Annotated in this window: 89 protein-coding genes and 1 tRNA gene (2 of these 90 cut by a window edge); 45 read left to right on the top strand and 45 right to left on the bottom strand. The window is 46.7% G+C overall.

The features are described 5' to 3' along the window. A protein-coding gene (gene hypF / locus ACZ5V1_RS15925; protein ID WP_464389682.1) for a carbamoyltransferase HypF crosses the window boundary here: on the bottom strand, positions 1-1270 show its 5' portion. Its footprint begins 1067 nt before the window's first position; the window shows 1270 of its 2337 coding nt (coding positions 1-1270); it begins with the start codon at positions 1268-1270; the stop codon falls past the left edge of the window. 238 nt (positions 1271-1508) lie between these two features. Between hypF and ACZ5V1_RS15920 the strand changes: the two genes are divergently transcribed. Both ACZ5V1_RS15920 and ACZ5V1_RS15915 read left to right on the top strand, forming a co-directional pair. After that, entirely contained in the window at positions 1509-2078 is a 570-nt protein-coding gene (locus ACZ5V1_RS15920; RefSeq protein ID WP_464389681.1) for a cupin domain-containing protein, read from the top strand. Positions 2079-2086: 8 nt separating this feature from the next. Beyond that, positions 2087-3736 carry an AMP-binding protein gene (locus ACZ5V1_RS15915; RefSeq protein WP_464389680.1) on the top strand — a complete coding sequence of 550 codons (1650 nt, stop codon included), beginning with the start codon at positions 2087-2089 and terminating at the stop codon, positions 3734-3736. Positions 3737-4336: 600 nt separating this feature from the next. Here the strand turns inward: ACZ5V1_RS15915 and ACZ5V1_RS15910 are convergent. Next, a complete protein-coding gene (locus ACZ5V1_RS15910) occupies positions 4337-6043 on the bottom strand; it encodes a Na+/H+ antiporter NhaC family protein (RefSeq protein WP_464389679.1) in 1707 nt (568 codons plus the stop codon). A gap of 230 nt (positions 6044-6273) precedes the next feature. Here ACZ5V1_RS15910 and ACZ5V1_RS15905 point away from each other — a divergent pair, with 230 nt between their 5' ends. After that, positions 6274-9237 carry a DEAD/DEAH box helicase gene (locus ACZ5V1_RS15905; RefSeq protein ID WP_464389678.1) on the top strand — a complete coding sequence of 988 codons (2964 nt, stop codon included), beginning with the start codon at positions 6274-6276 and terminating at the stop codon, positions 9235-9237. A gap of 428 nt (positions 9238-9665) precedes the next feature. Here the strand turns inward: ACZ5V1_RS15905 and ACZ5V1_RS15900 are convergent, their stop codons facing one another. Together ACZ5V1_RS15900 and ACZ5V1_RS15895 are read right to left on the bottom strand one after the other, a co-directional pair. Continuing rightward, entirely contained in the window at positions 9666-12299 is a 2634-nt protein-coding gene (locus ACZ5V1_RS15900) for a cytochrome ubiquinol oxidase subunit I (RefSeq protein WP_464389677.1), read from the bottom strand. A 1-nt stretch (position 12300) separates the two neighbouring features. Beyond that, entirely contained in the window at positions 12301-13362 is a 1062-nt protein-coding gene (locus ACZ5V1_RS15895) for a hypothetical protein (RefSeq protein ID WP_464389676.1), read from the bottom strand. Between the two features lie 438 nt (positions 13363-13800). Here ACZ5V1_RS15895 and ACZ5V1_RS15890 point away from each other — a divergent pair, with 438 nt between their 5' ends. The 4 genes from ACZ5V1_RS15890 (at position 13801) to ACZ5V1_RS15875 (ending at position 18360) form a co-directional block, all read left to right on the top strand. Continuing rightward, a complete protein-coding gene (locus ACZ5V1_RS15890; RefSeq protein WP_464389675.1) occupies positions 13801-14589 on the top strand; it encodes a type III pantothenate kinase in 789 nt (262 codons plus the stop codon). Between the two features lie 78 nt (positions 14590-14667). Beyond that, complete coding sequence (gene eno, locus ACZ5V1_RS15885) at positions 14668-15957, top strand: phosphopyruvate hydratase (protein WP_464389674.1); 1290 nt, start codon at positions 14668-14670, stop codon at positions 15955-15957. A gap of 589 nt (positions 15958-16546) precedes the next feature. Next, on the top strand, positions 16547-17737 hold the full coding sequence (locus tag ACZ5V1_RS15880) for an oxygen-binding di-iron domain-containing protein (RefSeq protein WP_464389673.1): 1191 nt from the start codon (positions 16547-16549) through the stop codon (positions 17735-17737). Positions 17738-17868: 131 nt separating this feature from the next. After that, positions 17869-18360 (top strand): cytochrome P460 family protein, encoded by a 492-nt coding sequence (locus tag ACZ5V1_RS15875; RefSeq protein ID WP_464389672.1) that lies wholly within the window; start codon positions 17869-17871, stop codon positions 18358-18360. A gap of 196 nt (positions 18361-18556) precedes the next feature. Here the strand turns inward: ACZ5V1_RS15875 and aspS are convergent, their stop codons facing one another. The 3 genes from aspS to ACZ5V1_RS15860 form a co-directional block, all read right to left on the bottom strand. Further along, complete coding sequence (aspS, locus tag ACZ5V1_RS15870) at positions 18557-20386, bottom strand: aspartate--tRNA ligase (protein ID WP_464389671.1); 1830 nt, start codon at positions 20384-20386, stop codon at positions 18557-18559. 139 nt (positions 20387-20525) lie between these two features. Then, entirely contained in the window at positions 20526-21764 is a 1239-nt protein-coding gene (gene hisS, locus ACZ5V1_RS15865; protein ID WP_464389670.1) for a histidine--tRNA ligase, read from the bottom strand. A 136-nt stretch (positions 21765-21900) separates the two neighbouring features. Next, the gene (locus ACZ5V1_RS15860) at positions 21901-22692 is read right to left on the bottom strand and encodes a class I SAM-dependent methyltransferase (RefSeq protein WP_464389669.1); all 792 of its coding nucleotides are present in this window, start codon (positions 22690-22692) and stop codon (positions 21901-21903) included. Positions 22693-23207: 515 nt separating this feature from the next. Here ACZ5V1_RS15860 and ACZ5V1_RS15855 point away from each other — a divergent pair. Beyond that, positions 23208-23738 (top strand): acyl-CoA thioesterase, encoded by a 531-nt coding sequence (locus ACZ5V1_RS15855; protein ID WP_464389668.1) that lies wholly within the window; start codon positions 23208-23210, stop codon positions 23736-23738. Positions 23739-24282: 544 nt separating this feature from the next. Here the strand turns inward: ACZ5V1_RS15855 and ACZ5V1_RS15850 are convergent. From ACZ5V1_RS15850 to ACZ5V1_RS15830, 5 genes are all read right to left on the bottom strand, one after another. Further along, positions 24283-24672: a Fur family transcriptional regulator gene (locus ACZ5V1_RS15850; protein WP_464389667.1), complete on the bottom strand. Its 390-nt coding sequence runs from the start codon at positions 24670-24672 to the stop codon at positions 24283-24285. A 154-nt stretch (positions 24673-24826) separates the two neighbouring features. Next, positions 24827-25309: a cyclic pyranopterin monophosphate synthase MoaC gene (gene moaC / locus ACZ5V1_RS15845; protein WP_373792865.1), complete on the bottom strand. Its 483-nt coding sequence runs from the start codon at positions 25307-25309 to the stop codon at positions 24827-24829. Continuing rightward, complete coding sequence (gene dnaJ / locus ACZ5V1_RS15840; protein WP_464389666.1) at positions 25309-26430, bottom strand: molecular chaperone DnaJ; 1122 nt, start codon at positions 26428-26430, stop codon at positions 25309-25311. The genes moaC and dnaJ overlap by 1 nt, the downstream gene beginning before the upstream one ends. 5 nt (positions 26431-26435) lie before the next feature. Further along, positions 26436-26660 carry a DNA-directed RNA polymerase subunit omega gene (gene rpoZ, locus ACZ5V1_RS15835; protein WP_160713149.1) on the bottom strand — a complete coding sequence of 75 codons (225 nt, stop codon included), beginning with the start codon at positions 26658-26660 and terminating at the stop codon, positions 26436-26438. Between the two features lie 51 nt (positions 26661-26711). Then, entirely contained in the window at positions 26712-28070 is a 1359-nt protein-coding gene (locus tag ACZ5V1_RS15830; RefSeq protein ID WP_464389665.1) for a DUF4340 domain-containing protein, read from the bottom strand. Positions 28071-28480: 410 nt separating this feature from the next. Here ACZ5V1_RS15830 and ACZ5V1_RS15825 point away from each other — a divergent pair, with 410 nt between their 5' ends. Both ACZ5V1_RS15825 and ACZ5V1_RS15820 read left to right on the top strand, forming a co-directional pair. Continuing rightward, positions 28481-29233, top strand: a complete 753-nt coding sequence (locus ACZ5V1_RS15825) for a tRNA lysidine(34) synthetase (RefSeq protein WP_464389664.1) — start codon at positions 28481-28483, stop codon at positions 29231-29233. A gap of 50 nt (positions 29234-29283) precedes the next feature. Continuing rightward, positions 29284-30189 (top strand): M23 family metallopeptidase, encoded by a 906-nt coding sequence (locus ACZ5V1_RS15820; RefSeq protein ID WP_464389663.1) that lies wholly within the window; start codon positions 29284-29286, stop codon positions 30187-30189. Between the two features lie 625 nt (positions 30190-30814). Here the strand turns inward: ACZ5V1_RS15820 and ACZ5V1_RS15815 are convergent. Together ACZ5V1_RS15815 and ACZ5V1_RS15810 are read right to left on the bottom strand one after the other, a co-directional pair. Next, positions 30815-31774: a DNA polymerase III subunit delta' gene (locus tag ACZ5V1_RS15815; RefSeq protein WP_464389662.1), complete on the bottom strand. Its 960-nt coding sequence runs from the start codon at positions 31772-31774 to the stop codon at positions 30815-30817. 18 nt (positions 31775-31792) lie between these two features. After that, a complete protein-coding gene (locus ACZ5V1_RS15810) occupies positions 31793-33073 on the bottom strand; it encodes an adenylosuccinate synthase (RefSeq protein WP_464389661.1) in 1281 nt (426 codons plus the stop codon). A 209-nt stretch (positions 33074-33282) separates the two neighbouring features. Here ACZ5V1_RS15810 and ACZ5V1_RS15805 point away from each other — a divergent pair, with 209 nt between their 5' ends. Continuing rightward, positions 33283-34953, top strand: coding sequence for a transglycosylase SLT domain-containing protein (locus ACZ5V1_RS15805; RefSeq protein ID WP_464389660.1), 1671 nt, complete (start codon positions 33283-33285; stop codon positions 34951-34953). On the opposite strand, the gene ACZ5V1_RS15800 is transcribed toward ACZ5V1_RS15805, so the two are convergent. After that, positions 34873-35232: a hypothetical protein gene (locus ACZ5V1_RS15800; RefSeq protein ID WP_160713124.1), complete on the bottom strand. Its 360-nt coding sequence runs from the start codon at positions 35230-35232 to the stop codon at positions 34873-34875. The two genes, ACZ5V1_RS15805 and ACZ5V1_RS15800, sit on opposite strands and share 81 nt — an antisense overlap. 220 nt (positions 35233-35452) lie before the next feature. Here ACZ5V1_RS15800 and ACZ5V1_RS15795 point away from each other — a divergent pair, with 220 nt between their 5' ends. The 5 genes from ACZ5V1_RS15795 to ACZ5V1_RS15775 all read left to right on the top strand — a co-directional run bounded on the left by ACZ5V1_RS15795 (position 35453) and on the right by ACZ5V1_RS15775 (position 44500). Then, positions 35453-36727: an IMP cyclohydrolase gene (locus tag ACZ5V1_RS15795; protein WP_464389659.1), complete on the top strand. Its 1275-nt coding sequence runs from the start codon at positions 35453-35455 to the stop codon at positions 36725-36727. 167 nt (positions 36728-36894) lie between these two features. Then, a complete protein-coding gene (locus ACZ5V1_RS15790; RefSeq protein WP_464389658.1) occupies positions 36895-38973 on the top strand; it encodes a ribonuclease catalytic domain-containing protein in 2079 nt (692 codons plus the stop codon). Between the two features lie 76 nt (positions 38974-39049). Then, positions 39050-39655: a glycerol-3-phosphate 1-O-acyltransferase PlsY gene (plsY, locus tag ACZ5V1_RS15785; RefSeq protein ID WP_464389657.1), complete on the top strand. Its 606-nt coding sequence runs from the start codon at positions 39050-39052 to the stop codon at positions 39653-39655. Further along, positions 39655-41106 carry a threonine synthase gene (gene thrC, locus ACZ5V1_RS15780; RefSeq protein WP_464389656.1) on the top strand — a complete coding sequence of 484 codons (1452 nt, stop codon included), beginning with the start codon at positions 39655-39657 and terminating at the stop codon, positions 41104-41106. The genes plsY and thrC overlap by 1 nt, the downstream gene beginning before the upstream one ends. A gap of 529 nt (positions 41107-41635) precedes the next feature. After that, positions 41636-44500, top strand: a complete 2865-nt coding sequence (locus ACZ5V1_RS15775; protein ID WP_464389655.1) for a ComEC/Rec2 family competence protein — start codon at positions 41636-41638, stop codon at positions 44498-44500. Positions 44501-44890: 390 nt separating this feature from the next. Here ACZ5V1_RS15775 and ACZ5V1_RS15770 read toward each other — a convergent pair whose 3' ends face one another. Then, on the bottom strand, positions 44891-45250 hold the full coding sequence (locus tag ACZ5V1_RS15770; RefSeq protein WP_464389654.1) for a response regulator: 360 nt from the start codon (positions 45248-45250) through the stop codon (positions 44891-44893). Positions 45251-45774: 524 nt separating this feature from the next. Here ACZ5V1_RS15770 and ACZ5V1_RS15765 point away from each other — a divergent pair. Together ACZ5V1_RS15765 and ACZ5V1_RS15760 are read left to right on the top strand one after the other, a co-directional pair. Beyond that, positions 45775-46005, top strand: coding sequence for a hypothetical protein (locus ACZ5V1_RS15765; protein WP_464389653.1), 231 nt, complete (start codon positions 45775-45777; stop codon positions 46003-46005). 105 nt (positions 46006-46110) lie between these two features. Next, positions 46111-47019, top strand: coding sequence for a PP-loop family protein (locus ACZ5V1_RS15760; RefSeq protein WP_464389652.1), 909 nt, complete (start codon positions 46111-46113; stop codon positions 47017-47019). Between the two features lie 390 nt (positions 47020-47409). On the opposite strand, the gene ACZ5V1_RS15755 is transcribed toward ACZ5V1_RS15760, so the two are convergent. Beyond that, positions 47410-49206: a lysophospholipid acyltransferase family protein gene (locus tag ACZ5V1_RS15755; RefSeq protein WP_464389651.1), complete on the bottom strand. Its 1797-nt coding sequence runs from the start codon at positions 49204-49206 to the stop codon at positions 47410-47412. Between the two features lie 534 nt (positions 49207-49740). Between ACZ5V1_RS15755 and ACZ5V1_RS15750 the strand changes: the two genes are divergently transcribed. Beyond that, positions 49741-51921 carry a glutamine synthetase III family protein gene (locus tag ACZ5V1_RS15750; protein WP_160713104.1) on the top strand — a complete coding sequence of 727 codons (2181 nt, stop codon included), beginning with the start codon at positions 49741-49743 and terminating at the stop codon, positions 51919-51921. Between the two features lie 326 nt (positions 51922-52247). Beyond that, complete coding sequence (locus ACZ5V1_RS15745; RefSeq protein ID WP_464389650.1) at positions 52248-53597, top strand: glutamine synthetase family protein; 1350 nt, start codon at positions 52248-52250, stop codon at positions 53595-53597. 126 nt (positions 53598-53723) lie between these two features. Here ACZ5V1_RS15745 and ACZ5V1_RS15740 read toward each other — a convergent pair whose 3' ends face one another. Then, positions 53724-54089 carry a hypothetical protein gene (locus ACZ5V1_RS15740; protein WP_464389649.1) on the bottom strand — a complete coding sequence of 122 codons (366 nt, stop codon included), beginning with the start codon at positions 54087-54089 and terminating at the stop codon, positions 53724-53726. 320 nt (positions 54090-54409) lie between these two features. On the opposite strand from ACZ5V1_RS15740, the gene ACZ5V1_RS15735 reads away from it, so the two are divergent. Beyond that, entirely contained in the window at positions 54410-54823 is a 414-nt protein-coding gene (locus ACZ5V1_RS15735; protein WP_373792856.1) for a 2-thiouracil desulfurase family protein, read from the top strand. 821 nt (positions 54824-55644) lie between these two features. Next, positions 55645-56196: a DinB family protein gene (locus tag ACZ5V1_RS15730; protein ID WP_464389648.1), complete on the top strand. Its 552-nt coding sequence runs from the start codon at positions 55645-55647 to the stop codon at positions 56194-56196. 96 nt (positions 56197-56292) lie between these two features. Here ACZ5V1_RS15730 and ACZ5V1_RS15725 read toward each other — a convergent pair whose 3' ends face one another. Next, a complete protein-coding gene (locus ACZ5V1_RS15725) occupies positions 56293-56658 on the bottom strand; it encodes a diacylglycerol kinase (protein ID WP_464389647.1) in 366 nt (121 codons plus the stop codon). A 213-nt stretch (positions 56659-56871) separates the two neighbouring features. Between ACZ5V1_RS15725 and ACZ5V1_RS15720 the strand changes: the two genes are divergently transcribed. Then, the gene (locus ACZ5V1_RS15720) at positions 56872-57210 is read left to right on the top strand and encodes a restriction endonuclease (protein WP_464389646.1); all 339 of its coding nucleotides are present in this window, start codon (positions 56872-56874) and stop codon (positions 57208-57210) included. A gap of 50 nt (positions 57211-57260) precedes the next feature. On the opposite strand, the gene ACZ5V1_RS15715 is transcribed toward ACZ5V1_RS15720, so the two are convergent. Beyond that, positions 57261-59021: a chloride channel protein gene (locus tag ACZ5V1_RS15715; RefSeq protein WP_464389645.1), complete on the bottom strand. Its 1761-nt coding sequence runs from the start codon at positions 59019-59021 to the stop codon at positions 57261-57263. Positions 59022-59463: 442 nt separating this feature from the next. On the opposite strand from ACZ5V1_RS15715, the gene ACZ5V1_RS15710 reads away from it, so the two are divergent. Then, on the top strand, positions 59464-60084 hold the full coding sequence (locus ACZ5V1_RS15710; protein WP_464389644.1) for a phosphatase PAP2 family protein: 621 nt from the start codon (positions 59464-59466) through the stop codon (positions 60082-60084). 75 nt (positions 60085-60159) lie between these two features. Here ACZ5V1_RS15710 and ACZ5V1_RS15705 read toward each other — a convergent pair whose 3' ends face one another. Next, positions 60160-62316, bottom strand: coding sequence for a GGDEF/EAL-containing response regulator (locus ACZ5V1_RS15705; RefSeq protein ID WP_464389643.1), 2157 nt, complete (start codon positions 62314-62316; stop codon positions 60160-60162). A 171-nt stretch (positions 62317-62487) separates the two neighbouring features. On the opposite strand from ACZ5V1_RS15705, the gene ACZ5V1_RS15700 reads away from it, so the two are divergent. Both ACZ5V1_RS15700 and ACZ5V1_RS15695 read left to right on the top strand, forming a co-directional pair. After that, positions 62488-63135: a DUF47 domain-containing protein gene (locus ACZ5V1_RS15700; protein WP_464389642.1), complete on the top strand. Its 648-nt coding sequence runs from the start codon at positions 62488-62490 to the stop codon at positions 63133-63135. 12 nt (positions 63136-63147) lie between these two features. After that, positions 63148-64641, top strand: coding sequence for an inorganic phosphate transporter (locus ACZ5V1_RS15695; protein ID WP_464389641.1), 1494 nt, complete (start codon positions 63148-63150; stop codon positions 64639-64641). 400 nt (positions 64642-65041) lie between these two features. Here ACZ5V1_RS15695 and ACZ5V1_RS15690 read toward each other — a convergent pair whose 3' ends face one another. From ACZ5V1_RS15690 to ACZ5V1_RS15645, 10 genes are all read right to left on the bottom strand, one after another. Then, entirely contained in the window at positions 65042-66751 is a 1710-nt protein-coding gene (locus ACZ5V1_RS15690; protein ID WP_464389640.1) for an FAD-dependent oxidoreductase, read from the bottom strand. 579 nt (positions 66752-67330) lie between these two features. Beyond that, positions 67331-69472: a methyl-accepting chemotaxis protein gene (locus ACZ5V1_RS15685; protein WP_464389639.1), complete on the bottom strand. Its 2142-nt coding sequence runs from the start codon at positions 69470-69472 to the stop codon at positions 67331-67333. A gap of 251 nt (positions 69473-69723) precedes the next feature. Further along, entirely contained in the window at positions 69724-70734 is a 1011-nt protein-coding gene (locus ACZ5V1_RS15680; RefSeq protein ID WP_464389638.1) for an FAD:protein FMN transferase, read from the bottom strand. A 14-nt stretch (positions 70735-70748) separates the two neighbouring features. After that, positions 70749-71651: an RnfABCDGE type electron transport complex subunit B gene (gene rnfB, locus ACZ5V1_RS15675; protein ID WP_464389637.1), complete on the bottom strand. Its 903-nt coding sequence runs from the start codon at positions 71649-71651 to the stop codon at positions 70749-70751. Positions 71652-71708: 57 nt separating this feature from the next. Beyond that, positions 71709-72284: an electron transport complex protein RnfA gene (locus ACZ5V1_RS15670; protein WP_160713074.1), complete on the bottom strand. Its 576-nt coding sequence runs from the start codon at positions 72282-72284 to the stop codon at positions 71709-71711. A gap of 16 nt (positions 72285-72300) precedes the next feature. Then, positions 72301-72972 carry an electron transport complex subunit RsxE gene (rsxE, locus tag ACZ5V1_RS15665; RefSeq protein ID WP_464389636.1) on the bottom strand — a complete coding sequence of 224 codons (672 nt, stop codon included), beginning with the start codon at positions 72970-72972 and terminating at the stop codon, positions 72301-72303. A gap of 53 nt (positions 72973-73025) precedes the next feature. Beyond that, a complete protein-coding gene (gene rnfG / locus ACZ5V1_RS15660; RefSeq protein ID WP_464389635.1) occupies positions 73026-73607 on the bottom strand; it encodes an RnfABCDGE type electron transport complex subunit G in 582 nt (193 codons plus the stop codon). Between the two features lie 3 nt (positions 73608-73610). Beyond that, the gene (locus tag ACZ5V1_RS15655; protein ID WP_464389634.1) at positions 73611-74570 is read right to left on the bottom strand and encodes an RnfABCDGE type electron transport complex subunit D; all 960 of its coding nucleotides are present in this window, start codon (positions 74568-74570) and stop codon (positions 73611-73613) included. A 9-nt stretch (positions 74571-74579) separates the two neighbouring features. Beyond that, complete coding sequence (locus ACZ5V1_RS15650; RefSeq protein WP_464389633.1) at positions 74580-75776, bottom strand: NADH:quinone oxidoreductase subunit RnfC; 1197 nt, start codon at positions 75774-75776, stop codon at positions 74580-74582. A gap of 9 nt (positions 75777-75785) precedes the next feature. Beyond that, the gene (locus ACZ5V1_RS15645) at positions 75786-76187 is read right to left on the bottom strand and encodes a cytochrome c3 family protein (RefSeq protein WP_464389632.1); all 402 of its coding nucleotides are present in this window, start codon (positions 76185-76187) and stop codon (positions 75786-75788) included. Between the two features lie 323 nt (positions 76188-76510). Here ACZ5V1_RS15645 and ACZ5V1_RS15640 point away from each other — a divergent pair, with 323 nt between their 5' ends. Continuing rightward, complete coding sequence (locus tag ACZ5V1_RS15640) at positions 76511-77041, top strand: chemotaxis protein CheW (protein WP_464389631.1); 531 nt, start codon at positions 76511-76513, stop codon at positions 77039-77041. Between the two features lie 228 nt (positions 77042-77269). On the opposite strand, the gene ACZ5V1_RS15635 is transcribed toward ACZ5V1_RS15640, so the two are convergent. Beyond that, complete coding sequence (locus ACZ5V1_RS15635) at positions 77270-77656, bottom strand: Ros/MucR family transcriptional regulator (protein WP_160713060.1); 387 nt, start codon at positions 77654-77656, stop codon at positions 77270-77272. 919 nt (positions 77657-78575) lie between these two features. On the opposite strand from ACZ5V1_RS15635, the gene ACZ5V1_RS15630 reads away from it, so the two are divergent. From ACZ5V1_RS15630 to ACZ5V1_RS15595, 8 genes are all read left to right on the top strand, one after another. Then, on the top strand, positions 78576-79970 hold the full coding sequence (locus tag ACZ5V1_RS15630) for a cobyrinate a,c-diamide synthase (protein WP_464389630.1): 1395 nt from the start codon (positions 78576-78578) through the stop codon (positions 79968-79970). Next, entirely contained in the window at positions 79963-80610 is a 648-nt protein-coding gene (locus ACZ5V1_RS15625) for a precorrin-8X methylmutase (RefSeq protein ID WP_464389629.1), read from the top strand. The genes ACZ5V1_RS15630 and ACZ5V1_RS15625 overlap by 8 nt, the downstream gene beginning before the upstream one ends. 121 nt (positions 80611-80731) lie before the next feature. Further along, entirely contained in the window at positions 80732-82294 is a 1563-nt protein-coding gene (locus ACZ5V1_RS15620; RefSeq protein ID WP_464389628.1) for a DEAD/DEAH box helicase, read from the top strand. A 33-nt stretch (positions 82295-82327) separates the two neighbouring features. Then, the gene (locus ACZ5V1_RS15615; RefSeq protein ID WP_464389627.1) at positions 82328-82789 is read left to right on the top strand and encodes a hypothetical protein; all 462 of its coding nucleotides are present in this window, start codon (positions 82328-82330) and stop codon (positions 82787-82789) included. 288 nt (positions 82790-83077) lie between these two features. Further along, positions 83078-83153: transfer RNA gene (locus ACZ5V1_RS15610), tRNA-Ala, on the top strand. Positions 83154-83346: 193 nt separating this feature from the next. After that, positions 83347-83502 (top strand): YegP family protein, encoded by a 156-nt coding sequence (locus tag ACZ5V1_RS15605; protein ID WP_464389626.1) that lies wholly within the window; start codon positions 83347-83349, stop codon positions 83500-83502. A gap of 367 nt (positions 83503-83869) precedes the next feature. Then, positions 83870-84868, top strand: coding sequence for a 4Fe-4S dicluster domain-containing protein (locus ACZ5V1_RS15600; protein ID WP_464389625.1), 999 nt, complete (start codon positions 83870-83872; stop codon positions 84866-84868). Then, on the top strand, positions 84861-85295 hold the full coding sequence (locus tag ACZ5V1_RS15595; RefSeq protein ID WP_464389624.1) for a hypothetical protein: 435 nt from the start codon (positions 84861-84863) through the stop codon (positions 85293-85295). Before ACZ5V1_RS15600 ends, ACZ5V1_RS15595 begins: the two co-directional genes overlap by 8 nt. Before the next feature lie 420 nt (positions 85296-85715). Here the strand turns inward: ACZ5V1_RS15595 and ACZ5V1_RS15590 are convergent, their stop codons facing one another. Next, on the bottom strand, positions 85716-86021 hold the full coding sequence (locus ACZ5V1_RS15590) for a Dabb family protein (protein ID WP_464389623.1): 306 nt from the start codon (positions 86019-86021) through the stop codon (positions 85716-85718). Between the two features lie 199 nt (positions 86022-86220). Here ACZ5V1_RS15590 and ACZ5V1_RS15585 point away from each other — a divergent pair, with 199 nt between their 5' ends. Then, the gene (locus ACZ5V1_RS15585) at positions 86221-87957 is read left to right on the top strand and encodes an AMP-binding protein (RefSeq protein ID WP_464389622.1); all 1737 of its coding nucleotides are present in this window, start codon (positions 86221-86223) and stop codon (positions 87955-87957) included. Between the two features lie 590 nt (positions 87958-88547). Beyond that, a complete protein-coding gene (gene aroE / locus ACZ5V1_RS15580; RefSeq protein ID WP_464389621.1) occupies positions 88548-89369 on the top strand; it encodes a shikimate dehydrogenase in 822 nt (273 codons plus the stop codon). A gap of 392 nt (positions 89370-89761) precedes the next feature. Here the strand turns inward: aroE and ACZ5V1_RS15575 are convergent, their stop codons facing one another. The 4 genes from ACZ5V1_RS15575 to ACZ5V1_RS15560 form a co-directional block, all read right to left on the bottom strand. Beyond that, the gene (locus ACZ5V1_RS15575) at positions 89762-90088 is read right to left on the bottom strand and encodes a P-II family nitrogen regulator (RefSeq protein ID WP_464389620.1); all 327 of its coding nucleotides are present in this window, start codon (positions 90086-90088) and stop codon (positions 89762-89764) included. Between the two features lie 18 nt (positions 90089-90106). Continuing rightward, on the bottom strand, positions 90107-91477 hold the full coding sequence (locus ACZ5V1_RS15570; RefSeq protein WP_464389619.1) for an ammonium transporter: 1371 nt from the start codon (positions 91475-91477) through the stop codon (positions 90107-90109). A 558-nt stretch (positions 91478-92035) separates the two neighbouring features. Next, on the bottom strand, positions 92036-93178 hold the full coding sequence (gene icd / locus ACZ5V1_RS15565; RefSeq protein ID WP_464389618.1) for an NADP-dependent isocitrate dehydrogenase: 1143 nt from the start codon (positions 93176-93178) through the stop codon (positions 92036-92038). A 233-nt stretch (positions 93179-93411) separates the two neighbouring features. Continuing rightward, entirely contained in the window at positions 93412-94191 is a 780-nt protein-coding gene (locus ACZ5V1_RS15560) for a DsbA family protein (RefSeq protein ID WP_464389617.1), read from the bottom strand. 417 nt (positions 94192-94608) lie between these two features. Here ACZ5V1_RS15560 and asnS point away from each other — a divergent pair, with 417 nt between their 5' ends. Next, on the top strand, positions 94609-95994 hold the full coding sequence (gene asnS, locus ACZ5V1_RS15555) for an asparagine--tRNA ligase (protein ID WP_160713028.1): 1386 nt from the start codon (positions 94609-94611) through the stop codon (positions 95992-95994). A gap of 413 nt (positions 95995-96407) precedes the next feature. Here asnS and ACZ5V1_RS15550 read toward each other — a convergent pair whose 3' ends face one another. Beyond that, positions 96408-97634 carry an OmpP1/FadL family transporter gene (locus ACZ5V1_RS15550; RefSeq protein WP_464389616.1) on the bottom strand — a complete coding sequence of 409 codons (1227 nt, stop codon included), beginning with the start codon at positions 97632-97634 and terminating at the stop codon, positions 96408-96410. Positions 97635-98125: 491 nt separating this feature from the next. Between ACZ5V1_RS15550 and ACZ5V1_RS15545 the strand changes: the two genes are divergently transcribed. Then, complete coding sequence (locus ACZ5V1_RS15545; protein WP_464389615.1) at positions 98126-99340, top strand: L-serine ammonia-lyase; 1215 nt, start codon at positions 98126-98128, stop codon at positions 99338-99340. A gap of 74 nt (positions 99341-99414) precedes the next feature. Here ACZ5V1_RS15545 and ACZ5V1_RS15540 read toward each other — a convergent pair whose 3' ends face one another. The 3 genes from ACZ5V1_RS15540 to ACZ5V1_RS15530 form a co-directional block, all read right to left on the bottom strand. Next, on the bottom strand, positions 99415-99774 hold the full coding sequence (locus ACZ5V1_RS15540) for a SpoIIAA family protein (protein WP_160713017.1): 360 nt from the start codon (positions 99772-99774) through the stop codon (positions 99415-99417). A gap of 7 nt (positions 99775-99781) precedes the next feature. Next, positions 99782-100414 carry a tetratricopeptide repeat protein gene (locus tag ACZ5V1_RS15535; RefSeq protein WP_464389614.1) on the bottom strand — a complete coding sequence of 211 codons (633 nt, stop codon included), beginning with the start codon at positions 100412-100414 and terminating at the stop codon, positions 99782-99784. Between the two features lie 231 nt (positions 100415-100645). After that, the gene (locus tag ACZ5V1_RS15530; RefSeq protein ID WP_464389613.1) at positions 100646-101713 is read right to left on the bottom strand and encodes a M24 family metallopeptidase; all 1068 of its coding nucleotides are present in this window, start codon (positions 101711-101713) and stop codon (positions 100646-100648) included. Positions 101714-101944: 231 nt separating this feature from the next. Between ACZ5V1_RS15530 and ACZ5V1_RS15525 the strand changes: the two genes are divergently transcribed. Beyond that, positions 101945-102712 (top strand): exodeoxyribonuclease III, encoded by a 768-nt coding sequence (locus ACZ5V1_RS15525; protein ID WP_464389612.1) that lies wholly within the window; start codon positions 101945-101947, stop codon positions 102710-102712. 383 nt (positions 102713-103095) lie between these two features. Here ACZ5V1_RS15525 and hisF read toward each other — a convergent pair whose 3' ends face one another. After that, positions 103096-103875, bottom strand: coding sequence for an imidazole glycerol phosphate synthase subunit HisF (gene hisF / locus ACZ5V1_RS15520; RefSeq protein ID WP_464389611.1), 780 nt, complete (start codon positions 103873-103875; stop codon positions 103096-103098). Beyond that, positions 103865-104506 carry an imidazole glycerol phosphate synthase subunit HisH gene (gene hisH / locus ACZ5V1_RS15515; RefSeq protein ID WP_464389610.1) on the bottom strand — a complete coding sequence of 214 codons (642 nt, stop codon included), beginning with the start codon at positions 104504-104506 and terminating at the stop codon, positions 103865-103867. The genes hisF and hisH overlap by 11 nt, the downstream gene beginning before the upstream one ends. Before the next feature lie 392 nt (positions 104507-104898). Between hisH and carB the strand changes: the two genes are divergently transcribed. Genes carB through ACZ5V1_RS15500 form a run of 3 tightly spaced genes read left to right on the top strand, consistent with a single transcriptional unit; the run spans position 104899 to position 110576 of the window. Further along, positions 104899-108135 carry a carbamoyl-phosphate synthase large subunit gene (carB, locus tag ACZ5V1_RS15510; RefSeq protein WP_464389609.1) on the top strand — a complete coding sequence of 1079 codons (3237 nt, stop codon included), beginning with the start codon at positions 104899-104901 and terminating at the stop codon, positions 108133-108135. Between the two features lie 28 nt (positions 108136-108163). Then, complete coding sequence (gene purF / locus ACZ5V1_RS15505; protein WP_464389608.1) at positions 108164-109549, top strand: amidophosphoribosyltransferase; 1386 nt, start codon at positions 108164-108166, stop codon at positions 109547-109549. 28 nt (positions 109550-109577) lie between these two features. Further along, a complete protein-coding gene (locus ACZ5V1_RS15500; RefSeq protein WP_464389607.1) occupies positions 109578-110576 on the top strand; it encodes a KpsF/GutQ family sugar-phosphate isomerase in 999 nt (332 codons plus the stop codon). 485 nt (positions 110577-111061) lie between these two features. On the opposite strand, the gene cls is transcribed toward ACZ5V1_RS15500, so the two are convergent. Then, positions 111062-112483, bottom strand: a complete 1422-nt coding sequence (gene cls / locus ACZ5V1_RS15495; RefSeq protein WP_464389606.1) for a cardiolipin synthase — start codon at positions 112481-112483, stop codon at positions 111062-111064. Positions 112484-112654: 171 nt separating this feature from the next. Beyond that, the gene (locus tag ACZ5V1_RS15490; RefSeq protein WP_160712997.1) at positions 112655-113077 is read right to left on the bottom strand and encodes a universal stress protein; all 423 of its coding nucleotides are present in this window, start codon (positions 113075-113077) and stop codon (positions 112655-112657) included. A gap of 273 nt (positions 113078-113350) precedes the next feature. Here ACZ5V1_RS15490 and ACZ5V1_RS15485 point away from each other — a divergent pair, with 273 nt between their 5' ends. Together ACZ5V1_RS15485 and purD are read left to right on the top strand one after the other, a co-directional pair. Then, the gene (locus ACZ5V1_RS15485) at positions 113351-114163 is read left to right on the top strand and encodes a mechanosensitive ion channel family protein (RefSeq protein WP_464389605.1); all 813 of its coding nucleotides are present in this window, start codon (positions 113351-113353) and stop codon (positions 114161-114163) included. A 186-nt stretch (positions 114164-114349) separates the two neighbouring features. Further along, positions 114350-115343 carry the 5' portion of a phosphoribosylamine--glycine ligase gene (purD, locus tag ACZ5V1_RS15480; RefSeq protein ID WP_464389604.1) on the top strand. Its footprint extends 275 nt past the window's final position, so the window shows 994 of its 1269 coding nt (coding positions 1-994); it begins with the start codon at positions 114350-114352; the stop codon falls past the right edge of the window.

Raw genomic sequence — 115343 nt, 5'->3', positions numbered from 1 at the left:
TCAGTTCAGGGCCTACGCCAAGAACTGATGGTGCTTTATCTGCCATAAAGACTGGGCGCGGAGCAAAACCTCTGGCACGTCGAAAAAATTGTGGTTTGCCTGTATCTTTTTGAACGCGGACAACGGAGTCATCAACACGTACGAGGATGTCTCGATTATGCAGCAGGAACACGTCCGCAAGAGCATGCAGACGTTTGAGCGCTTCACGGTTACCGAGTGCGATTGGCTCGCTGCTCATGTTACCGGATGTCATGACGAGAACAGGCAGTTCAGTTGTCTGCTGCGCAAAGTATTTGAAAAGGATGTGGTGAAGCGGCGTATACGGAAGCATGATGCCTACGTACTGCGTCCCGGGATTAAGAACTTCTGCAAGCGTAGAGTCGTTGCGTTGTTTACAGAGAACAATCGGACGCTCTTTTGTGAGCAGCAGCTTTTCTTCTTCCTCTGTGAGGTCTGCTATAGCGCGGGCTGTTTCAATATCTTTTGCCATAACAGCAAGCGGCTTGCCCCAGCGATTTTTGCGAGTACGCAAGGTTTCAATTGCCTGCTGCCCCTGATTGCCAGTTGCCATACAAACGAGATGAAACCCGCCTAGCCCTTTAACAGCAGCAATTTCGCCTTTTGCCAAAGCTTCAGCAGTCTGTTTGATAGCCTCTGTGCCGCGACATTGTTCAACACCATCAGGTGTTGTCAGCCACACATAAGGGCCGCAAACATCACAGGCATTAGGCTGCGCATGAAAGCGTCTATCCAGCGGATCTTCGTATTCCGTTTTGCAGTCAGGACACAATGGGAAACAAGACATAGACGTCTTGGCTCTATCGTAAGGGATAGATTTTGTGATAGTGTAACGCGGCCCGCAGTTGGTACAGTTGGTAAAGGGATATTCATACCTGCGATTGTCCGGATCGGACATGTCGCGCAGGCAATCATCGCAGGTGGCAACGTCGGCACTGATAAGGACACGGTTGCCCTTTTTGCCTTCGCTTGCCAAAATTGTGAAATCTGTTTCACCGTCTACAACCGGAAGTTCATCCTCTGTTTTAGAGGTAACTTCCGCCAGTGGCGGCAGTTTGTCTACCAAGTCGAATGCGAAACCAGCTAGTGTTTCTTCATCCCCCTGCACCTCAATGAACACTCCGTCAGAAGTATTACTTACAGTGCCAGTAACCTTGTTACCCAAGGCAATTCGATACACGAACGGACGAAACCCAACACCCTGAACCTGACCAGTAATGATATAGCGCTTGCGGCGTACACGATGAGTCATACAAAACCATACCGCAAATACAAGGGAGAGAAAAGGGAAGGGGGTAAGCAAATATCATGATTACAATTTTGCTAAAATACACGCTAAGAATAACTTGCTACAATAATTTACGATAGCACTACACCAGCAGCAAGAAACAGCAGATAAGCAGTATTCATAGCCTTTGAACACTTGAATATTCTTGTAACGTCGGATACCTGTAACTCTTATTTGAACAATTTTGTAGTATGGAGAAACTATGGCGACTGAAAAATTAGGAAATCGCATTCGCAAGTTTAGGGAAGAGCGTGGCTTGAGCCGTGCAGAGCTTGCTGAACAGGCTGATTTGACTGAATTATTTGTAACAGCATTGGAAGAAGAAGATTTGTACCCTTCCATCGCACCGTTACAGAAAATTGCTCGTGCTCTCGGCGTTCGCCTCGGCACATTTATGGACGATGAAATTTCTGTTGATCCACTAATTGTACGTAAAGCCTGTCGCGAAACAGATCTTACTATGCAAAAAGCTGGCGACAAGAGCCCAAGCTTCCTGTTCCATTCTTTGGGTAAAGGCAAAACTGACCGTAATATGGAGCCTTTCTTCATTCATATTACTCCGGAAAGCGATGAAGACCGTAAAATTTCTTCCCATCAGGGTGAAGAGTTTATCGTCGTTACTTCCGGCAAGTTGCTTATCCGCTATGGAAAAGAGGAACACATTCTTGAAGCAGGCGACAGTGCCTATTTCAACTCCATCGTTCCGCATTACGTAGGTGCGGCAGATGGTGAAGAAGCTGAAATCTACGCAGTAATCTACTACCCTGACTAGGAAATTCCATGCAAGCATTCGAACTTCGCGAAAAGACCCTTGGTCAGATTCTTGATGACACCGTTGCAAAGTATCCAGAAAACGATGCTGTTGTATACGTAGACCGTGACTATCGTCAGTCCTACAAAGAATTTGGCAAGGTGGTTGATGATCTGGCGCAAGGGCTTATGGCTCTTGGTGTCCAGCGGGGCGAAAAAGTTGCCGTTTGGGCAACAAACGTCCCCTACTGGGTTGCACTACAGTTTGCTACAGCAAAAATTGGTGCCATCCTACTAACCGTGAATACCAACTACCGTAAAAGCGAACTAGAATACCTGCTATCTCAGTCTGAATGCGAAAACCTGTTCATTATGGACGGCTATCGCGATCATGACTTTGTTCAGACTATTTACGACATGATTCCGGAATTACGTAATCAGTCACGCGGCAAGCTTAAAGTAGACAAGCTTCCGTCTCTGAAACGCGTTATGTTCCTCGGTGTGGAAAAACACCGCGGCATGTACTCAATTCCAGAAATCATGGCGATGAAAGCTATGGTATCCGAAGACGAATATCAGGAACGGCAGGATTCCCTTTCTCCATACGATGTAGTGAACATGCAGTACACTTCCGGTACTACAGGGTTCCCTAAAGGGGTAATGCTTACACACGTTGGTATTGGTCTTAACGGCTACTGGATTGGTGAAAACCAGAATTTTACGCACAAAGACAGACTTTGTCTGCCTGTGCCGTTGTTCCACTGCTTTGGTTGCGTGCTCGGCGTTCTCGCCGCCGTAAACCATGGTGCAGCGCTTGTAATTCTGGAAAACTTTTCACCAGTACACATTATGGCTTCTGTGGATCAGGAGCGTTGTACAGCGCTTTACGGCGTACCGACAATGTTCCTCGCAGTACTTGAGCACAAAATGTTCTCCAAGTTCGATTACTCTTCGCTCCGCACAGGCATCATGGCAGGTTCTATCTGCCCTGAGCCGCTGATGAAGCGCGTTATCGAAGATATGAACATGACGGAAGTAACTATCTGTTACGGTCTCACAGAAGGCTCTCCGGTAATGACACAAACATTGCCGCATGACAGCTTCGAACGTCGTACCCAGAGTGTCGGTAAAAAAATGCCGGGCATCGAAGTACGTGTTGTTGATCCGGAAACCGGTGAAGAATGCCCAAGCGGAACGCAGGGCGAAGTTGTCTGCCGTGGCTACAACGTCATGAAAGGCTACTACGCAATGCCGGAAGCAACAGAAGCAGCAATCGATACCGATAACTGGCTGCACTCAGGCGATCTCGGTGTAATGGATGAAGACGGCTACGTTGTCATCACAGGACGTATCAAGGACATGATCATCCGTGGTGGTGAAAACATCTACCCACGTGAGATTGAAGAATTCCTTTACGGCATGGACGGCGTACATGACATTCAGGTTGTCGGTATCCCAAGCCGCAAATACGGTGAAGAAGTTGCTGCCTTTATTATCAACAAAGAAGGCTACGACCTCGCACCAGAAGATGTACGCGACTACTGCCGCGGAAAAATCGCATGGCACAAAGTTCCACGCTACATCACATCTATCGACGAATATCCGATGACCGCCTCTGGCAAGATTCAGAAATTTAAGCTTCGCGAAGATTACCAAAAGTATTTTGGCGAAGTTCGATAACAACAAGTTACGAATGAAAGGGTGAAGCTCCGGCTTCACCCTTTTTTTGTTTCTGATGTTTGCCTCTGTGGTGGTCTGCGACGCTTTTTTTGTCTCCGACGAGCCTCCGGCGGCTGGGAGAAACCCTTTTGGAAAAGGGTTCTCCCCCAGACCCCCTTCCTAAAACTTTTACTATGCGAAAAGGATCAGTTGATAATGTTCTCTCGCGGCTTAACGCCACTGACTTGAGTCTAAAAAGGATTAAACCACATAGAGAGGCTGCCCTTTTCATTTTCGCAAGATTGTGATGCATAAGCTGCGAGGTTGAGTAAGAAAAGGGCTGGCCTATTTATGTAGGACAGCCCTTTATTTACTCAAGTCAGTGGCGTTAAGCCGCGTGAGAAATTAATCGACGTGCACTTTTCGCATAATAAAAAGTTTGAAGGGGGGTCTGGGGGGAAACTTGCAAAGTTTCCAGCCCAGCCGCCGGAGGCAACCGTCGGAGACAAAAAAAGGCGTCGCCGACACGCCATAGGCACGCAGTACCCCATAGCAAACAAGCATAAAAAAAGCCCTCAGCAACAGCTGAGGGCTTTTTGTGTATTCTAGTAGCAAGCTTTACTAGCTTGCGTCTGGCAGGCGTTTACCGAAGAGGAAAAGCATACCAACTACAGCGATGAGACCTACTGGCAGAGTAATCATCGGGGAGAGGCCGAGACCTGCTGGCAGGAAGCCGAAGAGGATGGATACTGCACCTACGGACACTGCGTATGTCAGCTGGGTACGAACGTGATCGATATGGTCACATGCGGAACCCATGGAGGACAGAATGGTGGTATCTGAAATAGGCGAACAATGGTCACCGAAGATAGCACCAGTAAGCACTGCACTGATGTTGAGGAGCAGGTAAGCCTGATCCGGGTTGATAGCCCACGCCAGCGGAATAGCCAGCGGCATAAGAATACCCATTGTGCCGTAAGAGGTTCCTGTCGCAAAGGAGATGACAGAACCGAGGATGAAGATAATGGACGGCAGCATGAATGCAGGCAATGTGTCAGACAATACGCTTACGAGCCACATAGCAGTACCGAGCTCTTTGATGATACCGGAAAGGGACCATGCGAGGAGCAGGATAACAGCGGTAATGGTCATGGATTTGATACCCAGAACCCAAGTCGTAATTGCTTCTTCAATGCTGAACACTTTCTTGCAGATACCCATGGTCATCGCAACGATACCGGCAAGCAGTGCAGCCTGGAACAGAACAACGGATGCATCGGAAGCACCAAAGCATTCACGAATAGCGAAGAAGCTAAACGGAGCAGCGTCGATTTTTGCGAGCAGCTCAGCGTTATCAAGAGCGCTGAGACCGTTGAAGTAGAATCCGAGGAAAGCAGCTACAATAAGAGTACCGATTGGAATGATTGCATTCCAGATGGAAGGAACAACGTGTGAGCCCGGTTCGAGCTGAGTTGTTTCTTCAGAAGCCATTGGGCTTGCGTTATCAGCAAGCACTTTTCCGTGCTTACGTGCGCGTACTTCAGCTTTATACATAGGGCCGTATTCGCGGAGCAGCATAATGCCTGCGAGTACGAAGAACAGAATAAAGATGTTGTAGAAGCGGTATGGGATGGTTTCAACGAATGCACCGTATGCGTTCATCTGAATACCAATCTGTTCGAAGCCGTCTTTGATAAGACCAATTTCGTACGCAACCCAAGTAGAAATAAGTGCGATACCGGCGATTGGAGCTGCTGTTGCATCAATGATGAATGCAAGCTTTTCGCGGGATACGCGCATACGGTCAGTAACCGGACGCATGATAGGACCAACGGTCAGTGAGTTTGCGTAGTCATCAAAGAAGATAACCAAACCCATAACCCATGTGAAGAACTGGGCACTACGAGGGCCTTTTGCTTTTTTAGCAAGCGCCTCTGCTACTGCGAGTGTACCACCCATTTTGGATACAACCGCAATAAGACCACCGATTGCAAGACACTGGAGTACGATACCAGCGTTCCATGAATCAGCTAATGAGCCAAGAATTTCGAGGGAAACACGCTGAAAGGAACCAAGCAGGCCGTGGTAAATGTCCATGCCTTTGGTTTCAAGCATCATTGCGCCGGAAAATACACCGAGGAATAAGGACAACACTACGTTACGGCTGATAAATGCAAGGATGATTGCTACCAGCGGCGGAACCAATGTCCAAAATCCAAAAAGTTGTGAGTTAGCAGCGCCTTTGCTTGAGTCAGCAGCAAATGCTGGTGCTGTAACAAAAAGAATTCCTACTGCAGAAAGCAGTAGCAACAAATGTCTTAATCTCATAATCACTCTCTCCTGATTATTGCTCTCTTTTGCGTAGTTCCTAAAAGAAATACCCTTGCTTTGCAAGCATTGTCTTATATGTTTAGGAGGAGTGAAAATAAGCGGAAAACCAGACCGTTACAGCTATTTTTTATCTTTCAAGTATCACTAAAGATAGTTTGACTGTTTTTTGATGCCATTTCACAGTTTGCAGATTGACTTTACAGAGGGTGCACAGCATGGTCGGGCTTATGCAAGAGGATAAGGATATAGTCGCGGAATACGTTGACGCGTTGCGCAAATCAGAGCGTCTTGGTGATCAGGTAGTGTTTCATAAAGTGATGCCTGATGTTGATGCCCAATACGCAGAAAACCGTCGCCCATGGGCGCAGGCAATTAAAGATATGCTCTCAATGCAGGGCATAAAGTATCTTTACGCGCATCAAACTCTCGCAACAGATCATATTCGAGCGGGCAGACACGTTGTCGTGGCTACGCCGACAGCAAGTGGCAAAAGCCTGGTATACAATCTGCCTGTCATTGAGCGATTTTTACAAGACCCTGATGCACGCGGACTGTATCTTTTCCCCTTAAAGGCATTAGCGCAGGATCAGTTAAAAACATTTAAATCCCTGACCGCGCATTGGCCTAAAGAGGCTCGACCGGAAGCTGCTATTTATGATGGCGACACTACGCCACATTTCCGCAAAAAAATTCGCACAAAGCCACCTACCGTACTCATGACGAATCCGGAGATGCTGCACCTTTCTATTCTGCCGCATCACGAACAGTGGATTGAATTTCTAGCGTCCCTGCAATTTATTGTTGTGGATGAGGTACACACATATCGCGGCGTTATGGGCTCTCATATGGCGCAGCTTTTCCGCAGATTGCTCCGCGTATGTAAACAATACGGAATTACCCCGACCTTTATCTTTTGCTCGGCAACTGTGGGAAACCCTGCTGAACTGTGTGAAAATCTTACAGGCATTGCGCCTACCGTCATCACTGAAAGCGGCGCGCCGCAAGGTAAACGCCATTTCGTGTTTATGGACCCGCATCAGAGTCCTTCTTCAGCCGCCATTTCTTTGCTCAAATCCGCATTGATGCGCAATATGCGTACGATTGTGTACACGCAATCACGCAAGATGACCGAACTCATTAGTATGTGGGCCGGACAAAAGTCCGGTGCGTTCAAAGACAGAATTTCCGCTTACCGTGCGGGCTTCCTGCCTGAAGAGCGTCGGGAAGTTGAACAAAAAATGGCCAGTGGTGAACTTCTCGCAGTAATTTCCACCAGTGCCTTGGAGCTTGGAATCGACATCGGCGCACTCGATTTATGTATTCTAGTGGGTTACCCCGGTTCCATTATGTCGACCATGCAGCGTGGTGGGCGAGTTGGGCGTAAAAATCAGGAATCCGCGGTCATGCTTGTGGCTGGCGAAGATGCGCTCGATCAATACTTCATGCGGCACCCTAAAGAATTTTTCTCCCGTCCACCGGAATGTGCTGTTTTAAACCCGCACAATCCCGTGATCCTAAAACGTCACCTTGAATGTGCCGCAGCAGAACTCACTCTGCGAACTTCTGAGGAATGGATGCGGGAACCGGAAGTAGTGACCGCCGTGCACGAATTAGAACAGTGTGGCCTTCTTTTGCGGGATGCTGAAGGCACAACCATTTTTGCGGCAAAAAAACGCCCGCACAGGCATGTTGATCTTCGCGGCGCTGGAAACAATTTTCATATTGAGTCTGAAGACGGCACCATCATCGGTAGCGTCGATGGCGTTAAAGCGTTCAAAGAAACGCACCCCGGCGCAGTTTATCTACATAAAGGCCAAACGTGGTCGATAACTGAGCTCGACTTTGGAACCCGCACAGCCAAAGCGAAACAAGGTCGTGTAAACTATTACACACGCACCCGCTGCAACAAGAGCACAGAAATTTTAGAAGTCATTGACCAGACGCTCGTATGGGGAACACGCTTATGCTTCGGCAAGCTGCGCGTTACGGAAATCATCAGCGGGTTCGAAAAACGAAGCGTACAAGGCGGCAAGCTCCTCGGCATCACTCCGCTAGAGCTTCCACCGCTGGTATTTGAAACAGAAGGTATCTGGTTTGAAGTACCACTTGGCGTTCAGCGTAACGTTGAAAACGAATTTCTACATTTTATGGGATCAATCCACGCGCTAGAACACGCAATGATCGGAATCTTACCGATTCTCGTGCTCACAGACCGCAACGATCTCGGCGGCATTTCAACCCCCATGCATGCACAGGTAGGTAAGCCAGCAGTGTTTGTTTACGACGGAATGGAAGGCGGTGCAGGGTTAACACGGCACGCATTCACCATGGCGCATGAAATTTTTGAACGAACTCTTGCTGCTGTTCGTGACTGTGGCTGTGAACTCGGCTGTCCAAGCTGTGTACATTCTCCCAAATGTGGCTCCGGTAACCGACCAATAGATAAAGTTGGAAGCATTTTCCTTCTCGAAGACATGGCAAAGGGATTCTTCACCCCGCCAGCAGACGAAATTTTTGAAGTGGAGCCATTGCCACAGCCACTAGCACCACCTTCGCGTATCGCGCCCAAAGTGCTCACAGCCGAAGCTGGAAACACCATAACACCAGCACAAACTTCAAATTCAAAAACTCAAACCGAACCGCGCGACATAACAACTCCCGCCCGCTACGCTGTACTCGACATCGAAACGCAGCGTTCAGCGCAAGAAGTCGGCGGATGGAACCGTGCAGAGCTCATGCGAGTATCCGTCGCCGTGCTCTACGATTCCAAAGAAGACAAATTTATCCATTACATGGAAGAGGACATGCCCGAGCTGCTCGAGCATCTTAAAGACTACGACTGCATCATCGGATTCAACATCATCCGTTTCGATTACAAAGTGCTTTCAGCTTACGCCGACTACAATCTACAGTCCTTGCCAACGCTTGATTTGCTCGACGAAATTCGCAAGCGGCTAAACTACCGTGTATCTCTCGACAACCTCGGGTCAGCGACACTCAATGCACCCAAGTCTGCCGACGGGCTTCAAGCACTCAAATGGTGGAAAGAAGGAAAAATCGAGGAAATCGCAACCTACTGCGAGGCTGATGTACGCATAACGCGCGACATATACCTCTACGGCAAGGAGCACGGGTATCTGCTCTTTACCAACAAGGCGAAACAAAAAGTCCGCATACCAATTGCTTGGTAGTAGGTACTTGTCGCGACAGGGTGAAGCAACCCTGCGGGGCTTGCCTCTGGCGGGTCTTCGACGAGCCTCCGGCGGCCAGAGAACCTTGTTACACTGTCGCTATCTGTAATCTCTCATTCCTCGAGAACAGCTACCGCTTTGAAAAAAGGCTTCTCTGGACTCTCCAAAAACTTTTATTTGCGAGGTGGGCTTATTGTTTATGTAGCCTCGCGGCTTACGCCTCACTACCTTTCACAAAATAGAGAAGGGCTGCCCTAATTATTTAGGACAGCCCTTCTTTTGTTATTCAAGTAAGTGGCATTAAGCCGCGTGAGAAATTCAGCAACGAGCTTTTTTCGCATAATAAAAGTCTTTGGAGATTCCTAAGAACCTTTCTACAGAAAGGTTCTTAGGCCGCCGGAGGCAAAAAAAACAACTCTCCCACTCTACTACTTCTCAACAATCGGATGATGCGCAGAATCGTACATGCTCATTTCCATTGTGTGACACACACAATTGTCCTCGGCACCGAGCGGCGCTGCGAACTTTTGGTACTGCATTGGCGCGATGTTGTTTCGCGACTCGCCGTATCCGTTGTCTGCTGGATAGAGAGCGTGCGCTGTGCCGTGGCATGCTTGGCACATAACGGCTTCCAGATCGTCTTTTCTGTTTTTGAAAAGACTTTGCGCGTCCTCTGTCCATTGGTTGGCGGCTGATGCATCGCTGTCCGGTGACTCAAAGAATGTATGGCATGCGCTGCAATCGGGCTGATTTTGCCATGCTTCGCGTGGCTGTACTTCATCGAGGGTCGCTGATGCTCGCGGAATAAGATTCGCCATGAGCAGCTTTGCCCGAGGCTTGCCTTTTTGATCTTCTGCTTTGAGTAACCCTAGCGCATGATCTTCGATTGTTCCGTGGCAGTTTGTGCAGGTAATATCTCGATCCACGTGTAACCCGCGCATGCCCTGCGTATCGGTATTGTGTGCGGCTGGATGACAGCTCTCGCATGTAATATCGTCACGCTCTGCGAGGTAGTTTGCGTGCCAACCGTGGATGGCTGCTGAGAACCCGAGAATCTGTTTTTTACCGGCATCGCCTGTGCGGGTGGACTCGTGACAAGATTGACACTTAGGCGGCGTGCCTCGTTCACTTTTTTCTGCGAGGCTGGTTCCATTAATTTTGTCATGCGCTGCAAGAATGTTGTCCGCAGTTTTATTGGAAATCCCTGCGGTATCAGCTACGCGCCACGCTCCATCGTGGCAATTACGACAACCCCATTCTGTTGAGATAGGCACGGCGACCTTGGTAACGGCAAGAAGTTTGCCATCTGAAGTCCGCGCTTCCACTGTTAGCAACGGATATGGGTTCACGGTTCCATCATTTGAGTACGGGAATATTGGCAGAGAACAGGCGACAAATGCTCTGTTTTCCTCATCGACCTTAAAGGTGCCTATGAGATTGGTTTCGCAGGTTCCTGTGTCCGGCGGTAAATCCTTTCCTGTAAGCTCCTTGGCGTACTTCCAGAATGTTACGTGCTCGGATGGCGTAGAAAAGTCTTTCTCGATTCTGTACGTCAGGGTCACGTCTTCAGTTACTATTTCCGGAATGTCGTCACGCAGGAACAATTGCGCACGAATGGTTGAACCGGGTATCTGCATGGTAAATTTAGAATAGTTGTCGGATATGGTGTTCATACCCTCTGTTGCCCATGCTATAAGAACATACTCTGCGTCCTCTGGATTAAATGCAGGTAAGGCAACATCTTCTTCATGCGGCAGTTTGGCCGGTGCTTCTTCAAGAGGTTTGTCCAGAATAAAGGCAATGTATGCAGAAACAGCCTTTCTCTCGGCGTCGTTACCGAGAAACGGAGGCATAAATTCACGCAACTTACCTTGCCCGTTAAACTGAGCAATTAAACCTTCGCGTGTTAGCCCTGCTGCACCTGTTTCTGTCGCAAGCATTGGCCCATTTAGGCTATGACAACTCATACACTGAACTCTGTAGAGCTCTTCACCAGCTTTAAGTAAATTTTCGTCGGTTATTTCTTTGGTATCAATCCATTTTGCATAAGCCAGCATGCCGTTTTCACGAATTTCATCCGTCAGATCAACATGCACAGAGTTTGACCACATGTACCCGTGAATAATGTACGGGCGACGCCCTGCTTCACGAATCCACTCAAAGGTACCAATTTGCCCGATACCGATAACAAGAAGCACAGCGAGAAGCGCAGGACGCACAGACTGCGGTGTTATGTAGGCAAAGGTAAGAACTCCGGCGAGCAGCACGGCTGAGAGCGGCAAGAAGACTTTTACCAACTGCGGAGTCTGTGCAGATTTAGTTAGAATCATGGTGAATTGTGCTTCTGGAAGCGCCATTATGTACCAGACAGCACTCGCGCAGAGGAGTGCGAACGGAAATGCTACAAACCGGACGGCATAGCGAATCATCTGTTCGCGTATTTCTTCATCTTTAAGACGATACGCAGTCACCAAGGCAAAAAGCCCTGCAAGCATAAGGCAGATAGCGAAACGCAATGAAAGAGAAGGCCAGAATGTTGGATTCCAAAAGCCATCCCAGAACGATTGTGTTTCGAGCCATTTCCCCGGAGTGAGCATCATTGTGATGATGCCGTTGACTACAAACAAAGAAAGAAATGCGAACAGCGCGTAAAACCAACCAATAATCTGATGATCCCGGCGGGACATTTTGCCAAAACGATAATGGTAGATAAGCAGCGAAACGACTTCACAAAGGAAGAAAACCCACTCTGTTGCCCAGCCGAAACCGAATCTATGCACCAGCACAGATGTTGCGGCAGGCGAAAGCAGTCCAATGGTGAACCATATCCCCACACCGGTCATGCCACCTGCTACCATTGTGAGCAGAAGGAAAAATTTTGTATGACGTTTAACGTACTCGACAATCTTCGGGTTATTTTCCGCATACCCTTTGCGCTCTGTCAGTACGAGGAAAAAACCGCCGCCAACAGCGAAATGCGCAATGAAAACGTGAAAAACTGCCATGCAGGCGATCATAAAGCCGCCTGAAAAAGATGGGAGCCACCAGACTGGATATTCCATACTATGCTTCCTCGTTGCTACGCATTGCAAGTTTGATCATGTACGCAATGGCAACAAGCCCGAACGTAAGAGAGATGATGAACATCAGGAAGGGAGAATACTCAGCCTGAACAGGAAGAGCCGCTATTCCACCGTATGGATCAAGCATGGCTTTGCGGATAAGAGCCCTCAAGCCTGCCATCACCAGCACGGTGAATACAAGTGTTGTGATGGTTCCATACAAGTTTCGGGCAGCAGCCTGAAATAGTAGCATGGCAACAAAGGACAGCCCTATGAGCAGGGAGCCTGTATAAAATTCAGACCCGCCGGAAAAGAGCGCATGTACGTGCTCAGGCAGGGCAAAATACAAAGTTACACCGACGAGTATCTGTACCAGAGAAGCAAAAAGGAAAATATTCAGCCCTAACCGTTCTTCTTGAACAGCCAGTTCTGGAGATTCTTGTGCAATTTTATAACGAGCAACCAAGGCTAGCACCAGTCCGCCCACGGCAATAGAAGCAACCACAACATGCAGATACCGCAATCCCATAGTCGGATCATCAAAATTAAGGATCGTGCCGCCGGGAGATGCGAAATACGCTGACCACACGTCGGGACGGAGCATGAGCGTCATATTATTTGACATCACAAGCCCAATACACAGCATGGCAGCACTGCTTAGAAAAATAGATAAGGAAAATTTAGAATGTCCGCCGTACCGTCCGGCAAAAACATAGAGTGCATAATACGCGATGATCGCCAAGAAAACGACGCTTAGCCAGTACACAGCCATCAAAATAGAGCTTGTGTACATGTATTGACCGTACAGCATCTGAATAAATAAGAGAGGAGCGACTCCTAAGTTCACAGCAAGCGCAAAAAGCGAAGGCAATACTTTGGAGACTCTTTTGATAGAAAGGCTGTTTTTGCCTACAACGCTACGTACTGAGCAGACAATAGCTCCACCAAGAACTGTATTCACGAGAAGAATGTGCAAAGCGAAAGTAATAATCAGAAGTCCTTCCAACCAGCCAGCAGCAATTGGGATGGCATCTGGAGCAGGAATGAGAGCAGCAGCTTGCATTAAATCTCCTTACAAAATGCGCTACAGGAACATTGTAAACTGTTTCATGCAGCTTTATTTGTTTTTTCTCTTTTTTGTTCTCTTGTTTTATTCTATCAAAGGGGGTACGTGCCGCTACAGCACAAGTCGTTGGCGCAGTAGAGTGCATGGCAAGACCATGTATAAACAGCAATGCGGTGGCCTGAAAACCACACAGCACTTTTGCCAACAAAACACCGCATGGCTCTTTATTCCGTGTGTGTGTTTTGCGCGGTTTCTAATAATATGTAGATACCACACTGTATACTACTATGTATTGTCTGTATTCGGATGAAATCCGAATACAAAATGCCGGTAGCGAGTCTGTTATAAATGGCAAAAATATTTTATATTTTGCCCAATAGATGTTCAAAAGCTCTAGATTGCATGCTCAGGCGTTGAGATTCAACCAGAGGAAATATGACTAACACTGTTCTATTATTCGATATTGGTAATACCAATATTAAAATTGGTATTACACAAAGAGAAGATCTCGCTACAACATATGTCTTACCCACAGACCCGCACCAGACTTCGGATTCTATCGGGTTTCGCATTGTAGACGTCCTCTCCCACATGTCTATTTCTCCCGACGAAATTACGGCATGTATTGGTAGTTCCGTTGTACCGGATATGAACCCGATTATCCGCAATGCCGTCAAGCGATACCTTAACCAAAGGCTCTTGCTTGCGCCGGAAGATATTCCAATTCCTTTGGAAAATCGGTACACACGACCTGAACAGGTCGGCGCGGATCGTCTCGTGGGTGCATACGCTGCCCGCAAGCTGTATCCAGATGCCCGCTCTATTGTTTCTGTAGATTTTGGTACTGCAACTACCTTTGACTGCGTGCAGGACAACGCCTATCTTGGCGGCCTGATATGTCCCGGCGTTAAGTCTGCCGCCTCTGCGCTGGCCAGCAATACTGCCAAACTTCCACAGATCAGCCTGGAAGTGCACAGCGACATGCCTGTTTTTGGTCGCAGCACATCCACCAGTATTAATCACGGCTTTATTTTCGGTTTTGCGGCAATGACAGAAGGACTGTGCGAACGTCTTTCACATACGCTTGAAGGCCCTTTGCAGGTTGTTGCAACCGGCGGCTTCGCTAAAGACATTGCACGCGTTACATCATGTTTTGATCACGTCCGTTCCGATCTTCTTATGGAAGGTCTGCGGTTGTTATATTTGGAAAGTGGCATTCGGTAACGAGCCGAGTCACCATCGTTTTTATACTATTTGTCAGAAAAGAACGGCCAAATCGGTCGGACTACAAGGAGTTATAGAATGAGTACTATTGTTTCCGTTTGGGCAAGAGAGATTTTGGATTCCCGCGGCAATCCTACCATCGAAGTTGAAGTTTCCCTCGAATCCGGTCACTCCGGCCGCGCTGCAGTTCCATCCGGCGCATCCACCGGCACCCGTGAAGCGCTTGAACTGCGTGACGGTGACATGAACCGTTACCTCGGCAAAGGTGTTGAAACCGCTGTTAACAACGTAATGGGCGAAATTGCTGAAGGCATTATCGGCCTCGACGCAACCCGTCAGGTTAACATCGACAACATCCTTCTCGAACTCGACGGCACTGAAAACAAAGAACGCCTCGGCGCTAACGCAATGCTCGGTGTTTCTCTCGCAGTTGCACGTGCATCCGCTAGCTTCCTCGGCCAGCCTTTGTACCAGTACCTCGGTGGTATCAACGCTAAAGTGCTTCCAGTACCAATGATGAACATCATCAACGGTGGCGAACATGCACCAAACAACCTTGATATTCAGGAATTCATGATCATGCCGATCGGTGCTCCTACTTTTGCCGAAGCACTCCGCATGGGCGCAGAAGTATTCCACGCACTGAAAAAACTTCTCTCCAACGACGGTCACGTTACTTCCGTTGGTGACGAAGGTGGCTTTGCACCTAACCTCGAAAGCCATGCAGAAGCTTTTGACTACATCATGAAAGCTATCGAAGCTGCTGGCTACGTTCCTGGTAAAGAAATTGCTCTTGCCATCGACGCTGCTGCTTCTGAATTCTACAAAGACGGCAAGTACGTTCTTGCTGGCGAGAACAAAACCCTTACTTCTGAAGAATTGGTTGAATGGCTCGCAGCATTTACTGAAAAATACCCGCTCATCTCCATTGAAGATGGCCTTGCAGAACAGGATTGGGAAGGCTGGAAGCTTCTTACAGATCGTCTTCCTTCCACCCAGATCGTTGGTGACGACATCTTCGTAACCAACCCTGAAATTCTTGCTGAAGGTATCGAAGAAGGTTGCGCTAACTCCATTCTGATTAAACTTAACCAGATTGGTACGCTTACCGAAACCCTCGACACCATCGAAATGGCTAAAGGCGCTGCTTACTCTACAGTTATTTCTCACCGCTCCGGTGAAACTGAAGATAGCTTTATCGCAGACCTCGCTGTGGCAGTTAACGCTGGTCAGATTAAAACCGGCTCCCTCTCCCGCTCCGACCGTCTCGCTAAATACAACCAGCTCCTCCGCATCGAAGAAGACCTCGACGACGATGGCATCTTCTTCGGTCCATTCATGGCAGCTCACTTCGGTCTCAGCGACTAATCCTCGCTCCGAACAGCACAGCATCAAAGCCGGAACGCACTGCGTTCCGGCTTTTTTTTATTCTTAATTTGAATAAGTCTTCGATGAGCCTCCGGCAGGTCTGCGACGCTTTTAAGCAGCTGTTTTTTTGCCTCCGGCGGCTGGGGGAAACCCTTTTGGAAAAGGGTTCTCCCCCAGACCCCTTTCCTAAAACTTTTATTATGCGATGCGTACTCGTTTATTACGTTCTCACGCGGCTTAATTGCCACTTACTCGAATCACTAAGGGGAGATTTTTCTAGTAAGTTAGAACTATGCTCGTACATCGTTCAAGTCAGTGGGATTAAGCCGCGTGAAAACTTTATTCATAAAATGACCATCGCAACAAAATCGCGGTCAAGGGGGCGTCCCCCTTGCGGGTGCAGGGCAGCGCCCTTGCCCGTCGGAGACCCCTCGGAGAGCCGCCGGAGGCACATCGAAAACCCGCTGGAGACTCATCGAAGACCTGTCAGAGACAAAAAAAGCTTCAACCCCACCAGCGGCAAATATCAAATAACCCAGTCTGCAACCGTGCTACACTCACTTGCAATTGAATATAAGCAGGAGAGATCATGCGTAAAAAAGTAGTTGATGGTGTTTCATGGGTTGGCAAAATTGACTGGGAAATCCGGACTGCGCACGGGAAGGAATATTCCACGCATAAGGGCACATCATATAATGCGTATCTCATTGAAGATGAGAAGACCGCGTTAGTGGATACAGTGTGGGAACCTTATGCTGATGAATTTGTCGCCAACCTCCAGCTGGAGATCGACTTAGACAAGATAGATTACATCATCTGTAATCACGCAGAACCAGACCATAGCGGCGCGTTACCGGCCTTAATGAAACTTATCCCCGACACGCCGATTTATTGCACCAAACAAGCCACTATGTCGCTTCCGGGACACTATCATCAGGACTGGAATTTCCAACCTGTGAGCGCTGGCGACACGCTGAGCCTCGGGAAGAACACCCTTACCTTCCAGCCTATCCCTATGGTGCACTGGCCAGACTCAATGATGACGCACCTTTCCGGTAAGAATATTCTCTTTTCTAACGATGCGTTTGGGCAGCACTACGCGCATGAATTGTTGTTTAACGATTTAGCGGATCAGTGCACCCTGTATGAAGAAGCTATTAAATACTTCGCCAATATCCTCACCCCGTTCAGCCCGATCATAAAAAATCGTATTCTGGACTTTCTCGCTACTGCATTGCCTGTTGAGTTGATTGCAACAAGCCACGGTATCCTGTGGCGGAAAAATCCTGAACAGATCATAGAACAATACCTGCAATGGTGTGACGCGTATCAGGAAGATCAGATAACTATCATCTACGACTCAATGTACAACTCTACAAAAGTAATCGCAGAAACGATTGCTCGCGGAATATTGCAACACAGCCCTGCTACGCAGGTTAAGCTCTTTCATGCTGCCAAGGCGGATAAGAACGACATACTGACAGAAGTTTTTCGCTCTAAAGCTGTTTTGATGGGATCGCCGACATTCAACAAAGGGCCGTTATCAAGCCTGTCTGCGCTTCTGGAAGAATTCCGTGGTCTTAAATTTATGGGTAAAAAAGCGAGTGCATTTACATCGTATGGCTGGAGCGGTGAAGCAGCGAAAGAGATGCTTGCACAGCTTGTGGATGCAGGATTCACGACTACGGACGAAGGATTCCGTGTACATTGGAGAATGGATACTGATGAACGCGCAAACGCACTGCAATTTGGGGTCGATTTTGCTTCTGCAACATTCTAACCGAATCGCATTATAAAAGGATCGGGCAGTATATAATAAATATAAGACAAAAATCAACAAGTAATAAGACACATTGCATTCTGAATGAGCTATATCACATCTAGATTATTCGACGACGTCGGAGGATTGTCATGAAACAATGGATTATTTTTGCTTGCTTCATCTGCTTCCTGTGCCTGTTCACCGCATGTTCAACATTGTTGCAACCTGCTAAAGGTCCTTTGCCTCCGATGACTAGTGCAGCCGAAATCTGGCAATACATTAATATCACTGATCCCTATAAAAAATGGGACCAGTTTGACGATGTAGTCGGCATGAAAGACGCCGCACCACCCCACGGACCTCGAATTCAAATTTATCCAAATAGAATTGCCGAAGAATCAGTTTACCAAGCAGAAGAAGGTTCCATTGTCATAATGGAAAACTTTGATAAAGACGGAAAAACACTCCTTACCATAAACCTCATGCAAAAACGCAAAAACTACGCCCCTTCCGCTGGAAATTGGTTTTGGGTTGAGTATGAGCCGGACGGAACCGTTATTGAGGAAGGTAAAATCAAACGATGTGTAGAATGTCACGTAAGCATGGCGTTTGATGACTATACGTTCATTCACCAATGGTGATAACGCAAACGAACACCTCTCTCCTTCATTCCGTTGAAACTGCTCCATCCCCCCATCGGAGCAGTGCAAACTCCTCGTTTGCTGTGGCGTAGATCGACACAGTAAACAAAAAGGCAGAAGCGTAGATGCATCACTACGCTCCTGCCTTTTTATTTTTCTATCTTGTGCCTGCTAAACGCGGGCAAACTCTGTTCTGCTATTCAGCAGCTTCTTTTTTAATCTCACGCAAACGCAAGCTTAAGTCACGCAGCTGGTTGTTAGAAACAGCAGACGGTGCGTTGGTAAGCATGCAAGTTGCTTTCTGAGTTTTAGGGAAAGCAATAACGTCGCGGATAGACGCTGAGTTGGTCAGAATCATAACGAGACGATCAAGACCAAAAGCGATGCCGCCATGAGGTGGTGCGCCGTACTCAAATGCTTCCATAAGGAAACCGAACTGCTCTTCTGCTTCTTCTTTAGAGAAACCGAGCGCGGAGAACATTTCTTCCTGACGCTGACGGTTATGCATACGAATAGAACCGCCGCCTACTTCGCAGCCGTTAAGTACGAGGTCGTACGCACGTGCTTTTGCGTTAGCAGGGTCTGTTACCATTACGTTCTCTTCGCCATCCTGAGCGGAGGTGAACGGGTGGTGACAAGCTACATAGCGTTTTTCGTCTGCATCGTATTCGAAGAGAGGGAAGTCAGTTACCCACAAGAAGTTGTAGGTGTTCTCTGGAATAAGTTCGAAGCGTTTTGCAACTTCAACACGCAGGTTACCAAGAGCGTTGTTAACCATGTCAGCAGCGCCAGCCTGGAAGAATACGATATCGCCAACTTCAAGACCGAGTTCTTCGGTAAGACCTTTGCGTTCGTCATCGGAAAGGAATTTAGCAATCGGGGACTGCCATTCGCCTTCTTTAATTTTGATCCAAGCAAGACCCTGAGCACCGTAAATTTTTACGAAGTCAGTGTACTGGTCAATTTCCTTACGGGAAAGAACAGCACCACCCGGGATGCGCATTGCTTTAATAAGCTCTGCGGTTGAGAAAAGACGGAAGGTGGAGTCTTTTACAACGTGGCTTACGTTTTTAAGGCGCAGATCAAAACGGGTGTCCGGCTTATCAAGACCGTAATCTTCAATTGCCTGATCGTAAGTCATACGCGGGAATGTGCTTGGAACATCAACATCGAGACATTCTTTAAACACACGCCCAACAAGACCTTCAGCCATGGTCTGAACCTGTACTTCGTCAGCAAAGCTCATTTCGATATCAACCTGTGTAAATTCAGGCTGGCGATCAGCACGAAGATCTTCGTCACGGAAACAACGAACGATTTGGTAGTAACGATCCATGCCCGCAGTCATGAGCAGCTGTTTAAAAATCTGCGGAGACTGTGGAAGCGCGTAAAATTCACCCTGATTCACACGGCTCGGTACGAGGAAGTCACGTGCGCCTTCAGGAGTAGATTTAGTAAGGAACGGAGTTTCCACTTCGAGGAAATCCAGTTCGTCGAGGTAACGGCGGATTGCCTGAGCAGCGCGGTTACGAATGATAAAGTTGTTTGCAAGCTTAGGGCGACGAAGGTCAAGGTAACGGTATTCGAGACGAAGGTTCTCGGATGCGTCTACACGGTCTTCAATCTGAAACGGAGTGGTTTTAGCAGTGTTAAGCAATTTCCAATCAGTTACATAGATTTCAACTTCGCCTGTTACCATGCTGGTGTTGGTCATGCCTTCAGGGCGATGACGAACTTCACCTTTAATAGCAACAACGTATTCAGTACGCAGAATGTGCGCAAGCTTGTGAGCTTCTGCGTTCACGTCCGGACTGAAAACTACCTGAGTAAGACCTCTACGGTCACGGAGGTCGATAAAAATCAGGCCACCATGATCGCGACGGAACTGCACCCAACCCATCAGGCATACTTCAGAGCCGATATTATTGGCATTCAGCTCGCAGCAATTATGGGTGCGAACCCATCCATTAAGAGGCTCTATGTACTGCTGATGGTCCTGCTGAATATCCAGATTTTGATCGCTCATTCTCGTTTCCTTTAAAAATGCATTAAAGACAGCTGCGCTGTCCAAAGGTTAGGGTTCAACACGAATGGTGTTATCAGACTGCGGAAAAAATCGAACGGCACCATTATGTGCCGTCCGTTATTTACTGCATCTGATTATATTAGATATGCTCAATAAGTTCAGATTGAGAAACTGTGATCTGCTCACCGGTTTCCATATCTTTCACTACAACAGTCTTAGCTGCAAGCTCTTCTCCGCCAAGGATAAGGGCTTTGCGAGCACCTTTTTTACCAGCCTGACGCATCTGAGCTTTCATTGATTTAGAAGCAAAGCTTACATCACCTTTCTTGCCTGCCAGACGCAAGGACTGCGCAAGCATAAGGCCGTCTTCAAGGCCATTCTCATCGAGAATAGCAATGTAGAAATCAGGCTGTTCCACTTCTCGTTCGCCAAGCATGAGAGCAAGACGTTCCATACCGCATGCAAAGCCGATACCGGGAACATCTGCGCCACCAAGCTGTTTGATGAGTCCGTCGTAACGGCCACCACCCGCTACAGAGCTCTGGGAGCCGATAGCGTTGGACACAACTTCAAAAGTGGTACGGTTGTAGTAATCAAGACCGCGAACAAGGCGGTCGTTCTGTATAAATGTCACATCAGCGGCACGTAACGTAGAAAGCACTTTGTTGTGGTGCGTACGACAGGTGTCACAGGTGTGTTCAATAATTGTCGGAGCGTTCTCAGTTAATGCCTTACAGGCAGGAACTTTACAGTCGAGTACGCGAAGCGGGTTGGTGTCCATACGACGGCGGCAGTCTTCGCAAAGCTCTTCTTTATTAAGATTCGCAAGGAAGGTGCGCAGCGCTTCGTTGTATTTAGGACGACACTCACGACAACCAAGGGAGTTAACCTCGAGTTCAAGCTCTTTAAGACCGATCTTTGTAAGGAAGGTCATGAGCATGAGGATTACTTCTGCATCCGCATGCGGCTCGTCAGGGCCAAGGCACTCACAGTTGATTTGATGGAACTGGCGCATACGTCCTTTCTGTGGACGTTCGTACCGGAACATTGGACCGAAGGTGAAAAGCTTTGAAATCTGCTCAGATGCGTTCACATTACCTTCAATGTACGCACGCATAACACCGGCGGTAGCTTCCGGACGCATAGTAAGAGAACGACCTTTGCGGTCATCAAAAGTGTACATTTCTTTCTGTACTACGTCTGTATCATCGCCAATGGTTCGTTTGAACAGCTCAGTACGCTCAATAATTGGCGTACGCAGTTCTTTATAGCCAAAGCTACTAAAAACATCGCGTGCAACAGTTTCCATAAAGGTAAAGGTATCGCTCTCCGGAGAGAACATATCCGCAAAACCTTTAATTCTTTTTACTTTACTCATGCCCGTTCCTAAAAAATTGTATTTTTTTCCATGTGCTACAACACAAAACCGTAGCAAACAAGAGGTGCTGTTCGCACAAAAAAAAAGCTGTATCGACAATATTGTGCCGAAACAGCTTTGGGTAGTCTAAAGTTGCCTATTTGTCAAAAGTAGAAGTTGGATTTCTCGCGGCAAGGTTTGTGCGACAAGCATTCAAAATAGCAGGTTTTGCCCTGCGTTTTTCAATCTTGAGAGGGATAGTCATTTTTGTATCATTTTTATCGATACAAATTCCGGAAAGAGCACCAAGCCCGTACGGCATAATTCTGGAGTTAACCCAGCCACACAAAGGAGTTTCTTTCCATGTGGAAACAGGACCGAGCAAAGTAGAACGACGGGTCATTTCACCCATATCAACCAATCCGCGAAGCATTTTATCTACGGCAAAAGGACTCAACCAACGCCTGTGCTTCACACATCCAGAAGCGGAACGATTGCGCAACAAATAATACAATGACCATTTAGAATAAACAGTTACCACAACACCACAGGAAGCAACCCTAAGCGCTTCAGCAAGAACAGCTTCCGGATCATCCACAAATTCCAGTACTGAGCCGACGCCTACGTAATCAAATTGATTATCGTCAAACGGAAGATGTTCAGCCCTGCCCAAAAAGAACTCAGCCCGTCTTCCTAAAAGCTCTTGGGCTTCGGTAAGCATAAGTGGTGAGCAATCCAGACCGGTCACATCAAACCCTGCATGATAAAACATTTCTGTCATCAATCCGGTAGCGCAACCAACCTCAAGAAAGCGACGCCCACGGCGAGGCCATCCGGAAATGAGATCAACAATGAGCCGCATTTTTGACTGCAAAGCCAAAGAGCCTGCGGGAGATTCAACCCACTGCCTATATTCTTCTACAATATTTTCATTAGTCCAAATGGTCATTATTGAGTACCTTTTAACTAAGAACATCATACATATATGTTAGCCATACCTGTACTATACCTACTTCACAGATCTCATAAAAACAATACTCAAGTATTCACTGTACCATTAGTAAGTAACTACATCTGATCGTTATATCAAATATAATAATACTACACTTTTTTACAGTTTTCAGAGCAAAACATAGCACTATGAGCGGCTTGAACTCTCCGTATGGCCAATTGAAGCCCGCAATATGACTACTTTTATGCACTGATTAAAACCAACATAAAGCAAAAACACACCATACAACATTTTTTTACTACTACGTGTAACCGAAACATATCGTTCCCTTGAACATGTGACTAGATAAAGATAATAGGAGGAGTTACACACCGTCGTTGCAGAATTTCTTGCATATTTTATAGTTCAACATTATGACAGCATTTAGAAAATAAAAAGATATTAGGTAGATGTGTTGCGACAAGCGCAAAGAATGATATAGACCCCCAACTATTTCAGGTAAGGAAGACTATATGAAAGGACGAAGCGTAGCCAGCAGTGAAACATTTATGACACACCGCGCACTACCGGGTGACACCAATGCCGCGGGTAATGTTCACGGCGGTGTAATCCTTAAGCATATTGATTTGGCGGGTGCTGTATGCGCCATGCGCCATGCCAGAGGATGCTCTGTTGTCACAGCTTCGATTGATCGTATGGAATTTAAGGCGCCCGTCCACGTTGGTGAGCTTATGATGCTCAAATCCAGCCTTAACTTTGTAGGCTCAAAGTCTATGGAGGTTGGTGTGCGTGTCGAGTCTGAAGACTTGTTTACTGGAAAAATCAGGCACGTGGCTTCTGCGTATCTTACCTTTGTTGCCATGAATGCAGAGAAAAAGGCTACTACCATTCCGCCGCTTGTGGTTGAGTCGCACACACAAGAACGAAGGCTACAAGAAGCACGGTTACGCCGCGCAGCCCGGCAAGCCGAACGCCAGCGAGAACAGCAAACTCAGGAAGAAATGGAACAAAGCTCCGTTTACAGCCCTGAAGAGCTATATTAAATTTTCGAATACAATTTACGGAAGATTACATTGCCTGCGCAATTTTCCGACATCTCAATAAAAATTCACACATTGTTAGCAAGACAAAATCGCCGTCTTGTTAAGGGGGCTTTGGGTTATATAAGCTACGCTATTTTGTGCATCTGTACCCAGATTCAGCAGACCCCTACCCTGCAGAACATGAAAATGCACAAAATACAGAATCCCCCTTCTATCGCTTATTACCCATTGCCCCCAATTATTTCTAATCGACTGGCATCCTTCTTTCTTTACCATTTATATTTTTTCTCATTTATTTAAAAAGGTAATTTGGTTGCTCATTAGATGACACCATTCGGCAATCATTACGAGAAAAATTCACAGACAATGTAACAAAGAAACATTACTTGCAGCTTACAGCTAACTTACTTAATTTACCGTTAAGATAGCATAAAACAGCGAGCATAAAAAAACGAACAAATGAGTTAACCTCATTGTTCGTTTTTTTGTAATCAATGCACAGAAAAAGGGTAGATGATTCCTCATCTACCCCGCGGAATGTGCACTAATTGTGAGTCTGGCAAGCGTCACATACACCATCAAACTCAATGTATGCTGCATGAATAGTAAAACCGGGAGCAATAGCACCCTCAGCAGAAGCGATGTACTCTACGTCCATCACGTCGCCTACTTTACCACAAATGCTGCAACGAACATGAGCATGAGGATTTGTATTACCGTCAAACCGTTTCTGTGATCCTGCGTGTTCGAGCTTGAGAATATCTCCGCTCTCCGCAAGCACATCAAGGTTACGATACACTGTGCCCAGACTAATGCGCGGCAACCGCTGTCTGACCATGTCGTACACTTCATCTGCTGTTGGATGGGTAATAACCTTGCAGAGCTCTTCTAAAATAACTTTGCGCTGCTTGGTCATACGTGTCTGTACAGCCATATGTGCACCCCCTGTTAATAGTAATAGTTTTTACTATCGACTTATCAATATTATGTCAACATCCATTGCTGTATTATTTACAATGGCGATATATAAAGAAAAAGCCCTTGCATCGCTGCAAGGGCTTTAACTCTTTGTCCTGTGTCCAGTACAATTAATCGGCCTGAAACACACCACTCTTGCCTCCGGCCTTGTAAACAAGACGGCAATCGCGGATGATAATATCTTTTTGCACAGCTTTGCACATGTCATAAATTGTCATGGCAGCTGTCTGCGCAGCCATAAGAGCTTCCATCTCTACACCAGTCTGAGACGTGGTGCGGGCTTCAGCTTCAATTTTAATGGCATTGTGTGCTTCGTCGATTTCAAAACGTACGTCAACGTAGCTCAAAAAAAGCGGATGGCACAAAGGAATTAATTCCCAAGTGCGTTTGGCAGCCTGAATACCGGCAACCTTAGCAGTTGTGAGCACATCGCCTTTTGGCAACGCCTCACGAAGAAGTAAATCAAGGGTCGCAGAAGAGACTTCAACCACAGTCCGGACAATTGCGGTCCGGCGGGTGTCGTCTTTATCGCCAACATCCACCATAGTGATGGAACCGTCTGAGTCCATGTGGGAAAAACTCTTCTCGTCCATTAATCAACTCCCATTGCTTTTCCGGCTTTTTTGAACATTTTTTTAACTTTGGAGAATGGCTTTTCTTCTTCAAGATCAGCGAACTCCTGAAGCAGTTCTTCCTGACGTTTAGAGAGCTTAGTAGGGGTTCTTACGATGACTTCCACCATCAAATCACCCTGAGGTGCGCCGTAACCGAGGTTTGGCAAGCCATACCCCTTCATGCGGAACACTTCACCACTCTGGGTTCCTTTCGGAATATCCATAGTGATCGGCTCGTCCAATGTAGGTATTTCTACCTTGTCGCCAAGTGCAGCCTGAACAAAAGTAATTTCTCTGCTGAGAATCAGGTGCTGGCCCTGACGCTCAAAAGTTTTATCTTCTTCAACGGTGAGAACAACGTACAGGTCACCCGGAGGGCCACCGTGAACGCCCGGTTCACCTTCTGCACGTAAGCGCAGACGGTTACCAGTATCAACACCAGCAGGAACTTTTACCTGAAGTTCTTTTGTTTCCTTAACAATTCCGACGCCACGACATTTAGGACAAGGATTAGGAATAATCTGTCCTGAGCCGCTACATACCGGACATGGTCGGGAAATAGAGAAAGGTCCCTGACTCTGGCGAACCTGACCGGAACCGTGACAGTGACTACATGTTTCTACGGAAGACCCCGGTGCTGCACCGGTACCGTCACACTCGTCACAAAAAACGTTTTTAGGAATCTTCAGCGTTACTTCATCACCATGTGCAGCCTGACGGAACGAAACAGTCAGGTTGTAACGCAAGTCTGCTCCAGCCTGAGCACGAGGACCGCGAGAGCCGCCACCCATGTTGAAGCCGAAGAAGTCACCAAAGATATCTCCGAAAGAACCGAAGATGTCTTCTGCGTTATTGAAGCCGCCAAAACCGTTGCCATCAACGCCAGCATGACCAAATTGGTCATAACGGCCGCGCTTTTCGTCGTCATGCAGAACTTCGTAAGCCTGAGAGGCTTCTTTAAATTTCTGTTCAGCTTCTGGATTGTCCGGATTTCTATCAGGATGAAATTCCATAGCTTTTTTACGATAAGCACGTTTGATTTCGTCTGCAGAGGATGATCGGGAAACCCCGAGAACCTCGTAATAATCTCTCTGGCTCATAGGAACTATTCAGCGTCGTCCTGTTCGTAACCAATCTTCATGTCAATACCGGTTGCAAGCACTTTACCTGCAGCGATTTCACGAAGAGCAGTTACAACTTCTTTGTTCTTGCTATCAACGAGAGGCTCGTAGCCTTCACGGAACTGATGGACACGTTTAATTGCCATCTGAACAAGAAGAAAACGGTTATCTACACGTTCCTGACAGTCTTCTACTGTAATGCGGGCCATTGAGGACTCCTTATGTATGAATGCGGCTACGCCGTTTTTTCAACAAAAATGTTACTGATTAAAAGGAAGACGTGCCCGCAGGTCGCGCAACAACTGGCTCGACACTGGGTACCACACGCTTTCCCTTTGCAACCGTACCCAGCAAACTCCTTCTGGAAGTTCGGGGTCGGTATAGAAATACAATTCTACAAGCGGAACGCCTTCCGCTGCATAAATATTCCAACTCAGTGACAACAGTGCACTCTCCGGTCTGTTACGAACCGGCAAGCTTTGATACTGCATCTCTCCAAGTCGCCAAATAAACAAATCCATCCCTGTAAGTTCCTGGTTAGTCAGGTCATCAACCCAGCCTTCCGTCGTCTTCGTGATGGTAATATTTCGTACTTGTTTGCCATCGATTCGGCCAAGCTTCTGCTTAACCGCCTCGCCGACATTTACGTCAAAAATAGGCTTTTCCTGCAAGGCAAAGGCAGTAACTTTCAACTGTGCTACCAGTTCCGGTGAAAGTTCTACAGGATCAGGCTGACGGCTGTCCTTTGCTTTGTACACTCCTTTTTCCATATCACGCTTAAAAATAACGAGCGTGGTAGGGTCGGAGTCACCTTCTTGCCATACAGAAATAGAAAAATCGGCCACAGCTCCCAGCAGCGCCCCAGCAGATTCGCAGGAAGCACCGCCATTTACGAGCGTATGAATAAACAGCTCTGCTGAATTCTGATTTACCGCATGCTTCACAAGAGCTTCAGGATACGAAAAGGTAAATCCATCATCAGAACGGTCAATTTCCCACGTTCCTGTGCTTTCGCCCTGCATCCGGATTTTAGTAATCTGGCTTGAAGGAACAGCAATCAGTCGGGAATCAATAAAAGTAGCAACAGGCTGGTCGAGCAAAGTAACAACTTCCGGAGTTATCATGCAGACCTGACCGTTCCCTTTACGGGCATAAAAGACTTCGCCACTAACAGCCGCGCGTCCAACCCCGAGATGCCAAAGTTCTTTTCCGGATAAAGTAATCCGAATTTTCGGGTTGTCCAGACGGTAATCGAGGATCTTTTTAGGCTCTACCTCAGCACAATTTTGTGGAGGCATTTCACGTAGTTTCGTGAATAAATTTTCGATAACATCTTGTCGGGCAAGACATTTTTTTTCATTAAACAAAACAAACCAGCGTCCTTTTTCCCGTATAAAAGAAAAATGGCCGCTGTTATTTATTAGATCAATCTTCTCTACAACCTTAGAGGGTTGTGTAAACCAAGAAGCATTGCTCACGCGCGACGAATTAGTGCGCTGATATTCTTGTACTCCTGCTACGACTCCGGCAGAAAGGAGGAGCAGAGCAATTGCTACTAGTAGTGTTCTTTTCATAACCAACCGGTCAACGGTGTAATTAATGATAACGTTTGACGCCATCGCCATCATCAGAAAAATAAGCTTGTCTGCGTTTGCAGGGGCATCCTGCTGAACTTAGCAATAAAAAAAACGCAGACCATCCGGCAAGCTTTGCAGTATACTTCGCAGTATAATGTCTGTCAATATATCATCGCATCTTTTACTCATTCAAGATACTTGCCCGCCATTACAGCTCCTTTTAATTATTACGCCAACTATCCGACAGTTACACGCAAATCGTGCTTGCACGATACTGCGCCGCCCTGTTAATGCCTCTACAACCCTATACGCTCCGTTAACATGATTACCGGACAAAAACGGGAACAATATAGATAGAACAGATCAGCTTGCACAACTCGGCGCTTGTATTTTTGCATCTGCACAATGCAAAAAAAGAAAACAGCGTGTCGAAAGCATGATCGGGAGCACCCATGGCAAAAGAAAAATTAAGCTACATTCAAAAGCAATGCATAGGCAACGCAGGCAAGCTTATGCAGCAGACAGAAATGATTCACCCCGGCGCACGCATCGGCGTCGCCATGTCCGGCGGCATGGACAGCTGGGTGCTGATGAGAACACTCCTCTATCGCCAGAAGATTGTTCCGTTCACATTCGAAATGATGGCACTGCACGTTAACCCCGGTTTCGACAACACAAGCCACGCACCACTTGCTCCATGGCTTGTCGAACACGGCATTCCGTACCACATTGAGACCACCACCGACGGACCGGATGCACATTCCGAGGTCAACCGTAACAATTCTCCGTGCTTTTACTGCGCCATGAAGCGCCGCACACGTCTGTTTGAACTGTGCAAACAGTACAATCTTACCCACCTTGCCTTCGGGCACAACGCCGACGACCTCGTCGGAACATTCCTGATGAACCTGTACGAAGCAGGCAATGTTCGAGGCATGTCCATTAAAGAAGATTTCTTTGGCGGCGAGCTGACTATTATACGACCTTTATTGATGGTTCAAAAAGACGTTATTCGAAAGTGCGTTAAGCAATGGGAACTGCCATTGTGGGACAATCCGTGCCCTTCAGCGTTTGATTCACGCAGAAAAGACGTAATGGACGACTTCTGGGAACTTGCGGGCAAGTATAAGAACCTGAAGCAAAACGTATTTAACGGTCTAACCAGATGGCAACTTGGCTTGACACTAGACTCTAAAGAGAAGTAACCTCGAAAATTATTTTTTCCACCCTAACATCTGAGTATTCGAAAGATAATATGCTGTTCAATCGCTACCACGTTGTTGTCTTCAAAGACAATCAGGGGCATTGCAAAAAGATAAGCCTTCATGGCTGGTTTTTTGCGACTATCCTCGTTCTTATCCTTTCGTTATCCGCAGGGAATATCTACCTGTGGAAATACTACCATCAATCACAGACATTGGTACAAAGCCTAGCAGACTCTGAAAAAACTATTTTCGAGCAAAACAGCCAGATCTTAAGCATGGTGGACAAGCTGCGTATCGTCCAGAAGGACCTACAACGCGTACAGCAGTTTGACACAAAACTGCGTATCATGATCAACCTCGACAAAGATCAGGGCGATACTGCTTCTGCTGTAGGCGGAGCCAAAACAAAAGATTTTGCTGACAACTACCTGCCGATACACAGGCAGGAACTTCTGGCTCGTAAAATTCACAGCTTCTTGAAGGATCTCAACACAGAGGTTCGACTGGAAGAAGTAAGCCAGCAGGAATTGATTCAAACATTCCGCAAAAACCAACGACTGCTTGCCGCAACACCGTCTATCTGGCCTACAGAAGGCTGGGTGGCGTCACCGTTCGGACCAAGGCGGTCTCCGTTTACCGGCCGTAAAGATTTCCATAAAGGAATCGACATCGCCAACCGCATCGGTACTCCGATCTATTCCACTGCGAATGGTCGCATCTCTTTCACCGGTTCTGGCGGCGGCTACGGTATCAACCTCATGATCAACCACGGTTCAGGTGTCATCACACGATACGCACACATGAAACGCTATGTGGTTAAGAAAGGTCAAAAGGTTAAACGCGGTGAACTCGTTGGCTACATGGGCAACACCGGTCGCTCAACAGGCCCTCACCTTCACTATGAAGTGAAGCTGAACGGCGTAGCTTTGAATCCGAAAAAGTTTATCCTGAATTAAAATGTGACGACAAAAGGGGTACTAGAAATAGTACCCTTTTTTTATGTTCTTTTTTTGTTTTCAACGAGGCATCGGGTGTTTCATTTTATCGTTTTGTCTTCGACGAGCTATCCAGAGCTGACACTTTATTTTTATGTCTTCGACGAGCCTCCGGCGGCTTAAGAACCCTGTTACACTGTCGCTATCTGTAATCTCTCATTCTTCGAGAACAGCTACCGCTTTGGAAAAGGGCTTCTTAAGAATCTCCTAAAACTTTTACCTGCGAGGTCAGTCCGTTGTTTATTTAACTCGCGGCTTATGCGCCACCACCTTTCAGTGCCTCAACGAAAATGACGCTACAATTCGTCAACACGCCCGCTCACCAACTTCATTAGCAGTTATGAAAAAAAAGGGCTGTCCTACATATGTAGGACAGCCCTTTTTGCTACTCAAGTCAGTAAATTTAAGCCGCGTGAAGAAATAATCTACGGAACTTCATCGCATAATAAAAAGTTTTGATGGGGGTCTGGGGGAAACTTTTCCGAAAGTTTCAGCCCAGCCGTCGGAGACCCGCCGGAGGCAAAAAACATAGCTAAAGCGCCGAAGGCACCCTGCCAACAATCGCCACCAATGACAAAACAGAAAATTATCGAATAGGCCGTCCGCTGGACTTGGCAGAAAATTTGGCAAGCAGATAAAGCTTGGTTCCGAGCCAATCTATTACGAGCGGTGGCGAGACGAGCGCATTGAGTGAATCCTGACACTCGCTGAACACTTCATCCAGCTTACGTTGACGCCCCATATCGATTTGCGCAAACAGCCGTGCGAGTTCACCGGATTTTCTACCGGTAATGGCATTGGCAAGCTCGTGCTGACAATGAACTAACAGGTGCATTGCAAGCGTGGCATCCAACGCTCCACGTGTGCCTGTCTTGGTCATAAGACCTGTGCCTTCGATCATGAAATTGGCGAGAATACCTGCCCATTCGTGAACTTCGTCCGAAAGGGCTGATGGCGCTTCACCTATAGGCCACGCAAGAGTTACTACCCAACTTCTTGAAACAAGAGTCGGGAGCAGACGCTCTCGCTGTGGAGCGAGAAGAAGAAAACTTGTATTCGGGCGTGGCTCTTCGAGAGATTTCAGTAGCGCATTTGCTGCAGCAATACTCAATGATTGTGCTTCAAAGAGAACGACTACGCGTTTCTTTTCGGCTCGAGGCGGTTCGCCCAGAACGGAGCGGAGTTCGCGAATCCATTCGATTTTGATAGTGCCCGTATTGTTGGGTTCACCGTCGTAACCGATGGAGCCTGCGCGTCCGTCGAAGAAAAATAGATCGCGTGATGATTTAGTAATCATCTGCCTGCATGCACTACACTCCATGCAAGGCGCGGGGGAGTTGACGCAATTGATGCGCGCAGCCCAATAGAGCGCCACGGCTTCACGTTCATCGGTGGTTCCACCTTCGAACAGGATAACTTGTGGCGGGTCTTCTGAGAGCTGCTCAATAAAGCCCCGCACTCTGGCATGACGAGCATCCAGAGACGGGGCTATAATATCATGAGGCTCCAGAGCGGACTGGGTTGATTGGTCTTTTGACGTACCCAAACCGTTACCTCCGGGTAATTAGCGCATGATTGTCTGATCGCGTTCAGGACCAACAGAGATGATGCTTACGCGTACACCTGTGAGGTCTTCAATGCGTTCAATGTACTTCTGACAATTGTCAGGAAGATCTTCCCACTTAGTTGCCTTAGTGATGTCTTCGTCCCAACCTGGTACAGATTCGTACACTGGTGTGCATTCACCAAGAGCGCCCTGCTCCTGAGGAATAACAGTAACACGTTCGCCTTTGTAATCGTATGCGGTACAGATTTTAATTTCTTTCATACCGCTGAGTACGTCAAGCTTAGTGAGTGCAATATCGGTAGGGCCATTCAAACGAGCGGTCTCACCGAGGACTACGAGATCAAGCCAACCACAGCGACGGCGACGACCGGTTGTTGCACCGAATTCGTGGCCTTTTTCCTGCAGGAACTTTCCGTCTTCATCAAAGAGTTCAGTCGGGAATGGACCTGCACCTACGCGTGTAGTGTACGCTTTAACGATTGCAATAATGCGATCAAGACGGGTAGCTGGAATACCAGCACCTGCTGATGCGTTACCTGCAACAGTATTGGAAGAGGTTACGAACGGGTAAGTGCCGTGATCGATGTCAAGGTGGATACCCTGAGCACCTTCGAACATCACGTTCTTACCAGAGTCGAATGCTTCCCAGATTTCACCAGTAACATCGGCGAGATATGGCACGAGACTGTTGCCTGCTGCCACAACTTCTTCGAATACTGCGTCAACGGAAACAGCTTCACGGCCGTAAAGGGCAGTGAACAATGCGTTCTTTTCAATCAATGCTGCTTCGATTTTAGTGCGGAGCAATGCATGATCAGCAAGATCGCCGGCACGGATGCCGATACGGGCTGCTTTATCTTCGTAGCATGGACCGATACCACGACCGGTTGTACCGATCTTGTTATCTTCTGATTTATGATCTTCACGAGCACCATCAAGCGCACAATGGTACGGCATGATGAGGTGAGTTTTTTTACTGATTTTCAGGCGTGCTGGACTTACATCAAGTCCTTTAGCACGAAGCCCTTCAATCTCTTTCCAAAACACGCCTGGGTCGAGTACTACACCGTTGCCAATGAGACACTTCTTGCCTTCGTGCAGGATGCCTGAAGGGATGAGATGAAGGATGTATTCCTTATCACCTACGATAACAGTATGACCGGCGTTATTTCCGCCCTGAAAGCGGACGATTACGTCGATGTCGCGGGTAAGGAGGTCAACAATTTTACCTTTGCCTTCGTCTCCCCACTGAGCGCCCATCACGATTACGTTTGACATTAGCCTCTCCTTCTGGAATGAAACTGCTTCTTTGGAACCTTGGCTACCCAAGGAACGCAAAAAATGCATCTTCTCTTAATACACTCTTTGGACACCCGTCAATCGATTCACAGAGAAAATTTCACTAGCGACGCATTAGAATCCTGTTATAATGCGGCTACGATGAAAAAATTTTTAGGTACGGTTTGTTACCTTGCCTCGGAGATTCAATGAAGAGACGTTTTTTCACCTCGTGGGAAGCAATATTATTGTTCCTACTCATCACTGCACAAGGTGCGCTTATGGTAGGTACAGAAGTTGTAGCCTACCTTTACCGCGTTCCTCCGGTGCGAGTTGTTGTGCCCAACGTCTCCCAATTTTCCTCTCTCGTCTCCCCGTACGGCCTTGGTGTGGATGGCGAACTGCTGAGCAGCTTTGCCAAAGAAAAAGGCTATACCATCACCTTTCTTCGCGTCAAAAGCGCTGAAGAAGCATGGGATCTTATCTCAAAAGATAAAGCAGACTTACTTGTCGGATTCGGCGGCGATGTCCCCGAAAAATACTCCAAAAAAATTACCGCAGGTCCAGCCTACGACGACTATAAGTCTGTAACCATCAAAGATACCAAACAAACAGACAACAAGGAGCTCCAAGCTCTTTGCAGCAGTCTTCTGGACACAGTACCGGAAGGCGTGGACGAAGAAGTTTACAGCGAAAACGCCACATTCCTTTCTTCCCTTGCGGATGCTCTTCCGCAGGTGGTCTCCCCGCGGGAAAACAGTGAACCTTCCGGCCAGACTCAGTATGCAAAAAAAGCTGAAGCGTTGAGTGAAACCGCACCGAACACCGCTTCTGAACCTGCTTCTGCACCTGCATCGGCTTCTGCTTCTGCATCGGCACCTGACAAGCCGACACAACGCAAAAAAGCACCTGCAACCGTCGCAACGGTCAACGAAGATGCTCTGGAAAATGTAGACTGTGTCGATTTTGATCGCTTCCACATGTTTCACCTCATGTCATTCGACAGCGATGAAGGTGGCACAGCACAGATAGATGTACGTAATTTTACAATGCTGCAACCCTTTTTCCTTGATGTGGTCCCAAATTCCAAAATTAATGAGGGTGGCTCATATCATTGGTTCTGGCGCAACAAATTTTTTGCGGAATCAGGATTACAAAAAGATCTGAAAAATTTTTGGGATACAGTTCAAGCTGAAGGTACCGTTGCTGTCTTAAAAGAGAAGCATTACGGATTTTTCCCCAAAGATTTAAATTATTACGTCATCGGAAAACTTAAAAAAGCATTACGTCGAAAAATGCCGAAGTACGCAAAGACAATGGGAAAGGCGAGTAAGAAAAACAACATCGACCCGTTGTTGCTGGCGGCTGTAATTTTTCAGGAATCACATTTCAACAACTCTGCCCGCAGCAGAACCGGCGTGCGTGGATTAATGCAGATTACGCAGACAACGGCCAAGGAACTTGGCATCAACCGTCTCGACCCGCACCAATCGATCATGGGCGGGGCAACGTATCTTCGTAAATTGTGGGATAGATTTGAAGACCAGGACTTAGAAGTATGGGACAGGTGGTTTTTCACACTTGCCGCATACAACCAAGGCTACGGGCATGTTACCGACGCCATTAAGCTTACGCAAAAACGCGGCGGCACAGGCAAAACGTGGCAGGAATTAAGAGAAACTCTGCCGCTTCTGGCCTGGAAGCGTTACTTCTCTCAGACCAGACACGGCTACTGTCGCGGCTACGAAGCCGTAACATACGTCGAAAATATCCGGTATTACTACTACCTGATTAACGGACTAGTCGCTCTTTCTAGGCCGGAAGGCGAGAACCTTGGCAAGCTTCGGAGCAGCATTAGTACCGCCACTCCCGACGTTTAGCTGTGCATCTTTGTTTTCTCCACGTTTCACCATGTCAAAGGCTGCCTGCGGAGGCAGATCGCGAACATGGCCCTGCTCAGATTCTGCCCAATGATGATTAAACAACTGATTCTTCCAGCGAACTGCCTGAATCAGTGAAAAAATCAACGTAGCCTCTTCCCATTCCCGGCTCGGTTCAAATACTTCAGTTTTAGTTGCGTACTTTTCCCACAAATCCATGAGGGATGCTTCGTCGTATCCATTCAGCTGTGCAGCTAATTTTCGGAGGGCGCGTTCCATAGCAGTAAATTGCTCCTTTCTACATGTGAATAATGATGATACCGAATCTCTACTGCAATCTGCCATTGCCTACAAATGAAAATTGCCCCCCGTGCTACTGTATGATACTTTCTTGCGCCTCTGGGGTGTTGTTGCCGAGGTTTGGCAACTAAACTCGGCGATTCACCACATGTTTGTGTTTTATTTGTGCTACTAACATAACAAGCGGAGTCAAAACCTCATGAGCGACTTGAAGAATATGTACAAAACCATTCTCGGAGATCCATTTCCTTCCGAGATGAAAGTTCAGTTGGGCGATCAAGAGCTTGTGTATCGCAAGCGCACGTGGGAAATTGACGGGGAAGAAAAAGGGCTGCGCTACGGCGAAAACCCTGATCAGCCAGCGGCTGTATACGAATTGGCTGAAGGCTCCCTTACTCTTGGTGGTGTGGAGTTTCGTGGACCGGGAAAAGGACTTGTTTCTGCTTTAACTGAAGAAAATATGATTCAGGCAGGCAAGCATCCCGGTAAAACAAACCTGACAGATGTTGATAATGCCATTAACATGTTGCAGTACCTTACTGCAAAACCGGCAGCTCTCATCTTAAAACACAATAACCCTTGTGGTGCCGCATGGTCCGACAAGGGCGTTGCAGATGCGCTTAATAAAGCCTTCTGGAGTGACCGCATTGCTGCCTTCGGCGGCGCGGTAGTGGTTAACCGTCCTATGGATTTAGAGTGTGCTAAAGTTATTAACAGCGCATACTTTGAAGTGGTAGCAGCGCCTGCTTTTGAAGAAGGTGTTGTAGAAGAACTGAAAAAACGCAAAAACCTGCGTATTCTCGAAATTCCGGGAATGGCGCATCTTGAAGAGCTGGTAAACGTGCCGGTGCTTGACTTCAAGAGCCTTATTGACGGCGGTATTGTTATGCAGCAGTCCTTCCGTAACCGAATCCTCACCGTAGACGACTTTATCCCTGCCACAGCGGAAAAAGACGGCGTGGAAGTGGCAGCACGTAAGCCGACAGCACAGGAAGCGGACGACCTCCTCTTTGCATGGGCTGTTGAAGCTGGCGTTACCTCCAACTCAATTATCTTTGCACGTAACGGCGCTACCGTATCCATCGGTACCGGCGAGCAGGACAGAGTTGGTTGTGTAGAGCTTACCATCCACAAAGCGTATACAAAATTTGCTGATATGCTAGCGTTTAAGGAACACGGCATTTCTTTGTACGAACTTAAGCAGAAAGCGCTTAACGACGAAGAATCAAAAGCAATTCTTGACGACATTGAAGCCCGCACCCGCGCGGAGAAAGGTGGACTCATGGGAACCGCAATGGTTTCTGATGGTTTCTTCCCATTCCGTGACGGTGTAGATGCAGCACTGGTACATGGTGTTGCTGCAATTGCACAGCCGGGCGGCTCTATTCGTGACCATGAAGTTATTGAAGCAGTGAACGAAGTTTCACCGCAGGTAGCAATGGTCTACACTGCACAGCGTTCCTTTAAGCATTAAAAGATACTTCCCGCAGATGAATTACCATCTGCGGGAAGTTACTATTTGCCGACGCACAAAAAATTTCGCCTCCTTCGGGAGGCACCCCGAAAAATACACGGTGAGAGACACACCGCATTGATACATATGAATACCGGCAGGTGCCGGTTCCAAATAAAGCAGGTAATATGAGTGCTCCTTCTCTGGTTCGGTATCCCGGACCGGGCTGTGTTGTAGAGTTCATGCACGGTAACAAGGCTCAGCAAGGCTGGGTACTTGACGAACAGGGTGGAAAACTACGGCTTCTTACCATTAATAAACGCGAGATGAAGCTTGCTTCTTCACGCGTTCTTCCTTGGGCAGGCCCTTCATACAGTGGCGAGCGTTCCCGTCAGGAAATCGGTGCACTGTTAGAAGAGCATCGGGCAACGCGTGACGCCATGAGCGCAGAAATCGATGCGCTTGAGTTATGGGATTTTGCACAAGGCGAAGTGGATAAAGAAACCATCCAGTGGTTTGCTGAACTGTTGTGGGAAGAACCATCCATCGACCAGCTTGCTGCACTTGGCAGCGCAATGCTCACCTGCAAGACACATTTTAAATTTCAGCCGCCGGAATTTGAGATTTACCCTGCTGAAAAAGTGGACAAACGTCTGGAAGAAGACCGCAAGCGTATTGAACGTGAAGCACTCGTTACACAGGGTGTCGGCTTTTTCCGTAATCTTTGGGAAAAACATTCCAAAGGTCGTGCACTTGGCAAAGCTCCGGATGAAGGCGTTGCAGAACAGCTTAAAGAGATTATCTTAAATCGCTTGAGCGATCCTGACAGCCACGAAATTGAGCAGGTCTGGAAACAGCTTGCTAAAGGTTTGCCGGAAGATCCGCATATGGCGCTGCACCTTGCCCGCGCATGGGATTTAGTTCCGCCGCACCATAACTTCTGGCTCGACCGTGCAGACTACGAATGCACCAACAACTGGGCAGACGAGTTCTCCTCTGAAGTTCAGGACATCAAAGACAAGTGTCTCTCCATCCATCAAAAACCGGAAGAGCGCACCTATATTTCTATTGATTCCGCTACCACCAAAGACATTGACGATGCATTCAACATCGAACGTCGCGGTGACGGCGGCTATCGCCTTCGTATCTCCCTTGCATGCCCTGCTGTAGCATGGCCGTTCGGCAGCCGTTTCGATAAAGAAGTACTTCGTCGTGCCACAAGTGTGTACCTGCCGGAAGGCGATTGCCACATGATGCCGACAACACTTGGTACAGACTTCTTCAGTCTTCATGCAAACGAAGACCGTCCGTCACTCATTCTTGATATAGAATGCAGCAGCACAGGCGAACTTGAGCGTTGCACGCCGGTACCTGTATGGGTTAATTTGGCTGCAAACCTCACCTATATTGATTCTGAAGCGGTAATCAACGGTGGTGGTAAAGACACTCCTGCCGGTCCATTTGCCGAACAGATTGCACTGGGTGCTGAACTCAGTGACAAGCTTCAGGAACAGCGTATTGCCAGCGGTGCTGTAATCATCGAGCGCAACGATCCAAAGGTAAAACTTTCCGGCGAGGGAAGCGAAACCAAAGTTGAAATCGTTCCTGCTGATGACACTCCGAAAGCTATGAAACTGGTAAGCGAGATGATGATTCTTGCAAACTCCGGCGTAGCTGCATGGGCAAAAGAGCACGGCGTAACGTTGCTGCACAGAACGCAGGATGTAGCTGTACCGAAAGAATACGTTGGCGTATGGAGCGCACCGCACGACATCGCACGTGTTGTGAAAGCTCTGTCTTCTGCTATTCTGGAAACTACGCCAAGACCGCACAGAGGTATTGGTGTAAATGCGTACAGTCCGATTACTTCTCCACTCAGACGCTACCCTGACCTTGTCAACGTGGCGCAAGTAATACACTATACTGCAACCGGTGAAGCACAGTGGACTACTGAAGAAATCACCGCAATGCTCCCGCTGCTCAACGCTCGCCTTGATTCTGTGGGTCAAATCCAGCGTTTCCGCCCTCGTTACTGGAAGTTACTGTACTTCAAGCAGCAGGGTGACAAAGTATGGCGTGAAGCTATTGTTACGGAAGAAAACGATGCCTTCGTAACGGTTTCTTTACCGAATGAGCAAATTTTTGTACGTGGCAGACGTAAGTCGTTTGGCGATAAGGTGAATCCGGGGCAACTGTTTATGGTTCGCATCGGCAAAGTTCATCCTTTGAATAACGAAATCCAAATTCTGGATGCAATGGAAAGTTAACAAGTAGTTCTGTGGCTACGCACAACGCTAGGTACCGCAGAACATATCTTGATGAGCTATCGCAAGGAGAGTGAACATGCTGGCAAAAATCCTCTGGCTTGGTATCGCGTACGTAATGGGCTCCATTCCGTTTGGTCTGCTTATCGCTAAAGCTGCCTGCGGAATCGATCCACGTCTCGATGGCAGTAAAAACGTTGGCGCTACCAACGTAGCCCGTCTTTGTGGCTTTAAATACGGCGTTGCAACGCTGCTGTGTGATCTTCTTAAAGGCGCAATTCCAGTAGCAATCGCATTCACCATCAGCCATAACTGGTTATTTTTAAGTCTTGTTGCACTTGCTGCGCTCATGGGACACGTCCGTTCCTGCTTCCTCGGTTTTGAGGGTGGCAAAGCGGTAGCAACAACTGTTGGCGTATTCGTACCGCTGGCATTTTTCCCTATGCTCTTTAGCTGTATTGCCAGTGCATTAGTTATTTGGCGCTCCGGATATGTGTCTATGGGGTCACTCACACTTGTAGTAACCCTTCCTATATTCCTGTTCCTGTCCGGCCATTGGTCCTTAATCCCATTGGCTCTCGTAGTGCTTGCACTCGTATTTTGGACTCATAGAGAAAACATCGGCCGCCTTGCTCGCGGCGAAGAAAAATCGTGGCTTAAAAAGAAGCACGAGGAACAAGCATAATGAAGAACGCATCAGTTTTCCCTGAATACCGGGGAAATATGGAGTACTACTGTTTAGGTTGTGGAGAGCGCTTCGGCATCGACGAACTTCTGTACACCTGCCCTGAATGTGGCGGCGTGTTCCTGCTCGACAACCTCGACTTTGACAAACTTTCCGAACGTACCGGTGAAGAATGGCGCGAACTGTTCGACACCCGTGCAGCTTCCAAGAACACCGCACTGCGCGGCATCTTCCGTTTTTACGAATTGATGGCACCTGTTCTGGAAGAAGACGATATCGTCTACTTAGGTGAAGGCAACACCCCTATCGTGGAAGCAAACAACAACCTGACTGAAAAGACAGGTGTCCATTTTGCCTTCAAAAACGATGGTCAAAACCCTAGCGCGTCTTTCAAAGATCGCGGTATGGCGTGTGCTTTCTCCTACCTCAAAGCGCTCGTACGCAAACACGGCTGGGACGAAGTTCTCACCGTATGTGCTTCCACAGGCGACACATCTGCCGCAGCAGCCCTGTATGCTTCATACATCGGCTCTCCGCTCAAATCCGTAGTACTTCTGCCACACGGTAAAGTAACTCCGCAGCAGTTGTCTCAGCCTCTCGGCTCCGGTGCTACCGTACTGGAAATTCCGGGCGTATTTGATGACTGCATGAAGGTTGTAGAAAACCTTGCAGAAAACTACCGTGTTGCCCTGCTGAACTCCAAGAACAGCTGGCGTATCCTCGGTCAGGAATCCTACGCATTCGAAATTGCGCAGTGGTGTGACTGGGATCTCAAAGGCAAATGCGTTTTTGTACCAGTAGGTAACGCAGGTAACATCACCGCAGTTATGGGTGGTTTCCTCAAGTTACATCGCCTTGGTATTATCAGCGAACTTCCACGCGTATTCGGTGTTCAGTCTCATCATGCAGACCCTGTATACCAGTATTACAGCGTAGAAGACCCTGCAAAACGCGAGTTCAAGCCGGTTGAGGTTACTCCGTCCGTTGCACAGGCTGCAATGATCGGTAACCCTGTGTCTTTCCCGCGTGTAAAACATTTTGCAGAACAGTTTGAAGCCATTGGCGGCAAAGGTTCTTTCCAGGTATTGCAGGTGACCGAGCAGATGATCATGGATTCCATGATTGAAGCAAACATGAATGGTCACATCGCATGTACTCAGGGTGGCGAATGCTACGCAGGTCTCAAGCGTGCAAAAGAACTCGGCCTCATCGCTGAAGACGAATTTGCAATCCTTGATGCAACCGCGCATGCACTCAAATTCTCCGGTTTTCAGGACATGTACTTCAGCAACACCTTCCCTCCAGAGTTCGGCGTACAGCCGGATACTTCTCTTGCCAACGCACCTGAGTTGGTTATTGAAGAGTCTGTTAAAGCAGAACTGGCACCGGAAGCGTTCACTGAAGCTGCTGCCAAGACCATTGCTGGCAAGTTAGGTCTTCAGAGTAAATAGTTTGAAGGGGGCTTGTGCCTCCGGTGAGTCTTCGGAGGTTGTTGCCTTTGGCGAACCTGCGGTGCTTGTCTTCGGTGAGCCTTCAGAGCTTTTTGCCTTCGGCGAGTCTACGACGCTGCCTCCGGCGGCCAAAGAACCTTGTTGAAACAAGGTCCTCTGGACTCTCCAAAAACTTTTACTCGCGAGTTAAGCACGTTGCTTTCAATGCCTCGCGGCTTACGCTCCATTACCTTTCGTGAAATAAGAAAAGGCTGTTCCATATACTGGGACAGCCTTTTTTTAGGGAAAAATAGGAAGAGACTTCAAAAAGTGCAGGCTAGAATGATTGTTTTCTAGAAAATAGTAAGCAAGCTTATTATGAAAACGGTAAGCATCATACAGAAATAGTACATTTTTATTTGTAATAGAACAAAACTGACACCAAAGCCCAAAGCACCCCTCTGTTGTAAAGTACGTTTTTTTGCACTACCGTTAATCACAAATTTGTGATTAACCACCAGAGCCGCATAGGACGGGGGATTTTTAGAACATGGAAGGCACCGAACCACACGACTCAGTCTCATATCCCTCATTGCTCATGTGGCATTGGTACTTTCTTGCATGGACAGCAGGTCTATGGGGTGCCCGCTATCTCATTCCTTCCCTTGCAGCCCTTAGCTCCATTGTCTTCTTTTACGTTCTTACCCGTCATTTCGCGCAAAAACTTCCAGAACAAAGCCTTTCGTCACCCAAAAAAAATGTAACGCAAAATATAGCACGCCTCTGCATCCTTTTTGCGTCCTTCGTTCTGGGATTACAGGTAGCAACAGCAACACTTGCGCAGCGCCCTTTTGATATCAGTCAGCCCGACTCGCTTCCTCAATTCATTCTCGACAAAAAATATGTTCAGGTCACGGGAACCGTTCGCGAAGTTCAAACATCTCCTGACCGGCGTATAAAATTTATTCTGACAGACGCAAGCTACACGAAAGATTACGTAACAACGCCCATCACAGGCGATGTTGTCTGGACATGGGCAAACCGGAAAGACGCTTGGAACAAGCAGCAGAAAGCAGCTAACGCGCTGAAAAACGGTCAAGAAAGACCATCTTCTGCAAAACAAGCTTTGATAACAGATAGCCCCGCAATTGCGCGGTTACGTCCGATGGTCGGCGAAACTGTGTCAATTCGTGCAAAGTTGCTCCCCATTGTTGGTTTCCGAAACAAAAGTTTATGGAACAGTGGTGACTATTGGCAAAATCGCGGTGTGTTCTGGCGAATATGGACATGGGGTGACAAAGCTATCCCTACGCGCTCAGGTGATGTCTCACTTCCAACACTATGGCGTGAGAAAATGCGTTTCAATGTCTCTCAGCAACTGGAAGACCTTGTTCACACGGACGCAATACAGAAGCTTTCTTCAATTTTAGGAGCTACTGCACTCAGCGATGCGTTAGACGTTATCCCCGCTCTGCTTTTCGGAGACAAATACAATTTCCCAAGCAAGCGCTACGCTCAGCTTTCACGTGCCTCTCTTTCCCATTCATTTGCACTCTCCGGAATGCATTTAGCCATTGTGGCCTTGAGTATCTCTTTTCTCTTCACGCTCTGTGTGCGCCGTGCCAGCGTATACGAACTCATAAGCCGTTCCAAACTTTTTGCTTTGGGAATTTTACCTGCGGCTGCGGTCTATGTCTGGATTGGCGGCGGATCGCCTTCGTTAGTTCGAGCATTCATTATGCTCTGCTGTTGGTGTATACTGCTGCTCTTCAACCGTCCCCGTGTCTTCATGGACGGGCTCTTCTGGGCGCTGGCATTTATGACCATCGTAAATCCGCTCATTGTCTTTGACTTACGACTCCACCTTTCCGGATTGGCAATTGTGGCTATAATTATTGCCCTGCCGATGCTTACTGTCGTGAAGTCATATCTACTACCGAACAAAACAACTCGTTTTCAACGCATAAAACGAGCGGCATTTGATACGCTCTTCCTGTCCATTGCAATTCAACTTGTTTTACTACCCGTCACTGTCTGGAACTTTAACGAGCTGTCCTTGTGGAATGTTCTCAACATTATCTGGCTGCCGCTTCTTGGCATGTTCATAATGCCAATCCTGCTCTTCGGCCTTATTGTTGCTTGTATGAGCATGGCATTACCGGCGATTGTTCCTTTCTCAGAAACACTCTTTGCAATTGCCGCAGCACCAGTGGCAACACTTTTCGCCTTTCTTGATGATATGGACAAAGCAGGATTTTTGACTCCTGTGATTATGAATCGTCCACACTGGGTCGAAATTTTTGCGTGGTATGGCTGTATAATTTCAGCCCTTGTCTGGTGGAAAATTGAAGGCAGAGAAATCATACCGGAAATATACAATTCCCTAAGTGACGGCGCTCCAACATGGGAAACCAAGCTATTTACTGCGGCAGGGTTACCACTGGTGGGTGGAGATATTGAGCAAAGGGAAACAGAACCGCCGCTCATGATGCGCAGCGTGGACGAGCCTACCCACAATTCTGGAAAAGGTGTCTCCCCATCTGTATGCAAAGAACGTTGCAATATCTCGCGATGGGCATCCCGCATGGCCTTTTCGTGTTTTATCCTACTGCTGTTTATACCGGATGCTCTCCATGCATACCGCATAGAACATAGAACCCGATTAAATGTCCTAGACGTTGGTCAGGGGCAATCTTTGCTTCTCACCTTCCCAAATAACAAACGAATGCTCATTGATGGCGGAGGATTCGCCTCACGCTCTTTTGATGTGGGACGGGCAATCGTTGTGCCGTGCATTACGCGCCAACACGATTCGTCCTTACAATGGGTCATGTCCACACATCCGGATACGGATCATCTTCGCGGACTTTTCCACCCCGTTGGATACGCAGATGTAAAAGGCTACTTTGCTACAGATGCCGTCCCGCGCGGGTGGAACAAAAAGCAACTTCGCCAAGCATTAAAACGGGCTGGATTGAAGAAAAGCATTCTTAAGGCTGGAGATGTGCTGACCATCTCAAAAAATTTGGAACTTGAAGTATTGCATCCACCAAAAAATTCTGAACTTGAAGGAAACAACAAGTCGCTCGTGCTCCGTCTCGTGAAGCACAACGGTACAGAACGCAAAGGACTGGCTCTACTGACAGGGGATATTGAACTGAAGGGAATTCAGGAGCTGATGGCTTCAAAAGCAGACCTTAGCGCAGAAGTACTTATCCTTCCGCATCACGGATCTGCATCCAGCTATTCACCGGAATTTTACGACGCAGTAAGCCCAAAAGTGGCTGTAGCCTCATGCAGTTTTTTGAATAAATTCAAGTTTCCGTCACAGGACGTAATAAACGAATTACACCGCAAAGGAATACAAACTTTGGTTACCGCAGAAAAGGGTGAAGTAGAACTCTATTTAGAGTGAGTTGAGTTATTAGAATAAAATTAGATTGAGATTAGAAGGCGTTAGATCGCATTAGATTGATTATTTTTCGTAAAATAACGCTGAAAGGGCTTGTGCTATATGGAAGATGTGCTAGAAAAAAAGAAAGCATATTGGCGGGTTGGTGACAAGCCGAAACTACCCCTTCGGGGTTATCAGCCATCTAGATGCTAGGGAAGTAGCTTCGGAAAGTTCCGGACATGTGGCGGCCCCATTCCGCTTAAAAAACAGGGCCGCTACACACATTATCCTGATGCTGAAGAGCGACCAACTCTTGCAGCAAGTCCCTGAAGGATGACCCCCTTCAAGAGACAATATCTCAAAAAGGGCACGCGCAAGCGTGTCCTTTTTAGTTCTTAACTAAAAATAGTGCTATTCAAAGAAACTTGCAACCTTCGCTTTCAATTCCGTCAAATCAACAGATTTTACTACGTAACAATCCGCCGCAATCGACTTCATATCATGCTGAAAGCTATCGTATGCTGTACTTAAGATAACAGGCAGCGTCGAATTAGTAGTTCGAATATCCTGCAATAAATCCAAGCCCGTAAGCTTTTGATTCAGCCTGATATCCAACACAACGACATCCGGACTTTCGCGTTCGAGCACATCTAAAATAGGCTCGGAACCATCAGAGATAGCTACTTTGTAGCCGTCCTCTTCAAACGCGTCCTTATATAACAGTCTGATATTCTCTTCGTCATCCACAATCAGTACTTTTTTATCAGCCATATCATTCTCCCCCAAAGCGAAAAAAAGAAAATTTCTCTTCATGTTAATCTCGCGTAGAGGCTGATTGTGCAATGATTAAAACATTGCAGAGGGCTTACTTGTGGATGCAAAAAAGATGAATTCGTCCCCGTGAATAATACCGCGTATACTTGGCATACACTTAAAACAAATGCAACGAGATTCATAACCCCTTTATTAGAATGTATAAACATAAAAAAAAGCTACAAAGTCGTTTTTCGACCAAAACCTGTTTTATCAAAATCGTAACATGCTGATTTACTAGTTAAAAAAATATTAAAAAAACATAACTAGCTAATTTTACTACATCAGCAAGCATTTACTTTTCAGATTCTTGTCATGTTGTAAAAAATGAGTAAAGTATGCACGGATTGTCGGACAGCTATTTTGCCCCACTGTATTCAGTGTCGCAAAAGTCACACGACACTAATAGCATATACAAACTTCTGCCTCGGATCAAAAGAGACAGTAGCCATTCAATAACTTTATGTACACGGATGCCTATCATGCAAGAAGAAAAGGTTGTTTACACAAAACCTTACGGAGTTACTGTTACACTCCAGCCACAAAATGAGACTCTCACGTTAAAAGCTCGTTCAGTACGTCAGCTTTTAAATATCGTTAAAGCAAATTCTGCAGAAGTACTTGTTATCCGCGACAACGAACTACTTACTTCAGATAGAAAACTTTTTCATGGCGACGACGTTATCGTTCGCAACGTTGTATCCAGCGGTTAGCAAACTACCTCCCCGCACAACCATGCAGGGCTGTCATCTTCTCTGATCTCATGCTTCGGCGTCGGTTCACCAAGGCGCCGCATATATCTATAAGGAAAACTCAGAATGAAATGTAAAGTATGTAAAACAACTGCGGTTGTTGCACTTCCTAGCCATAACACCGGCTTTTGCGCTGACTGTTTTATGTCTTTCTACGAACGATCTGTTGAACGTAGCATCCGTCGTCAAAAGCTGTTTACATTCGAAGATAAAATCCTCGTCGCACTCTCTGGCGGCAAAGATTCATTAGCCTGTGCTATCGTACTCAAAAAACTCGGGTACAAAATTCACGGCTTACATATAGATCTCGGTATCCCAGAAAGCTCTATTGCAGCACGCGGCGTTGTTGAACGCTTCTGCGCAACACACGAAATTCCACTCATTGTTAAAGAGATGGAAGAAGAAAATTTACAGATCCCGCGTGTTAAAAAAGTCCTCTCTCGTTCCGTATGCTCCGCATGTGGTCGAATCAAACGTTACTTCTTCAACAAAGTTGCCATGGACGAAGGCTTTACCGCCCTTGCTACCGGACACAACCTTGATGACGAAGTTGCACGACTTTTTTCCAACACCCTCCGTTGGGATATCCCGCATCTTAGCGATCAAGGGCCACTGCTCGAAGCAGAAAACGGCTTTGCGCGCAAAGTACGTCCGCTTTACCGACTCACAGAATTTGAAAACGCTAACTACGCGTTCCTCAACGGACTCGAATACCACTACGCTCCATGCCCTTATTCTCCAGGCGCTACATCCACTGCATACAAAAAACTCTGGAACCAGCTTGAAGAAGAAATGCCAGGACGCAAACTCGCGTTCTACACAGCGTTCCTCGCGCATGGACGTGAACCGTTCCGCCAGTACGAAAAAGAAGAAGGCACCAAGCCAGTACCGTGCGACCGCTGTGGCTACCCAACTTCTGCCGGAACCTGTGGCGTATGCCGCACCCGCGATGCTGTCGCTAACGACGACGATTAGACAGTATTTGTCTTCGATAAGCCTTCCGGCAAGAACTGTCTCCGACGGCTCTCCGAGGGACAAGGGCTCTGCCCTGTACCCGCAAGGGGGACGCCCCCTTGACCGCGATTTTATTGCGATCAACCCTTCACAAGCGAAGCTTTCACGCGGCTTGACCCCACTGACTTGAATAATAAAAAAAGGGCTGTCCTACATAAATAGGACAGCCCTTTTTTCATTTCACGAAAGGTAATGGAGCATAAGCCGCGAGGTTACGTAAGCAATAAGCTCACCTCGCTGGTAAAAGTTTTTGGAGAGTCCAGAGAAGCCTTTTTTCAAAAAGGTTCTCTGGCCGCCGGAGGCAAGCGTCGCAGACTCGCCGAAGGCGCCACCAAACAGGCCGCCAAAGACTTACTTGTCGGCGTCCTTAAAGGATTCGATAAGCTGAACAGCTTCGGCATCGCCGAGGTAACGCTTGAGCGTGCGCAGCGGTGTTTCGGACAGATCGATCATTAGGAAAGCATCGAGACTGCCGAATGCGTTATCAACGTGGAAAGCACCAATTTTGCCTGCGAGGCGTAGATAGTGCTTGAAGAGAATAGGCATGGTTCTGCCATCTTCCATATCTCTTACTAATCCGTTGAGACCGGTGAAGCTTAGGTCTGTGATATTGAATGCAGACTGAATGCCTTTCGGCAGCTTCAGCTTCGGTGCTTTTTTACCTGCTACTAACGTAGAGAGCTCTTTGTCTATATGATGCTCTTTAAGATAATTAACTGCGGTTACGAGTGTAAACGGGTTAAATTCAAGCGGCAGACTGCATGGGCCGAACAGGTAGCGAGTACCTGGGCGACGCAGAATGTACTGCCCAATGCCTTTCCAGAGCAACATCAGCGGACTGTAATCTTTCTGATAATCCGGATTCACTATTGCGCGCCCTAGCTCTACTGCATGTTCAAAGCGGGTGAAAAACTCTGGCTTGAACTTGAAGAGGGTGCTGCAATACATGCCTTTTACGCCGCTTCTAGGAAAGATTTTATCTGTGCATCCAAGACGGTACGCACCTGCGATTGTTTCTTTTTCATCATCCCATAGAATAAGATGATCGTATTCATAATCGTAGGTGTCGAGATCAAGATCGAGTCCGGTACCTTCACCCACGGGGCGGAAGGTTAATTCGCGCAGTCGACCAAGATCGTGCAGCATGTTTGGAATCTGAAATGCCTGCGCTTCAAATACTGTAAATCCATTTTCTTTTGCAAGAATCTGTTCTTCTGGCAGTTTCGAGAGTTCTCTCAGGAGCGATTCATGCGGACGCGCTGCTGCGATTTCCATCTGATCTTTTTCTTTTCTGAACGGAAGACGGAATTTTTTGGATGATGGACGCTTAGCTAGGGAATAACTGCGAACACGCAGATAGTTCATCACATCATCTTCTGTTGCGAACGTCTTCAACATATTGGACGGGATAATATTCCCGACACTGTAGGTAATTTTTTTGTTTCGTTTATTGTATAGCTGTTTCGGGAGCATGGCTGTGCGTGCAAATGGATGCACCATACCCATCATATTAAAGAACAGGCTATTACGACCGTGGAAATACAAAGGCAGAACGTCGGCATTCGTTTTACGAATAATCCGCGCTACGTTTTTGCTCCATACTGGATCAACGATGCCGCCCATTTTAGGCTGAAGATGGGAAACTTCTCCAGCCGGGAACACCACAAGACTTCCGCCTGCTGCTACATGTGTAATCGCATTACGAAGTCCGCGAACATTTGCGCGGCGTGCCTCTTTTGTTTCAAACGGATTCACTTCAATCATGCATGGACGCAATTCCGGCATAATTCCAAGCATAAAGTTCGCAAGAAACTTACATTCAGGACGCAGCGGCAATATTTCTGCCATCAGCGCGAGTCCTTCAATACCACCAAACGGATGGTTCGAAACGATAACAAGCGGCTTATCAAGCGGCATATCGCGCAGCCCTCTACCGAGAGCTTCGACTTCTATATTTAATATTTCTAAACCGTTTTGACAAAACTCAAGCGGGTTATCTCTTCTTGTAATGCTATCATACACATTAAACAATCCATCAACGCCAGTCATATGCATTAATGGCTTCTTAATTGGTGCGAGCACCTTCTTAACCTTAGGCGGAATAAAATCTAGATTGATATTTCTATCTTCAATACTCCGTCTCATCATGGCCAACCTCTCAAGGCTAAATTCACTTACTACATTTTTTGATTAATGGATGTATCTTCATCATATACTATATTCCTGAGTAATATAGTAAAATAATTACGCCAATGTTTCAGTCAAGTATCGACTTTTAAACAAAAGATCGACAAAAAAACTATTATCTCAGACTATTACAACTTTGGTAAAATTTGGGCATTGTGATATTTTGATTACAGCTGCATAGTGCACTCGCCCATTGCAGTAGGTACCTACTTACGGCGCACATGTCTATTTTACAAATTTGTGATTTGGTTTTCGCCGCACACTGCTTATTTTAGGCCTGTTTTTACAATATTGTAAATTCAGGTACTTTTATTGTTGTTTTTGTGACATTTTTGTCATAAAAAGAAATCAACAGAAGCAGCCATTTTTTGTAACTTATTGATTTTACAGAACTGGCATTATCTATGCTTTATATTTTCTAAAAGAAGAATGCAGATGCCTACTCGGGCGTGTACCATTTTATATTGCGCAAATTAGTTTAAAGGAGAGATTTTCATGAGTGGATCGTTAGCCAGACTTAAAGCCATTTCGGCTGTAAACAACACGACACCAACAAGCAAGCCGTTAAATTTCTTGGAAGAAAAGCCAACCGACCTGTTCGGTCGCAATGTGTTCAATGACAAAGTCATGCAAGATCACCTTCCTAAACCTGTTTATAAATCTCTCAAGCGCACAATCGAAAATGGCGAACAGATGGACCCTTCTATTGCAGATGCAGTAGCTTCAGCAATGAAAGAATGGGCTCTTTCCCGTGGTGCGACTCACTACACACACGTATTTTACCCGCTTACCGGCCTTACCGCTGAAAAGCATGACAGCTTTCTTGAGCCTGACGGACGCGGCGGCGCAATCGCCCAATTCTCCGGCACTACCCTTATTCAGGGTGAACCGGATGCATCCAGCTTCCCGAACGGCGGTCTGCGTACCACCTTCGAAGCTCGTGGCTACACCGCATGGGACCTTACAAACCCTGCATACCTCTTAGAAAACGACAATGGCGTTTTCCTGTGTATCCCTACTGCATTCGTTTCCTGGACTGGTGAAGCTCTTGATAAAAAGACTCCGCTTCTCCGTTCCAACCAGTGCATCCACACCCAGACCAGCCGTCTGCTTAAGCTGCTTGGTCACGAAAATTTTGGACGCATTCAGAACTACGCTGGCGTAGAGCAGGAATACTTCCTCGTTGACCGTAACTTCTACTTCTCCCGTCCCGACCTCTACCTTGCAGGCCGTACCCTTTTCGGTGCAAAGCCAGCTAAAGGTCAGGAGCAGGATGACCATTACTTCGGTACCATTCCGAAACGTGTTCTCGCATTCATGATTGAAGCAGAACGCGATCTCTACAAACTCGGCGTGCCGGTAAAAACCCGTCACAACGAAGTAGCACCTGGTCAGTACGAAATTGCACCAATGTTTGAAGATTCCAACCTCGCAAACGATCATAACCAGATGATCATGAGCGTACTGAAAAGCGTTGCTAAGCGTTACGGTATGGCGTGCCTCATGCACGAAAAACCGTTCGCAGGAATCAACGGTTCCGGTAAACACCTGAACTACTCCATCGGTAACGGCAAATTCGGCAGCCTCTTTGAGCCGGGCGAAACTCCGCATGAAAATGCTCAGTTCCTGCTCTTCTGTGCTGCTATGATCCGCTCTGTTCACAAACACGGTTCATTGCTCCGTTCCAGCGTAGCATGTGCAAGCAACGACCACCGTCTCGGTGCGAACGAAGCACCTCCTGCGATCATGTCCATCTACCTCGGACAGCAGCTTTCTGACATCTTTGACCAGATCAAAAATGGCGACGAAGCTACCTCTGAAGCAAAAGGCATCCTGCGTGTAGGCGTAGATACTCTGCCTCCACTGCCTATGGACGCCGGTGACCGTAACCGTACAAGTCCGTTTGCTTTCACAGGAAACCGCTTTGAGTTCCGCGCAGTTGGCTCCAGCCAGTCTATCGCCGGTGCACAGCTCGTACTGAACACTATTCTCTCTGACTCTTTGGATTACATTTCCAACCGTCTTGAGAACCTCATGTACAGCGAAAACTGGGAACTCAACGATGCAGTAACAAAAGTTATTCAGGAAATCGTTCAGGAACACGACTCTGTAGTGTTCAACGGTGACGGTTACTCTGATGAGTGGGCTGAAGAAGCTAAGACCCGCGGTCTTGCAAACCTTCGCACTACTCCTGAAGCACTTACTGCACTCAACAGCGAATCCAGTGTTGCATTGTTCGAAAGCTTCGGTGTTCTTTCCAAGCGCGAACTCGACAGCCGTACTTCAATCTTCTTTGAGCAGTACATTAATGTTGTTCAGACAGAGATTGAACTTGCTATCAAACTGGCTCGCACCTCAATTCTTCCTGCTGCAGTTCGTTACCAGACAGAACTCGCACGCAACTGCATGAACATGAAAGAGCTTGGTCTCGGCTGCGTACAGGGCCCGCTGACCAAACTTACTGAAAACCTTAATGGCCTTGAGTCCGCAGCAAACGAACTCGAATCCATGCTTACTAAAGCACATTCCGGCGAACAGGATCATGCTCGCTTCCTGTGCAACGAAGTACTGCCAGTAATGAACGAACTTCGTGAGTACGCAGACAGACTCGAAGACGTAGTAGCAGATGACCTCTGGCCACTGCCGACCTACCAGGAAATGCTGTTCATTAAATAGTTGTTTCCAGTCTATCTGCCTCCATTTGGGCAAAGTTACTCCCCTGTTCTTTACGAACAGGGGAGTTTTTTTTGTGTTAAGAAAATAAATTATAGAAAAAAACCCCATTGTGTGACAATTTTGTAAACGAGGATACTTTTATCTTCTTGCTATTCATTTGGATGCTGTTTAATGATGCGCCCGTGAATAACAGGGATGAGCCTTAAAAAAACGCAATCATTTTTAAGATCACTCAACGTATCCCCGTAAAAATTGTAGGATTTTTAGGAAACAGGGCAATAAATCCTGTCATCAATACTAGCAGGCTTGCCTTTGGGAGGTATTTAGTGGTGGACGAATATACCGTGTTTAATTGCAAGAATGGAGATGATGTTATCCGTGCAGTTAAAGAGCACAACATCAGCTTTGTTCAATTTTGGTTTGTAGATATTTTGGGTACGCTCAAAAGTTTTCAGGTAACGCCTAAAGAACTCGAAGTTGCTTTCGAAGAAGGCATGGGGTTTGACGGTTCTTCAATCCTTGGTTTTACCCGTATTGAAGAATCAGACATGGTTGCATATCCGGATGCAACAACATTTCAGATTTGCTCATGGCGTCCTTCGGACCGCCCTGTAGCACGCATGTTCTGTGACATTAAAAATCCGGACGGCACACCATACGAAGGCGACCCGCGTTACATTCTGCGTAAGCTTATCGAAAAAGCGGCACAGAAAGGGTACACCTACTACGTAGGCCCTGAGCTTGAGTTCTTCCTCTTTACAGATTCTAAGAATCCACAGGCGTTGGATTCTGGCGGGTACTTTGATGCACCGCCTCTCGATATGGGGAATGATGTTCGTCGCGAAATCATTTTTGCGCTGGAAAAAATGGGCGTAGATGTTGAGTACTCTCACCATGAGGTTGCTCCATCCCAGCATGAGATTGACCTTCGCTATTGCGAAGCTCTCAAAATGGCTGACATCGCAATGACGTATAAAGTTGTTGTGAAAGAAATTGCCCGTAAACACGGCTGTTACGCGACCTTCATGCCTAAACCGCTCTTTGGCGAAAACGGTTCGGGTATGCACGTGCATCAGTCTTTGTTTAAAAACGGCAAGAACGCATTTTTTGATGCGAACGACCCGCACAACCTTTCTTCAGAAGCACGCAGCTACATTGCAGGCTTGCTGAAACACGCTAAAGAATACACCTGCATCGCAAACCAGTGGGTAAACTCCTACAAGCGTTTGTTACCGGGATTTGAAGCACCTGTGTACGTTGCATGGGCACAGTGCAACCGCTCTTCTCTTATCCGAGTACCGATGTACAAACCGGGTAAAGAGCAGGCAACACGCATTGAACTGCGTAGCCCGGACCCGGCAGCAAACCCGTATCTTTGCTTTGCCGCAACACTTGGTGCCGGTCTTGAAGGTATCGAAAAAGGGTACGAACTTCCGGCAGCAGTTGAAGAGAATATTTTTGCTATGGAAACCGAAGACCTCACCGCAAAAGGCATCGAATCCCTACCTGGTTCTTTGCACGAAGCTGTTGAATTTTTGAATGATTCCAAACTGATGAAAACCATTCTTGGAGAGCACTTGCACTCCAACCTTGTGAACAACAAACGCATTGAATGGGACGAGTACCGTACCCATATCTCTGACTTTGAACTTCGCAAATACCTTCCGATCCTGTAATCACAGGAACAAAGCCAAAAAAAATGTAGCCAAGATATACAATATATCTTGGCTACACTTATAACGCCTGTCATTTTTCTCAGTAGACTAGATGAACGTTAAAACGATTCAGTCTAGCAGGGTGTGCTACATGTGGCCCCCTCCGTGTCCGCCGCCATGGCTACCATTGTGACCAGTGTTGTGACCAGTGTTGTGACCGCCGTTGTGACCAGCGTAGCCGCTATGACTACCGTGACCACCATGCATTCCGAAGAAGTTACATACTGAATCCCATGTGGATGAAGAACGTTGTTTTGCCTGATCAGACAGCTGATACATATGCTGTCCGTGATTACCATTATGATTCATAGGCATATGGTTGTAGGAACCATTATGCTGTGCGTACCCATTGTTATTGTACATTGGCATCTGATTTGAGCCGTTTGCTGCAAAAGCCATAGAACCTGTCAAAACCATCATTGCTGCTGTAATTGCGATTAACTTTTTATTCATAACTTACTCCCGTAGTTTTTTTGAATGTACTCACAACAAAGCAACCAGCGTGCCAACATTCTCAATATAGTAATTTCATTAATATTATCTTAATGCCTCAATTAACTTACAAACCTTCTGTATAAAAAGCATACAGATACACAAAAAATAGCTTTGCTTTGCTGTGTAAAATTTGATCATGCGTACAATTTCCATACACTCCACAAATTTCTTCAAATAAACACAATACCCTATCATACTGATTATACTGAACCACTTGCCGACCATACATATGAATGCTAGGGGCAATGCCTGAGCAGATAACAATTCATGGAGGATGTATGCTTGAATACGTAGTGAGCGCCTGCCTTGCAGGCTGTAAATGTAGATACGACGGTAATGACAACACGAACGAACATGTACAGCAGCTTGTACGTGAAGGACGCGCTTTACCTGTATGTCCTGAACAGCTGGGCGGATTTCCAACTCCGCGTACACCTTTTGAACTGAAAGATGGACGTGCCGTTTCAAAGAACGGAGAAGATATTACGGAAAGAATGCAGCTCGGCGTTGAAGAAGCAGCAAAGCTGGTTGAACTGGCAGGATGCACTAAGGCTATTTTGAAATCCCGTTCACCATCCTGTGGTGTCGGCATTATTTATGATGGTTCTTTTTCCGGAGTGAAGATCAAAGGAAACGGACTTTTTGCTGCGCGGATGCTCTCAATGGGGCTGGAAGCGTCAAGCACAGATTAACTTGTGCACACCAACCATCTGCACATTTTTTGACAAAGTGCACATGTGCAAATTTTGCACATGCAGAGTTGCACATGTGGTTTGTTTTTAGTGCAACTTTTGCACATATTTTTTGTGCACATTTTTCTTCATATTCATAACTCACTGTTTTTAAAAGCTTGTCAATTTTGGCACGCTGTATGCTAATATAGAATCAAACAGCATAGAGAACGCAAGTAACATTGCAACACATACTTTGCTCCTTTCGCATTGTGGCAGATGCGATGAGATAGCATTACATACTCCTCGTTAAAAACGTGTTGAAATTCAGTCCCCCCTCACACACCCCGGGGCAGACTGAAAGCCTCTAGCAAAGGCACTAGCTGTACCCCCCACACTGGTACAGCCTAGGGTAAAAAAAAAGGGAATGGAACACCTCCTCACCATTCCCAATCAGGTCCCAACGGGGGTTGAGTTATCAACCCCCGCTTACTGAGCAATTAACAGTACTTACTGTTTTTATATATAAGACAAGCAAACAGCACTCATAATAGCCCACTATTGATTTCCTCCTTTAGCAAGGCCTCCTCTGCTCCCCGACACTGTCGGGGAGCACTTTTTTGTGCTGTATACAACCGCGACGTCAAATATGTTCGAGGTGCATCACTTCCTTTACGTATTATCATGCAAAATAAAGCTCTCCATCCTGCACTGTTTTCATAATCTTTTTGTCATGTTGTCATACGATGACCCAAAAACAGTAATCCCACCGCCAAGAGTAATCATAGAAGCTATAAAAAGGGGCTGTGTACCATACCAAAATGGAACAGAACCTATATTACATGATGCATTCAACCCACGACCATAAGACAGAGCTAATCAAAGCTCTTTCTTCACTTAATAAACAGTACGCGGGTATAGTACGGCGCAAACCACCGGGAGAAGAACGGTGGTCTGCTATCATGGCGCTTGAGCATATTGTTCTTACAGAACGCTCACTTCTCGGCGGATTACCTGCCCCTGAAAATATGGAGATTCTGCATAGAACTTTTGCAAACAAAATTTCATACGCCATCACTTCGTATGTATTTAATTTGCAATTGCTCTTACCCGTGCCGGAAATCGCCCTGCAACCAAAGGGTGAGTACGATATTTTTGAGCTGACAGACATGTGGGATGAAAACCACGCATGGCTACGATCGTTCATAACAGAAGCCCCGAGAGAGTGCCTGAAAGACACCTATTTCAGACATCAAATTGCAGGGCCGATGAATATTGAACAAGCTATGGGGTTAAACCTTGCGCACATCGTCATGCATGAGTTTCAGATCTCACAAATTTTTATGGAGTTGAACATTGAGACCTCACTTTTGCCGTATCAGCCTTCAACATAATTCTAGGCAAAAGCGATGTTATGTCGCCTGATGTGCATAAAAAAAGCTCTGTATCCTCGGATACAGAGCTTTTTTTCAACATAATGTCCGTAAAATTTAACCAAATATCACATAAAGCCATGTCAAAAGATTCGCGACAATAGCCACGCCAACAGCAGCAGAGCCTGCGTCTTTTGCACGTTTTATAAATTCATTCTTCTCAGGCATCACTAAATCTGCAATATTTTCAATCGCGGAATTGCATAACTCAAAAGCACAGACTATAAGCCACATGCCGGTCAGCAATAGTGCTGATGGAAATCCGAAGAAAAACCATGCAACAAGCAATATTACTGGAATAAGTGCGATCTCTTGTTTGAATGCAATTTCAGAACGATAGGTGGCAACGAGCCCTTCTATTGTATAGCCTGTTGCTTGAAAAAAGTGTGCAACACCTGTTGCTACTGAGTCTTTTATCGGCACAATGTCCCCTGTCCGGTGTTATATACGGTTTTTTTATGCAGCACTGCGAAACTATTGTGGTATCATAGATCGCGCTGTACTAAGACAAGCGTTAAAAATGTCGGCAAGTTCATACGAACTTGCCGTAATAAATACAGCTTTCGTTTTTCGTTTTACTGAATTTACATACTGTTTGTACTCAAAATGTGCAAACCGCTACATATAAGGCAAAATATGGCAAAGGTATCACCGCAAAAAGCAATCAGACGATTCTGCCTCACATGTCAGGGGGGCTCCTCCAAACGTGTGGAAGGATGCGAGGACGGCACGTGCCTGTTCTTTAATCATCGCCTTGGAACCGGGCCGGAAGCACCTCAACGCAGCACTGTGCAGCAAATCCGGCAATACTGCCTCATGTGCTCCGATAACAACCGTAATGAAGTTCGTTCATGCAGTGCCAGAGAAGATTGTGACCTTTGGTCTTTTCGCTTCGGATGCACTCCTAAAACGTGGACGCGGGTTAAGCGGCGCGTCAATCAGCCACGCAAATTACTTTTGCCGGGGCTGAACTAAGAACATAAAAAAACCTCTCTTTCTATCCGAAAGAGAGGTTTCTGTTCTGCTTACGCAGCATCCTTCAGCTGCATTCCCACCACGGACTGATCATACGCCGCGAGCACGTCCTGTTCTCGCAGTGTACCTATAAGCTTTCCGTCAGTCCCCACCACAGGCAGTTGTGAAATACTGAATTCTGCCATTCGATGCAGAGCCTCCAGTACAATATCTTCATCACGAACCGTCTCTATGCACGTAGTGGCGATGTCCTTCGCGATAAGTAAATTATCCAAATATTCTTCCGCAAACACACTTCGCAAATCGCGGAAAGAAATAATACCTGTCAACTCGTCGTTTTTATCTACCAAATGCAGATACGGAGCGTTCTTCTGCCGAAACGTTTCAAACACCTGCTGGAGTGAAGCGCCTTCGTACAGGATGTCCGGCTCTTGCTGCATCAAATCCTTCACTTTGTACTTTTTCAAAATATTCTGTTCCATACCACCCTGCAGATTAACACCTCTTCTGAGAAGCTTCATTGTATAGATGGAACCGGGGCTGATAGAGGAAGCAATCAGCGTACTGATAATACATGTAAGCATAAGCGGAAGGATAATATGGTAGTTACTGGTAAGCTCAAATATTATGAGAATAGCAGTAATGGGCGCATAGGTAGTTCCTGCCACAAGTCCCCCCATTGCTATAAGAGCAAAGATTCCGGGAGTTGGAACAACAGCAGGAAATAGATAATGCACGGCAACACCGAACACGCCGCCAGTCATGGCACCGATAAACAGTGACGGAGCGAATATACCGCCACTGCCGCCACTACTGATGGTAAGCGATGTCGCAAAAATTTTTAAGAAAATGAGAATAAGCATGGTACCCCATGCCATTTTATCCATGAGGGATAATGTAATCGCTCCATAACCCACGCCCATGATTTCTGGAAATTGCAGCAAAATTCCGCCGATACACAATCCACCGAGAGCAGCTTTAAGAATTGGCGGAATAGCTATGTAATCTGCCAGATCTTCCATTTTGTAGAGCGTCAAAACAAAGAGAACTGCTACTAGAGCGGATATTACCCCAAGCACTGGAAATAATCCAAGCTCCCAAAGTGAACCAAGTTCGTACACTGGAGAAATAAACGCGGGAAAATCGCCGAAATAGTAACGGGAGATAGCTGTAGCGGTAACGCTGGAAAGAACGACAGGAGAAAACGCAGCAAAGCCAAAATCACCAAGCAATATTTCCAAGGCAAAAAGAATTCCTGCGATCGGTGCATTAAACGTTGCGGCAACCCCAGCAGCAGCGCCGCACCCCACAAGGGTTCGCTGGTTGGTTCTATTTACTTTGAGCAATTGCCCGAGCGTTGACCCGATGCTTGAACCAATCTGGACAATCGGCCCTTCACGCCCAACAGAACCGCCTGAGCCGATACAAATGGCTGATGCGGCAATCTTTACGGCAGCTACTCGCTTACGGATAACGCCATCACGTAGAGCAACAGCCTCCATCACTTCTGGAACACCATGCCCCTTAGCCTCTGGCGCCCCCTTAGACGTAAGGAAACCAACAATTGCACCACCAATAGTAGGCGGAAGCACAATTGCGTACCAAGGAAGTGTGTCACAGAACTCTAAAAAATCAGCACTGTTCTGATAGAACAAGATCTGAACTGCATCAATGGCATATCGGAATAGCACCGAACCATATCCGGCAAGAACACCAACCCCTAGAGCCAACAAGAGCATAGGTGTATGCGCGTTAATTCTAGATGAAACACCAAGCCAGGGACGGGAATCGCATACATTCTGCTGCGGCATACCTCTCCTCCGGTGCTGTAAATGGAAATTGGAGTAACCATAGCAAAAAGATACTTTTATTTCTAGATAATAGACTCATTTTTCTAAATAACATTTGTCTTGAGAAATAGATGGCGCGCCATAAAAAAAAGATCCCTGCCACTACGACGGATCTTAACGTATTATTAATCCAACAACTGCTAGATTGGAACTTCCAGACAAAACCAATAAGTATTCTTGAAAACAAATCATCGATAAAAATTTCTTGAAAAAACCAACAATTCTTATTTTATTTCTGGAACATAGCTTAACTACGTCTCGTCGTTGTTTTTGCCTTGCAATAGATGATTTCAATGAGTAAAAACCTACTACAAACTAGCAAAGCAGATGTTGCCGGTACAAACTTTAATAGTAGTACTCCGACTCTTTTACATCGATTTTTACTACTGGTCAGAGGAAATACATGGCGTTTTCTACTCCTGAATGGGACTTAGCCCTTTTCAAACTCATCAACATGCAATGGCGTTCTGACGTACTTGATGTACTCATGCCTATTTTTTCAGACCGCATGTTGGTGTGGGTTGTTGCAATCCCTCTTGTTATACTTGCCGGAATTAAAACAAAAAAATGGCGCAATTTGCTTATTAGCTTAGCAATTATCGGCGCAGTTGTAGGTGCTACAGACTTAACGACAAATGTTGTTAAGGATGCTGTCGGAAGGGTACGGCCTAACAATGCCATCGCCCAATCTAATTACTATAGCTACAACAAAAGTGAATGGCTTCAACGGCCAGCGAACTTTGTGCAGACAGATACCAGCGGCTCATCATTTTTCTCCGGGCACGCTGCTAACTCTATGGCTGCCGTAACCATTGCAATGCTCATGTGGCCTAAGCTCAGATCATTCCTTTGGTTGCTCCCGCTGATTATTGGCTATTCACGGGTATATCTTGCTAAACATTATCCGCTGGATGTGCTTTGTGGCTGGGCTTTCGGCCTATGCTTCAGCTATCTACTCTGGAAAGTTGTTCTCTATCGATTTGCTCCTGACTGGGGCAAAAACCCGAAACAACCGACCAGTTAATTGGCATAAAAAAAGGGTGGAGTTAAACAACTCCACCCTTTTCTCATTTGTATATGGTTCGTACACGCCAAAGCGTTAGCTAACCTTTTCATCTCCAAGCATAATAAGAAAATCATCAACAGCAACCGGTTTTGAGAATAAAAAGCCCTGTGCTTCTTCACACTTGTGCTTTTGCAGGAAAACAAGCTGTTCATCTGTCTCAACGCCTTCTGCCACAACATGCAACTTCATCTGTTTTGCCATGGAAAGGATTGCGGATACGATGTTTCCGTCATTTTCATCTTCAGGAATACCGTCGATGAACGTGCGGTCGATTTTCAAAATATCGATCGGGAAAATCTTCAGATAGTACAAAGAAGAATAGCCTGTTCCAAAATCATCAATGACAATCTTAACACCGAGTCCTGCTAATTCACGAAGAATCTCAGCAGTTTTATCAAGATTTTTCATCATGATGGTTTCGGTAATTTCAAGCTCAAGCTTAACAGGGTTAATACCCGATTCTTTAATAGCGCTGCTTACAGTCGCGTACAAATCTTCCGTAAACTGAACTGCTGAAATGTTCACAGATACCGTTAAATCCGGATACCCCATCTCGTGCCATGCGTGCATCTGGTTGCATGAATCGATGAGCACCTGTTCACCAAGCTCACGAACAAGACCGGTTTCTTCCGCAACAGGAATAAACTCGGCCGGGTTACCGATACTGCCATCTGCACGAATCCAGCGTACAAGGGCTTCAGCACCCAAGATTTCACCGCTCTGCACATCGAAACGAGGTTGGAAATACGGAATAAACTCGTGACGTTCAAGACCTTCACGAATTAAACGCTCAAGCTTAAGGCGTTCTGTCACCTGTTCCAGCATACAACGATCAAAGCGCATCCAACTGGAACGCTTATGCTCTTTAGCACGATACATGGCGATATCACTTCGAGTAAGCAGTGTGTTCGCATCATGCCCATCGTCCGGATAGCATGTGATACCGATAGTTACTGACAGGTGAAGTTTGTGGGATGCCACAAAAAACGGTTCTCTGAAAACAGTGTTTAAATTTTCTGCATGACTTGAAATAACATGTTCTTCCGTAACATTCGGAAGCAGAGCAAGAAATTCGTCACCGCCGACTCTGGCAACTTTTCCGTTAACGCCGATAATACCCTTCAAACGGCTTGCAACAAGTTTGAGCAGCTCGTCGCCAAGATCATGACCAAGACTGTCATTGATACGCTTGAAGTTATCGATGTCGATGAAAAGAAGACAAAAAGTTGTTTTACCGGTGTCCTGCCCGAGTAACTCGTGCAGAAAATTCATAATATAAAAACGGTTCGGCAGTGTGGTCAGCTCATCATGATATGCTTGATGGGCAACAAGTTCTTTTTGTGACTTCAGCTCTGTAATATTGTGCAACACGCCAAGCGTGGACAATTTACCATCATTTCCGTCCGTAAATGCCCTGCGATATAACACATAATATGATATAGTCTTATCCTGAGCTACATATGTAATTTCGCAATCACCGCTGTTATTGTTTTCAAATACATCGCTGCATAACGCTTCTGCACAGGTTGTATTTGTCGCGAGCAGGTCAGGAATACGGCGGTTAACCACTTCACTTTTTTCAAGCTGCAACATATCGCAAAAAGCTTTATTGCAATCAATGCACACAAAGTTTTTGTCGCTAATGTATAAAGGGCTCGGAATTGCTTCAACAAGGTTGTTTACAAAACTACTATTTGACCGCAATAATTGCTGATAGCGAATAAGTTGGTCACTTGTTGACTGTAATTCGTTAGAATGAGTCTCTAGACGGGATTCAAGTAAGGCATGGTATTGGCTGCGTTCGAGCAATAAGCTCGCGCGTTCCAGACATTTTTTGACAGCATGATCAAGTACGCCATGATCAACAATCGGTTTTGTGATGAATTCCCAAGCACCTTTTTTAAGTGCCCGTACAGCTTCATCCACAAGATTAACGCCGGAAATAACGATTACCGGCACGTATGGCGCTACTTTTTTTACATGCTCAACAACCGCAAGACCACCTGTATCAGGCATTATCAAGTCAACTATCACAATATCAGGCTGATTTTGTGAAAAGAGCTCAATCCCCTCTGTACCATTACAGGCTTGCGTTACAAAAAAGCCGCTGTCTTCGAAGTAAACCGAAATATTACGGCGTAACATTGTATCATCATCTATAATTAATAGATGCAGTGTATCCCCTTGCATGCGTTCTAACCCTCTTTCTCTTACGCGATGTGGTAAACGGATAGAGCAACCTTCGCTGCAAAAATACAAATATGTACAAGACAATCGTGCGAAAGATATTTCGCGTATATTACATGGAATACTGGATACTGAAAAGCAATTGTTACAAGCAATTATTGTACTGGAGGACAGATGGCGCACAGCGTACTGCGAAAGCAGATTGGATTAAAGAAACGTATTGATGAGTTTTTAGATCAGGTAAGTGAAGCGTCTTTGCTTTTTAAGCAAGGCGTTGGCTTCTATATTGATGAAAAGCACGACCAGTTTGAAGAAAAATTGGATCAGATTTCTACTGTAGAACATCATGGGGATGAGATGCGACGCGCAATTGAACGTCAGCTATATCTCAAAACTCTTATTCCCGAATCACGGGGTGACGTACTTCAACTATTAGAGCAGCTTGATACACTACTTGATTGCTGTAAAGAAGTGCTCTGGCAATTTCAGATTGAATTACCGGAAGTACCATACAAGTCACATGACGATATGCAGGAACTTGTTTTGTACTCTGTGGAATCAGTTGAAGCAATCGTGCGCTCTGCACGTTCATTCTTCCGCAGTTCAAATGTTTCTGACCACCTTCACAAAGTATCATACTGGGAAAGTGAATCAGACAAAGTTACGACCCGCATGCTCATTGATATCTATCGACGCGACGACCTGAGCTTATGCCACAAAAGCCAGCTAAAAGACCTTGTCCGCCAAGTTGCACAGATTGCAGACAGGGCGGAAGACGTGGCTGACAGACTCACCATTTACGTTATCAAGCGCATGCTCTAAGGACGGTTTTCTATGTTGCCTGTATTCTTATCCAGCGGCCTCTTTCTAGGCTGGTCTCTGGGCGCAAACGATGCAGCAAACGTTTTTGGCGCTGCTGTTGGCTCGCGCATGGTCAAGTTTCGAACTGCGGCCATCGTCAGCTCCATCTGCGTTATTATCGGTGCTATGTACAGTGGCTCCGGCACGGCTGACACCCTTGGGAAACTGGGGGAAGTAAACGCCCTTGCCGGTGCATTTATGGTAGCGTTCTCTGCCGCCATCACTGTGTACCTGCTCGTTAAAGCCCGCTGTCTGGTTTCCACTTCGCAGGCAATCGTTGGGGCTGTTGTCGGTTGGAACTTCTTTAGTGGTTCCGCAACAGACCCTGCTGTGCTGAGTAAGATCATGCTCACATGGGTGGCTTGTCCTGCCCTGTCCGCTGTATTCGCTATTCTACTTTATAAGTGCATAGCCGGACTCATTCACGCTGCTCAAATACATATTTTTACGCTGGATGGAATGACCCGCTGGGGGCTTATCCTCGCCGGTGCATTCGGCTCCTACGCCCTCGGCGCGAACAACATGGCGAACGTCATGGGTGTTTTTATCCCCGTTGCGCACCTACAGCCTCTTGAAATTTTCCCCGGATTTATCCTGACCGCCACACAACAGCTCTTTTTTCTTGGCGGGCTCGCTGTATCCGTTGGTATCTTCACATATTCACACAGAACAATGATGCTCGTCGGTGACGGTATCATCAAGCTGACCCCAGTTGCATCCTTTGTGGTTGTTATGGCGAACTCACTCGTTCTGTTTATGCTGTCATCACAAGATCTTTCCAACCTGTCCGTATCACTCGGACTACCACCGATTCCGCTTGTACCTGTTTCCAGTTCACAAGCGACCATCGGCGCAATTGTTGGTATCGGGCTCTTGAAAGGTGGCAGAGGCATCCGCTGGCGCTCACTGGCGAACATCGCATTCGGCTGGATTCTTACCCCCGTAATGGCGGCAACAATCTGTTTCGTATGCCTGTTCTTCCTACAGAACGTATTCCAGCAGACAACCTTTGAACCTGTTTCCTACGAACTCACACCGAGTGCATGGGAAAAGCTCACAGAGGTTGATGGCATAACCCAAGATACCCTGACAAAAATTGACGACCTCTGGCTCGAACGGTTCCCGAATGCATCAGAGTTTCGCGATGCCTTAAAATATCGCCTCGGCAAAAAGCCGAATGCCATTCGGACAATTATGGGCTACGCCCGTCGTGATTCTCTCAGGCTGTCGCCAAGGATTATTGAACGACTCGACACCAGCAAATTCACACAAGCAGAGCTTGCAGTGTTGCACGGGCTGTCAGGACAGGTATTTGTTCACAGCTGGCGCCTTAAAGACATCCTCGGTGAAATGTCGCCTCTGTGGCGCTATTCCGACACCGATGTCGAACACAACAAACGCCTCGACGCCAAGTTCAAGTATCTCGATTCTAAGCTGCATATTCAAGAACCTAGTGATCTAAAATAGCAGCAAGCTATGTGGTACGCCTTTGGTGAGTCTGCGACGCTTTTTTGTCTACGGAGTTTGCCGCCGCTGGATGTCTTCGACGAGCCTCCGGCGGCCTAAGAACCTCTTGCAAGAGGTTCTTAGGAATCTCCAGAAACCTTTAACCGCGAGACTAGCCCGTTACTTTTGTAGCTCGCGGCTTATACTCCACGACCTTTCGTAAAATAAAAAAGGGCTGTCCTTCATATGAAGGACAGCCCTTTTTGCTATTCAAGTCAGTGGGATTAAGCCAAGTAATAAGTAAATCAAAAGGCTTTCATCGCATAATAAAAGTTTTTGGAGAGTCCAGAGAACCTTGTTTCAACAAGGTTCTTTGGCCGCCGGAGGCAAGCCCCTAGGCTAACCAAAATCAGCAATCAGCCTAGATTTTAGCGTTCAGTTTTTTCTGAGCGCCCATACCACCAGCGGATGCTTTTACGTTTTCAAGCCCCAGTTCGCACGCAAGAAGCATAGCTTCGTAGGAGCGCAGACCGGTGTTGCAGATCATTACAACCTGTTTGTCTTTAGGAATTTCGTTGATACGTGCACTAATTTCTTCGTTTGGAATATTGTGCCATTCGCCTGGGTATGTTTCGCACATATCTTTAGCGCCACCAGCAAGGCGGGTATCAATGAAGTAGTAGTCGCCGCAATCACGATCAGCCCAACATGCGCCGAAGTCAGCAGGGTCCATGTACTTGTTCTGACCTGCGAGAACGTTATCTGCTACGTTAGCAACAGCGTTAACGATATCCATCGCAGAGGAGAACGGTGGAGAGTAAACAACTTCGAGATTGGCTACGTCGTCGATGGTTGCATGAGAAGAGATGAGCGGCACAACTGCGTTGATACGTGCAGTGAGCGCATCGCCGAATTCGTTCATGCCCTGCATACCGAGGATACGACGAGTAGGACGATCAACAACAATCTGGAGAGACATGAGCGCTTTTTCAGGGAAGAAGTGAGCTCTGTCCATCTGTTCAACGTGAACGGAGATTGCATCAAAATCGTTCGCAAGAGCCTGTTCGAGAGTAAGACCTGCACCACTGCAAGACATTTCGAACAGCTTTACGCACCAGCTGCCAATACCGCCAGCCATGCTTGCGTCACCACCGGCGAGGTTAGTACCGATGATACGACCCTGACGGTTCGCCATGGAACCGAGTGGGTAGTAGCCGAGTTTGCCGGTTACGAGGTTAGGAATGGTTACGCAGTCACCACCGGAGTAAATGGCAGGATCGGAAGTCTGGAAATGATCGTTAACTTTGATTGCACCGCGTTTATCGCATTCGATGCCAGCTTCAACAGCAATCTCAGTATTAGGGGAAACACCAATAGCAAGGATAACGAGATCGGCTTCGATCTCGCGCTTGTTGGTGATAACTTTAGTAACTTTACCGTCTACGCCTTCGAAACGAACAACAGACTCTTCGAGGTAAACTTTTACTTCGTTATTCTCGAGATCGCTCTGTGCCATTCTAGATAAAGACTTAGGCAGGAAACCAGGAAGTATCTGACTCTGAAGCTCAACAACGCTAGTGTTGATGCCCCACATATCTGCAAAAGCAACTGCCATTTCAAGACCAATAAAACCAGCACCAACTACAACTGCGTTGTTAACTTCGCCGTTTGCAACAGCGTTTTTGATAACTTCAGCTTCTTCGAGGTTGGTAGCAGGAGTGATGCCTTTGAGGTTAATTCCCTCAAACGGAGGCAAGTTTGGCTTAGAACCGGTTGCGATTACGAGTTCGTCGTAAGAGAGCACTTCTTTTTCACAGGTCAAAACGTTTTCGATAGAAACAGTTTTGGCTTCGCGGTCAATAGAAGTTGCGCGGGTGTTGATAAGAACGTCTACGTCTTTGTTTGTTTTGAAGAACGCAGCGTCACGAACGATATGGTAAGGAGTAGACTGGAGGTCTACAACGGTATTTACTTCACCGGAAACAAAGTAAGGGATGCCGCAACCACCGTATGAAATACGTGGAGCCTGATCAATCATGGTTACTTTCGCGTCTGGACAAAGACGTTTGTAACGACAGGCAGCTTTTGGACCAAGGGCAACAGCACCAATAACAATTACGTGCTTAGACATAAGACATCCTCCGCAAAAGATGTGTAAGTCGGCGGCAGGCTCGCTCTTACATTGAACTGTCTGTCGCACAATTTACTGTAATAATAAAAAGAAACAAATCAGTTAATACGTGCGCGTGATACAACTAAACACCATGTAGCAGCAGGTTAGTAAAAAGCTAATTAGTAACCGCCGGTGCAATAAATCTATTCTATGCCTCAATAATAACGAGGCTCAGGTGCATGTCTGTACGTGCTCACATTTACGGTTAAAACCAACCGTACGAGCACATACGACCAAGCAGTATCGCGTGAGGGTAGGACTAGCATGTTTGGCTATTTTTGCAAGTAGTGATTGCACCACCCAGCTATATACTACCAACAAAGTAGGACATTTATCGATCGCATGGATAGTTCCATGCTTACGAGAACACCACTTCGTCGGTTCCAACTCTTACATTATCCATTTTCAGCTTTCATTGATGCACATCAAGAGTAGTAAGTACGATTCCGGCACTCGTCAAAAACAAAACAAACGGGATCATCTGAATACGTTCAGACAATCCCGTTTGAGATATAATGAGATTACACCTACGGGCTACTATTTTTGCATTTCCCGTACGATTGAAGCTAATTCATCTGTCAGTGCAGAAAGCTCCACAAGAGCGCTGGAGGCTTGCCCCATGGATTCATTCGTCTCGCCACTGATACGGTTTACTTCTTCAGTACCGCGATTAATTTGTTCAGAAGTAGCAGCCTGCTCTTCTGATGCTGTTGCGATAGCTCGAACCTGATCCGCTGTGGATTCAGCAATTGTCACAATATTTGTGAGAGAAGTTCCAGACTGCTGAGCCTGTTCTGTACTGCTTTCCACCACAACTGCAACCTCTTCCATGCTTTTGATATTATGACGTGTTCCTGCCTGAATTGAAGCGATGGATTTACCGACTTCGTGTGTGGCAGTCATGGTTTTTTCTGCCAGCTTGCGCACTTCGTCAGCAACAACGGCGAAGCCGCGTCCTGCATCTCCTGCGCGCGCTGCTTCAATGGCAGCATTCAGAGCCAGCAAGTTGGTTTGGTCTGCAATGTCTGAAATAACATCCATGACCTGCCCAATGCCTTCAGCCTGAATACCCAGATCATCAAGACCTGATTTCATATCCACAACCTGACGATTGATCTCAGTGATGGAGCCCACAACATGATTTACTATTGTAGCGCCTTCAGCAGCCCGCCCTTTTGCGGCATCCGCGTTACCAGCGGCTTCGGAGGCGTTTTTAGCAACTTCAAGAACCGTGGCGTTCATTTCTTCCATGGCTGTAGCAGTTTCAGTCATACGGTCACGTTGAACTTCTGCGCCCTGACTGGACTGATTCACCAACGCAAACAATTGTTCAGAAGCTGAAGAAACACGCTCAACAATATGTTGAATTCGTGAAGCTGCTTCCGCAATACCGCGCTGAGTCGCTTGCTCGCCTTCAAGCTTAGCCTGTTCACTTTCGCGAACAGCCTGCTCTGCAATTCGCGCCTTATCTCTTGCTTCACGCGACTGTGCGTCTGCTTCTGCAAGGGCATCCACGGCCTGCGTGGTCATGCTTTTTAAGCCATTGTGCAGATCAAGAAGTTCACCGGAAAAATTTCGGGCATCTGGAATGCCGGATAAATCTTGAAACCTAGAATTCGCAGTCATGCTTGCCGCTCTGGACATAACAATCATGGGATTGGCAATGCGACATGCGACGAACCACATACAGATAAGGCCGAAAACAATTAACCCGATTGCTGTCAAAACAAGGGTTGTTACTTCTTCTGTGGCTTTGTCTGCAATATAGCTTTCCGGCAAAGTCACCATAACACTCCACGGGGTCGGTGATTTACCAATATGGATAGGTTTTACAATCTGGTATCTTTGTAATTTTTCGTTGAATAAGACACTAGCTTCACCATTCTGTACCAACCGACCAAGCTCAGGTAATTCTGGATAGATATTGTTAATATTGCGCCCAATGGATTTTGGTTGGCCGGAATGTGCAACAATCTCACCATGGTTGGCAATAACGACCACTTCACCGGTATCATCAAACATGTGCTGCTGTTCAGCTGCTTCTTCAAGAAATCCTAAGTTAATATCGATTCCTGCGATACCAACAAATTTTTCTCTCACAAAAATAGGACTTACAAGTGAAGTAATGAATTCGTCTTTTCCCTGTACGCTGTAGAAAGAAGGGGCTGTCACAGCCTCCTGTCTAGTACGCTTAGGAAGCTGGTAGTAATCGGACGTATCGTAATCCACCAGCGGTTCAACAACATATGTACCGCCTGCTCCACGTGACCAATACGGAAGATATCTGCCAGTGCTGTCGTGACCTTCATCATTCGCATAGATGCTGTCACGTCCATCAAAGGTATCCGTATCCCACAAGGTAAAAGAAGCAAGTGCGGCAGGGTTTGCACCCAAAATGTTCTGCAACATCGTATCAACTGCTTCTCTGCTCAGATACATGGACTCTCTCATGCCGCCCAGAGAAACAGCTACAGTACGGGCTATAGTAATTGCCTGATTCATCTGATCCTGAGTCTTGCTGGAATAAGCAGTCGCTAAAGCTTCCGCGTTTACAAGCGCGTCCTTTGAAGATGTGTTCCACAATGTAACACCGGATACAGCAATTAATGCAGCCATAACAATAAACAGAGTAACACCTGCGAATGATGTTATTCGTACTTTAATTGAATCTAATCTCATTATACCTTCCCCCTAAAATTTCACAGAACTTAATCGGCAGAAGAATTAGAAACTATAGTGCTACTGTAAAATATAATAAGTAAATGCTAACAATTATTGTTTGATTGTTAAATGTTTCTATTTTCAATGTACTATATGTACAACTTAATGCTACTATAGTGCCTTATTTGCTACATAAAATTCACTACACATAAAAAAATGCCAGCCTGCATTGCAGACTGGCATTTTTACGTTATTTTCTAGTACAACAACTAGCCGAACTGAGGTGTACTCATTTTCATACCGTCTTTCGTCACAAAAAGTGCTTCACGTCCACTAAGAGACTCAATGAACTGAAGACCACGACGGGACTGCATAATAAATGCTGCTGTTGCAAGGGCGTCCGCTTCCATTACGCTTGGAGCCATAACAGACACAGAAGCCACATTGTTCGGGCTCATACCGGACTGAGGACTTACCAGATGATGGTACATGTGGTTCTTATCGTAGAACACTTCGTAGCCACCGGAAGTAGCAAGCGCGCCTGTGGTCATTTGAATAACCGCAGGGTAGTTGCCTTTCTTTTCCGGGTCCTGCACAGCAATAACCCAAGGCTTGCTGCCAGCTTTTTCACCCATTGTCCGAATATCGCCACCAGCGTTGATCATGTGGTTCTTAGCACCATATGCAGCAAGAACTGCGGATGCTTTATCCACGATGTAGCCTTTTGCGATACCATCCAGAGTAACGCCCATTCCTTCGCGGTTAAGACGAATAGAATCACGTTTCTGGATAAGAGAATCAGCATCTACGAGAGACAGTGCTTCTTCGAACTCAGCTTTTGAAAGTACCATTTCACCATTAAGGTTGGCTTTCTCGTTGTAGAGATCAACCACGGGCTTAATAGTAACATCAAATGCTTTATCAGAAAGCTTGCTGATCAATCGTGCGCTCCGCACAACTTCTGCAAGTTCCTGTGGAATGCCGGAAACACGACCGTCTCTGTTTAACACAGAAACAGGAGAGTCACTCTGGTAACGGGTGAGAAGCGCCTCAAGGCGTGTCATCTCTTCAAAACTGCGACCGATTGCTTCCTGTCCAAGCTGTTTGGAAGGATGCAGCGCAGTAATAGTTACCACAGTACCCATCATAAAACGGGTTTCCTGCACTTTGTATTCGTCACCCACACGTGCGGCTGATGCTACTGCTGGCACGCCGGTTACGGCGGCACCAAGACCGAGCATACCGCAGGCCTGCAGGAACTGTCGACGAGAAGTAGTCATAGTCTTCGCTCCTATTAGGCGTTTGCCTGTGGTTTTTCTGCTTCTGCAGCCTTGGCAGCTTCAGCAGCTTTTTTAGCAACTGCAGCTTCCTGCGCTTTGGCGGTGATGCCAACAGGGCACATGAGACGCAGAATGTCGCGCGGGCACACATCAACACATATTTCTTCACAATCAGGACCGTAGGCAAGACAAGCTGCCTGATCGATTCTAATCTGACCGTTAACGTGGGAAATAACCTTTGCAGGACACTTCTTCACGCACTTCATGCAGTTGATACAACCGGCTTCACACACATCCATAACAGCTTTCATTTTGTCCTGAGTAGAACAGAAAACCTGAACGCGTGCGCGACGCGGAATCATTTCGAGAACCTGATTCGGACAAACGTTGATACATGCGCCACAAGCGACACACTTATCAGGATCAATCACAACCAGATCGTTCTCAATGTACATGGCATCAAACGGACATGCTTTTACACAGTCGCCGTAGCCAAGACAGGAGTATTTACAAGCGTCAGAGCCATCTTGCAGCAAACTGGCTGCGGTACAAGACAGAACACCCTGATACCCGAATTTCTTTTGTACTTTGCCTTCATCCTTCACACAACGGCGGAAGGAGATTTCCGGATCATCGCCACCGGCAGATTTGCCGGAGAGTTCTGAAACTGCGACGCAAACGTCTGCACCACCAGCACAACAAAGGCCGGCAGATACATCCGGGTCAGTAATTACGGCGATGGCGTAGGCTTCACAGCCTGCATAACCACAACCACCGCAGTTAGCACCCGGAAGCGCTTCGCAGATTGCCTCTACTCTTGGATCTTCTTCTACATAGAAGACACGGGATGCTGCAGACAGCACAACCGCACAGAAAAAGCCCAGAGCTAGCAATGAAAGGACAGATGTCAAAACCATAATGCTATCCTTGTTGGTTTATCCCGCAAGGGGAGTCACATGCATAGAACCCTGCGCCTAAGAGATCATGCCCTTAAAGGCCATGAAGGACAGAGACATGATACCAGCCATCACCAGTGCAGCAGGAACGCCCTGCATGGACTTTGGCAGATGGGTAACTTCCAGTCGTTCGCGAATGGCGGCAAGTAAAACGAGAGCGAGTAAGAAACCTAAGCCGGAAGCGAATGAGTAGAAGATAGAAAGGCCGAGGTCGAATTCTTTACGCTGAACGAGAATTGCCACACCAAGCACCGCGCAGTTTGTGGTAATGAGCGGAAGAAAAATACCGAGCGCGTTGTAAAGCGGCGGAACAGATTTCTTCAGGAACATCTCAACAAGCTGTACAAGTGATGCGATGACGAGAATAAACATAATGGTCTGCAAGTACCCGAGATCAAGCGGCAGGAGCACGTACTCCTGAATAAGCCATGTAAGCGGGGTCGCAATAACCATAACAAAGATAACCGCACCACCCATACCGAGAGAGACACCCTTTTCCTTGGAGCAACCAAGGTACGGGCACTGTCCCAGATACTGAGCAAGAACGATGTTGTTAACAAAGATCGCGGAGATAAAAATCAGGAAATAATCCATACTATACTACCTCCAGTTACTTGTGGCCTGCACAGGCACGACAAGCGGCGCAACCTGTAGACGGGTTTTCCGGTGCTGGTTCACCGCGGCGTTTTGCCTGAACAATGCTCAGGTAGTTCATGCCTGCGAGAATAAGACCAAGCGCAACAAATGCACCCGGAGCAGCAATCATAAAACCAACAGGTTCGAAGGAACCACCGAGAATCTCTATACCGAACACGGAGCCGGTACCGAATAATTCTCGAACTGCACCAAGGAAAGTAAGTGACAGAGTAAAACCGATACCCATGCCAAGGCCATCTGCAACAGCCATGTGCACAGGGTTTTTACCTGCAAATGCTTCCGCCCTGCCTAAGATAAGGCAGTTAACAACAATAAGTGGTACGAAAATACCAAGCTGCTGATATAAAGGATAAGCGTATGCCTGCATCAGCAATTCCACAGCTACAACAAGAGATGCAGCAATGGTAATATAACAAGCAATACGTACTTTTTTAGGAATAACTTTACGGATCAATGAGACAAGGAAACTGGACAGGGTAATAACAAAGACTACCGCCATGCCCATGCCTAAACCGTTTTCCGCCGTTGTGGTGACCGCAAGAGTCGGACACAAACCTAACAGGAGTCGAAACGGTGGCAATTCTGCCCATAGGCCCTTGGAAAACTCTTTCCATACGTTGGCCATGCTTTTCTCCTCACAGCGCGCATTACCGCGCGTTCACGTTCTTCTTCCAATGCCTATTTAAAGGCTTGAAGAATCTCTTCTTTCAAAGCGCTGTATATTTTACCAGCATCTTGAACAGCTACCACAGCACCCTCGGAGGAAATTGTTGCCCCGGAAAGGGCATCAATCACGCCACCTTGAGACTTCAACCTTGCTTCGGCTTCAGAAAGCCCCGGGAAGAGGTCGAGAAATTCAGGTTTAGCAATACGTGAGCCAATACCCGGAGTCTCTTTCATTGTGGTAATACCGATACCGACAAGCTTATTGTTTTCAAGGTCGAACCCGACCATAACACCAATATTGTCGCCGTAACCGCCGCCAAAGCCTTCAATAGCAACAGCTTTAAGCTGGCCATCTACTTTAAGCGGGAATACGTTTACAAGCTTGCTGGTAAGAGGATTTGTGAATTTTTTGCGTTCTTTCACAGGATCGTTCGTATAGTCAGGCAAAACCTGCTTCAAGGACGGCCCCTGCACAAATGTAAGTAACTGCAACTCAATGGTCGGTGCCGTCATCTGCTTAAGAGAAGACAACGCAAAGCCTGAGATACCAGCGATGCAGGTCAACACAACGATCATCTTTAAGATTTCACGCATAGCTTACCTCGCTCCAAATGGTTTAGGCTTAATCATATCACAAAGCGGAGTGATCATGTTTGCGAGTAAAACTGCAAACAAAACACCGTCAGGGTACTGACCGTACGTGCGAATGAGTATGATAAGGAAACCGGCCATGAGTCCGAACACGATTTTACCACCACGAGTATTCGGTGTGGAAGTAAAGTCAGTCAGCAAAAAGAAGATTGAGAGCATGGTAGAACCGGTAAACAAATGGAACAGCGGGTTCGCGTACAATTCCGGATCGATTGCATAGTAGATTCCGCCAACAACCAGCACAGCTGCGATGGTTGCAACAGGAATTTCCCATGTAATGACACGGCGGGCGAGCAAGATAAGTCCGCCAAGCAGTAACGCGCCAACCTGCACAGCACCAAGAGTACCGAGCTGATCGCCAATAAAGTAGTTGTACATTGATGCATCCACAATGGAGTCAATGCCGAAGTACTTAAGCTGGGAAAGCGGGTTTACCAGAGTAGTATTCAGCATGGTTGCATCAACATTCATATATACCGGCCATGATACGGTACAGAACGCCCAGCCAACTGCGATGGCACTAATAGGTGCGCCGCCGAAGTTACCCCAGAGCATTTTACCAAGAATCATTGTTGCGGCAGAGCCTGAAACAACCAGCCACCATTCGGCGCCGGCAGGCAGGATAAACGCAAAAAGTAAACCGGTTACGACTGCGTGAAAATCGTCTACACGCACTTCCTTTTCCATGATCCTGGAGCATAACGCTTCAACAATAACTGCCGTAGCAATGGAAAGCGCCATAACGCGCATAGCATCCATGCCATACCAGTATACCGCGCCGATTACGGCCGGAAACAATGCTAACAGGATGGTACTCATCATTCCCTTGATGGAAGCACCGCAATGCAAATGCGGAGCGGAGGCAACCGTCAGGAATGGAGCGGTGGGCAAAGATTTTTTCGCCATAGTATCCCCCTACTCTTCAACCTGCAGAGCACAAGCCGTAACCTGTGATTCTTCAAGGGCTATTTTGTGTTTTCCAAGACGGATGAACTGGAGCATCGGACGACGAGCCGGACAGTAGAAAGTACACAATCCACATTCCATACATGCGCCAATGTTTTCCTGACGGCAGAAATCAAGCTCGTTGAATTCAACATATCGGGAAATCATATTCGGCTGAATGCGTGACGGACAATGCTCTATGCATGCGCCACAACTAAAACAGGCATGGTCGGAGATCGGTTCAGTACTACCTGCAGGCATTACAAACAATGCGTTGGTATTTTTACCAATGCCTTTGTTCAAATCACCTGTAGCTTCACCGCGCATTGGGCCGCCCACAATAACTGTGTCGCCGTCTTCTACTTCGATAGAAGCTTCTTTCAGCAACGCACCTACAGGGGTACCAATTGGTGCAACGATGTTTTTACCTTCTACACAAACAACAGTGTGTGTAAGAGGCATGCCGCTTTCTGCTACTGCACCCAGATTATAGAGCGCATGCAGATCAACAACATTTACGCCCTTCATGCTTTCTTTGCCGGTAATGTTGGCAACAAGCAGTTCGTCAAGGCTGTTAGGATACACAGGGTTGATAAAGGCGATGTCTGAACCATCAAATGTTGCAGTAGAAGCGGTAGGCAAAGCTACAACGGTTCTAGCAGCAGGGGAAAGGCGCTTGAGCATATCAAGGCCGGCATTGATGGTACCTTTTGCGTGTACAAGCATGCTCTCTGCGTATGAGATACCCGGGTCAGGGTTCAACGCATTAACAATAAGCAAATCACAGCGTTTGATGAGCGGACGAATGTCCACGCCCAAACCTTTAAGCGCAGCCTGCAGCTCAGCGTCTTCCAAGGAAGCAAGAGCAACAGGTTCCACACCCGTAGGTTTAGGATCTTCACCTTCCGCCGGAGCAGCAAGTTCTTGTGCTTTGATGGTGATGTGAGTGTCTGTAACTTCAGTTACAATACCGGTAATGCCAGAATGCATATCACCGACTTTAGCGTTCTCGTGGTCTGCCACAAGAAGCCCCGGGTATACTTCTGCTTTTTTCTTTACCGATTTTTTTCCATGTCCGTTAAGGGGAATGCGCACTTCGAAAGGAACTGTACCAGTCTCAAATGCTCCTGTGTCCCCATGAGTCAGAATGAAAATATTCTTATTCATAAGACATCCCTATTTGAAATGACACTGGTTACACTGATCTTTTTCATAAGGACCAGAACCGCTTTCTTCGTGGCAACCCATACAAGACTGATGGTAAGCATCCATCAAGTTAGGTACATCCGGATCATCGGAAACTTTAGAATGGCAGTCGGCACATGAAGTAGGCTCTGCGTCTTCTGGAAGATTGCCATCATCATCAACTTCATCTGAAAGCTCATGATGGCATTCCACACAGCCTGCACCATACTCATCTACGTGTTTGGCATGGTCAAAAATAACCATCCCTGCGCTGTTATCTAACAGCACACGCATAGGTACGGCCGCAGTTTCTGCGGGACGCAAAAAGCCGTAGCATGCAACGGCAATAAGAATCGCAGTAAAAATTGCGATTGGAAAGTATCTCGTTGGCAAGGCACACCTTCCTGATACTGGTGTTAAACCCGACCGGCCGAGTAAGGGAAAGAGATAGTCTGTTGGCGCCTTTTAACTAGAACATTTTTCCATTTTTGAAAAGGCTCAGAGCGCCCTGCATTCAGGAAAAATAACGGTATGTTATGACTATCAAAGTTCTTTTGTTTGATTTCTCAATCAAATCAATATGTAACCTTTACAAAAAGAATTTCATTAAAAAATTCATTGTCGTTTCATAATGTTATCAGAAAAAGCTACTAGTTTTCAAAGCACCAAAACTACGATACAACACCCACACTTCAAAGAAATACACGGTGCAAAATATGCTTACCCAGACCAGCCCACAGGCGTTTAAAAAAATATTTACTTTTTCTGCCGGCTCCGAAACGTTCGGACTTCCGCTGCACCTTCTGCACGAAGTCATTTATCCCGAACACATCACCAGAGTACCCAAAGCACCTGCCTTTATGGCAGGCATCTTGACCTATGGCTCTGAAACAATCCCCGTACTGGACATAAGCAAAAAGCTTTGCCTTGCAGCACCGTCCATCCGCGTTCATCATCCGGCAATCATCATCAATACTATTATTGAAGACGAAACAATGCAACTAGCTTTACTTGTTGAGAGATTCGGAAAAATTGTTCAGTACAAAAATTCTGAGACAATCAAGCGAAAAAATATTCCATTCAGTACTTGCTCAGCTAAAAATAATCAGTTGGGACAAAATTCGGCAACATATACACAGTCCCGGGAAGCTATTCGGAAATTTGTGAGTGAAGAACTCTATCGAGCAGGTGTGCGCATACGTCTTTTGAACGAGTCCACACTTTTTTCTGTGGCAGAACTCACATAAAACCGGTTTCATATATAGGGAGATCCGTAGATACTCCTTCATATCCCCTAAAAATCACTGTGTCGACACGCCCAAGCACTTTAAAAGTACTGTAACAATACTTTTTTCAATTTTATAGCTTCTTCAATACGACTCTCATAGTAAGACAATACTAACTGTATTCTTTCTCAATAACTTTCGCATAAAAAAAGGGTCAAATGACCCTTTTTTTATGCTCTCAGATTCTGTCTATGTCCTGCGTTCCCACAGTCTCATGTCTTTCATCTTCTTTCTACGCTCTCGCTGGAGTGACTTGCAAACCAACGGAGTGTTTTTCTTATATCCACAACGTGCACGATACTCTTCTGGTGTAAGTTCGTGTGTTGCAAGATGCTTTTTTGTTATTATTTTAAAGGACTTTCCACATTCAACACATGTAATTGATTTTTCCTTAATCGCCTTTTTAGGATCAATCATCTTACTTGTAGAATCATCATCAACGGAGCAGCTTGCACTAATTTCCTTAATTCCCCCAGCAAGCTTACGAACCATTGTTGTGATTTCTTCTTCTGTCATTGTCCGTACACTAGCTTGTGCTTTGACAATCTCCAGAGCTTCCTTCAAATAACTTTCCATGTAAAACTACCCCTCCTATCCATTAAATGAACAAGTATTATACCCAGAAAATGAAAAAATATTTAAAATAGTATCGCCGAAGCACGATTTACATATTCAAATGTCGACTTGAGCCAACTACTAAATCGCACATAAGCACTATTAAACTCATGTTAAATGCACCGAAGATATACTACAGAACTGCATATGCACACAATAGAATTTTTTGCAGTTTTTTTTATAATACTATCACAGACAAATTACATTTTTCTATCATCATAAATGCAACATTACTGCACATTGTACAGTTGAAGCAACAGTAAGCATAATGGTGACATCTATAAACACGTTAACTTTTCAATTTTCTATGCATTTTTATATTCATTAATAATGGAAAATGTTTTTTTGAGTTAAAATTCCTCTTCTGCATGACCACACATTTTTTCTATTACAAAAAAAGCATAACAACCTTCATTCTAGCATTGTTACTTTTTATAAAGACATGTTCATTGTTCTATCAAACCAGTGGAAAAAAGAAAAAAAGATAGCGAAATCACTAACTATTCATTGAGATAAGCCCTAACTCATATGTTTGTATATATTTTCACTTAGCATTGTCTGTAGCTATAAGAACAGACAACACAATCTTTCGATGTAAATTCTCTGGAATGTTGTACAAACGTAACTATATATAACACAATGAACTATTTTTTAATCTTCATACACAATTTGTTAGCGATTCAAGTTTCTTGCATTTCATCACACTGAACAGAGTTTACATCTCAAATCATTTACAAAGATGTACTCGCGCATCGTTAAACAGCTTCTATCTTGTTTAGATTTTCTATAGACTCTATGTCTTAAGAAGTGCGTTTCTGCGTACCTGTCAAAAACCATCTACACCCTAATATGCTGCAGCATTTTCAGGAGAATTGTGCATATGACAAAAACCATCGTCATTGGCGGTACACAAAGCGGCAGTGGTAAAACACTCATCAGCCTTGCTGTTATGGCAGCTCTTACACGCCGGGGACTCAATATTCAGCCGTTCAAATGCGGACCGGACTTTATTGACCCCGGACTGCATGCTGTTGTCACAGGTAATGCAAGCATTAACCTTGATGGATGGATGCTTTCAAAAAAAGCCTGTATCGCCGCCTACGAAAACGCCATGTCTCCTGCAAAAAAAACATCACCTGATATTGCAGTTATCGAAGGAGTCATGGGACTCTTTGACGGTGCCAGCGGCAGCGAAGACGCAGGTTCAACAGCACAGATTGCTAAATGGCTCAACGCACAGGTACTGCTGGTTATTGACGGCCGCTCCATGGCTCGATCCTTTGCTGCCATTGCCCATGGCTTTACAACTCTCGATCCCGAGCTTACCTTTGCAGGATGCATTGCTAACAGGGTGAGCAGTCCGAACCACACATCACTTGTCCGCGAAGCCATGCAGACATACTGTCCGAACATTCTGCTTGCCGGTTGTATGCCGCGTAATGACGCCATAACTCTTCCTTCGCGCCATCTCGGACTTATCACGGCGGAAGAGGGTGTTCTCAACGCAGAACGCATTACTGCGCTTGCTGACTGGGCAGAAGAGAATATTGATTTTGATCAGATGCTTTCTCAACTGCCGGAACATAAATTTTCAACTCCCCCAACAGACCATAGCAAATCAGTATCTCAAAAAAAGGTGCGCATTGCGGTGGCCAAAGATGCAGCTTTCTGCTTTTGCTATCCGGATAATCTACGCATTCTTGAAGAAAACGGTGCTGAAATTGTCCACTTTTCACCACTTGCAGATACGGCTCTGCCAAAAAAAATTGATGGATTATACTTGCCGGGGGGCTATCCTGAATTATATGCAGAACGGTTGGGACTCAACGCCTCTATGCGTTCTTCCATCCGCACATTCTCTGAAGCCGGAAAACCTGTGTATGCCGAATGCGGCGGTTTTATGTACCTTGCACAACAAATTACAACCGAAGCAGCCACATATCCCATGTGTGACGTATTCAAACTACATTGCACCATGGACAAACGACACAGAGCGCTTGGCTACAGAGAAATAACAACAACTGCTGACTCCATTTTAGGCAGCAAAGGCACTACAGCGCGCGGGCACGAGTTTCACTACTCATTTGCAGAAGAAAACACTGCACATGCCTCACTTTACAAAGTGACTGATAGAAAAGGCACAGAAACATCAACCTCCGGCTATGCCACACAAAACACAGTCGGCTCATATGTACATTTACACTTTGCTTCGCAACCGTCCGTTGCAAAAGCCATTGTAGAAGCTTGCTTACGAACAAGGGATCTCCATGACTAAGACTCCGTTGCAACCATATTTTTCGCCAGACAACATTGAGCAACGCTCTTTTGAAATTATCGACAGCGAAGTGCCGGAACCGCGTCCTTTTGCCGGTAACGCTTGGACTATCGCCCGTCGCCTTATCCACACCACTGCGGATTTTGACTTGCTGAACCATATTATAATCCATCCCGAAGCTATTGCTGCGGGTGTGGACGCAATCAAAAACGGCTGTACAATTTTTACTGACACAGAAATGGCGCGCTCCGGAATTCCTGTTCGACGCACAACGCCGTTCGGCTGCACAACACAGTGCCTGCTCAACCGCCCTGACGTTGTAGAAAAAGCACAAGAAACTGGCTCTACCCGTGCACAAGCTGCAATGGATGCAGCAGCTCCGGAAATCGGCGACTCTATCATGGTTATCGGCAATGCCCCGACAGCTTTAATCCGGCTTATGCAGCATTTAGAAAACGGCGGAACACCTCCTGCACTCATCGTAGGAATGCCTGTCGGCTTCGTTAATGCCGCTGAATCCAAAGAAATACTTCTTGCACAATCTACTGTTCCTTATATAACCATTCGCGGACGAAAGGGTGGTTCGCCACTTGCAGCCGCAACAGTGAATGCTTTGGCGATCCTTGCCGCAACCACATAGATCACTATTCTTTATTAACTAACTTTTCAGCAAGTTGCAGTAATCCACTACAGTTGCTATAGTGTTCTGTGGAACTTTGACTTTTGCTAATTACAGTCTTTTATGACTGACAGGATGTACAATGACAGACGACCCTCGCAACAGCGCTTCAGAAGATGCCCCGGCAAAACAAAAAAAATTCGTAGACCCTGCGGATAGAATTGCCGCGGAAATTTCCGGCATCACTGAACCGGAAGATGCGCTGCCACCAATCACTCTGGAAGATCTTCCTGAAAGAGTCCGTGAAGCCTGTGCCCGTGCAGGATGGAATAAGCTTATGCCTGTTCAGGCACACGCTATGCCATACCAGCTTGCCCGCAGGGATATTATGATTCAGTCCCGCACTGGCAGCGGAAAAACCGGCACATATCTCCTTCCTGCGCTGGATCGAGTGGACACCTCTAAAAAACATGCGCAGATGCTCGTACTTGTTCCTACCCGCGAACTCGCTTTGCAGGTTGAATATGAAGCATCAACCCTTTTTGAGGGCACCGGAATCACTTCCTGCGCAGTATACGGCGGTGTTGGATACGGTAAACAGGTAGATAAGCTCAGCAGTGGCGCCCATGTTATCATCGGCACACCGGGTCGCGTACTCGACCACCTTATCCGCCACACACTTGATCTTTCAAAAGCACGTATCCTTGTCTTTGATGAAGCAGACAGAATGCTTTCCATCGGGTTCTACCCTGACATGGTTCAAATCAAAGGCTACCTGCCTCGTAGTCGTTCTACATTCCTTCTTTCTGCAACCTACCCTCCGCGCGTTATCCAGCTCGCAGGGGAATTCATGCACAAGCCTTCCATGCTGAGTCTTTCACACCAGCAGGTACACGTTATTGATACGCCGCACGTATTCTACAACGCAAAACCAATGGATAAAGACCGTGTGCTTGTTCGCGTAATGGAAGTAGAAAATCCGTCTTCTGCCATCATCTTCTGTAACACAAAAGCTAACGTGCATTACGTTACAGCAGTCCTCAAAGGCTTCGGCTATGATGCAGACGAACTTTCTGCTGATCTTTCCCAGTCCAAAAGGGAACAGGTTCTTACAAAACTGCGTGAAGGCCGTGTCCGCTTCCTCGTGGCAACAGACGTTGCAGCACGCGGTATCGACATCCCAGACCTTTCACACGTAATCTTGTATGAACCACCGGAAGATCGCGAATCATACATTCACCGTGCAGGTCGTACAGGCCGTGCAGGCGCCAGCGGCGAAGTAATATCTCTTGTAGATATTATGCAGAAGCTGGAGTTGAAGCGCATCGGTGCCCACTACAAAATTTCTCTTCAGGAGCGCGAAACCCCTACAGATGAAGACGTTGCCAAAGTTGCAGGTCTCCGTCTGACAGCAATGCTGGAAGGTAGTCTCCGCGATAAAACCAGCCTTGAAAAAGAACGTATGAAACGGTTTATTCCGCTTCTTAAAGAACTTGCTCAAGATGACGAACAGCTTCTTCTGGCTGCACAGCTTCTTGACGATCTGTACCAGCAAACCCTGCACACCCCTCCACCAGCTCCAGAAGCTGCTAAAGAGAAAAAGCAGGATCAGAACGGCCAGAAAGAACAGCGCAACACTCAGGGGCAGCAACGACGCCATACTCGTCCACGCCGCAGAAAACCTACACAGAACCGCGCCGACTAGTTATCGATCACTTCTTACAGGATGGTGCAGTTAGTGCTGAAGACTTACTCTGAATCTGATTTATTTGAAAACTTTGACGCACTGCTTGATACATACGATGTAAGCAACGAACTCACGGTATTTGAGATGGGGAAATTTCATTTTCTTCGTAAAAAGAAAGCTAAACATGAACTTACTGCACTGTTTTATGCATTGTGGAAGCTTGCGTTGAAACAATCTTTTCCCGAAGAATATGAAAACCACTTTGCAAATTACTGCAACGTTAAAAAGCTGGAAATGGATGCTGCTGGAAATGCAACGATGATGTACCGTAGCGTTGAAGTGTACAACACTTTGCTTGCGGAACATGGAACGACGAACTTTTCAAACGTAGCGGATTTTTTGACAGATCAACTTGTTAATGAATCTGACCGTAAAGAGCACATCACGCTAAAGTTGGCGCTTTCTATTCGCTCAACATACAACCTCATTTTCCAAAAGCTTATTGCAAATTAACGTCCTCATTGTCGTGAATGTTGAACAGAAGATCCCAAAAAAGGCGGCCTCGCAACAGGTCGCCTTTTCTTGGGAGGTTATCCCCATGGTAATAAAACGTCTTTAGTTACAAGCTATATCGGCATGCTGAAACTTGCCTTTACTTTTTTCTGCTATTTTTTTGACACACTACCGTTTTTCACCATCGACGGTCATTTTTGCTGATTATTCTGCCTATTTTTTGCTTTTTTTCATTTTAATATTGACAAAAACGCCCGCAGTCCGATAAACACCGACTTCACACAATGTGGGGCTATAGCTCAGCTGGGAGAGCGCTTGACTGGCAGTCAAGAGGTCAACGGTTCAATCCCGTTTAGCTCCACCACATTGATCTTCGAAAGCTTACAGAGAAATCTGTAAGCTTTTTTTTATGCTTTTTGCACCACGTCTCAGTCCCTTTCAACAACGTCTCTCAAGCTCTACAGCTCCTCACATTTCCCTAATACTCCACGCATATAATATCGTCCCGAAGTATATCCCGTATAACAGAGGGAAACCTGACTTCAGGAAAAAACGGTATGGAAGAAAAATGGGACTTCTACAAAGATTATGCAAAGGAATGGCGCTGGCGCAGAAAAACAGCCAGCGGCAAAACTGTTGGTGCCTCTCCACAAGGGTACAAAAGCAAACAAAAGTGTCTAGATAATGCAAAGCAACATGGCTTTACTAATTAACCACTCATTCCTCCATCCAAAAACAAATTTTGATTTGCCACATCGCCCGAAACTTCCGCATTCATCAAAAACAAAGCCTAGTCTTTTGCTCCCCCAAGTTGTTCACTCACACGCATCTTTTTGTTAACTGCCCTCAATTTCCACAACGGTTAACATATCGTTCGGGTACGTTACCAAACACTGCATCCTGCACATTATCTTAACCTAGATCATTGCAACGCAGCCGCGAATTCCCCACCATGTAAGTTCGCTGTAGCCGTCATACTGTCGGAGATGCGCCAATCATCCGGATTACTCCGCATAACATCTCGTCAGCATACGACAGCCCGAACACTCTTAGCCGCAAGGTTCATTCATAGGTATACATATGAAGAAGTCCCCGACAAAAAACTCATCACCCAATACGCCTATCTCCCGACGAACCTTTCTGAAAGCTTTCGGAGCTGCCGGAGCTACAGCCTGTGCCTCTTCGGTGCACCCCGCTGAGGCACAGAATTCAGCACCAAAAGAAGAGCTCATGACTGTGCTCGACATATCAAAATGTATTGGGTGTGGGGAATGCGTAATCGCCTGTACGGAATCGAACGAACACAAACACCCTACGGTTCGCAAGCCAATCCCGAAAATGTTCCCGCCACGCGTAAAGGTTGAAGACTGGTCAGACAAAAAAGATGTTGATGACCGACTCACTCCTTACAACTGGCTTTTTATCCAGACCGCAGAAGTGGAACACAACGGCGAAGCACACGAGATAAACATTCCGCGCCGATGCCTGCATTGCACAAACCCACCGTGCGCCAACCTCTGTCCATGGGGCGCTGCACGCAAAGAAGATACAGGCGTAGTCCGTATTCATGAAGATATCTGTCTTGGTGGCGCTAAATGCCGAACGGTATGCCCTTGGCACATCCCCCAACGACAAAGTGGTGCAGGCCTCTATCTCGACCTGCTCCCGCGCTTTGCCGGAAATGGAACCATGCTCAAATGTGACCGCTGCTACGACAAGGTCGCGCAAGGCGAACAGCCTGCATGCATCACAGCCTGCCCAGAAAATGTGCAGCGCATCGGTGGACGCAGCGAAATGATCGCCTACGCAAAAGAGCTCGCAGCCTCCACAAATGGCTACATATACGGACTGGAAGAAAACGGCGGAACAAACACAATTTACGTATCACCAGTGCCATTCGACAAGCTCAACAACGCCATCGACAAAGGCAAAGGCAAGCCGCACCTCGCACCGGTAGAAAATTCCATGGCGAATGAAGAAACATTAACGTCTGCACTCATAGCCGCGCCAATTGCTGGTGTCGCAGCAGGCGTCCTTAAAGTTCTCTCTGACGCACGCAAGGAGAAGAACAATGACTAACATCATCCGCAGACTCTGGGTGCCCCTCATGGCGCTTATGGCCATAACAGGCATGGGACAAATGCCCATCTTCAAGCGCTACTACGTTGCAGACATCCCCGGCCTTGCATGGCTAGGGCAGCCTTTTACCGTCCACTGGGTACACTACATAGGCGCAGCCGTGCTCATGTTCATAATCGCATGGTTCGTAACGTTATGGATAGCAAAGCAGCCCAAACTGACAACATCAGGAATCCTCCGCATCGTGCTTCTCGCGCTTCTCATCGTCACAGGATACGTGCGTGTGATGAAAAATTTACCTGATGTACATTTCTCGCCAATGATCACAATGCTCATCGACTGGTCGCATCTTCTCTTCGCCATGCTGCTCGGCATTGCCGCAGTTTGGTGTGTGCGGACAGGGCGAAAGGCGTACATCGAGAAATAAGAGGCGGCCTCTGGCGAGTCTGCGACGCTTTTTTCTGGGCATTTTTGTTGCCTCTGGCGGGTCTTCGACGACGCTTTTTTTGTCTCCGACGGCTGGGGAAAACCTTTCTGTAGAAAGGTTCTTCCCCAGACCCCTTTCCAAAGACTTTTATTATGCGAGGTGCGCACGTTTTTTATGTTACCTCGCGGCTTTTGCCACACTACCTTTCTGAAAATAAAAAAGCTGTCCTTCGTATGAAGGACAGCTTTTTTGCTATTCAAGTCAGTGGAATCAAGCCGCGTGAGAAATATATCTACGGGATTTCATCGCATAATAAGAAGTTTTGAAGGGGGTCTGGGGGAAACTTTTTTAAAAGTTTCAGCCCAGCCGCCGGAGGCAAAGTCCCGCTGGCAAGCGCCGTCGGAGACAGTTCTCCGATTGCTAAACTACAAAATCGATAGCTTTGCGACCTGAAACGACTTTTTTGATAAAGTCTACGCATTCAACGTGCAGCGGATGGTTCGCGTAATCTGCGAGTCCTGCTTCGTCATCGTGAGTGGAGATGAGAGCCAACTGCACGTCTTCGGTAGTGGTGCTTGTAAACTCCATAGAAACGTCAAGAGTTTTGAGGGAAGGAATTTTTCCTTTAAGCTCGTTGAGCATTGCTACAATCTTCGCTGCGTTGTCTGCTGCGGGTGCGCCTTCTGCCTCTTCTTTGAGAGTAAACCAAACGATATGTTTAATCATAAGATTATCCTTTCTATAAAATAGTGTTGTACTCATTTTCATATGCTTAAAGAACCAAAAAGGTCAATTGACATGCTGTAACAGACAGCTAGAAAGAGGTCGGCAGCATTGCAGACTTCTCCATCTTCGCGTACAGACAATTCGTTTAGCACTGAACAGTATTCACTGCTTTTAATGGATGATTTTTTACGGAGCGCCCATGTACCCACTTTCTACGTATACACTGACCGCAGTGCTCGAACGCAGTGCTGATTTGTTTCCGGATCAACCGGCACTTTCGAATGCTGGCGGAACTCCCATTACCTACAAAGAATTTGCTACTGCCGTTCAGGGGTTGCAGGGGCTACTTGTTGAGCATGGTATCAATGCTGGCGACAAGGTTGCTATTTTAAGTGAAAGTACACCAAACTGGGGCATTGCTTATTTTGCAGTTACTGCCATGGGCGCAGTCGCTGTACCTATTCTTCCAGATTTTCATCCGGACGCAGTGCACCACATCATCCGTCATTCTGAAGCAAGCGCAGTTATTGTTTCCCAAAAGCTGTTTAATAAAGTTGAAGACGGCCAGTATGATGAGCTACCAATTCTTTTCTTGATGGAAACATTCTCTCCAGTTGCATTTGACGAAGAGCCACAAAAGCTGAAGGAATTAAAAAAAGCAGGTCTACGTGAATTCCGTTCTCTTTTGGACAAAGCACGTGATCTGACACAAAAATTTATTGAACGCGAACACGCAGAGAAAATTAAAGGCTCTGTCAGCCTTTTTTCTGCTGGAAATACCGTTTCTCAAGACGATGTTGCTGCAATCATCTACACTTCCGGTACCACTGGACATTCCAAAGGGGTTGTCCTTACTCATGGCAACATTGTTTCGAATGCGTATGCCGTTCGTTCTATTGTTGAAGTTGGTCCCGGCGACAGACTGCTCTCTATCCTTCCGCTTTCCCATACATATGAATGCACACTCGGTTTAATCTTACCGATTATGAACGGGGCGCATATTAACTACATGGACAAGCCGCCTACAGCACGCGCATTATTGCCTGCCATGGCGTTGGTTAAACCGACTGTCATGTTGTCCGTACCACTTGTTATTGAGAAAATTTTCAAGGCTGCAATCTTACCAAAACTGACAAGCAGCTGGGCAAAGCGCCTATTATATAAAGCTGCACGTCCGAAACTGCATGCCCTTGCCGGGAAAAAATTGCTGGAAACATTCGGCGGCAGCTTACGTGTTTTCTGTATCGGCGGCGCAGCTATTGCGCCGGAAGTTGAACGCTTTTTAAAGGAAGCAAACTTCCCGTATGCTATCGGATACGGACTGACTGAAACCAGCCCGTTACTGGCTGGAACAGGCCCCGCACAGACTCGCTTATACTCGACTGGGTACAAGCTTGAAGGTGTCGAGCTGAAGATTGATAACCCGCATCCAGAAACTGGTGAAGGTGAAATCCTCGCAAAAGGCCCATGCGTCATGCAGGAGTACTATAAAGCTCCTGAGATTACGAAATCTGTATTCACAGACGATGGTTGGTTCCGTACTGGCGATCTGGGCAAATTTGACAGCGATGACTTCCTTTACATTCGAGGTCGTCTTAAAAATGTCATTGTAGGCCCGAGCGGTGAAAATATTTATCCTGAAGAGCTTGAAGGCATGATTATGCAGTCCCCGTGGGTGCTGGAAACCATCGTGTACGAACAGGATAGAAAACTTATCGCCCGTATCCACCTTGATCGAAGTAAAGTAGACGACGAATTTGGCTCATTACATGCGGGCAAGTTGGAAGAAAAAGTTCTTAAACTGCTGGAAGAAATCCGCTCCAACGTAAACAGCAAAGTTGCCGGATTCTCCCGCATTATGAAAGTTACTGAACAAACTGAGCCTTTTGAAAAGACGCCTACACAGAAAATTAAACGTTACTTGTACATCGATTAATTTTCGATCTGCAAAAAAGCAGGCATGTAACTACTTTTATTCCATACTTAAACCTTATTTAATCAATTGTTAGCTACATTTAGTCCATAGTTAGTCAATAATTGAACCATATTCGGTCGATATTTAACTCACAGTCGGTCGATAGCTGAACTTTATTTGAACCTCATTTAAATTTGCAGAGAGTACGAGCTTTGCAAATTCAAATGAGGTTCAAATTTTTTGCACAATCCCCTTGCCAATAGCGGAAGCTTTTTCCGAAGTAAAAATTACTTTACGTTCACCGATATTCGACCTTTCGGGTATTTTTCTGCTACCTACTGATTTTGCTGTGTTTTTAAAAAATAAAAACTATAAACAAAAGTTGGCACGCAGGTTGCTATAGTTAAAGTACCTTCTTTCTTTCATAGGTCATTCATGGCGAGGGGTGGCTCCCCAAACCCGAATTTTTGAAGCGGAGTGCTTGGTTTGCACTCCGCTTTTTTGTTGCCTTCATTCAATTCTCGCCCTGTACCTTCAGTTTTTTCTTAGCTACACTCTACGGCACACAGAACAACGCACTGCACAACCTGCTGCCTATAGAAGGAAAAACAATGACTGCTCCTCAAAAAAAATTATACGGAATCATCGGACACCCGCTTGGTCACACCATGAGCCCCGCCCTGCACAATAGCGGGTTCAATCTGTTTTCCCTTCAGTCCGTGTACATGGCATTCCCTACCCCGCCTGAAAAACTTGCTGAATTTATGGAGAGTTTCCGAACATTGCCAATGTACGGGGCAAGCGTCACTATTCCACACAAAGAAACAGTCATGGAATATGTTGATACAATTACGCCCCGGGCAGAAAAGGTCGGCGCAGTAAATACACTTTACTGGAAAGACGACGATATTATTGGTGACAACACGGACGTTCTCGGTTTCATGGCGCCGCTCAAAGATAAAAAGAAGACGATTAAAAAGGCTCTTGTACTTGGTGCAGGGGGAGCTGCAAAAGCTGTTTTGGCGGGATTACAAGAACTTGGCATCAGCAACATCACTATTTGCAACCGCACAGCGCAACGAGCGGAAAATCTTGCAACACTGTTCAGCATTGACGCCGTTGCGTGGGAAGATCGCGGTTCCGTTGAGGCAGATCTTGTTATCAACACAACCCCTATGGGCATGTCCGGCGAGCATGTAGATGCGACTCCGTTCACAGCAGATATGTTTCAAGAGCACGGCACGGCGTATGACCTTGTTTATAATCCTCTTGAAACAGCTTTCCTTCGCACAGCAAAAGAAGCCGGCTGGGAAACCATAGACGGCCTGCATATGTTCGCAGCACAGGGAGCGGAACAGTTCAAACTATGGACTGGCAAAAGCATTCCGCACGAGCATATCCGCAAACTCGTTTCAAATCTTCTGCGTCTTTAGAATCTCAAATCAGATCGAGTGGGTAGAAGAAGCCGGCTGGGAAACCATAGACGGCCTGCATACGTTCGCAGCACAGGGTGCAGAACAGTTCAAACTAAGGACTGGCAAAAACATTCCACACGAACATATCCGCAAACTCGTTTCAAATTTTCTGCGTCTTTAATATTTCGAACCAGACCGAGTGCGTAAGCAACATATTTTTTCTTCAGAGAACGCCTGCAATGACATGAAGCGCGAGCTGTCTCTCATTTTTTTACACTGTGGCTCGATCTATTGCGATTTCAAAAAAAGCATAAATGAAAGGGTAGAGTTTTTTACACTCTACCCTTTCTGTTTTTTTCAATTGAATGTCTGACGTACAGACGCAGTTTTTAAACTACTTTCTTCTGTCCCTATAATTCCTCACCTGTTCGAATTCTTCGAACGCCTTCGATGCTATGGAAGTAGATGATACCATCACCTTCTGTTGCAGTTCGTGCGCCTTTTTCAATGGCAGAAATGGCGTCGTTCAGGCGTTCTTCTTGAACAACAAGTTCAATACGCAGCTTCTTAAGAAGATTCACTTCTTCAGTTACGCCACGGTACGTTTCTGTAAAACCCTTCTGCTGTCCGCTCCCAAGAATATTGTTTACAGACAATCCGAAAAGATCTTTGGCGAACAACTCCTGCTTAACCTGCGGGAGACGTTCCGGTCTGATAAAAGCAACGACATTCTTCATTGTTTTTCTCCAATCAGGTTATTCGACACTGAAAATCTGGAATCCGTTGTAGGCTTCAGAGCCATGTTCGGTAATATCCAGTCCCTTAATTTCTTCAACGCGAGAAACGCGTAATCCAACTACTTTATCAATCAGTTTAAAACAGACGGTGCCGGCGCCGAATGCCCATGCAAAGAAGACGACAACTCCTAAAAGCTGAACTCCGAACTGTGACAGATCTCCGTTATAGAAAAATCCAGTTACAGAGCCAAAATTTGGTGATGCAAATAAACCAACGCCGAGAGTGCCGATAGCACCGCAGACACCGTGAACAGAGATAGCGCCTACAGGGTCATCAATGCACAGAACGGTATCAATAAACTGTATGGCCAGAACGACTGCTACGCCGCAAATTGCGCCGATAGCGATTGCACCGAACGGTGAAAGTTCACTACAGCCAGCGGTAACACCGACGAGTCCGGCAAGGATGCCGTTCATAGTCATGGATGCTTCCGGCTTACCAAAACGTACCCATACTGTAATCATGGCTGCGATCATACCGGCGCAACCAGCCAAGCTTGTATTCATAGCAATGTAACCAATGCTACCGTCAGCTACGGTTGTTGATCCGGCATTAAATCCGAACCAGCCAAACCAGAGAATAAAGACACCGAGACCAGCCATAGGCATGTTGTGACCAAGAATCGCACGTGGCTTTTTGTCCGGCATGTATTTACCAATTCGCGGACCTACAGCCATAGCACCTGCTAATGCAACCCAACCGCCGAGAGAGTGAACAACTGTTGATCCTGCAAAATCTACAAAACCAAAAGATTCGAGCCAGCCGGTGCTTCCGGTAAGACCACCCCAAGCCCAATGGCCTGCAACTGGGTAGATAAGCCCGGTAATGAGCACACAAATCAAAATGTACGCCTGAAATTTAGTTCGCTCTGCAACGCTACCGGAAACAATTGTTGCCGCTGTTGCTGCAAATACAGACTGGAACAGCCAGAATGTAATATCGAAATCCCTAGTGGCAGAAGGAACATCGATGAATGAGAGAAAGAAACTGTCAGTTCCAAACAACCCTAAAAAATCTCCGCCAAACATTAACCCGTAACCAATCATAAGGAACATCAAAGTTCCAACAGCAAAATCCAACATGTTCTTCATGAGAATATTACCGGCATTCTTTGATCGAGTTAGTCCGCATTCAACCAAGGTGAATCCGGCCTGCATAAACATCACGAGCATGGCAGCGAGCAGAGTCCATACTATGTTCGCGTTTGTTTGTGTCAGATACATAACCTCGTCTTCGGCATGTACTACTGTTGCGCTTGCGCCAAGCGCCAAAACTGTCATTACTGTAATCAACCCTGTTCGGGACAACGTGCTTTTGTACACAGACATAGTAACCTCCTGCTTTTTAGATTTTGCATAGTATTAAGCAGACTCTGTGCCAAAAACGTAACTAGCTGTTTTTACTACACCTCGCTTTTTACTGTTTTACAATTTTGTTAATTTTGATCATTTTGAAGCTTGTTTTTTTGTCATTATTTACAAAATTGTCAATTTTGTGTTTTTTTGGGAGTTCTTTTTTTGCCTCCGGCGGCTGGGCTGAAACTTTTGAAAAAGTTTCCCCCAGACCCCCATCAAAACTTTTTTATTTGCGAGGCCTTTCTTTGTTTAAGATCGCCTCGCGGCTTTCCTCCCCACTACCTTTCGCAACCTATACTTAAGAAGAGAAGACGTTCGTCTAACCGCCCACGAAGGGTAGCCCCTTCGCGACTTCCAACACGATAAAGAACGGATTGTATCGCGAGAAAAAGGGGTCAAGGGGCGAGCCCCTTGCGGGAGGTGCAGGAGGGTGGAACCCTGCCTGCCCGTCGGAGACATTCAAAAAAAACCATAAAAAAAGGGTGGCCTCTAGCGAGACCACCCTTTTGCGTATTATATAGATATGTACGACTACAAGAGGCTTCCCACCAGTTCACCAAATGCCTTACAGCCGACGGTTTTTGCATCTTCCATCTGGCTTGCGAGGTCACAGGTTACGGTTTTAGCGGAAATAGCTTTGCTCACAGCGGAGTGGATAGCATCTGCTGCTTCAGTCCAGCCAATGTGCTCAAGCATCATTGCACCGGAAAGAATAAGGCTACCCGGGTTTGCCATGTCTTTACCGGCAATAGTAGGCGCTGTGCCATGTGTAGCTTCAAAAAGCGCAAGCTTATCAGACATATTAACGCCCGGTGCTAGACCGAGTCCGCCAACCTGCGCTGCAAGTGCGTCAGAAAGGTAGTCACCATTGAGGTTAGTGGTCGCAAGTACGGAATACTGCTCTGGTCGAATCAGTGCTTCCTGGAACATTGCGTCTGCAATGCGATCGTTTACGACTACTTTGCCTTCTGCTGGTGCATCTTCTGTGGTGGTGTGCGCGGCAAACTCTTCAGCAGCAACATCATATCCCCACTGGCGGAAGCCGCCTTCGGTGTATTTCATGATGTTACCTTTATGCACGAGAGTTACGCTCGGCTTGCCCTGTGCCACAGCAAATTCCAACGCTTTGCGTACAAGGCGTTTGGAACCGTTCGGTGTAATCGGCTTTAAGCCCACACCGGCAGTAGGGTCCACAGTAACACCAAGCTCGTCGTGGAAAAATGCAATAAGGCGCTTTGCTTCGTCGCTGCCGGATTCGAATTCGATACCAGCATAAACGTCTTCAGTATTTTCGCGGAATACAACCATATCAACAAGATCCGGACGCTTAACCGGTGAAATGATACCATCATAGTAACGGATAGGACGAATACATGCGTATAAGTCGAGCGTCTGTCTCAAGGTAACGTTCAGGCTTCTGAATCCTTTGCCGACAGGAGTTGTAAGCGGGCCTTTAATGGCGAGCTCTGCATTCTGTAATGCGGTCAACGTAGCCTGCGGCAGGTATTCACCTGTCTCGTTAAATGCTTTTTCTCCGGCGAGAAGCTCCTTAAATTCCAAGGAACGTTCTTTGCCGTACGCTTTTTCAATCGCAGCAGTAAGAACCGGACGTGCGGATGCCCACACTTCTTTGCCGATCCCGTCGCCTTCGATAAAATACACTGTTTTCTGCACGGATGAACTCTCCCTGTACATGCTAAATTTCTAATTCGAGACGGGACGATAGCCTGAACGTTATCTACTTTGCAAGAGTTCTTGTTCCACTATTTTACTGTTTTTGCTTAATATCGCCAATTTGTTACAATTTTGTAATTGTGAACTGTGTATAAAAAAAAGCCTCCGAGTAAATACTCAGAGGCTTTTCATATTCAGTTGCTCCCGCGACAAAGCACGGTTTACAGCAAGTACTACTTTTTGTTTTCGTAATCCAAAGCAATCTCTACAGCTTCGGAGTACAAATCGAGCGGCAACGCGCCACGGATAAGGATATTGTTAACGAGGAAGTATGGAGTGCCTTCAAGCTCAAGACCTTTTGCGTCTGCCATATCTTCATCAATAATAGCGTTAACAGATGCTGTACGAGCCTCTTTTGCGAGTTCTTCAGGATCAAGCCCTACTTTTTTCGCAGCTTTTTTCATATACGGTTCACCCTCAGCCATGAGAGTTTCGCGGTTTGCGAAAAATTCGTCGTACAACTTCCATGCTTTTTCAGAATCAAGATTATTTGCAGCAACAAAGTACTGCGATGCAAGGCGTGAATTTTCATGCGATGCAAGCGGGTAGTTCTTAAAAATGAAACGCACGGTTTTGCCGTAATGCGACATGAGGCTGTTTAATGTAAACGCAGCTCGTTCGCAGTAAGGGCATGTGAAATCTGAAAATGCAATAATAGTTACCGGTGCGTCTGCATTACCACGGATGGCGCGGTTATTTGTTGCAACGGTTTTAGTAACTGCAACATCCTGCTTCCATTGTGCCTTCATGGCAGCAATCTTAGCTTTTGAGTTACCTTCACGCAGTGCAACCAGCACCTGCTCACTGTTCTCACGAATAATGTTGAGCAAAATCTCCGGCTTTTCTCGCAGGATAGATTCTATTTGAGCATTTAATTCAGGGGTGGCAGCAGAAGCACTCTGCGGAATAAGAAGCAGTAATGCGAATACTGCCATTAAAATTCTTTGAACCATGCGTCCTCCGGACCGGTCTTTCAGAAGGTTAAGGTGCATAAACAAGAATCATCGTGACAGGCGGGTCAGTGTGATTTTTTAAATTTGTTTCACATCCGACATTTTTTGTACTGTTTGCCCCAAGCTGTTGCAAGTACGCAAGCCCTTTCTTATCATATTAACACCAATTCCACAGCACGCGGGGCTTTTCCGTTATTAAATAGCCACTTCAGCGCCTGTCTTTACATAAACAGATGGTCATTTTGTATTTTTGAATAACATTTCGATCACTCATCGAATTTGAATCCATCTTTACGAATGCAAGTAATATCAAATTGCAGTGGACTTGCAAGTCAGTTATAGAGCTTCAATACCAAGTAAATAACGAAACCAACCATGGTTTTGTATACCGCCATACGACTGTAAGGAGACAGGGACATGCGTAGAACCCCCATTGTTGATGCATTGCAGGCAGAAGAGGCTTCTAAAGAAGTTAAAATTTGCGGCTGGGTACGTACCCGCCGTGACGCTAAAGGATTTTCTTTTCTTGAGCTGAATGACGGCTCTTGCCTCACAAACTTGCAAGCTATCGTCGACGAATCAGTACCGACCTACGAGATTATTAAAGATGTAAGCACAGGCGCAGCTGTTGAAGTACACGGTGAACTTGTACCATCTCCGGGTAAAGGACAGAAATGGGAAGTTCGCGCTACAGAACTCAAGCTGCTCGGCGCTGCTGATGCAGATGATTTCCCGTTGCAGAAAAAACGCCATTCCGATGAATTTCTTCGTCAGATTGCGCATCTTCGCCCTCGTACCAACAAATTCGGTGCTGCTTTCCGCATCCGCTCCGAAGCAGCATTCGCTGTACACAAATTTTACCGCGACAAGGGCTTCTTCAACGTACACACCCCTATCCTCACAGGTTCCGACTGCGAAGGCGCTGGCGAAATGTTCCGCGTTTCTACCCTTCCAGTAACCGGTGTAGAAGCTCCTAAAGAAGGTTCTGTTTTCGACGAAGATTTCTTTGGTCGCGAAGCAAACCTTACCGTATCCGGCCAGCTCGAAGCAGAACTGCTCGCTATGGGTCTTGGTAAGGTGTACACATTCGGCCCAACCTTCCGTGCTGAAAACTCCAATACTCCGCGCCACGCTGCTGAGTTCTGGATGATCGAACCTGAAGTTGCATTCGCTGATAACGAAGACAACATGGATCTCGCAGAAGAAATGACCAAGTATGTTGTTAAGCACATTCTTGAAAACTGCGCAGAAGACATCAACCTCTTCGCTAAATTCGTCGACAAAGAGCTCATGGGGCGTCTTGAAAACATCATCAACGAGCCATTCGCACGCGTAAGTTACACCGAAGCAGTTGAACTGCTCGCAGCTACCAAGAAAAAATGGGAATTCCCTGTTGAATGGGGCATCGATCTCCAGACAGAGCACGAGCGCTACCTTGCAGAAGATCACTTTAAGCGTCCTGTAATCGTATACGATTACCCAAAAGACATTAAAGCATTCTACATGCGCATGAACGATGACGGCAAGACCGTTGCTGCAATGGACGTTCTCGTACCGCGCATTGGTGAACTCATCGGCGGATCACAGCGTGAAGAGCGAATGGACGTGCTCCTCGAGCGCATCAACGAAATGGGTCAGAACCCTGAAGATTACTGGTGGTACACCGATCTTCGTCGTTTCGGCTCTGTGCCGCACGCTGGCTTCGGTATGGGCTTCGAGCGCCTGCTCATGCTCGTGACCGGTATCACCAACATTCGCGACGTGATCCCGTTCCCACGCACACCGCAGCATATTGAATTTTAAGCTGCCTTTGGTAGGATCGTAGAAATGCTTTTGGCGAGTCTACGACGTTTGCCTCCGGCGGCTTAAGAACCTCTTGCAAGAGGTTCTTAAGAATCTCCAGAAACCTTTATTATGCGAAGAACGCGCGTTGATTATTATTTCACGCGGCTTAACTTCACTGACTTAAATAATAAAAAAGGGCTGTCCTATTTAAATAGGACGGCCCTTTTATGTTTTATGAAAGGTGGTGGAGCGTAAGCCGCGAGGCTAAGGAAACAACGTGCTAAGCTCGCACGTAAAAGTTTTAGAAGATTCTTAAGAAGCCCTTTTCCAAAGCGGTAGCTGTTCTCAAAGAATGAGAGATTACAGATAGCGACAGTGTAACAGGGTTCTTAAGCCGCCGGAGGCTCTTAAAAGTATAAAAACCTAGCTGGCTAGAATTTATAGCCAACAGTTAACGCAACAAGCTGCGCGTCACCGTTTTTAAACTCTGCATCCTGAGTATATTTGGTAGTATCAGCATTCGATACTTCTACCGATCTGGAGCTATCAGCCATGAAAAGGTAAGAGTAACTTGCATCAACAGACCATGTTTCGTTATGCCAACCAACGCCCACACCGACAATCTGACGATCGTTCGCAGGAACCATGTAACTCAAGCTGTCGCCGTTAAGCGGCGAGTTGTCGTACACATAACTGGCACGTAAATCCCAATTTTCTGTAAGATTGTACTCTGCACCAATGTTGTAACGCCAAGTATCTTTGTAGTCACTTTTTTTGGTAAATGGGCCACCTTCGAATTCTACTGTCAGCTCTTCGTAGCTGCTCCATCCAATCCAAGTAGCACCAACTTCAACACTCAGCTTATCAATTGGCTTTACATTAATACCAAAGCCAATCTGCTCTGGCAGAGTGATCTTTCCGGATGCGCTGGTATCTTTAAGAGTAGCACTACCGAAAGTTGTTTTAATGTCGCCCTTAACTTTCTGCGTAATCTCTGAACGATAGCTGGCACCGAGTGATAACCAGTCTGTCCATTGGTAACGGACACCAAGGGAAAGACCCGCTCCCCAACTATCACCACCCATCTCTGTATCACCAAAAACAGCACCCAAAGGCTGTTTCTTTTCTAAATTAAAATCGAACCACATAATTTCCGGGCCGATAGCGATAGAAAGATCGTCGGTAATGTTATAGCCGACAAGCGGATTAATGGAGACAGATTTAATTTGAACTTTATACACATCGGTTGCGCCAGGCCAGTCACTATCGAATTCAGTACCAAGACCAAAGCGAGAAAAAACACCAATGCCTAAAGAAAATTTCTCGTTAAGCTTATGAGCTACGTACAGATGTGGCATAGTCCACAAAGTACTTTCGCCGTCATATGAACCAGCATCTGCTGCCGGAGCATCAATCTCTACTGTTGCTCTCGGATAAATTCCGGTTGCACCAACAGCGATCTGAGTTCCTTCCAGCTGAGTCAACTGGGCAGGGTTAAGAGCCATAGAAGATGGGTCTGCTTTACCAGCCATTACGGAGTTGCCAAGCGCGTTAGCGCGAGCACTGTACTCGTAAATACCAAAGCCCGCCGCCTGAGCAGCAACAGAAGCTAACACCATAGAACAAATAACAATAAGTTGGATTACACGACGTGTCACATTCTCTCCTGATGTGATTTGAGGATAAAGCAACCGTTCCCCTTGGCTGCTTCAAAAAGCGTGTCGTCCCTCGTTCAATTCAGTCGTTTTTATGCAATTGAAGTAGCACTCACCTAATAGCAAGTCCTGAGATTTGCAAGAAAAATCAGGTAATTATGAACGCGTAAACACTGTAAACCACAGCCGCACACACCTTTGAGAGTGTTACTCATGTCGCCTAAAAAAAGAGTAGTTGCTTCTTTTTTAAGAGAGTCGCTATTAGCCTTATTAGTATTTGCTTGTACATACACAGTAAACAGTGTTCAGCAATTTTAATGAGATAGAAAAAACGTTTTGGAAAAGCTTGCTTCTCAGGCGGTATTTTGATTGTGTGCTAGACAATGGTGCTGAATACAAAAAATTGTTTTCTCGCAAATGTAAAAAATTGTTTAAACCGCAATGTTGAGGTCGAGCGGCAGACGATTCTACATTTGAGATGGAGATGAGCTGTTATGAAATCCATTCGTGAATTGTACAGAATTGGTGTCGGACCTTCTTCTAGCCATACTATGGGCCCAAAACGGGCTGCGGAACTCTTTTTACAGCAGTACACACATGCTTTCCGGTATGTTGTGCACCTGTACGAAAGCCTTGCAGCAACAGGCAAAGGGCACCTTACAGATCAGGCAGTGCTAGAAGTTCTCGGCGAAGAGTACACAACCATTAAATGGCATCCTGAAAAATGTTTGCCGGAACATCCAAACGCCATGACATTTGAAGCGTTTGATGAACAGGGAGAACTCTTAGGTTCTCGAACCTTCTTCAGCATAGGTGGCGGAGCAATCCGCGAGCTTGGTGAAGAAGACAAAGAAAGCGACGCTGTTTACCCGCTCACGACAGTCAAAGAAATTATGGATTACTGTTCGCAAAAAGGCATCACGTACTGGGAATATGTAGTGGAATGCGAAGGGCAAACTATTTTTGATTTTCTGGAAACTGTCTGGGAAACAATGGAAACAGCAGTAAAACGCGGGCTTGAAAACCAAGGTGTATTACCGGGTTCTATCGGGCTTAGCAGACAGGCATGGCGCTTCCATAGAAGATGTCAAAATGCCTCAAGTGAGATGCAGCAAACAGGGCTTATTACGGCCTTCGCGCTTGCTGTGTCTGAAGAAAACGCAGGTGGCGGCATTATCGTCACCTCACCTACATGCGGCGCAAGCGGTGTTGTTCCAGCAGTTCTCTATTACTTGCAGCAACAACAACAGCTCAACCGTCGCGATATTCTGCGGGCACTGGCAACCGCAGGTCTGTTCGGTAATGTCATTAAATTTAATGGCTCAATTTCCGGTGCAGAAGTTGGCTGTCAGGGCGAAGTTGGTTCCGCATGTGCGATGGCGGCAGGAGCTGCCGCAGAATTACTGGGCGGAACATTACGACAAATTGAATACGCAGCAGAAATGGGTCTTGAGCACCACTTAGGGCTTACATGTGACCCCGTTGACGGCTTGGTGCAGATTCCTTGCATCGAACGTAACGCCTGTGCTGCCACCCGTGCACTTTCTTGCGCACAGATGGCTATTCTTTCTGATGGTACACATCACATCACCTTTGATGAAGTTGTACACGTTATGAAGCAAACAGGGCACGATCTGCCAAGTCTGTACCGCGAAACCTCCACAGGAGGACTCGCCAAGGCATACGCAGGACGCTGCAGTAAGAAATAAGAAAAAGGGCTGCTCCGATATAATCGGAGCAGCCTCTTTTATATATAAACACTGTGTTACCCAGTGAAAATTCGTTAGCTTTCCAGCCACGTCTTCGCAAATTCATATTCATCTTCCACAAAAACTTTTGCTTCAAACGGCATAATCGGCAAAATGTATCCTGCGGATTTATGAACCCAAGGTATGTCAGTTACGATGGCGACTCTATGCCATGAGAACAAATGCCGAATTCCGAACACGGCATCAGTTGCCATTGCGCCTGCGGAGTACTTTGTGTCTTCCGTAAAGTGCATAAAGCAACTCACTTTGTCGTACGTTTTCAAAATTTCTTTCACACGGGGGATGATCACTTCTTCGTAATCTTTATGTGTGATCTCGCCAGTTGCTTCAACGGCGATTGTTGCGTCATCAAATCCTTCTAAAAGCTTTAACATACCTACCTCACTTACGTACTGATGAGTTTGGAAGCGAATTAGCATTATCTGCAAATACCGGTTCCCACGCTGCTGCCATTGCATCTGCTTCTAAAATCTCTTCATGAGACATATGCTCTGCAAGAACTTCGGCGTTGCGTTTTGCCTTATCGCTTCCGCTTGATGCAGCAAGTCTAAACCACTTTAACGCTTCAATAGAATTTCGCTCAACACCTTCACCGTTACCATACATAACGCCTAAGTTAGTCTGAGCGGCTGCATGCCCCTGATTCGCGGCTTTAATGTACCACATAACAGCGGTGGATAAGTCTTTATCTACACCAAAGCCTGCTTCATATGCAGCGCCAACACCAAACTGTGCGTTAGGATGTCCGTTCTCTGCGGCACGTGTCAGCCAGAGAATGGTCTTAGATGTATCTTTCTCAACACCTTGCCCTAAATGATACAATACAGCCAAATTAAACTGAGACTGTGGGTCGCCTTCTGTTGCCATAAACTCAATGCATTGGAACGCTTCGTCATACTGAGCGGAAAAATAAAACTTGTCACATTGCTGCTGGGTATATGCTGCAGAAGAAATTGATGCGCTGACTAAGCACAAACATGAAACAAGTGCGAAACATTGAAATATCTTTGTCATACCATGCCCTCCCGTGGTCACGTACGAGTACCTGTTCTAAGTACGCATAAGTGTAGCACTCAGGATACGACTGGACGTTGATAAACAGAGTTAGGGGTAGGATAACTGGAAGGATTCTAGGGAGTATCAGGATTACAAAAAAGCCCACGGTGCCTATAAAGCACCGCGGACGTTATAAAGTCTAGAAAACTAATGGAAACAATATGATACGGATACGTACCATGCTGTCAGTTACATTCTTTCGACACCATTTTCAGTCACATGGATCATGTGTTCCCAGCGAATCCCACCCCATTCCGGATAGTACAATCCAGGCTCTGCGGTGATGACCATTCCCGGTTGTAAAATGGCTTCTGAACGTGGATTTACAGACGGTGCTTCGTGCGTTTCCAATCCAACACCATGACCAAGAGAATGTGTGAAATATTCTGCAACACCTGCATCTTTAAATACATTAGCTGCAACACCATGTGCTGCTTTTGCAGGCTGCCCCGGTTCCATGGAAGCAATGGCTGCATCCTGCGCAGTTCGAACAAACTCCATTGTCCGTTTGAACTCGTCAGTCGGATTCGAGCCAACCCAGATGGTTCTGGTCTGATCAGAGCAATAATCATCTAAACGGCACCCTACATCAATAAGAACAGGGCACTCTTCAGTGATCACAGTGTCACCCGGAATAGCATGCGGGAGCGCCGCGTTCGGTCCAACAGCAACAATCGAGGCAAAGGCCAATTCGCTTGCGCCGTTATCACGGAAAAATTTCTCAATATCCCATGCTACAGCCCGTTCTGTGCGCCCCGGTCGGCAAACAGAAGGAACCCACTGCATAAGCTTATGGTTCAGCGCACAAGACTTTTTCATACACGCAATTTCATGCGCGTCCTTAATGATACGCAGCTCTTCCACAAGGCCGTCGCCCTCTACGCAATTCAAGTCTTCAGCAAAAGCTTTCTGGAAGGCATACGGAATAGTGCGAGCTTCAAACCCGACTTTCTTATACCCAAGCTGCTTAATGTGCGCATTAATAGAGCCAGCAGGATTCGAGCGGTAAATGAATACCCGCGACGCGTCCCATAACCGTTTAGCTGCATCCCAATAACGGGAATCTGTAAACAGCCAGTCCTTTCCATCCTTTGTAATCAGCAGATAGCCAGCATATTCATTCTTCTGTCCGTCATGTAATTCAAAACCGGACAAGTAATAGCGGTTTGCTTCGTGACTGATAAAAAGAGCATCAATCCCTTTTTCATCCATGAGTGCGCGTAATTTTTCGCGTCTTGCTTCGCATACCTGAATCATAATGTATCTATCTCCTTCAAAGAGGGATTTGAAAACGAGAAGAAAAAACTAGATCGCGCTGTCATTCAATTCTGACTACGATCCAAATCAGTTTAGTAATTCAAACCGACACCATATACCTGCGTTTTGTATCAAGCAATGAGTACGAACTAGGAATAATTCCTAATTGACGATTTTCGGTCGCTGATATACCTTCTGAGCAGCAAAATATACCAGCTTGAGGAAATATATATGAAACTTACATCCTGGAATGTGAACGGCTTTCGTGCCGTGCGGAAAAAGCCCGAGTGGCAGTGGTTCGAAGAAAATGGCGCAGACGTTGTCGGCGTGCAGGAAACCAAAGCTATGCCTGAGCAGATTGCCGAAGAAGACCGGCATCCCGAAGGCATCTACAGTTATTGGCTCGGTTCCACCGTCAAAAAGGGATATTCAGGCACAGCAGTCTTTTCCAAGATCAGACCGATCAGTGTAAGTTACGATCTTCCCGATTCCAAGTATCAGGGTGAAGGGCGTGTGATCCACCTCGAATTCGAGGCGTTCCACTACTTCAACATCTATTTCCCGAACGGGCAAGCAGGCGAAGAACGGCTTGAATACAAGCTTGGTTTCTACGACGCTTTCCTCGAGCACGCAGAAGAGTTACGCAAAACCAAGCCTATCGTCGTATGCGGCGATTTCAACACTGCGCACAAGCCCGTCGATCTCGCACGGCCTAAGCCAAACGAAGGTACCTCAGGCTTCCTGCCAATCGAACGTGAATGGCTCGACAAGCTCGTAGCTGCTGGCTACGTGGACACTTTCCGCCATATTCACCCAGACGCCAAAGACAAGTATTCATGGTGGTCCTACCGCTTCAATGCGCGCAAAAACAACACCGGATGGCGTATCGACTACTTCTTTGTGTCTGAAGAACTCAAAGACGTTATCAAGGACGCGTGGATCGAAGATACACAGCTCGGCTCCGATCATTGCCCTGTATGGCTTGAATTAGATATTTAACTGCCTTCGGTGACGTTTATCAATGGGATGTCTCCGACGGGCAGGCGGGCTCTGCCCCCTGCACCCCCGCAAGGGGCTTGCCTCCGGCGGCTGGGCTGAAACTTTTGCAAAGTTTCCCCCAGACCCCCTTCAAAACTTTTTATTTGCGAGGCCTTTCTTTACTTAAACTGACCTCGCGGCTTTCCACCCCATTACCTTTCGTTGAAAACAAAAAGGCTGTCCCTCTGATGAAGGACAGCCTTTATTATTGGATAGGTAATGTATTCGCGCCTTCCAATCCCATTATGCACAAAACTACTCGCGAATAAATGGGTCAAGGGGCAAACCCCTTGCGGGTGCAGGGCAGAGCCCTTGCCCCTCGGAGAGTCGCCGAAGGCTACAAGCTACCAGCTCATGCGCATTTTAGCGCCCATGGCAGCCATCTGGCGCTTGAGCTCAGGGATGGTGTATTCACCGTAATGGACGATAGAGGCGATAAGCGCTGCTGTTGCTTTACCTTCGGTCACGGCATCATACATGTGCTGAGGATTCCCTGCACCGCCGGAGGCAATGATCGGAATGTTTACAGCATCTGCGATGGTGCGGGTGAGGTTCAGCTCGTAGCCGTCTTTGGTACCGTCTGCATCAATGGAGTTAACGCAAATTTCGCCAGCACCGAGTGCTTCAGCGGTTTTTGCCCATTCGATTGCATCCATACCCATGTGCTTTCTGCCACCATGGATAACGATTTCGTAGCCGGATGGGAGTTCAGCGGTTACTGGAACCTGCTTTACGTCCATACCGAGTACGATTGCTTGATTCCCGAAACGTGCTGCACCTTCACTGATAATATCAGGATTTTTAACAGCACCGGAGTTCACGGAAACCTTCTCTGCACCGGCGTTAAGGGCATCGCGCATATCTTGCACTGAATTGATGCCGCCGCCTACGGAGAACGGGATAAAGATAGTTGAAGCAACTTTTTCTACAACATCAAGGAAGATACCGCGGCCTTCGTGGGACGCTGTGATGTCGTAGAATACGATTTCGTCGGCACCATCTTCGTAGTACTTCTTGGCAGTTTCTACGGGATCACCGATATCGACGTTACCTTTAAATTTGATACCTTTTGTCAATCTTCCATCGCGTACGTCGAGGCACGGGATAATACGCTTACTTAGCATTAGCGGCCTCCTCACAGTAGTTGTAGAAGTTTTTGATCAGGCGGAGTCCTGCATGGCCACTTTTTTCCGGATGGAACTGAACAGCCCACAAACCGGGGCCGCCGTGGATAGAACAGAACTCATAACCGTATTGTGTTGTAGCAATAACGTATTCAGGATCTGGCTCAGGGAAATATGAATGTACAAAGTAGAATTCATCTTCGTCGCTGATGCCTTTAAGCAGTTCGCATGGCTTATGCTGCGTAAGCTTATTCCAACCCATATGAGGAACACGAATCGGATCGCCGTTCATGTCTTTCCATTCATCATTAAACAGATTGCACTGACCGGGGATAATACCAAGAGTCTTGGTGTTACCTTCCTGACTGTAATCGAGCATAATCTGACAACCAACACAGATACCGAGCAGCGGCTTTCCCTGTTCAATAGCTTTACGAAGCACAGATTCAAGGCCGGAAGCTTCTAATTCTTCCATTGCCTGACCTGCGGCACCGACGCCAGGGAAAATAATTCCATGAGCCGCCAACACTTCATCAGGGTTTGCTGTAATTTTATTTGGGATGCCAAGATGATCAAGCGCACGTTTAACGCTTGTTTGGTTCCCCGCTTTGTACTCAAGAATCGCGAGCATGTGTGCGGCCTCCTTATATAGTATGATGTTGTTCTACGCTGTATAATTGTCGGATACAGCAGTAGTTTACAATGACTCAATTTGTGGAAGTAACAGGCAGCATCAAGAAGAGCAAGTATTTAGGACTCAGCTTGCATTACATTGCACGGCAGGATATATTTTTTCCAGATTTATTTTATTGTTTGCTTTTAAAATTTCGTTAGCGTAAGACACGGAGATTTCTGGCGAGAGCACGAGGTTCAACCCGCTCTTTGTCTTATAAGTTGACGGTAATCTCGGATTCTTACGTCATTAATCTTGCGGGGAATTCTTTCCCGCTATTTTTGTGCCCGACAGTATTTTCTGTCTCCACCGAGAAGGTGCAACTTTTACAACCAGAGATTTTTGCCACCATGCCAAAAAGGACAGATTTAAAGCGCATTATGGTCATTGGCTCCGGACCAATTGTTATTGGTCAGGCTTGTGAGTTTGATTACTCCGGCACTCAGGCTGTTAAAGCCTTGAAAGAAGAAGGGTACGAAGTTGTGTTGGTTAACTCCAACCCTGCTACGATTATGACTGACCCTGATCTTGCTGACCGGACGTATATTGAGCCAATTGAACCTGCAACGGTTGCTGAAATTATTCGAAAAGAGCGACCTTGTGCTCTTCTGCCCACACTTGGCGGTCAGACCGGACTAAACACTGCGCTTGCAGTGGCCGAATCTGGCGTGCTTGAAGAGTGTGGCGTTGAACTTATCGGTGCAACCAAGTCGGTTATTGAAAAAGCGGAAAGCCGTGAGCTATTCCGTGAAGCAATGGCGAATATTGGTCTCAGCGTACCTGCTTCTCACATTGCTAGAAGCATGGACGACGTGCGTCGTATCGGCGAAGAAATGAGCTTCCCGATTATCATCCGTCCTGCGTTTACCATGGGTGGTCAAGGCGGCGGTATTGCGTACAACATGGAAGACCTTGAGCATATTGCCTCACAGGGTCTCTCTGCGTCTATTCAATCAGAGTTGCTCCTTGAGCAGTCCATCATCGGTTGGAAAGAGTTCGAAATGGAAGTTATGCGTGATAAAGCAGACAACTGCGTTATCATCTGTTCCATTGAAAACTTTGACGCAATGGGCGTTCACACCGGTGACTCCATTACCGTAGCACCAGCACAGACACTTACTGACGTTGAATACCAGAAGATGCGTGACGCTTCTATCGCCATCATGCGCGAAATTGGTGTTGAAACAGGCGGTTCAAACGTACAGTTTGGTGTTAACCCTAAGAACGGCGACCTCGTGGTTATCGAAATGAACCCGCGTGTTTCCCGTTCCTCTGCCCTTGCTTCTAAAGCAACCGGCTTCCCTATTGCTAAAATTGCGGCAAAGCTTGCTGTGGGATACACACTTGATGAAATCCCTAACGACATTACACGCGAGACAATGGCTTCTTTCGAACCAACCATTGACTACTGTGTAACCAAGCTTCCTCGCTTTACATTTGAAAAATTCCCGGGTGCTAAAGACGAACTGAACACCGCAATGAAGAGTGTTGGCGAAGCTATGTCTATCGGACGTACCTTCAAAGAATCCTTCCAGAAAGGTATGCGCTCTCTCGAAGTTGGTGTTGCAGGATTTGGTAGCGACTACCGTGGCAAACTTCCAGAAATGGAAGACATCATGGGTCTGCTGCGCACACCAAACTCCAAGCGTGTTTTCGCTCTGCGCCATGCATTCCTTCTTGGTATGACCATTGAAGAAATGTACGAAATTACTCATATCGATCCTTGGTTCCTTCACCAGCTGAAAGATATCATTATCATGGAAGAAGAGATTAAAGATTTCGGTCTTGCTAACTCTCTTGCTCCTGAAAATGAAGAACTGTACCCGCTCATGAAACGTGCTAAAGAGTACGGTTTCTCTGATCGCCAGCTTGCTGAAATGTGGAAACAGCCGGAAACAGCAATCCGTCAGCTCCGCAAAGAACTCGGACTCGAAGCAGTATACTACCTTGTAGATACCTGCGCTTCTGAATTTGAAGCATACACCCCGTACTACTACTCAACCTACGAAACAGGTAATGAGATTGAAGTTACGGACAAGAAAAAAGTAATCATCCTCGGTGGTGGTCCTAACCGTATCGGTCAGGGCATTGAGTTTGACTACTGCTGCTGTCATGCATCCTTTGCACTGCGCGACATGGACGTTCAGTCCATCATGGTTAACTCCAACCCTGAAACAGTTTCTACAGACTACGATACATCTGACCGACTCTACTTTGAGCCGCTCACCTTTGAAGATGTAATGAACATCGTAGAACTGGAAAAACCGGACGGAGTTATCATTCAGTTCGGCGGCCAGACTCCGTTGAACCTTGCGGTTCCGTTGTTACGCGCCGGTGTGCCAATCCTCGGCACCCATCCGGACTCCATTGACCGTGCAGAAGACCGCGAACGTTTTCAGGCGCTGATCAAAAAACTTGATCTTATGCAGCCTGCCAACGCAACCGTGTTGTCTTTCGACGAAGCTCGCAGAGTCGCTTCAGACATTACATACCCACTGGTTGTTCGTCCTTCCTACGTACTCGGCGGACGCGCAATGGAAATCGTATTTGATGAAGAACAGCTTGCCGCTTACTTCACCAAACACGTTCCTGCTAACCTTGAGCACCCGATCCTTCTGGACAAGTTCCTTGAGAACGCCATTGAAGTTGACGTGGATGCGGTTAGTGACGGTGATGAAGTATACGTTGCCGGCATCATGGAGCACATTGAAGAAGCTGGTATCCACTCCGGTGACTCCGCATGTGTTCTTCCTCCGCACACTTTGCCTGCTGAAATCGTAGGTGAAATTCGCAGACAGACCATCGAACTCGCTAAAGAGATTCGTGTTGTCGGTCTTATGAACATTCAGTTTGCGGTAAAAGACAAGCAGATCTACGTTCTCGAAGTTAACCCTCGTGCGTCCCGAACCGCACCGTTTGTATCAAAAGCAACCGGCGTACCGTTGCCGCGTCTGGCTACTCAGGTTATGATGGGCGAAAAACTCGCCGATCTTGATCCTTGGTCCATGCGCAAACACGGTTACGTATCTGTTAAAGAATCCGTATTCCCATTCTCCCGCTTCCCTGGTGTTGATATCCTTCTCGGACCTGAGATGCGTTCAACCGGTGAAGTAATGGGTATTTCAAAAACAGTGGAAGAAGCATTCATGAAAGGACAGGTCGCATCTGGACAGGTTCTCCCTCAGGAAGGTAAAGTCTTCATTTCAGTTAACGATAGTGACAAGCCGTATATTTTGGATGTTGCTAAACGTTTTGTTGACCTTGGATTCGAAGTACTCGCAACTTCTGGTTCCGCTAAACTGTTCATAGAGAACGGTATTCCGGCAACCAGAGTTTCAAAAGTGTACGAAGGGCGACCAAACATAGTTGACTTTATAAAGAATGGTGAAGTAGCTCTCCTCTTGAACACGGCTTCAGGTAAACGCACTGTACAGGATTCCAAGTCCATCAGACAGGAAGCACTGGTATACGGAGTTCCTTACTCCACAACCGTTTCCGGAGCTCGTGCGATATCTATGGCTATAGCAGAACAAAGAAACTGCGAACTGACTGTTAAAAGTTTGCAGGAATACTACGCTGGGGAATAATTCTCCGTAAAAGGCTGGAAGGGATGCCATGAAACGTGAATATTGTGGTGTGTTCGGGATCTATAATCACGAAGAGGCAGCCCGCCTTACTTACTTTGGTCTATATGCTCAGCAGCATAGAGGACAGGAAAGTGCCGGTATCGTAACATGGGACGGCACAAAGCTTCGTGAAGAACGTGGCATGGGACTTGTTCCCGATGTGTTTAATGAAGAGCATCTCAGCAGAGAACTGAAGGGCAACATTGGCATGGGACACGTCCGGTATTCAACTACCGGTGGTTCACGCCTCAGAAACGCTCAGCCATTTATGGTTCAGTACAAAGATCTGGAACTCGCAATTGCGCACAACGGTAACCTTGTAAACACTATGGAACTACGTGCTAAACTTGAAGCGCGCGGCTCCATTTTTCAGACCACAATTGACAGTGAAGTCATTGTGCACCTGATTGTTCAAAATTTGCGCTCAATGCCGCTTGAAGAAGCGGTGCTTGCTGCTTGCAAAGAAGCCCAGGGCTCTTACTCGCTTTTGCTTATGGTAAACAATAAGCTTATCGCGGTACGTGACCCACTCGGAATTCGTCCTTTAGTACTCGGACGTCTTGGAGAATCTCATGTCATCGCATCTGAGACATGTGCTTTCGATTTACTCGAAGCAGACCTCGTGCGTAACATTGAGCCGGGAGAAATGCTCGTTATTGATGGCAACTCTATGGAATCCTACAAAATGGATGTTGAAGTAGAGAGAAAACGTCATTGTATCTTTGAGCTTGTATACTTCTCCCGCCCGGACTCCCTTGTCTTTGGCGAAAACGTATATACCTGTCGAAAAGAAATGGGACACCAGCTCGCGCTGGAGTCACATGTGGATGCTGATTTTGTTATGCCGTTCCCCGATTCCGGTATCTACTGTGCTGTTGGTTACGCACAGGCTTCCGGTTTACCCTACGAGCATGCAATGATTCGAAACCACTACGTGGGACGAACCTTTATTCAGCCTTCGCAGAGCATGCGTGATTTTAGCACTCGCGTTAAAATCAACCCAGTAAGAAGCCTTATTGAAGGTAAGCGTATTGTTATTGTGGACGACTCTGTTGTTCGCGGTACCACAATTCGTTCCCGTGTTAAAAAGCTGCGTGAACTTGGTGCAAAAGAAATTCACTTTAGAGTGAGTTGCCCGCCGATCAAGTTCCCGTGTTACTACGGCATCAACTTCTCCTCCAAGGGAGAACTCATTGCTGCCAATAATTCCGTAAAAGACATCGAAGACTTTATCGGTATTGAGAGCCTTCATTACCTTTCTATTGAAGGGCTGCTCAAATCGGTTTCGTCTCCTGATGATTACTGTCTTGCTTGCTTTAACGGGGATTACGCAATCCCTTGTCCGGGCAGCAATTGCGGGTCATGCAGCTGCTAGTTGCTGACACGCTGGAGCTTAATAAATAATGAATAAGTGTATCTGCACACCCGCTGGCGACTGGCTGGCAAAAGGGCGTCAAGCTATCCAGATCGAAATTGAAGGTCTGGAAACCGTTAAAGCTAACCTTGATGAATCCTTTGTAAGCGCTGTCGAACTGCTTGCAGCATGTAAAGGCCGTGTTATTATCACCGGTCTTGGCAAATCCGGCCTTGTCGGACGTAAGCTTGCAGCTACCCTGTCTTCCACAGGGACTGCGTCTTTCTACCTGCATCCAGTCGAAGGCGCCCACGGCGACCTCGGCATGATTCGCGAAGAAGACGTTGTGGTGTCCATATCTAACTCCGGAGAAACTGACGAACTTAACGCAGTTCTTCCGTCAATGCGCTCCCTCGGAGTGTCCGTGATCTCCTTAACCGGCGGCGTCACATCAACAATGGCACGTCTTTCAGACATCGTCATTAATACCGGTGTGCCTAAAGAAGCCTGCCCGCTTGATCTTGCTCCAACAAGCTCAACAACTGCAACCATCGCCATCGGTGATGCACTCGCAGCGTGCCTGATTGAAGCAAAAGCATTTACCGCGGCAGACTTTAAACGCTACCACCCAGGTGGAGCGTTAGGACAGCGCCTGACCATGTCCATCGATGCACTCATTCTTCGCGAATCTGATCCTGTTGTACGACAGGAAACACCACTCGCTGAAGCACTGCTCGTTATGGACAAAGGGCATCTCGGATCTGTCGTTTTCACTGATGACAAGTGTTGCCTCACCGGCATCCTCACTGATGGCGACCTGCGCCGTCTCATCTGTCAGGGTGAACTCGATATGAAACAGCCTTCTTCCAACATAATGGTCAAAGATCCCTACAGAGCCCAAAAAGGTTCTTCTGTAGCGGAACTTCTCGATTTCATGGAAGAGAAAGCTATTACCGTTCTGCCAGTAGTGGATGAGAACGGTACCCTCTGCGGCATCGTGCACATGCATGATCTGCTCGGCAAAGGGCGCGTGAAATTCAGTAGATAACTAAGCTTCTCAGTCTACAAGCTACACAAAAGGGCGACATGAAAATGTCGCCCTTTTTTTGTTTATCTGTCGCTGACAACGGGGGGGGGGAGGAGTCTTCGACGACCCTGCGGGGCTTGTCTCCGACGGCTGGGCTGAAAACTTTGGAAAGTTTTCCCCCAGACCCCCTTTCAAACTTTTTATTATGCGATCAACACGCGTTTCTTTAACTCTCACGCGGCTTAATTCCACTGACTCGAATAGCAAAGGCTGCCCTTCATATTAGAAGGACAGCCTCTTTTGATAATAGGATAAAGGAAAGTTAACATGGTCGCGGCTACCAACGTGATTCATCGTAGAATGAACCGCGTATAACTGAGGTTAAGGGGCGAGCCCCTTACGGGTGCAGGGCAGAGCCCTTGCCCCTCGGAGAGCCGTCGGAGACATAACGAACACCAAAGCCTGCCGGAGGCTCGTCGAAGACCCGCCAGAGGCTCTCACAACTCCTACAAATACGGAGAAAACAGCCAGAAGAAGGCGTCACGGATGCGGACGGGGAGCGGTCGCAGCACAATTTCGCGATGCGTCACTTCTTCAGACCGAAGGACGGTTTCGTCTACGTGCGTAATGAGCTGCTGCGCAAGTCCCATATCGAGCACTTCGACATTCAGCTCAAAATTGAGCCGCAGACTGCGCGGGTCCATGTTCGCGGAACCGAACTGAACGTAACAGTCGTCTACAACGAATAACTTTGTGTGACAGAACGGCTGCGGTTGATAGAAAATACGTACCCCAGCCTCGAGTAGATCTTTAAAATAGTTTCGGCTTGCCCAATGTACAAACGGCCAATTGGATTTGACGGGCAGAATAATAGTCACGGCTATCCCACGCAGCGCTGCTACCGAAATCACGCTTATAAGCTCTGCTGAAGGCAGGAAATAGGGCGTTATGATTCGCACTGAATGCTTGGCTGCACTGATTGTCGCAATTATGGACGTGTGAAGGGGATTGTTGGGATTGTCCGGCCCGTCTTTTATCACTCTGGCGAGGATCTCTCCGGTATGATCCATGGGGGCTGGAAGCGGCTGGTGTGCTGCACCTTTTGCGTACGCCCAGTCTTCCATAAAAATTTGCTGAAGCTGGGAGACTATTGGCCCTGTCAGCTTGTAGTGCATGTCTGTGAGTCGACGAGTCCCTTTAGAGTTGCGGGTTCCGCCGATATTCATTCCACCTGTGAACCCGACTTTACCATCAACAGCGAGTAACTTTCTGTGATTGCGCAAGTTCAAACGAATTTGTGGCGGAATAATACTTAACGGCAGGAAAACTGTGGCAGGAACGCCGTGTTTTTTTAGAATACGTATTACGGATCGCCATGAAAGCAAGAGACCAAACCCGTCTATGAGGACGGCAACGTGCACACCGCGTTTGTGGGCTGCGACAAGGCTGTTTATGAAACGCCTTCCGACGGGGTCTTTATCAAGAAGAAAGGTGGAGAGGTAAACTGACTCTTTCGCGTTTTTAATCGCATCGAGCATGGCGGGATATGTTTGCTGTCCGTTGTACAAGGGTTCAATACTGTTTCCCTTGAGGGGAAAAGTACCTGTCACTGCACGACCGATCTTTTCCATCATGATCAGCTCTTCGGGCAACTCTTTAAGCAAACATGTGTGCGCCCTGTGATCCGGCGGTTTGAGATACCCTGTTATGTTTTGCTGTTCAAATTCTTCGCGCAGCTTTGTAGCACTTCGTCGTACACGATTTACGCCGAAGACCACGTACGCGAGTACTCCGACTACGGGGAGCGACAGGCAAAGCGTAACCCATACTAGAGCTGAATTCGGCTGCTTTCGAGTCAGCAACGCATGTCCGGCTCCGAGAAGAGACAGTATGAAAAAGAAATTGAATAATAAAACGTAAGGAGACATTTACTCTCCATAGTGATCATAACTGCTGAATGTTTAATAGAGAAAACACAAAACACAGCTTGTTATCAATATCGTTGAGCAGTCAGTATTTGCAAGTTTTATTATCTTTCAGAAGCAGAATATAAAAAAACGCGGGATAATTATTATCCCGCGTTTCTATTCGTCAACTAACTATCGAACAACCAAAACTGGTGTTGTGCAGTGAGAGATAATTGCAGAAGATACGCTACCCAGCAGTAATCCTTCTACTTCGCTCAATCCACGTGCTCCGATACAAATCAGATCGCAACCTTCATCTTTTACAACAGTGCAAATAGCATCAAAAGGACGACCGGATTCAATACGTGTTTTGTATTTGATGTTTTTTGCTTCTAAGCCCGGAATGTACTGGTCAAACACTTTCTGTGCTTCAGCTTTCATTTCTTTACGCAGCTCTTCACGAGCACTACCGCCAATGATAGATGGAATACGATCAAGTACGTGTACTAAAACGATTTCAGCATCCATGCTTTCAGCAATAGCAAGAGCTCTACGTTTTGCAAGTAAAGCATGTTTAGAGCCGTCTACCGGAACAAGAATTTTTTCGAAAAACATGAGTAAGCCTCCGCATGCTTATTTTCTTAGGGTGCGTTTAATTCAATAAAGCTAAAAAATATTATTATTGTATGCTACAACGCACATAGATATTCCTTATTATACAGCAGTAACGCTAGCAGGTTCAAGAATCTTTTTCAATACAGTATCACCTGTAAAACGTTAATACCTTTACTGTCCAAACACTTTCCATCTTCAATCTATCATGCTAGTTTTAATGAAATTTTTTCTCATAAACAACACAATTAACCATCACTCAGTAGGAGAGTATCCATGTTTGATATTCAAACTTTATATTCCATGGCATCCGTATGGGTACTTAACGGCGGAAAAAACATGCTCTATGCAATTGTAATGATTGTTGTCGGCTGGTGGGCTGCCCGCTATACCGCCAGACTTCTCCGGGCATCGCTAGATCGCTATCATATCGACCCGTTACAAGCAGGTTTCATAACAACAATTGTCCGCTACGGGATTATTATTGCGGTACTGCTCGCAGCAGCTTCACGAGTCGGCATCAACATTACGTCACTTATTGCTATATTCGGTGCCGCCGCTCTGGCCATTGGTCTCGCTGTAAAAGACAATCTCTCAAACTTTTCATCCGGCATGCTGCTTGTATTTTTCCGCCCGTTCACCGCAGGCGATTTTGTTGAAGTTTCCAGTGCAGCGGGAACTATCGAAGCCACAAATCTTTTCAGCACAGTGCTCAACACCACGGATAACAAAAAAATATTCATCCCTAACAGTCTGGTGATGAGCAATATTATTACCAACTACAGCGCCAATCCGACCCGTAGGTTAGATCTCTCCATCGGCATTGATTACAATGCTGACATTCTTACAGCGAAAAAAACTCTGCTCACCGTTCTCGAGATGCACCCTGTTGTTCGATCCACACCTGAACCTGTTGTGGCAGTGGAAGCCCTTGCCGACAGCAGCGTTAACATCACAGTGCGCGCATGGGTGCCGACTGCTCAATATCTTTCCACGAAATTTGAACTGCTCGAAGAAAGTAAAAATGCGCTGACAGAACAGGGTATTTCCATTCCATTCCCTCAAATGGACATCCACATGGATAAATAGAAAAAACACACAACCCACTTTTCTTTCAGTACTTTTACTCCTTGAGACGATACGAGACAAAAAAAGTAACTATCTTGAAGCAATCGTCGAAACACGGTATCAGGCGCTCATCAAGAATTTTTAATGGTGTATTTTCCACGCACCATAAACAGGAATGACAACCCATTCCCAATTAGGAGGCCAGACGTGCGGATTCTTATCGTGGGTTCCGGTGGACGTGAACACGCCCTCGCATGGAAACTTCGTCAGAGTGCAACAGTTGAAGAAATCTTCATCGCCCCGGGTAATGGTGGTACTGCGCTCGAAGGTACAAACGTACCAATTAATGCAGACGACCTGCCCGCACTGGTGGCTTTCGCCAAAGAAAAGGCTATTGATCTCGTTGTTCCGGGTCCTGAATTACCTTTGGTTCTCGGAATCAAAGATGCTCTCGATCTGGAAGGGATTCCCTGCTTTGGCCCTAATGCATTTGCAGCCCAGCTAGAAGGCTCTAAAGCATTTGCCAAAAAGATTATGCAGGAAGCCGGTGTACCCACTGCTGCGTTCGGAGTATTTGAAGAATTTTCTGAAGCCCGTGATTTCGTCCTGGAAAAAGGCGCACCTATCGTTGTTAAGGCAGACGGCCTTGCAGCGGGTAAAGGTGTTATCGTTGCCCAAACCACGGATGAAGCCATTCAGGCGCTTGAAGAAATCATGGTGCAGAAGTCCTTTGGCGACTCAGGGAAACATGTTGTTGTTGAAGAGTGTCTTGTTGGTGAAGAAGCATCATTTATCTGCTTCTGCGACGGCAATACTGTAAAACCTCTTCCATCTTCTCAGGATCACAAGGCTGTGTTCGAGGGCGATACCGGCCCTAACACTGGCGGCATGGGTGCTTACAGCCCTGCACCGGTACTGCCTTCAAGCCGCTATGATGAGATCATTGAATCCGTCATGAAGCCGGTTGTGAATCTGCTGGGTAAAAAAGATAAACCGTTTATCGGCATCCTCTACGCAGGTATCATGATGACCGAAAACGGCCCGTACGTGCTTGAATTCAACGTTCGTTTTGGTGATCCGGAATGTCAGCCTCTGCTGATGCGCCTTGATTGCGACCTTGCGGAAGTTATGATGGCGTGTGTTCAGGGCAAACTTGCGGAAACCCCGCTCCCAATCAAAGATGAAACAACTCTTGGCGTTG

Source organism: Halodesulfovibrio oceani subsp. galateae (genome assembly GCF_055397225.1).
Note: the sequence above shows the minus strand (reverse complement) of the source record. Positions and strands in the feature narration are given on the sequence as shown.

What these genes read in the sequence shown, in the direction of transcription:
- ACZ5V1_RS15605 (WP_464389626.1), top strand. Translation starts at nt 83,347, where the DNA reads ATGGAAGAAAAATGGGACTTCTACAAAGATTATGCAAAGGAATGGCGC.
- ACZ5V1_RS15720 (WP_464389646.1), top strand. Translation starts at nt 56,872, where the DNA reads ATGGCAAAGGTATCACCGCAAAAAGCAATCAGACGATTCTGCCTCACA.
- dnaJ (WP_464389666.1), bottom strand. Translation starts at nt 26,430, where the DNA reads ATGAGCCAGAGAGATTATTACGAGGTTCTCGGGGTTTCCCGATCATCC.
- rnfG (WP_464389635.1), bottom strand. Translation starts at nt 73,607, where the DNA reads ATGCGTGAAATCTTAAAGATGATCGTTGTGTTGACCTGCATCGCTGGT.
- ACZ5V1_RS15920 (WP_464389681.1), top strand. Translation starts at nt 1,509, where the DNA reads ATGGCGACTGAAAAATTAGGAAATCGCATTCGCAAGTTTAGGGAAGAG.
- ACZ5V1_RS15585 (WP_464389622.1), top strand. Translation starts at nt 86,221, where the DNA reads ATGTACCCACTTTCTACGTATACACTGACCGCAGTGCTCGAACGCAGT.
- thrC (WP_464389656.1), top strand. Translation starts at nt 39,655, where the DNA reads ATGAAGAACGCATCAGTTTTCCCTGAATACCGGGGAAATATGGAGTAC.
- ACZ5V1_RS15855 (WP_464389668.1), top strand. Translation starts at nt 23,208, where the DNA reads ATGAAAGGACGAAGCGTAGCCAGCAGTGAAACATTTATGACACACCGC.
- rnfB (WP_464389637.1), bottom strand. Translation starts at nt 71,651, where the DNA reads ATGGTTTTGACATCTGTCCTTTCATTGCTAGCTCTGGGCTTTTTCTGT.
- ACZ5V1_RS15760 (WP_464389652.1), top strand. Translation starts at nt 46,111, where the DNA reads ATGAAATGTAAAGTATGTAAAACAACTGCGGTTGTTGCACTTCCTAGC.
- ACZ5V1_RS15790 (WP_464389658.1), top strand. Translation starts at nt 36,895, where the DNA reads ATGAGTGCTCCTTCTCTGGTTCGGTATCCCGGACCGGGCTGTGTTGTA.
- ACZ5V1_RS15740 (WP_464389649.1), bottom strand. Translation starts at nt 54,089, where the DNA reads ATGAATAAAAAGTTAATCGCAATTACAGCAGCAATGATGGTTTTGACA.
- ACZ5V1_RS15730 (WP_464389648.1), top strand. Translation starts at nt 55,645, where the DNA reads ATGATGCATTCAACCCACGACCATAAGACAGAGCTAATCAAAGCTCTT.
- ACZ5V1_RS15825 (WP_464389664.1), top strand. Translation starts at nt 28,481, where the DNA reads ATGGCAAAAGAAAAATTAAGCTACATTCAAAAGCAATGCATAGGCAAC.
- ACZ5V1_RS15685 (WP_464389639.1), bottom strand. Translation starts at nt 69,472, where the DNA reads ATGAGATTAGATTCAATTAAAGTACGAATAACATCATTCGCAGGTGTT.
- ACZ5V1_RS15625 (WP_464389629.1), top strand. Translation starts at nt 79,963, where the DNA reads ATGACTAAGACTCCGTTGCAACCATATTTTTCGCCAGACAACATTGAG.
- ACZ5V1_RS15600 (WP_464389625.1), top strand. Translation starts at nt 83,870, where the DNA reads ATGAAGAAGTCCCCGACAAAAAACTCATCACCCAATACGCCTATCTCC.
- ACZ5V1_RS15755 (WP_464389651.1), bottom strand. Translation starts at nt 49,206, where the DNA reads ATGATGAGACGGAGTATTGAAGATAGAAATATCAATCTAGATTTTATT.
- ACZ5V1_RS15765 (WP_464389653.1), top strand. Translation starts at nt 45,775, where the DNA reads ATGCAAGAAGAAAAGGTTGTTTACACAAAACCTTACGGAGTTACTGTT.
- ACZ5V1_RS15500 (WP_464389607.1), top strand. Translation starts at nt 109,578, where the DNA reads ATGAATAAGTGTATCTGCACACCCGCTGGCGACTGGCTGGCAAAAGGG.
- ACZ5V1_RS15650 (WP_464389633.1), bottom strand. Translation starts at nt 75,776, where the DNA reads ATGAATAAGAATATTTTCATTCTGACTCATGGGGACACAGGAGCATTT.
- eno (WP_464389674.1), top strand. Translation starts at nt 14,668, where the DNA reads ATGAGTACTATTGTTTCCGTTTGGGCAAGAGAGATTTTGGATTCCCGC.
- ACZ5V1_RS15695 (WP_464389641.1), top strand. Translation starts at nt 63,148, where the DNA reads ATGTTGCCTGTATTCTTATCCAGCGGCCTCTTTCTAGGCTGGTCTCTG.
- ACZ5V1_RS15590 (WP_464389623.1), bottom strand. Translation starts at nt 86,021, where the DNA reads ATGATTAAACATATCGTTTGGTTTACTCTCAAAGAAGAGGCAGAAGGC.
- ACZ5V1_RS15710 (WP_464389644.1), top strand. Translation starts at nt 59,464, where the DNA reads ATGGCGTTTTCTACTCCTGAATGGGACTTAGCCCTTTTCAAACTCATC.
- ACZ5V1_RS15540 (WP_160713017.1), bottom strand. Translation starts at nt 99,774, where the DNA reads ATGTTAAAGCTTTTAGAAGGATTTGATGACGCAACAATCGCCGTTGAA.
- ACZ5V1_RS15635 (WP_160713060.1), bottom strand. Translation starts at nt 77,656, where the DNA reads ATGGAAAGTTATTTGAAGGAAGCTCTGGAGATTGTCAAAGCACAAGCT.
- ACZ5V1_RS15895 (WP_464389676.1), bottom strand. Translation starts at nt 13,362, where the DNA reads ATGCAAGCTGCTGCTCTCATTCCTGCTCCAGATGCCATCCCAATTGCT.
- ACZ5V1_RS15670 (WP_160713074.1), bottom strand. Translation starts at nt 72,284, where the DNA reads ATGGATTATTTCCTGATTTTTATCTCCGCGATCTTTGTTAACAACATC.
- ACZ5V1_RS15640 (WP_464389631.1), top strand. Translation starts at nt 76,511, where the DNA reads ATGCTTACCCAGACCAGCCCACAGGCGTTTAAAAAAATATTTACTTTT.
- ACZ5V1_RS15575 (WP_464389620.1), bottom strand. Translation starts at nt 90,088, where the DNA reads ATGAAGAATGTCGTTGCTTTTATCAGACCGGAACGTCTCCCGCAGGTT.
- ACZ5V1_RS15805 (WP_464389660.1), top strand. Translation starts at nt 33,283, where the DNA reads ATGAAGAGACGTTTTTTCACCTCGTGGGAAGCAATATTATTGTTCCTA.
- ACZ5V1_RS15820 (WP_464389663.1), top strand. Translation starts at nt 29,284, where the DNA reads ATGCTGTTCAATCGCTACCACGTTGTTGTCTTCAAAGACAATCAGGGG.
- ACZ5V1_RS15890 (WP_464389675.1), top strand. Translation starts at nt 13,801, where the DNA reads ATGACTAACACTGTTCTATTATTCGATATTGGTAATACCAATATTAAA.
- ACZ5V1_RS15915 (WP_464389680.1), top strand. Translation starts at nt 2,087, where the DNA reads ATGCAAGCATTCGAACTTCGCGAAAAGACCCTTGGTCAGATTCTTGAT.
- cls (WP_464389606.1), bottom strand. Translation starts at nt 112,483, where the DNA reads ATGTCTCCTTACGTTTTATTATTCAATTTCTTTTTCATACTGTCTCTT.
- ACZ5V1_RS15860 (WP_464389669.1), bottom strand. Translation starts at nt 22,692, where the DNA reads ATGACCATTTGGACTAATGAAAATATTGTAGAAGAATATAGGCAGTGG.
- carB (WP_464389609.1), top strand. Translation starts at nt 104,899, where the DNA reads ATGCCAAAAAGGACAGATTTAAAGCGCATTATGGTCATTGGCTCCGGA.
- aroE (WP_464389621.1), top strand. Translation starts at nt 88,548, where the DNA reads ATGACTGCTCCTCAAAAAAAATTATACGGAATCATCGGACACCCGCTT.
- ACZ5V1_RS15595 (WP_464389624.1), top strand. Translation starts at nt 84,861, where the DNA reads ATGACTAACATCATCCGCAGACTCTGGGTGCCCCTCATGGCGCTTATG.
- ACZ5V1_RS15810 (WP_464389661.1), bottom strand. Translation starts at nt 33,073, where the DNA reads ATGTCAAACGTAATCGTGATGGGCGCTCAGTGGGGAGACGAAGGCAAA.
- moaC (WP_373792865.1), bottom strand. Translation starts at nt 25,309, where the DNA reads ATGGACGAGAAGAGTTTTTCCCACATGGACTCAGACGGTTCCATCACT.
- ACZ5V1_RS15655 (WP_464389634.1), bottom strand. Translation starts at nt 74,570, where the DNA reads ATGGCGAAAAAATCTTTGCCCACCGCTCCATTCCTGACGGTTGCCTCC.
- ACZ5V1_RS15775 (WP_464389655.1), top strand. Translation starts at nt 41,636, where the DNA reads ATGGAAGGCACCGAACCACACGACTCAGTCTCATATCCCTCATTGCTC.
- ACZ5V1_RS15795 (WP_464389659.1), top strand. Translation starts at nt 35,453, where the DNA reads ATGAGCGACTTGAAGAATATGTACAAAACCATTCTCGGAGATCCATTT.
- ACZ5V1_RS15525 (WP_464389612.1), top strand. Translation starts at nt 101,945, where the DNA reads ATGAAACTTACATCCTGGAATGTGAACGGCTTTCGTGCCGTGCGGAAA.
- hisF (WP_464389611.1), bottom strand. Translation starts at nt 103,875, where the DNA reads ATGCTAAGTAAGCGTATTATCCCGTGCCTCGACGTACGCGATGGAAGA.
- rpoZ (WP_160713149.1), bottom strand. Translation starts at nt 26,660, where the DNA reads ATGGCCCGCATTACAGTAGAAGACTGTCAGGAACGTGTAGATAACCGT.
- ACZ5V1_RS15900 (WP_464389677.1), bottom strand. Translation starts at nt 12,299, where the DNA reads ATGGAATATCCAGTCTGGTGGCTCCCATCTTTTTCAGGCGGCTTTATG.
- ACZ5V1_RS15560 (WP_464389617.1), bottom strand. Translation starts at nt 94,191, where the DNA reads ATGGTTCAAAGAATTTTAATGGCAGTATTCGCATTACTGCTTCTTATT.
- hisS (WP_464389670.1), bottom strand. Translation starts at nt 21,764, where the DNA reads ATGAGTAAAGTAAAAAGAATTAAAGGTTTTGCGGATATGTTCTCTCCG.
- aspS (WP_464389671.1), bottom strand. Translation starts at nt 20,386, where the DNA reads ATGAGCGATCAAAATCTGGATATTCAGCAGGACCATCAGCAGTACATA.
- ACZ5V1_RS15905 (WP_464389678.1), top strand. Translation starts at nt 6,274, where the DNA reads ATGCAAGAGGATAAGGATATAGTCGCGGAATACGTTGACGCGTTGCGC.
- ACZ5V1_RS15850 (WP_464389667.1), bottom strand. Translation starts at nt 24,672, where the DNA reads ATGGCTGTACAGACACGTATGACCAAGCAGCGCAAAGTTATTTTAGAA.
- ACZ5V1_RS15800 (WP_160713124.1), bottom strand. Translation starts at nt 35,232, where the DNA reads ATGGAACGCGCCCTCCGAAAATTAGCTGCACAGCTGAATGGATACGAC.
- ACZ5V1_RS15880 (WP_464389673.1), top strand. Translation starts at nt 16,547, where the DNA reads ATGCGTAAAAAAGTAGTTGATGGTGTTTCATGGGTTGGCAAAATTGAC.
- asnS (WP_160713028.1), top strand. Translation starts at nt 94,609, where the DNA reads ATGCGTAGAACCCCCATTGTTGATGCATTGCAGGCAGAAGAGGCTTCT.
- ACZ5V1_RS15875 (WP_464389672.1), top strand. Translation starts at nt 17,869, where the DNA reads ATGAAACAATGGATTATTTTTGCTTGCTTCATCTGCTTCCTGTGCCTG.
- ACZ5V1_RS15830 (WP_464389665.1), bottom strand. Translation starts at nt 28,070, where the DNA reads ATGGCGTCAAACGTTATCATTAATTACACCGTTGACCGGTTGGTTATG.
- ACZ5V1_RS15620 (WP_464389628.1), top strand. Translation starts at nt 80,732, where the DNA reads ATGACAGACGACCCTCGCAACAGCGCTTCAGAAGATGCCCCGGCAAAA.
- ACZ5V1_RS15535 (WP_464389614.1), bottom strand. Translation starts at nt 100,414, where the DNA reads ATGACAAAGATATTTCAATGTTTCGCACTTGTTTCATGTTTGTGCTTA.
- plsY (WP_464389657.1), top strand. Translation starts at nt 39,050, where the DNA reads ATGCTGGCAAAAATCCTCTGGCTTGGTATCGCGTACGTAATGGGCTCC.
- ACZ5V1_RS15750 (WP_160713104.1), top strand. Translation starts at nt 49,741, where the DNA reads ATGAGTGGATCGTTAGCCAGACTTAAAGCCATTTCGGCTGTAAACAAC.
- ACZ5V1_RS15910 (WP_464389679.1), bottom strand. Translation starts at nt 6,043, where the DNA reads ATGAGATTAAGACATTTGTTGCTACTGCTTTCTGCAGTAGGAATTCTT.
- ACZ5V1_RS15545 (WP_464389615.1), top strand. Translation starts at nt 98,126, where the DNA reads ATGAAATCCATTCGTGAATTGTACAGAATTGGTGTCGGACCTTCTTCT.
- ACZ5V1_RS15700 (WP_464389642.1), top strand. Translation starts at nt 62,488, where the DNA reads ATGGCGCACAGCGTACTGCGAAAGCAGATTGGATTAAAGAAACGTATT.
- ACZ5V1_RS15485 (WP_464389605.1), top strand. Translation starts at nt 113,351, where the DNA reads ATGTTTGATATTCAAACTTTATATTCCATGGCATCCGTATGGGTACTT.
- ACZ5V1_RS15735 (WP_373792856.1), top strand. Translation starts at nt 54,410, where the DNA reads ATGCTTGAATACGTAGTGAGCGCCTGCCTTGCAGGCTGTAAATGTAGA.
- ACZ5V1_RS15530 (WP_464389613.1), bottom strand. Translation starts at nt 101,713, where the DNA reads ATGATTCAGGTATGCGAAGCAAGACGCGAAAAATTACGCGCACTCATG.
- ACZ5V1_RS15630 (WP_464389630.1), top strand. Translation starts at nt 78,576, where the DNA reads ATGACAAAAACCATCGTCATTGGCGGTACACAAAGCGGCAGTGGTAAA.
- ACZ5V1_RS15680 (WP_464389638.1), bottom strand. Translation starts at nt 70,734, where the DNA reads ATGACTACTTCTCGTCGACAGTTCCTGCAGGCCTGCGGTATGCTCGGT.
- hisH (WP_464389610.1), bottom strand. Translation starts at nt 104,506, where the DNA reads ATGCTCGCGATTCTTGAGTACAAAGCGGGGAACCAAACAAGCGTTAAA.
- rsxE (WP_464389636.1), bottom strand. Translation starts at nt 72,972, where the DNA reads ATGGCCAACGTATGGAAAGAGTTTTCCAAGGGCCTATGGGCAGAATTG.
- ACZ5V1_RS15715 (WP_464389645.1), bottom strand. Translation starts at nt 59,021, where the DNA reads ATGCCGCAGCAGAATGTATGCGATTCCCGTCCCTGGCTTGGTGTTTCA.
- purF (WP_464389608.1), top strand. Translation starts at nt 108,164, where the DNA reads ATGAAACGTGAATATTGTGGTGTGTTCGGGATCTATAATCACGAAGAG.
- ACZ5V1_RS15770 (WP_464389654.1), bottom strand. Translation starts at nt 45,250, where the DNA reads ATGGCTGATAAAAAAGTACTGATTGTGGATGACGAAGAGAATATCAGA.
- ACZ5V1_RS15490 (WP_160712997.1), bottom strand. Translation starts at nt 113,077, where the DNA reads ATGTTTTTCGAAAAAATTCTTGTTCCGGTAGACGGCTCTAAACATGCT.
- ACZ5V1_RS15690 (WP_464389640.1), bottom strand. Translation starts at nt 66,751, where the DNA reads ATGTCTAAGCACGTAATTGTTATTGGTGCTGTTGCCCTTGGTCCAAAA.
- ACZ5V1_RS15705 (WP_464389643.1), bottom strand. Translation starts at nt 62,316, where the DNA reads ATGCAAGGGGATACACTGCATCTATTAATTATAGATGATGATACAATG.
- ACZ5V1_RS15570 (WP_464389619.1), bottom strand. Translation starts at nt 91,477, where the DNA reads ATGTCTGTGTACAAAAGCACGTTGTCCCGAACAGGGTTGATTACAGTA.